The sequence below is a fragment of the Streptomyces sp. CB01373 genome (genome assembly GCF_002803075.1).
Taxonomy (GTDB): domain Bacteria; phylum Actinomycetota; class Actinomycetes; order Streptomycetales; family Streptomycetaceae; genus Streptomyces.
Genome location: NZ_NNBK01000006.1, coordinates 1 through 115,343, shown reverse-complemented (window position 1 = coordinate 115,343; position 115,343 = coordinate 1). Strand labels below are relative to the sequence as shown.

Here is a 115,343-nt window from a genome sequence, read left to right as displayed (position 1 = left end):
GACGAGTACTGCACTCCGACGGCGCTGGGAGGCGTCCCCTACGCCCTGTGCTCGGAGGGCACCGAGTCCGGCCAGGCCCCGGTCGACCTGATGAGGCTCGGACCCGGCAGCCTGACCGAAAGCGCCACGCTGCCCAAGAAGGCGGAAGCGCTCGGCGCCGTAGGCGGGCGACCACTGTTCCTCGCTCCCCAGACCGCGAAGGACGTGTACGAAGCCGGGTACGAACGGCCGTACAACGCGCTGCTGCGGGTGGCCCCGGAAACCGGGCAGGTCAGACGGGTACCGCTGGCACATCCGCTGACCGGCGCGGCCACCCTCGCGGACGGCGTCGTCTACTTCGTCCGGTCCGACGGGTCGGTCACCGCGGTGTCGGCGGACAGCGGCAGACAACTCTGGCAGAAGGTCACGGACATGGAGAGTCTGTCCGTGCCCGCGGTGTCGGCGACGTACAAGCGGGTCTATTTCTCCAACCGCTTCGGCCGTCTGCTGGCACTGGACAGCCGCACCGGAGCGGAGGTCTGGCGCACCTCCGCTCTGGACGACCCCGGGGACAAAGCGCAGGGCTACCCGCCGCGCGTGCTGCTCGTCAAGGACGCGATCGTGGCGATGGCCGGCGACACGGCCTTCTCCCGGAGCCCGGACGGGCCCGCCTGACCGGCCGAGGCAATCGCGCCCGGGCTGAGAGCGCGGGTTCGGTTTCTCGTCGCCCGGTCCAGCGAAGAGAGCCCCAGACCGTCGGTCCGGGGCTCCTTTGTCGTCAGCGGGTCTGTGCCCACACCACCAGCAGGCCGACCACGGCCGTGCCCGTCCCGTAGCACGCGCCGCGGAGGAACTGGTCGGCCGCGACGCGCCGGCGACGTGAGAACCATCGCGCGACGTCACACGTCATTCGGCCGCAGCGCACCACGGTGGCGGACAGCCGTCGTCCGATGGCCCGTCGGCCCGGGGGTGTCGCTTCCTCCGTGGAACACCCTGCCCGGGCGGACCTTACTTTCATGGCGGTTACACCTGCCTTTCCTGGCGTTGTGGGTTTTTTCTTCTCTCCGGGCGGCCGGGCGTGCTCGCTCGTGGCACGCCCGGCCCAAGTGGCTGCGATCGGCTCTCCGGTGGAGGCACGCGGGAGAGCGCGTATCAGCGTCAGGCAAGGGCCGGGGCCAGGTGGACGGCCTGTGCGGCGCGGAGTTGCCGGAAGGTGACCCGGCCGTCGGCGTCGACGCGGGCGCCGTGCACGGCGGGTTCGGGCAGGCTGTTGTAGTGGAAGGGCGTCGAGAAGTAGTAGGCGCCGGTGTCCGGGACGACGACGAGGTCGCCGACGTCGAGGAGGGGCAGCGCACGGTTGCGTGCCAGCAGGTCACCCGCGAAACAGCACGGGCCCGCGATGTCCTGTGGCACGGGCCGGCCGTGCTTGGCCCGGCCGCGGGGGTCGTGGGCCTCGATCCGCAGGGGCCAGGCGTCGGGGGCGAACACGGTCCGGGTGGCCACCTGTGCGCCGGCGTGGGTGATCGCGATGGGACGTCCGCCGACGGTCTTGGTGTACTCGACGTACGCGGCGGTGAACCCGTTCTTGGCCAGCACGGAACGGCCGAACTCGGTGATGATCTCGTACTCGCCCGAGAAGAGGGCCGGCGCGTGCTCGCGCAGGTGGTCCACGTAGGTGTCGAAACCGGGCGTCGTCTCGTCGCTGTCGAAATTGACCGGCAGTCCTCCCCCGATGTCGATGCCGGTGACCTGCCGGCGGCGGAGGTGGGCGTTGATCTCCTCGGCGAACTCCACCGCCTTCGCGATGCCTTGGGCGATCAGGTCCAGGGGACAGCCCTGCGAGCCGACGTGTGTGTGCACCCAGGTGAGCCAGGGACGGTCCCGGTACGCCTGGAGCAGTCGCCGCCGGTTGCCCTCGTCCTCCAGCGGAATACCGAACTTCGAGGTCGACGTGGCCGTGCTCATGGCGGTGATCGAGCCGGCGCCGATCTGGGGGTTGATGCGCACGCCGATGCGCGAGTCGGAACGGCGGGTCGCCAGGATCTCGTCCAGCCGCGAGAGTTCCTGGAAGCTGTCCGCGTTCACCGCGACCCCCAGGCTCAGTGCCCGGACCAGTTCGGCCCGTGTCTTGGCGGGGGAGTCGAACACGATGTGTGCGGGTTCGAAGCCCGCCTCCAGCGCCTGGGCGAGTTCGCCGGCACTGGCGACCTCGCAGCCCATGCCGCTCAGGCGCACTTCCTCGAGCACGGGAACCAGGCAGTTCGCCTTGGCCGCGAACGCGTGCAGGACCCGGAGGGAGTCGGGGAACGAGCTCCGCAGGGATGTGACGGTGTCGTTGACGCCGTCGAGGTCGACAAACCCGGCCAGTACGGCCGTCTCGGGTTCCAGGAGTCCCTGCTCTACGGCTGCCCGCAGAATCCGCTCGCGCCGGTCGGCCTTGTCAGAACCATTCATCGTGCACTCTCCCCGAGCCGAGTTCTCGCCGCCACGGCTGCCGTGGGGCGGACCACCAGACTCTCGTCGGAGCGGTGCGGGTGTCTTCGTCGGGAGTCCCGGTTTTCCGCCGCGCGGTTCTCACCGGGGAGCGAAGCCGCGGACGTGCCACAGCCTCCATGGTGCTCGGGCACGAAGAAGCGGCTCTTTCTTCGTGGCGGCGCCCGAATGCTCACGCCTCCCGGCCACCGCGGTCGAGAAGGCGCAGTTGCAGTTGGGCGAGGAGCCGGGCGTCCGGACTGCGGAGATCCAGCCCGGACACCTCGGTGAGCCGGCTGATCCGGTGCCGCAGGCTGTTCGCGTGCACACCCAGCGCCCTGGCGGTGTCCGGCACGTGACCGAAGTGGTCGAGGTAGGCCCGCAGGGTCTGCACCATGGTGCCTCCGCCGTGCGCGGCGTCGAACGCCACCAGGCGTGCCACCGGTGTCTCCGGTGCCAGGGCCGGTCCTGTCAGCGTGTCCAGCATCTGGTTCAGGGCGATCGTCTCGGCCACCTCGCTCGCGAAGGCGACGGTGCGGTGCTCTCCCGTCCAGAGCAGGGCTCTCAGTGCCAGGTCCGCCGTCCGGCGGGACTCGGGCAGGTCCGCCAGGGTCCCGACCACCGTGCCCAGACCGATTCTCGCTTCCGGCCCGAACGCGTCGGCCACCTGCCGGACCAGTGACTTCCCCAGACGTGCGACCTGTTCGACGGCCCGCTGCATGTCCTGGTGCAGCGCGCCCACCACGACCAGGGCCCCCTGGCTCACCGGCACCGCGACCGGCGTGAGGTCGTTCGCGCCGCAGTACACCGCCATCAGGGCACACAGCCTTACGGTTTCCTCCGCCTTGCAGGAGGCTCCCGGGCGTACCGACAGGACGGCGCAGTTCCCGCGCGCCGGAATTCCGGTGCGCTCGGTCAGCAGGCCGGCGGATCCCCGTCCGTCGAGCAGCGCACGGGCCGCGTCCTCGACCAGCCGGGCGTGCGTACGGTGCGAGCGGTGGTGCAGCAGATGTACGGCGGCCACCCGCGCCGCCGACCGCAGTGTGTCGGAGGCGTGCGGCGGGAGGTCGCCGCCCGCGGCCGCCACCCAGATCGATCCCAGGATCTCTCCGCCTGCCCGGACGGCCACCACCAGACGTTCGGGATTCTCCCCGTGCGCCGGCCGGTGGATGACGTCCCCCGAGCCCCACAACGCGCGGAAGAACCCGGCCTCCCGCATGGCGGCCACGCGCCACTCCGGCACGCGGCGGCCGAGGATGGTCAGTCGGCGTAACTCGTCCACGTCCTCCTTCGTGGACGAGTACGCCAGGACCCGGGACTCCACGTCCTCGATCGTCACCGCGCCGCTGACCAGGACCGCCACCGCGTCGGCCAGCCCGTTCAGGTCGCCCGGCGTCACAGCCGGATCGGCGGGGACTCCGGACAGGACCAGACCGGCCCGCAGCGCGCCGATCAACTCGACCCAGCCGCACCACGCCGTCCGGAAGAGCACCGCCGTACCGGCCTCCTCGGCGGCCGCCCGCAGCGCGTCCGGGGGCCGTCCCGACCTGCCCGGCCCGAAGACCAGCGCGGCCGCTCCCGAGCCGGCGGCATCGCGCACGACGTCGACGGCGGCGGCCGACTGCGGATCCATGCCCACTGCCAGCAGCACCTGCCCCCGCGGCAGCCCCGACTCCAGCGGGTCCAGCACCGTGATTCCCTCGACCACGCCCCCCAGGCCCCGCGGAGCCGTGCACAACTCCAGCGCACCGGCACCCATGACCGACAGCATTCTTTCCAGCGTCGGCCCCGCTGCGGCGGCGTCCCCCTGCCCGGCCGTTCCGTTCAGCAGCATCAGGCCCCCTCATGTCGATGCGCCGTGTGACGGTGAGTGTAGGAGGAGTCACACAAATGACGCGAGGTGTGTGCATCCGAGCCGACAACCCGCCCCGCGCCGAGGCCGTCGGGCCATGACGGCCTCGGGCTCTTCCTCCCATCACCGGCGCGGGGCGGCGCCATCGTCAGGGTGGTCTGGCCGCCGCCGCTTCCACTGCCCGGCAACGGAAGCGGCGGCCGTGATGCGCTTCGGCCCTGGCCCGGGGCGGTGCGTCCTGCGGGCAGCGCGCGGTTTGCGGGAGGGCGGGCGTCGGGCTTCAGGGCGGCGGCCCGTACCGCCGTCGCAGCTCGCGTCCATACTCCGCGTCACGAACCGCAGCGGAACGTCGGCGTCCGGGCGAAGGGCGTATCAAGGCGGCATCAAGTGCGTGTAAAGATTGCCGGGAGCAGGCAATGTGCTGTCACCCGATCGCATGGCAACATGCGGGCGGGGGAGATCGTCGAGTGAAAGCGCGGCCCAAATGAACTGGTTTGTGGGTCTCGGTATCGCTGGACTGGTCCTGCTGGTGCTCTCGCTGATCTTCGACGGGATCCTGGAAGGCCTGTTCGGCGGGGTGCTGGACGGGTTGTTCGACGGGCTGCTGTCGCTGCCGGTCATCGCCGGATTCGTGTCCATGCTCGGCTTCGGCGGGGCGATCGCGCTCGGCACCACCGGCCTGGGGGTCACGGGGGCCACGGCGATCGGCGTGGTGGCGGGCGTCGCCACGGGCTGGCTGACGTGGAAGCTCAGCAGCGCCCTGATGCGGGAGCAGGGCGCTGCCGCTCCGCGGGGCGACGATCTCGTCGGCGGCTCCGGTTCCGTGGTGACCGCTATTCCGGCCGAGGGGTACGGCGAGGTGCTGGTGCATCTCGCCGGGCAGCCGCTGAAGCTGGCCGCGAAGTGTTCGGTGCCGGTGGCGCGGGGTGCCGAGGTCTGGGTGGAGTCGGTACTGTCCGCGACCTCGGTCGTGGTCCGGCCGGTCGAAGACTGACCGTCGAAGCTGCGCGCCACACCACGAGGCCCGCACGCCCGCCCCTCCGTCTTCCTTCGTCTTCCTTCGTCTTCCTTCCGCGTCCGTTTCTGATCCGTTCCGATTCGCCGTCCCCCGGGGAGGGCTGAGGGGATTCCACACATGAGCCCTGTACTGATTGCCGTGATAGGAGCCGTCGTACTCCTGGTCCTGCTGGCCCTCGTGGTCGTCACCCGCTACAAGGTCGCGGGTCCCAGCGAGGCGTTCATCGTCACCGGACGGCGCGGCAAGAAGTCCACGGACCCCGAGACCGGCCGCGTCTCCATCGACAACAGCGGCCAGAAGGTCGTGGTCGGCGGCGGTGTCTTCGTCGTGCCCTTCGTCCAGCAGAAGTTCAGCCTCGACCTGTCCAGCCGGCACATTCCGGTGGCCGTCCGGGGCGCGGTCACGCTGCGCGGGGTGAAGGCCAACCTGGAGGGCGTCGCCATCGTCAAGGTCGGCGGCACCGAGGACTCGATCCGCGCCGCGGCCCAGCGCTTCCTGCAGCAGCAGGACGGCATCGTCGGGTTCACCCAGGAGGTGCTGTCCGGCGCGCTGCGCTCCATCGTCGGGCGGATGTCCGTCGAGGACATCATCCGGGACCGGGCCGCCTTCGCCGGGCAGGTCGCGGAGGAGGCCGAGGCCAGCCTGTCCGGGCAGGGGCTGGTGCTGGACGCCTTCCAGATCCAGGACATCACCACCGAGGGCTCCTACCTGGAGGACCTCGGCCGGCCTGAGGCGGCCCGCGCCAAGCAGGAGGCCGACATCGCCGAGGCCGTCGCCCGGCGCGCTTCCGAGCAGGCCCGCCTCAAGGCGGAGGAAGAGATCGCGATCGCCCAGCGCACCTACGCCCTGAAGCAGGCCGAGATCAAGGCCGAGACGGACGAGGCAGCCGCCCGCGCCAACGCCGCCGGCCCGCTCGCCGAGGCCGCCCGGCGGCAGGAGGTCCTGCAGGAGCAGGAGAAGGTCGCCGTCCGGCAGGCCGCGCTGACCGACCGCGAACTGGACACCCAGGTCCGCAAGCCCGCCGACGCCGACCGTTACCGGGCCGAGCAGGAGGCGGAGGCCCACCGCATCGCCCTGGTCAAGGAGGCCGAAGCGGCCGCCGAGCGGGCACGGCTCACCGGTGAGGGCGAGAAGGCCCACCGTGCGGCGCTCGCCGAGGCCGTCCGTATCGAGGGTGACTCCGAAGCGGCCGCGATCGCCGCGAAGGGCGCGGCGGAGGCCGACGCCATGCACAAGAAGGCCGACGCGTTCGAACGGTACGGCGACGCGGCGGTGCTCCAGATGCTGGTCGAGGTGCTGCCGCAGGTTGTCGCCAAGGCGGCCGAGCCGCTGTCGGCCGTGGACAAGCTGACCGTCATCTCCACGGACGGCGCGGGCCAGCTCACGCGCACGGTCGCCGACAACGTCGCCCAGGGCATGGAACTCCTCAGCTCCACCACCGGCGTCGACCTCGCCCAGCTCCTCCAGGGCCTCGCGGGACGCGGCACGGCGAAGACCCCGGCACAGGTCGAATCCTCGACCCCGGCGTCGGCCGAACCGTCCCACGACAAGATCGACATCACCGAATAGAGCACAGAACGCGGTGACACCGCCGACCACGGAGCCCGGCCGCCCAAGTGGCGCCCGGGCTCCGCTGTTTCCCGCTCAGCAAGTGCGAAGGGGTGTCGTCGCACAGCGGAAGTCCCCTTCGGGTGCGGGGACTTCCGGTCGGCGGCCGGGACGTCGGTCGGCGGTGGTGGACGTCCCGTCGCGTCCGGTCATCCCTCCCCGACCGCCTTCTTCAGGCGAAGGGCGGAGATCAGGAAGAAGACGCCGCCCAGGAACGCGTAGCCCGCGAGGCTTCCCAGGGAGGCGTTCTCCCCGCCGGCCTGGGCGATGAACGACGCGCCCGCGACGGTGGAGACGGCTCCGCTCGCGATCAGCGGCCACTGGCCTTTCCTGGACACCGTCACCGACCTGCTCGCGCAGACCGGCGACACGCCCGCCGACGCCGCAGGCCGGCAGTTCGTCATGCTCAGGGACGGCGCGATGGCGGCCGGCTGCCTCTTCGATCCGCGGCTGATCTCCGAGACGTTCCTGGACGGCGTCGAGGGAATCCTGCGGGCCCGTACCGCCCCCGAGTCCACGTCGGGCCCGGACGCTCCTCCCGGCACCGGGACGAGCGTCTGAGGGTTCACGCCTCGCGTCTGCCTCCGGCCGGTTCGAGCGGTCCGAGCGGGCCGAGCGGACCGCTGAATTGAAACCGTTCAATCGACCGACTCCACGTCGCGCGCCGGTCCCGCTACGCGTGACGGCCGAACCACGCCGCGCACGAAAGTGCCCGCACACTGATTGACCTTCACCCCGCCCGCCCATACGTTACCCACACTCACCTGAACTGAATCGATTCACCCATTCCTGGACGAGGAGTCGTAGTGATCAGTAGGAGGAGTGTTCTGGCGGGTGCGGCCGCCACCGTCGCGGCGGCGTCCTTGGACGCGATACCGGCGGCGGCCTCACCGGCCTCCGGGCACGACGGTCTGCGTGTCACGGCGCCGAGCGTGGAGTACGTCCAGCACCCCCTCGGTCTCGACGCACAACGGCCCCGGCTGAGCTGGCCGTTGGCTTCCGAGAAGCCGAATATGCGTCAGAGCGCCTATCAGGTCCGCGTCGCCACCACCGCGAAGGGCCTGTCCCGTCCGGACGTCTGGGACAGCGGGAAGGTCACGTCCGGCGAGTCCGTCCTCGTGCCGTACGGCGGTCCTCGGCTCGCGCCCCGGACACGCTACTTCTGGTCCGTACGTGTGTGGGACGCCGACGGCCGGGCCTCCGGCTGGAGCGAGCCCTCGTGGTGGGAGACCGGTCTCATGGAGGCCGGGCAGTGGACGGCGGACTGGATCTCGGCTCCGGCGAGCCTCACGAACGTGCCCTCCCTCGAGGGCAGTTCCTGGATCTGGTTCCCCGAGGGTGATCCGGCGAGCAGTGTTCCGGCGGTCACCCGCTGGTTCCGCGGCATCGCGAAGCTGCCCGAAGGGATCACCGCGGCGACGCTCGTCATCAGCGCGGACAACGTGTACGCCGTCTCCGTGAACGGGGTCGAGGTGGCCCGCACCGACCTGGAGACCGACAACGACGGCTGGCGCCGCCCGGCCGTGGTCGACGTACTGGACCAGGTGCGCACCGGCGACAACGTCATCGCCGTCTCCGCCACCAACGCGTCCCCGGGCCCGGCGGGACTCATCGCCGTTCTCACGGTCCGTACCGCTTCCGGCGAGCGGAGGACGGTCACCGACGCCTCCTGGAGGGCAACCGACAAGGAACCTCCCGCCGACTGGCGCGGGCTCGGCTTCGACGACGGAGGCTGGCCGGCGGCGATGGTGGCGGCGCCGTGGGGCGGCGGGCCCTGGGGCAGGGTCGTCCCGGTGACGTACGCCGTCACGCAGGTGCGCCACGAGTTCCGGCTCCGCAACCGGAAGGTGTCCCGCGCACGGCTGTACGCCACGGCGCTCGGCCTCTACGAGGCCCACCTCAACGGCAGCCGCGTGGGCCGCGACCAGCTCGCTCCCGGCTGGACGGACTACCGCACCCGCGTCCACTACCAGACGTACGACGTCACCACGCTCCTGCGGCCCGGTGCCGCCAACGCCATCGGGGTGTATCTCGCGCCCGGCTGGTACGCGGGCGACGTCGGCATGTTCGGCCCTCATCAGTACGGCGAACACCCGGCTCTGCTGGCGCAGTTGGAGGTGGAGTACGCGGACGGGACGAGCGAGCGCATCACTTCGGGCGCCGGCTGGCGGGCCGCCTCCGGGGCGATCGTCGCCGCCGACCTCCACGGTGGCGAGACGTACGACGCCCGCAAGGAGACCCCGGGCTGGACCTCACCCGGCTTCGACGACGGGGGCTGGCCCGGCGTACGCGAGGCCGGCGACGTCGGCCCCGGCCTGATCGTCGCGCAGGAGAACGGTCCGGTACGCGTGGCCGAGGAGCTGACACCGAAGAAGGTGACCCAGCCCAGGCCCGGTGTCTTCGTGTTCGACCTCGGCCAGAACATGGTCGGTTCGGTACGCCTGCGGGTGTCGGGCGCCGCGGGAACGACCGTCCGGCTCAGACACGCCGAGGTGCTCAACCCCGACGGCACCGTCTACACGGCGAACCTGCGGAGCGCGTCGGCGACCGACACGTACACCCTCAAGGGCCACGGGGAGGAGAGCTACGAGCCTCGCTTCACCGTCCACGGTTTCCGCTATGTCGAGGTGACCGGATTCCCCGGTACCCCCTCGGCGAAGGCCGTCACCGGGCGCGTCATGTATACGTCAGCGTCGCCCACGCTCGACTTCGAGACCGACGTGCCGATGCTCAACCAACTGCACCACAACATCATTTGGGGGCAGCGCGGCAACTTCCTCTCCGTTCCGACGGACACGCCCGCGCGCGACGAGCGCCTGGGCTGGACGGGAGACATCAACGTCTTCGCGCCCACGGCCGCCTACACGATGGAGTCGGCCCGCTTCCTGTCCAAGTGGCTCGTCGACCTCCGGGACGCCCAGACCGCGGAGGGCGCGTTCACGAACGTGGCGCCGGATGTCGGCGGACTCGGAGGCGGCACCGCCGGCTGGGGCGACGCGGGCGTCACCGTCCCCTGGTCGCTCCACCAGGCCTACGGCGACCGACAGGTCCTCGCGGACGCCTGGCCCTCCGTCCAGGCGTGGCTGACGTATCTGGAGAAGAACAGCGTCCGGCTGCTGCGCCCGGCCGAGGGGTACGGCGACTGGCTGAACACCGACGACGAGACCCCCAAGGACGTCATCGCCACCGCGTACTTCGCGCACAGCGCCGACCTCGCGGCCCGGATGGCCGCGGAACTCGGCAAGGACCCTGCCTCGTACCTCGATCTCTTCGGCCGGGTACGAGAGGCGTTCCGGAACGCCTACGTCACCTCCGACGGCAGGGTCAAGGGTGATACGCAGACGGCCTATGTCCTCGCGCTGTCCATGGACCTGATGCCGGACGGACTGCGGAAGGCCGCGGCCGACCGGCTCGTCGCCCTGATCGAGGCCAGGGACTGGCACCTCTCGACGGGTTTCCTCGGCACGCCCCGGCTGCTGCCGGTCCTGACCGACGCGGGGCGCACCGACATCGCCTACCGCCTCCTGCAGCAGCGCTCCTTCCCCAGTTGGGGCTACCAGATCGACAGGGGCGCCACGACGATGTGGGAGCGCTGGGACTCCATCAGGACCGACGGCGGTTTCCAGGACCCGGGCATGAACTCCTTCAACCACTACGCCTACGGCTCGGTGGGAGAGTGGATGTACGCCAACATCGCCGGTATCTCGGCGGGCCGGCCCGGCTACCAGGAGATCGTCGTCCGCCCCCGTCCGGGCGGAGCCGTCACCTCCTCCCGCGCCACCTTCACCTCGGTCTACGGGCCCGTCTCCACCCAATGGCGGCAGCGCGCCGGCCGTTTCACCCTGACCTGCACGGTGCCGCCGAACACGACTGCCGAGGTGTGGATCCCCGCGTCCAGTCCGAAGGCGGTCACCCGCACGCGCGGGACGCTCCTGCGCCAGGAGGACGGCTGCGCGGTGTATCAGGTCGGCTCCGGCACACACCACTTCACCGCCTGACCGTCCGGCGATCCCACGGACTCACGGGCGGACAGGTGCCCGTGTCCGCCTCCCGTTGCCGGTGCCGCGGTCCGCCTGAACTCCTATCGGGCCGCCACCGGACCTTGCCCGGACGGTCAACTTGCCGACGACCAGGGAGTCACACAGCCCCTGTCGCACCGGCGTCTGGTTCGCCGCAGCCCAGGTCAGGCCTCGGGTGGACCCGGTGCGGGGCGAGGGGTCTCCAGGCGGAGGACCAGGGCGCGCAGGGCGTGGAGTTCGGCGTCCAGGGCCTGGGCGCCGCGGCGGGTGAGGGTGATCCAGGTGCGGGGGCGGCGGCCGGCGTAGCCCTTCTCCAGGATGATCAGCCCCGAGTCCTCCAGCACCTTCAGGTGACGCGAGAGATTTCCGTCGGTGACGGCGAGTTGCTTCTTCAGGAAGCCGAACTCGACCCGGTCGGCCTCTCTGGCGATGGTGAGGATGCCGAGCCGCACGCGCTGGTGGACGGTGTCGTCCAGCGACTGGGTCGGATGGAGTCCTTCCTGTTCGGCCCGCTCAGCGGTCGAGTCCCCGACGCTCATGGGGCAACCGTACCCGCGTCGGCGGAGCCGGGCGCGGCGCGGCGACGGGCCGCCGCCCGCTCGACCAGGCCGGCGGCCAGCAGGACAGTGGCCAGCAGAACCGCCTTGGCCTGCGGTCCGTCCGTCCAGCCGGGGTGGGCGGGGTGCTGCCAGGGGAGCCACCCGGTGCCCCAGGAGGCACCTAGGTAGGCGGTGAGCAGCAGGGCATGCGCGATACCGGCGGCCGCGGCGGTCCAGTTGCGTTCGGCCGCCCCGAGAGCGAGCAGTCCGATGCCGACCAGGTACCACGGGGAGGCGTAGCTGTTCTCCAGCAGGACCACCTCCCAGGGCTGGCGCCTGGCGAACAGCAGGCACAGCAGGGCGCCCGTGATCACCACACCGGCGATGGCGGTGGTGCTGAGCCACACGCCGCGGCGGGGGACGACACCACGGGCCTCGCCGCGCAGGCGGTACCAGCGGGCGAAGACGAACCAGGCCAGGGGGAGGAGCGCGAACCACACGCCCCATCCCACGAAACGCAGGAAGGCGCCGTCGAACTCGCCTTTCAGACAAGGGGTTCCCGGTTCGTGCACGACGCACAGGCCGGTCAACTCCGCGTAGGCGAAGGCCGGATAGGAGTTGATGCTTCGGCCGTGGGCTCCGAAGTTGAAGGCGTACCGGGCGATCGGAGCGGCCGCCAGCGCGAGAAGGCCGAAGCCGACGAGAGAGACCCACGAGCCGTTCATCTGCGCGCGGGTACTGGCCCGCAGGCCTTCTGTCGCCGCCAGCAGGCCGGCCGCGCGCGCCTCCGGTCCGGATCCCGCGCCGATCGACGACGGTGTCTCCATTCCCACTGATGTCCCCCTTGTGGTCGCGCCCGAACAGCGCTCGGAAGCGGGCCGCCGGTCCGCCGCCCGCTCATCATCCCCATTTACTCTGCAATACAAAGTACATGGCATGCAAGAGTAAGTCGCCGCGGCCGGGCGAGCGGGTCCGGCGTCCGTCGTCAGCCGTGCTGTTGGGGCTTTCGGGGCTTCGTCGTGTGCGTGGCCGCCAGTCGCAGCAGTTCGTCGACCGGCCACTGGTCGTAGACGTGCTCGCCGTACGTGGCGGCCAGGACCCGGCCGTCGGGCGCGACGAGGAAGTCGGCGGGGAGGCCGAGGCGGCCGCCGTGCGGGCTGGTGGACGGCAGGTGCTCCCGCCCGCGGACGACCTCCCGCAGACCGCTCACGACCGCACGGAGGATCGGCCACCAGGCGCGCGGGGCGAGCAGGGCGCGGGGTGAACTTTCCACGCCGAACTCCCGGTACAGCCGCTTGTCCGGGTCGGCGACGACGGCGAACGGGAGATCGGTGGTGTGGGGCAGCAGTTCACCGGCGGGCGAGTGGAAGAGCACGACGTCGCGGACACCGGCCGCCTCGATCTCCTCGTGCCGCCGCACCACTGAGCGCAGGTGCAGGTTGCAGACCGGGCAGCCGGCGAACCGCCGGAACTGGAGGTGGATCAGCCGGTCGGGATCGGGCACGGCGACCTGCTCGCCGGAGACGGCGGTGAGACGTCGCTCCTGGACGATCGAACCGGGCCTCACCGGACTGCGGGACATGGGCACGACGGACTCCCCTCCGTAGGCGTACGGCATACACTTACCAGCGTAGGCGTATGCCGTACGCTGTCAACCGCCATGCCACGCCCACGTTCACTCACACCGGACCAGCCGGCCGCGGCCGCCCTCGCCGTCATCGACCGGGACGGGCTCACCGGACTGTCGATGCGCGCCGTCGCCAAGGAACTCGGCATGAGCACGATGGGGCTCTACCGGTACGTGGACGACCGGGAGGAACTGGAACGGCTCGTCGTCGAGCTCGTACTCGCCGGTGTGGACGTCGAGCCGCCGGACCCCGGCATGCCGTGGCGCGAGCGGATCGAGGTCATGGTGCGTCGGCTGCGCGACGCCGTGGCGGCCCACCCGGCGACCGTCCCGCTCGCCATCAGCCACCGGCACCACTCCCTCGGGGTACTGCGCTGGTCGGAGGCGGTGCTCGCCGTCCTCACCGAGGCGGGCGTCGAGGGCGAGCGGCGGGTCGTCGCCCTGCGCGGACTGCTCAGCTACGTCATCGGAGCCATCCAGCTCGAACACCTCGGGGCCCTGTCCGGTGCGGGCACCGCGGCCATCACCGAGCTGTCGGCCGCCGAGTTCCCGCACATGACGGAGACCGCCCGGCACGCCCGGAACGTCGGTGCCGACCAGGAGTTCCTGGGCGGGCTCGCGCTGCTCCTCGACGGCCTCGGCGGTCCCGGCGGTCTCGGCGGCCTCCGCGCCTGAAGACGGCCCGATGGGCCCCGCCCGCAGGAGCCGCCCGAAGGAGCCGCCCGAAGGCTCCCCGCGCCCTGCCCCGCCCCGCCTTGTCCTGCCCTGGCCCGGCCCCCGTCGGCCGGAGCCCGGGTGTGACGGGAGAGGGCCTCCATACGCTGAGGCAGTCGGAATGAGCAGCGAGGGCGTCAGATCCGTAGAGCGAACGAGTAGCTACCGCATGGGATGGACACGGGCATGGGCGACCGACACAGCGACGGTGGGGGCGTGGACCACCGACGCGCCGGTACGGGTGGCCACGGGTCCGGTGCCGACGACGGAAGCCGCGCCGTCGCGCTGGAGTCCGCACTCCGCCGCGCCCTGCGCGCCGGGGCCCTCGACACGTCGGCCGAGCAGCGGGCCGTGGCCGCTTTCCGGGCCGCCCGGGCGGAGGGCGTACACCAGCAGGCGCGGGCGCGGAGGCGGGACGACTGGCGGTCGTGGCACGTCCTGGGGCGGCGCTCGGTGCGGGCCGCCGTCGCCGTGCTCCTCGCCGGCCTGACGTTCAGCGGCGTGGCGATCGCGGCGATCGGCTCACCGGAGTCCGACGGGAAGGCGGAGGACGACGGCCGGGTACGGCGGCACCCGTCGTCCACCGCGCCCCAGGCCACGGCGCCCGCATCGACACCGGCGTCCGCCTCCACCGCCCCGTCCGGGCCCGGCTCCCCCACACCCGCCCCCTCCGCCGGGTCCGGCTCCCCCGCGCCCGCGCCGTCCGTGACCCGGGACCGCCCGCCCACGGCCAAGGACATCCTGGCCCACTGCCGCGCGTACGCGTCGGTGAAGGGCAGGGGCAAGGCGCTGGAGTCGACGGCCTGGAAGCGGTTCGTCGAGGCCGCCGGAGGCGAGGACAACGTCGACGCCTACTGCGCCGACCAGCTGTCGCAGGCCGGGACGGGCAACGCGGGCAACGCGGGCAACGCGGGCAAGGGGAACGGCTCGGACGGCGGGAGCGGCCCGGCCAAGGACAACGGACAGCCGAACGGCCACTCGGCCGGCGAGAAGAACGAGCAGAGCAAGAAGAACGCCAAGAACGAGAAGCCCGGACAGGCCGGTGCGGCGAAGACCGAGTGACGGATTGGGTGCCTTGCCGCACGACTGTGTCGACTTCGTGTCAGTGGACCCGCACCCGTGACAGTCGGCGCTCGCGCCACGCTGAAACAAGTGACCCCCACGCGGGGTCGGGCCGTCTGCTCTCCGGGGGGAGGTACGCGGGCGGCATCGTGCAGGGGCAGACTCGTTCGCACCCCCCGTGGCGGGTCTGCCCCTGCCCAGCCGGCCCGAGCGGCCTCAGCGGGCCCGGCGGCGCATGAACCTGTCATCGAGGCGTTTCCCGCGGACCGCCTGGTCGCGACGCCGCCACTTCGAGTGACCTTGATCTCCTCGTGGGCAATGCGACGGCGCCTGAGGCAACCGGACCACCAACTGCTACCGTCTACCAATCTGTAGACGTCCATCCCTCGGACGGCCCGGCTTCACGAGGGTTCCACTTCTGCGTCCGCGTGTGTTCACACGCGTTCCCCGGAGCGCTCACGCACGTGGACCCATGGCCCGGAGATCCACCTGATGACGACTTCCTCCCCGCCCGCCACGGGGCTCGACGGCGCGGCCATCGACGGCGGCCTCTACACCGACGTCACCAACTTCGCTCGGGACACCCACTGGCTGAACGAGCCCGTCGCGGTCTTCTCCGACATCGGCATGGGCCTGTTCGCGCTCTTCCTGCTGGTGGCCTGGTGGCGGGCCCGGCGCCAGGGGAACACGGTCATGACCGCCGTCCTGGCCACGCCGTTCGCCGTGATCCTGGCGTACGCCCTCAACAGCGGGATCAAGAACGTCTTCCAGGAGCCGCGCCCCTGCCGGGCCCTCCCGCACGACTTCCTCATCGAGGCGTGCCCCCCGGTCGACGACTACGCCTTCCCCAGCAACCACACCACGGTCGCCTTCGCGTTCGCGGCGGCCCTGCTGCTCATCAGCCGGTGGCTCGGATCCATCGCCCTGCTCACGGCCGTGGCGATGGGTGCCTCGCGCGTCTACGTCGGCGCCCACTACCCGCATGACGTCGGCGTCGGCGCGCTGGTGGGCACCGTGGTCACCCTGATCGTCGTCCTGCTGGCACGGCGGCTGGCCGTGCCGCTGGTGGAGCGGATGAGCACCGGGCCACTGAGCCCGCTGCTCGTCGCCAGGACCGCGAAGCGGGCCCGCCCGTCGGCCCGCGCGAGCCGCGCGGCAGCGCGGGCCCGGGTGTAGGGCCTCTCGTCCGGACATCAGGAGCGGACCGCCCGGCCGGCCTCGGCCCAGTTCGCGTGCAGCTTGTCGAGGTAGGACCGGGCCTGGCTGCCGGGGGTGGCCCCGCGGGCGAAGGCGAGCATGTTGCCCTGGCCGGTGTTGTAGCCGAGGGCCAGCAGGTCGTCCTTGCTGTACGGGGCCGCCCACTGGGCGGGCAGCACGGCCGCGAGGTCGTGCAGGTACCAGGCCGCGGCCTCGACGGCGAGGTCGCGGTCGTCGGGCAGTTCGTCCCAGGAGCGGTTCGCGAAGTCACGGTCCTTCCTGGTGGCGTCGAAGGTCGCACGGTGCATGTTGGCGATGCCGAAGGCGGCGTCCGGCTTGTACTTCTGCCAGGCCCGTTCGAGACCGGGCTCGTGGGGCTTGTACGACTCGTTGTAGAGGATCGCCATCAGCAGCCGGGCGCTGACGCCCGCCTGGCCGGCCCTCCGGCGCACCTGGGCGGCGTAATCGGCCGGGTCGTACGGTCCCGCGGTCGCCGTCGCCGAGGGGCGTGCCGGGGCGGGGGGTGAGGCCGGGGCCGTGGCCGTGGCCTCCGGTACGGGCCGGGGGTCGGAGCCGGAGGGCAGCCCGCCTGCCACGCGCACGGCGACGTAGCAGGCGGCGGCCAGGAGCACCACCGCCGGCCAGCGCCGCCGCGACCGGGTAACCGTCATGTCCCGCCCTCCCTGCCCCGCTCCCCCGCTTCGCGCGGGCTGGTCACTCCTCGTAGTAGTTGTTGATCACCACGTCCGGCTCGTCGTCGTCGAACGCCTCGTTCAGCAGGGCCCCGCCGACCAGGCCGGCCGCGCCGGCGCCGATGAGCGCGCCGGTGCCGAAGCGGCGGCCGCCCTGCTGCTGGTCGCCCTGGGGGGCCGGGTAGCCCTGCTGCGGGTAACCCTGCTGCGGATAGCCCTGCTGGGCCTGGGAATACCCCGGACTCATCGGCTGGGGCGGGGTGTAGAACGGCGGTGCGGTGGTCTGGACGCGCTGCGCGCACTCGGCGCACGCCTGGACCGGCCGGGGTACGCCCCACTGCGGGTACCAGTTCACGCTCATCGTGCCGGGGCCGTGGCCGGGGTCGAAGAAGCAGGTCATGGCGGGGCTCCTCGTGGGGTGCGGGGGTGCGGTGACGGTCGGCGGCTGCGGGGACACCAGGGTCGGTGTCGGCGTCACGGGGACGGCCGACGCGGGCGGGGCGGGCGGCGCGGGGAGGGGTGGGGGCGTCGTGGGCATCGGGGCCGGGTCGTACGCTCCCGCACCGGAGGCCGGGCGCGGGACCGGACCGGACGCGGCCGGGCTCCCCTCCGGGTCCGTGGTCTCCCGCAGGACGTCCACGCCGTAGTCGGCGGCGATGCCCGCGAGGCCCGAGGCGTAGCCCTGCCCGACCGCGCGGAACTTCCACTCGGCGCCGTGCCGGTACAGCTCGCCGAAGACCAGTGCCGTCTCGCCGGACAGGCCGTCGGCCGCCAGGTCGTACCGGGCCAGTTCGGCGCCGCCCTCCTGGTCGAGCACGCGGATGTGGGCGCCGCGCACCTGGCCGAAGGCGTGCCCGCGCGCGGCTCCCTCGTAGAGCGAGACCGGGAAGACGACCTTGGTGACCTCGGCGGGGACGCGGGTCAGGTCGACGTCGATCCGCTGGTCGTCGCCACCGGCGGGGCCGCCGCCGCTGTGGCGGACCGAACCGTCGGGACTGCTCAGGTTGTTGAAGAAGACGAAGTGCCGGTCGGACAGCACCTTTCCGGACGCGTCGCACAACAGCGCGCTGGCGTCCAGCTCGTATCCGGCATCCGCCCGCCAGCCCAGCCCGACCGTGACCGCCGTCAGGCCGGGAGCCTGCTTGCTCAGCGAGACGTTGCCGCCCTTGGTCAAGGGCACACTCATCGAACTCCTCCGCAGCTTTTCCGGTCCCCCGTGTTCATGGGACTCAACGCGCCTGCCCTCCCTGGCAGTTCCAGGGTTGCGCAATAATGAAAATATGTGCCGGATGCGGACCGGCCGGGCAACCATCGGCGCCGTACCTCGCGTCCTGGCCATTGCGGGCATCCGGAACCACGCGATCAGGCAACCCATACTCCTGGAGAAGAGGCGACGTGAGCATCATCGGCTGGATCATTCTCGGACTGCTGGCCGGGGCCATCGCCAAGATCCTGCTGCCGGGGCGGGACCCGGGCGGACTGATCGGTACGACACTCATCGGCGTAGCGGGCGCGTTCGTGGGCGGATGGCTCTCCGCCAAGTTCCTGGGCCGCTCCGTGGAGAACAACTTCTTCGATCTCTACACCTGGGGCGCGGCCATCGGCGGCTCGCTCGTGCTGCTCATCGGCTACCGCCTCCTGTTCGGCAACTCGCGGAACTGATCCGGCGGCGCCGCCCGGGAGGCGCTCAGTCCTCCTCGGCCGGCGACGTGCAGCGGTAGGCGTGGGCACGGCGGCGGTCGCGGCGCACCAGGACGGTCGTACTGGCCGCCACGATCAGCGTGGCGGTGCTCAGCGGGACCAGGAAGGGCGTCATCACCGCCATCGCCGCGGTGACCGCCGTCATCGTCTCCATCGTCGTCACTCCTCCGTTCCGGGCTCGGCCGCGTGCCGGGCCCGGGAGGCGGTGCGGCCCGTGAGGGCGGCCTCGATGGCGCCCATCCGGTCGGCCAGCAGGGCAAGGGCGGCGGTCGCGCGCGTGAGGGGATCCCCGGCCGGGCCGCCGAGGGCCTGCGCGCGGACGTGGGCCGACTTCAACTCGGCCCAGCGAGTCGCCTGCGGTGGGGTCAGGGCGCCGCGCAGCTCGGCCAGTTTGAGCAGGTTGGCCTCGGCTCCCGTGGTGAGGGTCTGTGCCTCGGCGGTGAAGTGGTCGTCGAGGACGGCGGACAGTTCGGTGTCGTTCATGACGGGCCGCAGCCGCTGGGCGATCTTGTTCATGGTGCGGTAGGAGCCCTGGAGGCGGAACGGCGGCTCGGTGCGTGTCTCGTCGGACTGGGCGGCGGAGGCGATGTAGGCGGCGTTGACCGCGAGGACCGTCTCGCGCGCGCTGAGCAGATGGCGCAGCACGGACACGATCTGCTCGACCTCGGCGGGCGCGTAGGGGTGCCCGAGCCGGTCCGCGCGGGCCGCGGGGTCGTTGCCCGCGAGGCGGAGGAACAGGTCGAGGTCGCGGCGGTCGCGGCCGGCCAGCGGGGCCAGCACCGCGTTCGCGGTGAGCGCGTTCTCCAGGAAGCTGACCGCGAAGACGTCCTCCTTGCCGGTGAGGACGTCGCCGAGGTTCCAGACGTCGGCGCGGTTGGCGAGCATGTCGGGGACGCGGAAGCGCTCGCCGGACTCGGTGTAGGGGTTGCCGGTCATGCAGACGGCGAACCGCTTGCCGCGCAGGTCGTAGGTGCGCGCCTCGCCGTTCCACACGCCCTCGACCCGGCGGGTGGCGTCGCACAGCGGGATGAACTTCTGGAGCAGTTCCGGCGAGGTGTGCTGGATGTCGTCCAGGAGCAGCAGCGTGTTGTTGCCCGCCGCCAGCGCGAAGTTGATCTTCTCGATCTCCTGGCGGGCGGTGGCGTTCGGGGCCTCGGCCGGGTCGAGCGAGGTGACGGCGTGGCCGAGGGCGGGTCCGCTGATCTTGACGAGCATCAGGCCCAGGCGGTCGGCGACGTACTCCATCAGCGTGGTCTTGCCGTAGCCGGGCGGCGAGACGAGCAGCAGCAGGCCGCCGGTGTCGGTGCGCTTGCTCTCGCCCGCGGTCCCGAGCTGGCGGGCGAGGCTGTCACCAATGAGGGGCAGGTAGACCTCGTCGATGAGGCGGTTGCGGACGAACGCCGCCATGGAGCGCGGGCGGTGGTCGTCCAGGCGCAGCCGGGCGCGTTCGGCGTCGACGAGGGCGGTGCGGCGGCGCTGGTAGGCGCGGAAGGCGGGGGCCTCCCGCGTCTCGAAGCGTTCGGTACGGGCCAGGAACTCGTCGATCCGCAGGGTGAGGGTGCGGTTCTCGATGCGCGGGTGGGTGCCGAGCAGGCCCTCGACCGTGGTCACCGGGGAGACTTCGGATTCGTAGCGGGGCAGGTCCGGGCACAGCTCGGCGGCGACCGCCTCGGCCAGGTCCCCGGCGGTGATCTCCGTACCGGTGGAGGTGACGTACGCCGACAGCCACGCCCCGGCGAGCTGGCGGCGCGCGGCGAGGTCGTCGAGCGCGGCCAGGTCCTCGTCGTAGGCGGAACTGCCCACGGTGTGACGGAACTTGTCGAGCAGGGTGCGGGTGGCGGCGGTGATGACGAACCCGTCGGTCCCGCTCGTCAACTCCTCGAAGAGGTAGGCCGCGGCAGCGGGCGCGAGGTCGCCCGCGCCCAGAGGAGCCGGCCCGCGGCCGCCATCGGTCGACGGCCAGGTTTCCAGGGACGTCGCGAGTTCCGTGATGAGTTCGGGGATGGCGGGGGACGGGCCGAAGGTGTCGCGGGCGCGGGCCAGGGAGGCGGCGCGGCGGGTCCAGGCCGTGCGGGCCCCGGGGGTGGTGCCGTGTGCCCAGAACAGCTGGGCGGCGGCGCGCGCGGCGGGTTCGTGGCGCAGGGGCCCGGCCTGCTCGTAGAGGGAGAGCAGGGCGGTGAGGATCGCCGTCGCGTCGTGGTCGTGGACGCCGCGCTCGTAGCCCTCGTCGTACGCCTCCTCCGCGGCCCCGCGCACCAGGGCCGGCAGGTCGGCCTGGGCCGGCGCGCCCGCGCCGTGGCGGCGCAGCAGGCGGGCGGCGAGGTGTTCGGCGCGGTAGACCTCGGGCGACTCGGACGGCAGCCGCCGGTCCCAGTACGGGCGGGTGTCCGCGAAGGCCGGGTCGGTGACGGGAGCGCGGTAGTCGGTGCCGGACAGGGCGAAGGCGAGGCCGTCGCCCTGCGGGACCAGGGTGAGGTCGAGCGGCCGGTTGGTGACGGCGAAGCGGTGGGTGCCCAGGCGGATGGTGCGGCCGCCGTCGGCGTACAGGTCGGTGCGGTCGCGCAGCGCGCGGGCCGCCTCCTGGCGGGCGGACTTCAGCCGGCCGTCCAGTTCCTCGGCCCGTACGGGGTCGCCGAGTTCGCGCAGTTCCTCGGCCGTGCGGCGGGCCTTGGCGACCAGCGGGTCGGAGGCGAAGAAGGTGCTCACGGCGTCGGTGTCGGCGAGTGTCGCCGCGCGCCGGGCGATCGTCTCCAGCACCCGCCCGGCGGAGGCGGCGAGTTGTTCGGCGCGGCGGGCGCGGGCGTCCAGGAGGCCCTGCTTGCGGCCGGAGAAGGCCTCGTAGATCTCGGTGCGCCGGTCGGCCAGTTCGCCGAGGAAGTCGTCGAACTCCGCGAAGCGGGACTCCAGGTTCTCCAGCCGCACCATCAGGGAGGCGAGTTGCTCGTCGCAGGCGTCCGGATCGTCCGCGGCCGCGAGCGCGCCGGTGACGGCCTGGCCGAGCAGCGCGAACTCGGCCGCGAACTCGGCGCGTCCCTCCTGGTCGCGCAGTTCACGGCGGCGGGCGTCGAGCAGGGCGCGGGCGCGGTTGACGCCGCCGAGCACCTCGGCGATGCGTTCCAGGACGGAGGTGCGCACGGTGGCGTCGCCGATGTCGAGCCCGGCGACGACCTCGGTGACCGTGCGCAGCGTGCCGGCGAGGTCGTCGAGCCGGCCGGCGACCGGTGCCGCCTCGGCGACGCTGCCGATCGACTCGGCGTCGGCGGCGAGGCGTTCGACCTCCTCGTGGTGGTCGGCGAAGGCGTCCTCGCGGGCCAGGAAGGCGACCGCCCGCTGCCCGAACGTGGCGAGGTCGGCCTCCGCCTCGGCGGCGAGTTCGTCGATACGGGCGGCGTCCGCGTACCGCATCTCCTTCAGGGTCAGCAAGTGGCCCTGGGCCTGCCGCAGTTCGCTCAGGCCGCCGACCCAGGCGGCGGCGCCGCGCGGTGCCTCGCCACGCAGCCGGCGCACCACCGCGGCGAGCCTGCCCGCGGCCGCTTCGAGCGCGTCCGCGGCCTGCCGGGTCAGCGTCTGTACGGTACGGAACTCCTCCAGCACCTGCTCGGCGGTGACCCGTACGGCGTCCAGCGGGGTGCGCAGGTCGCCCAGTTCCTCCTCGCCCAGCCAGTGGTGGGTGTCGAGGGCGCGGACGCAGGCGGCGGCCAGCGCCTCGTACACCTCGACGGTCGGCGTGGTCTCGGCGACGGCGCGGCCGATGGACAGGCAGTCGGAGATGCCGCGTACGAGGTCGGCGTTGCCGATCCGTCCGAGGGGCCCGGTGCCCGTGGCGCCGGCGTGGGTGTCGGAGACGTAGGGGGAGCTCCACAGCTGGAGGGGGTGCACGCGGCCCGGCTCGTCGGGCCCGGCCGAGGGGTCCGTGCGCAGCGCCATCAGCGTGCCGTCGTCGAACAGCGCCCAGCCGTGGCAGGACAGCGGGGTGGCGACCTCCTCGCGGATGGTGTTGTACGACAGCAGCAGGCTGCGTCCCTCGGCGGGCGCGTGGAAGGCGTACAGCACGTCCTCGCCGTAGGGCGAACGCACCTCGCGCTCGAACTCCAGCCCCGATCTGCCGAGTTCGTAGGTCTTGTGGGCGCCGGTGGCGAGGCAGTAGCCGCCGGGGAAGACGATGCCCTGGTCGTCGGGCAGGCGGCGGCAGGCCTGCCCGACGCCGTCGATGCGGACCACGGTCCTGGTGAGGGTGTGGAAGACGAGGTGGCGGTGGGGCTGCTCCTTGTAGGGGCGGATCCGCAGCAGGATCAGCGGGCCCACGCTCGCGTACGCGATGTCCGCGTCGGCGAGGGCCTGCAGCGGCTCGTCGACCGGTTCGCTGTGGATGCCCTCGCCGGTCTCGGTGTCGTCCTCCGTCTTGACGGTGAGGCGGCCGCCGACGGTGGAGACGAAGACCTCGCCGCGCACGGAGACGTGCGGGTGGCGGCCGAGGACGTGGTCCTCACGGCCGGTCGCGGTCCACTCGAAGTCGTGGGAGGGCGGCGGGACGTGGTCGCGTTCGCCGCGCCCGTCCAGGAACGCCGCCCGGCCGTCGGCGGTGAGTGTCCAGCGCAGCACCCGGATGTCGCCGGCCTTCTCACCGGTCCGGAAGACGGCGAGGAGGCGGTCCTCGACGCGGCGCAGGCTCAGCAGCCGCGCCTGCCGGTAGTAGCGGTGCAGGGCCTCGAACTCCCGCACGAAGGCGGGGTCGTCGAGGAGTCCGGGCACCGCGTCCTCGGGGAGCCGGTTCAGCTCCCGGTCGTGCAGTGCGAGGACGTCGCCGACCCGGGGTTCGGGCAGGTGGCCGTTGTATCCGAACAGCAGGCGGTCGCCGACGGCCACGACGTCGCGGGGCACGCTGGGGTGCTCGGTGCGCAGCCGGCCGGTGCCGGTGAGGTCCAGGCGCGTGGCACCGAACTCCTCGGCCCGTCGGGCGTTGAGTCGCTCGGCCCCGCGGGCGAGCTCGGCGGCCTGCGCGGTCAGCCGGTCGCGCAGCACCTCGTACGTTCCGGTGTCCACGGAGTCGTACGAACCCGTCTCCAGGGCGGTGGCCATGGGTGGTGCGTCCCTTCACGAAGAGGTGCGGGCCCGGGGGCAGGCCTGTCCGGCGGATCAGGCCGGCCCCCGTCGAACGGGGCCGGGTTCCCGGCCCCGCGTTCGCGGCGTGATCCGCGGGGGGCGGGCCCCCGACCGCCCCTTGAAGGCGGCGGCTCGGGGCCCTCCCGCGGCTCGTCAGGCCCGGGTGGTGCCGTTGAGGGCGGTGCCGTTGAGGGCGGTGAGCGGGGTGTCGGCGAGGCCCAGCTCACCGGCCCGGTCGAGGAGTTGCTGGAGCTGACCGGCGTTCGTGCCGCCCGTCTGCATCATCTTCATCAGCAGCGCGGAGACCGTCAGGTTCTTGACGTCGGCCGAGCCCATCCGGCCGAGGATCCGGCCGAGGTCCTCGGTGAAGTTCGACGAGCCGTCCAGCCAGGGCGCGGCAAGGGCCTGCGCGGTGCGGGAGTTCTCCACGAATCCGTCGATGCCCTTGCCGAACGAGATCGCGCTCATCAGGCGGTCGAAGAAGACCGACTCGCCGCCGACGATGTCGATGTCGGCGTGCTCGAGACCGGTCGCGAGGACCGTGGCCTGCGCCTCGGCGACCTGCCGCTGCGCCTCCAGGCCGGCCAGCCGGATCTCCTTCTCCGCCTGCAGCCGCAGCCGGTATTCTTCGTGCTCGCGGGAGGCCTCGTCCAGGGCGGCCATCGCCGCCGCCTTCTCGGTCAGGCCCGCCGCCTCGGCCTTCAGCTTCTCGCCGATCGCGGCGGCCTCCGCGAGCGCCTTGGCCTGGGCGCCCTCGGCCTCCGCGCGCAGCCGGGCCTCGGTGCCCCGGGCCTCGGCCAGTGCCTTGGCCTGCGACGCCTCGGCCTCGGCGCGGCCGGCCTTCTCGATGACCTCGGCCTCCTGCTCACGGACCCGGACGGCGGCCAGGCCCTCCGCGGCGGCCTCGGCCTGGACGGCCTCCGCCAGGCGCAGCTTGGCGCGGGCGTCGAGGTCGGCGGTCTTCAACCGGGCCTCGGCCAGGGTGAGTTCCTCGGCGGCGCGGTGGGTGGCGGCCTGCTCGGCGGCCTCGGCGGCCTTGATGTCCTTGACCAGCTTCTCCTGCGCCTCCGCCTCGGCGGCGATGATCACGGCCTGGCGCTCGCGCTCCGCCTCCTCCACGGCGCGCAGCTTCTTGATGGACTCCTCCTGCTCGGCGACCGTGCGGTCCACGGCGACCCGCTCGCGGACGACCTCGGCGATCTCCCGCTTCTCCGCCTCGACCTCCTTGTCGGCGGAGATCCGGGTGAGCTGGGTCTCCCGCTCCCGGGCGATGACCTCGAGGAGGCGGTCCTTCTCGATGCGCTCGTTCTCGATGGCGATGACCCGCTCGCGGTTCTTCGCGGCGACCGCGACCTCACGGGCCTGGTTCTCGCGCTGGACGCCGAGCTCCTCCTCGGTGCGCAGGAAGGCGCTCTGCGCGCGCAGCCGCTCCTCCTCCACCACGCGGGCGGTCTCGGCCTCCTCGCGGGCGCGGGAGGTATCGATCTCCCGCCTCTGCTTGATCTCGGCGTCCGCCTGGCGGCGCTCCAGCTCCAGGATGGCCTCGCGCGCGTCGACGTTCTGCCGGGTGATCTCCTTCTGTTCGGTGCGCTGTGCCTCGTTGGTGCGCACGTGCTCCACGGCTGTCAGCTCGGTGATCTTCCGGATGCCCTGGGCGTCGAGGACGTTGCCGGGGTCGAGCTGGGTCAGCGGCGTCTGCTCCAGGTAGTCGATCGCCGCGTCCTCGAGGTGGTAGCCGTTCAGGTCGACACCGATGACCTCGATGATCTGGAACCGCAGTTCCTCACGCTTGGTGTAGAGGTCGGTGAAGTCCATCTGCTTGCCGACGGTCTTCAGCGCCTCGGAGAACTTGGCGTGGAACAGCTCCTGCAACGTGTCCCGGTCGCTGGCGCGGGCGGTGCCGACGGCCTGGGCGACCCGGACGACGTCCTCGGCGGTCTTGTTGACCCGTACGAAGAACGTGATGCGGATGTCGGCGCGGATGTTGTCCCGGCAGATGAGCCCCTCGCGGCCGGTGCGCGTGATCTCGATGGCCTTCACCGAGATGTCCATGACCTCGGCCTTGTGCAGCACCGGCAGGACGACCTGGCCGGTGAAGGTCACGTCGACCTTGCGCATCTTGGAGACGATCAGGGCCTTGCCCTGCTCCACCTTGCGGAACAGCCGGGAGAAGGTGAACAGCAACAGGAGAACGACGAGCAGGCAGCCCGCGACGAGTGCGCCGATGACATCCATGGCATACGTCCTTGACAGTAAGGAACGGTGAGTAAGGGAGAGACCGGGTGGCCGGGTGCGGCCCCCCGCGGTGTCCCGGCGGCTCGGGCGCCGGGAGACGGCGGGAGACGGGTGCGCCGCGGAATCGTCAGCCCCCTCTTCCCCCTGCGACGCACCGGGCGGCGGTACTTCCCCCCTGCCGGTTCCGGCAACGGACATCTGCCGATGCCCGGCACCGGAACCGTCCGCGGTGCTCCCCTCACGGCATGATGCCCGACCGGCCCCACCTCGCACATTGCCGGTTTCCGGCAGTGTTCGGGGGTGCTTCCATGCCGGTGAGCTGACAGAGCATCATCAAGATCGACCGGGCCGGGGTGCGGCACCCCCGGAGATCACGGGGACGGCGTCCAGCCGGGTGCGGTGCGGGCCCAGGCGCTGTCCCAGGCGGCCAGGTTGCGGCGGCGGAGCAGCAGCCCGGCGGCGCCGTAGACCGCGGCGCCGGTGACCGGGACGGCCAGGGCGGCGAGGATCGCCCAGCCCTTGCTGTGGCTGCGCACCTGGGCGGCGCTCAGGGGCGGCTCGGTGATCCGTCCGTCGGTGTCGGCCCACACGTCGACGGGGCTTCCCGCCGGCAGCCCGGGCTCGACGTGGGTCCTCGCGGTGCGGGCGAGCCCGCCCGGGTCGGTGAAACGCACCGGCACCGGGTAGCGGGTCTCCTTCGCCTCCTCGGATCCCGGCTCGGGATGGCGGGGAGCGTCGTGCAGAAGGACCGCGGTGGTCTGCCACCGCGTCCTCTCCTGGTGCTCGGCCGCCCGCTCGTAGTGGCGCAGGGCGGTGTCGCCGACGAAGAACAGGGCCACGGGCGTGCCGGCCAGCACGGCCAGCAGGATGCCGAGGCCGATCCACGCCTGGGCCAGGTCGCTGGGCCGGCGCATCGGGTTGCGCCGCAGGCGCCAGAGCACGCGGCGGGGGAGTTCGTCGGGGAGCGGGTCGTCGGGTGACAGTCCTTCGGGGGGCGGCTGGGCCCGAGGGATGCCGCCGGCCATGGCGCGGCCCTCCTTCGTGTCCTCGTTGTCCTCAGGGTGGAGTGGGGACGGGGGCTTTCTACGGGGCGGAGGGCTGGTCCCCCGGGTCCGCGGAGTGGTCGTGCGCGGAACGCAGCAGGGTGGCGGCGCCGCGGACGGCGGCGGTGTGCGGCGCCGCCACGGCCCTGAGGGGCGCGTGCAGCTTGCCGGTGAGGTGGTAGGTGATCTCGGGGCGCAGGGCGCCGCCCCCGGCCAGCAGCGCGCCCCGGCGCAGGGCGTCCACCGTGAGCGACGTACGGTCCTGCCGCAGCATCGCGGTCACCATGGTGGCCACCGCCTCGCAGATCTGCACCGGCGCGGCCGATTCGAGGTCGCTGGTGCCCAGCGCGGTGCGGCGCGCGTCGACGACGGCGCCCTCCGACAGCAGCACCACCTCGGTCAGATGCGCGCCGATGTCCACCACGAGCAGCGGGCGGGCCAGGTCCGCGCCCGCGGCCAGGGCGACGGCCCGCGCGCTGGGAATGGTCAGCACCTCGCGCGGCCGCAGCACCTCCACCGCCGTACGGGCCTCGTTGCGGAAGGCCACCCCGTCCAGTACCGGGGCGGTGAGGACGACCAGGGGGCGGGTGAAGCGGGGCAGGCGGTTGCCGAGCAGGCGGTCGAGCATCCGGGCCGTGCCCTCGGTGTCGATGATCGTGCCGCGCTGTATCGGATACACCGCCCCGGAGCCGGGGAACGTCACCGTGGGGACGTCCAGGACAAGCCCCCGCCCGGCGACCCAGGCGCGGGTGCGGGCACTGCCCATGTCGAGGGCGATGCCCCAGCCCTGGCGGCCCAGCGGCCACGGCCGGTGCCGGGTGGCCGCGGCGGCACGCGAACGCTGGGTGACGGTCACCGCCCTGCCTCCCTGACCTGCTGGCAGCGCGCGCAGTAGCGTGCCTGCGGCACTATCTCGAGGCGTTCCCGCGCGATGGGACGCCGGCACAGGTGGCAGCCGCCGTAGCCGCCCTCGTCCATGCGCGCCAGGGCCGCCTCGACGTCGGCGAGGACCATGCGGGCCGAGGCCGCGAGTTTCACACGGACCTCCACCTGCGAGGCGGCCTGCTGCTGGAGCACGGCGTCCGCGCGGGAGGTCGCGGCGGCCGAGATCTGCTCCAGCTGCTCCTGGCGGAACAGGCGCTGCTCGTCGAGGTTCGCGCGCAGCGCGGCGAGGTCCTCGGCCGTCAGGTGCGTGTCGCGGTCGCCGATGATCTGGTTGTTCACCGTTTCACCCCTCGGGCAGGGCGGAGGACGAAGGCAGGACGGACAGGCGGACGGTTCAGGCGGTACGGCGCCGGCAGCCGACGCAGTGCCCCGTGTACGGCAGGATCTCCAGGCGCTCCGCCGGTACCGGCTTGCCGCACTCCAGGCAGGACCCGTAGGTGCCGTCCTCGACGCGGGCGAACGCCTCGTCGATCTCCTTCAGCACCCGCATGATGGCCTCACGCTGGGAGGACATCAGGTGGTCGTCCGCCGTCTGCCCGGTCTCGCCGAGGGCTTCCAGCTGGACCAGCCGGGTCCCGCGGGCGTGTTCAAGGCGCCGGCGGGCCTCCTGAGCGGACAGGCGCTCGCGGGGTTCGGTCCGGGCGGCGTCGAGCGACATGGTCAGTGCCTTTCGTTGTGCAACGGGGGACGGGGGTCGGTCACACCTCAACCCTGGTCGAACCGGCCGCGGTTTCCCATCGGGTCCAGAACCCATTTGCGGCCGATCGGGGGATCCACTCGACCCGTGCATGGGTAGGCCGCACGGGGTGAAATGGGGACCGGGCCCCATCGCTTGCGGGAGCCGGCGGACGGCACACTGGCGTCAGGCCCGGTCGGGACCACAGGGGCCGCGGCTCGTCCGGGATGCGCGATGACCGACAGTAGAGGCAGACCGCATCACGTAAGGAGGCGTGACCCTGGTGTCCCTGTTCTGGCGGATCTTCGGGCTCAACGCCGTGGTGCTGGGCTCGGCCACCGCGCTGCTGCTGTGGGCCCCGGTGACCGTGTCGGTGCCGGTCGTGCTGACCGAGGCTGTCATCCTGGTGGGCGGCCTGGCCGTCATGCTGGTCGCCAACGCCGCCCTGCTGCGCTGGGGACTGGCGCCCCTGGACCGGGTGACGAAGCTGATGACCACCGTGGACCTGCTGCGCCCCGGCCAGCGGCTGCCCGAGCAGGGCGGCGGCGAGGTGGCGGAGCTGATCCGCACGTTCAACGCCATGCTCGACCGGCTGGAGAACGAGCGGGCCACGAGCAGCGCCCGGGTCCTGCTCGCCCAGGAGGCCGAGCGGCGCCGTATCGCGCAGGAGCTGCACGACGAGGTGGGCCAGAGCATGACCGCGATCCTGCTCGCGCTCAAGCGGGCCGCTGACGAGGCGGACGCGCCGCTGCGCGACGAACTGCTCCAGGCGCAGGAGATCACCCGGGGAAGCCTGGACGAGGTCCGCCGGCTGGTGCGCCGGCTGCGGCCCGGGGTCCTGGACGACCTCGGTCTGGTCGCCGCGCTGACCTCGCTGACCACCGACTTCGCCACCCACACCGGGCTGCAGGTGGTGCGCCGCTTCGACACCGACCTGCCCGCCCTGGAGCCGGAGACGGAGCTGGTCCTCTACCGTGTCGCCCAGGAGAGCCTGACAAACGTGGCCCGGCACGCGGACGCCGAACGGATCGAGGTCAGCCTGCGGCACACCGACGGCGCCGTGGAGCTGGCCATCACCGACGACGGGCGCGGCATCAAGGCGGCGCACGAAGGCGCCGGCATACGCGGCATGCGTGAGCGGGCCCTGCTCATCGGGGCCGGCCTCGACATCGCCCCCACCCCCACGGCCGGAACCGAGGTCCGGCTGACCGCGCCCGTCGTTCCCAGGAAGCAGACCTGACCATGTCCGAGCCGACCACGATCCGCATCCTGCTCGCCGACGACCACGCGCTGGTACGCCGGGGAGTGCGGCTCATCCTCGACCAGGAACCGGACCTGGAGGTGGTCGCCGAGGCCGGTGACGGCGCGGAGGCCATCGAGATGGCCCGCACCCACGACATCGACCTGGCCGTGCTGGACATCGCGATGCCCCGGCTGACCGGCCTCCAGGCCACCCGTGAACTGGTCGCGCTCAAGCCGGACCTGCGGATCCTGATGCTCACCATGCACGACAACGAGCAGTACTTCTTCCAGGCGCTGAAGGCCGGTGCCAGCGGGTACGTGCTGAAGTCCGTCGCCGACCAGGACCTCGTCGCCGCCTGCCGGGCGGCGATGCGGGACGAGCCGTTCCTGTACCCGGGCGCGGTGACCGCGCTGATCCGCAACTACCTGGACCGGGTCCGCCACGGCGAGGAGACCCCGGACCAGGTGCTGACGCCCCGCGAGGAGGAGGTCCTGAAGCTGGTCGCCGAGGGGCACTCCTCGAAGGAGATCGGCGAGATCCTCTTCATCAGCATCAAGACCGTCCAGCGGCACCGCGCCAACCTGCTCCAGAAGCTCGGGCTGCGCGACCGCCTGGAGCTCACCCGCTACGCCATCCGGGCCGGTCTGATCGAGCCCTGACCGCCCGCCCACGACCACCCGGGGTCCCGGCTGTCCACTCCCCGGCCGGGGTCCCGGGTACGACATCCGCGTCCGCTCACGAGTGCCACACGAAAGGGGACGGTGCATGCACCCAGCGCCGAGCACCGACCCCGCCTCCCGTGCCCTGGCCTTCCTGACGGCCGCACTGCTCGCCCTCCTGGCGGTCTTCACCACCGGCAGCCCCCCGCCACTGCCCACCCCTGCCCCTGCCGCGGCGGCCTCCGTCGCGGACCTCGAGCCCGGACAGCACTCCGGCTCCGCGCCCGGCGACGGCCGCCCCGGCACCGACGAGCGTCCGGTGGACGCTCCGCACGCCGGGCAGGGGTGCACCGTCGTGTGCTCGGCGCAGGACGGGACCCGGCAGGAGTTCCACGGGGACCGGCCCGTCGCGCACGGGCAGTTCGCCACCACCGAGGACGTCACGGACGTCCCCCTCCCCGCACCCGGGCGGACGCGTCCCGTCCCGGTGACCGTGGCCGCCCGCACGGTGCACGTGGTGCAGGACGGCGGCCGGGCGCCGCCGCGGACCTTCGGCATCTGACGCCCCCTTTTCGCCCCTTTCGTCCCTCGACCGCCGTGACCGCGTCGGCCGCAGTCGCGGCGTGCCTGCCGGAGGCCTCCGTTGACCCCCAAGACACGCACGAAACGCACGAAACGCACATCCCGGTGGAGAGCGCTGTTCGCCCTCGCCGTGATCGCCCTGTCCGTGTACATCACCGCCACCGTTCCCGTCCGACTCGGGCTCGACCTGCGGGGCGGTACCCAGATCGTCCTGGAGACCCGCTCCACCGCGACCACCAAGGCCGACCGCGAGGCCACCGACCGCGCCCTGGAAGTGCTGCGCGGCCGGGTCGACGCGCTCGGCGTCGCCGAACCGACCCTCGTCCGCTCGGGCAGCAACCGGATCATCGTCGAGCTGCCCGGCGTACAGGACCCGAAGAAGGCGGCCGACGTGCTCGGCCGTACCGCCCAGCTGACCTTCCACCCGGTGGTCGGCGTCGCCGACAGCGCCGAGGACCCCGCCAAGTCCGAGCCGGAGGCCTCGAAGAAGCCCGACGCCTCGACGAAGCCCGAGACCTCGAAGGAACCCGAGGCGTCCAAGGAACTCGTGCTGCCCGACGAGTCCGGGCAGAAGCTGCGCCTCCAGGACAGCGCCATGACCGGCAGGGACGTCAAGGGCGCCCAGGCACGCTTCGAGCAGGAGACGGGCGCCGGCTGGACCGTCACCGTCGACTTCGACAAGGCGGGCCGGTCCTCATGGGCCAAGCTGACCAGTGAGGCCGCCTGCCGCCAGGTCGGCGACCCCGCGCGCCGGGTCGCCATCGTGCTCGACGACCGGATCATCTCCTCCCCGCAGGTCGCCCCGTCCGTCGCCTGCGGCACGGGCATCGCCGACGGCTCCACGCAGATCACCGGCTCCTTCGACGACGCCGAGGCCCGCGAGCTGGCGCTGCTCATCAACGGCGGCGCCCTGCCCGTACCGGTCGAGACGGTCGAGCAGCACACCATCGGCCCCACCCTCGGCGCCAGCGCCATCGAGGCCACCGCCTGGGCCGCGGTGATCGGCACCGCCCTGACGATCCTGTTCATCGTCACCGTCTACCGCCTCACGGGCTTCCTCGCGGCCGTGGCCCTGCTCTGCTACGGAGTGATCTCCTACGCCGCCCTGGCCGCCCTCGGCGCCACCCTGACCCTGCCGGGCCTGGCCGGTTTCGTCCTGGCGATCGGCATGGCCGTGGACGCCAACGTGCTCGTCTTCGAACGAGCGCGTGAGGAGTACGCCGGTATGCACCGGCCGAGCCCGCGCTCGGCCCTCACCGCCGGATTCCGCAACGCCTTCAGCGCGATCGCCGACTCCAACATCACCACGCTGATCGCGGCCGGACTGCTGTTCTTCCTGTCCACCGGCCCGGTGCGCGGCTTCGCCGTCACCCTCGCCATCGGTGTCGCCGCGTCCATGATCAGCGCGCTGGTCATCACCCGGGTGCTCGCCGAGTTCGCCGTGGACCGTGCCTGGGTGCGCCGCCGCCACCTGTTCACCGGCCTGGCGACCACCGGGCGGGTCCGCGATCTGGTCACGCGCCGCAACCCGGACCTGATGACCCACCCGCGTCGCTGGCTGGCCGTCTCCGCGGTCCTGCTGGTGCTCGCCGGCTCGGGCATCGCGGCCCGGGGCCTGAACTTCGGCCTGGAGTTCACCGGCGGCCGGCTGATCGAGTACACCACCACGACCCCCGTGAACCCCGACCGGGCCCGTACCGCCCTCGCCGACGCGGGCTTCCCCGGCGCGCTCGTGCAGTCGTCCAACGACAACGGCCTGACCGTGCGCACCGAGGACCTGACCGACGCCGAGGCCGCCAAGGTCACCGGGACCATCAGCGAACTGGGCGGCAAGACCGAGAAGGTCCGTGACGAGCTGATCGGCCCGAGCCTGGGCGAGGAACTGCGCCGCAACGCGCTCATCGCCCTCGGCGTCGCCCTCGGGGCCCAGTTGCTCTACCTCGCGGCCCGCTTCCGCTGGCTGTTCGGCACCGCGGCGGTCGCCGCGCTCGCGCACGACGTGGTCATCCTCGTCGGCGTCTTCGCATGGCTCGGCAAGCCCATCGACGGTGTGTTCCTGGCGTCCCTGCTCACCGTCATCGGCTACTCGGTCAACGACTCGGTGGTCCTGTTCGACCGCATCCGGGAACTGCTCGGACGCGACCGCAAGACATCGCTGGAGCAGATCACCAACCAGGGAATCCTGCAGACGCTGCCCCGCACGATCAACACGGGCATGGGCGCGTTGCTGATCCTGATCTCCCTGACGCTCTTCGGCGGGGACTCGCTGACCGACTTCGCGCTCGCCCTCCTCATCGGGCTCGTGGTCGGCACCTACTCCTCGGTGTTCACCGCCTCCCCGCTCGCCATCGAGCTGCACCGCCACCAGCGCGGCGGCCGGCGCCGCGGTCCGGGCGGCGGCTCGGGCAGCGGCTCGGGCGGTGGCAGGCCCGCACAGCGCGGCGCACCGGCGGCGCGGGTCTGAGGCCCGGACGGCGGGCGGCGGTGCACCCCGCCGCCCGCCGGAAATGGGTACTGCGACCGATGGCCGCCGCTTCCGCGCGCGGCCACGCTGGAGGGTCAGGAGGGGGGCCGTACGTCACCGCGGCCCCCCTCGTCACCGGCTCTTTTGCTTGAAGGGACCGTATCGCCGATGTCGTGGGAGACCACCAGCAGTGCCTCCGCGGCCGAGCGCCTGAGCGCGCACGATGCCCGGCAGCGCCTCGAACACGAGCGCAACTCCCGCCTCGCCCAACTGCGGGCCGTCCAGGAGAGCGAGGAGGGCGGTCAGGAGGCCGACGACCTCCTGACCGCGCAGAAGAACGCCCTGAAGCAAGCGCTGAAGGACATCGAGGCCGCCTTCGCGCGGCTGGACGGCGGCTCCTACGGGAACTGCGAGGACTGCGCCAAGCCCATCCCGGTGGAGCGGCTGGAGATCCTGCCGTACGCACGCTGCTGCGTGCCCTGCCAGCAGCGCGCCGGCTGATCCGTCCCCCACGCGGCGCTCCCCGCCGCGGCCCCTGCCGCCGCTGTGAGGCCGTCTGTGGCAACGCGGCGGCCTGGATTACGGTCCATACGGTTGTGCGCACGAGGTGGGGGAACTGCTAAGGAGCCGGACAGCGGTGCAGCAGCACAGCGGTGTGAGGGACACGAGGGGCACGAAGGGCACGAGGGAATGGCCGGAGCGTCCGGAACGTCCGGGGGGACCGGGGGACGCCGGGCGGCGGGACCGCGGACAGTGGGCCGTCCGGCCACCGGACGGCCCACCGGCGAACAGCGCGGCGACGGACGGCGGGCCGGCGGGCGACGCACCGGTACGGGTGCGTGATGTGGCGGTGCGGTTCGCGCGGTTCACCGTGCGGACGCTGCGCGCCGAGTGGCACGGCATCGTCGTCGACCCCGTACGGCGGTTGGCGCACCGGGGGCTTTCCGGGCTGGTGCTGGCCTTCGTGGCGGCCTTCGGCGTGGTCTTCTTCCACGCGGTGGCGCAGCGGCCGGCCGGGGAGGCGGTCGTACGGATCGCCGGCGGCGTCCAGGCCGACCTGCCACTCTGGCTGGCCCTGCTGCGCACCCCGGTGTCCCTGTACGTCCCGGCGCTCGACCTGCCGGTGTGGGCCGGCATCACCCAGCTGTTCCTCGCCTTCGCGCTGGCCGAACTCACCCTGGGCCGCGGCCGGACACTGTTCATCTCGTACGCGACCACCCTGGCCGGCACCCTGACCGTGCGGCTGATGATCGCGATCGGGCCCGGCTGGTGGGGGCTGGGGCTGCCGCCCGAGACCGGCCGGATCCTCGACACCGGCCCTTCGGCCGCCGTGGTGGGGCTGTTCACCTACCTGTCCGTGGTGCGGCGCGCCCCGGTCGTGTTCCTCCTGACCGGCGGCTCGATGGTGGTGGAGTCGATGGTCAAGCCCAACCTGGCCGGGCGTGAACACCTGATCGCGGTGGCCGCGGCGGTCGTCCTCGCGCTCTTCCACGGCCGCGGCCCTGGATGGCTGCCGCGCCGGGCTGCCGTACTGGTCCCGTGGCGGCGGATCCCGGTTCCGGCGGCTGCCCCGGCGGCTGCGGGTGCCCCGGCAGGCGCGCCGACAGGCCCGTATCCGCACCCCCGGCCGCCGCGTCCGCGACGCCACCCGGCCCTGCCAGGCGCGAACATCCGGGATTCCTCCTAAAATCACGAGGAACTCCACGGGGGAAGGGTGAGGGCCGATGGGCTGGATCTGGTGGGTGCTGATCGTCTTCTGGACCGGCGGTTTCGCCTGGCTCGGGGACAACATCCGCACCGCGCTGCGCAACCGGCACGAGCGCAAGCTCGAACTGATGGAGGCGGCGAAGGCGGAGCGGCTGGCCGTCGAGGCGGCGCACAAGCCGCCGGAGCCGGTGTGCGGGTGCACCCACCATCTGGCCAAGCACGACAAGAGCGGCCGGTGCCACGAGCGCGTCGAGGTGCCGACGGCCTGGGACGAGAACAAGAAGCCGCTGCGCTTCGAGCCGGGGCAGTGCAACTGCCAGCAGTACGTGGGTCCGCAGCCGCTGTCGCAGGTGTACGCCGACGAGCTGACCGACCGGGCCTGACGGCCCGGCCGGTCGGGGTGCCGGGAATCCGTGCAGGAGCGTCACACAGGCTGCACACAGTCCATCGCGAGCCTTGTTAGCGTGACTGGCCGCTCGGCAGGCCTAGTCAGGAAGACCGGATGGACTACTGCTCCACGTGCCGTAGGCACCTCAACGGCGCCCTGGTGTGCCCCGGTTGCGGTGCGTACGCACCGGACATAGCACCGGACCTCACGGCGCCCCTCACGACCGATACAGCGACCGGGACCGCGGCCGTTTCCGCGACGGCTCTCGGTGCCGGCGTCGCGGCGGGCGGGGCCGCGGGCTCCGCTCCGGGCCTCGCACCCGTCGGCAACCCCGCCGACGTTCCCGGCGACACGCCCACGGGGCTTCCCGCCGACGTGTCGGACGCACCGTCACGGCAGCGGCCCGGGCGGGCGGCGCGGCGCCGCCAACTGGCCCGCTGGAAGAAGACCCAGCGCAGGGCCCTGGTGGCCACCGCCGTCGCCCTCGTCGGGGGCGGCCTGACCGTCGCCTCGATGGACCGGCACTCCACCGACCGCACGCAGGCGGCCCCGGCACCGGAGGTCCCGCACACGGGCACCGTCGGGGACAGCCGGCCGGCGCAGCCCGGCGACCCGGCCGCGACGCCCTCGGACGCCCGGCAGACCTCACCCGCGGCCGGTGGCCGGCACCAGCGGTCGGCGCCGCGCGGCACCACGCCGCAGGACGTACGCCCGGACGCCGCCGTTCCCCGCACGGCGCAGGACCCGTCGGCACCCTCCGACGTGCCCGCGGCGGCGGCCCGGACAGAGCCGTCCGCCCCGCAGCAGGGCGCCACGGCACCGGACGCCGGCAGCTCCGCCTCCGCCGACCGGCCGGCCCAGTCGGTTCCGGCGGACCGCTCGGCCCAGTCCGGGCAGTCCGGGCAGTCCGGGCAGTCCGGGCAGTCGGCCTCGCGGTCCTCCTCGACGGCGACCCAGCGGACGGCGCCCGGGTCCACCGCGTCCGACGGCACCGCCCAGCAGACCCCGCAGACGAGCCCCACGGACAACCCCAAGTCGCCGTCCCACCTCTGCCTGCTCGTGGTCTGCCTCGGCTGAGGCCTCCCGTCAGTCGTCGAAGCTGGCGAAGTACGCCGCGGCCATGTCCTCGTCGGCGTGGCCGCGCGCTGCGGCGCGGGCGAAGCGTTCGGCGCTCGCGGCGGCCACGTCGAGGCGGACGCCGTGGGCCTCGCCCGCCTGGACGATCAGGCGGGCGTCCTTCTCCGCGGTGGCCACCGCGAAGCTCGGGGGCAGGTACGCGTCGTCGAGGATGACGCCGGCCTTGGCGTGCAGGTAGCCCATGTCGAGCGGGCCGTCGGCGATGAGGTCGAAGAAGCCCTGGGGGTCCACGCCGAGCCCCTTGGCCAGGGCGAGCGCCTCCCCGGTCGCCGCGGTGGCCGCGACGACCCAGCTGTTGGCCACCAGCTTCAGCCGGGTGGCGGTGGCCGCCGCGGCGTCCTCGCCTGTCCACACCGTGCGGGAGCCGACCGCCTCGAACACCGGCGTCACCGTCTCCCGGCCCTCGGCGGGCCCCGCCGCCAGCACGGTCAGCCGGCCCGCCTCGGCGGGCTGCCGGGTACCGAGCACCGGGGCGTCGTAGAGGACCAGGCCGTGCTCGTCGGCGAGGGCGGCCAGCTCACCGGCCGCCTCCAGGCCGACCGTGGTCGACTGCGCCCAGACCGTGCCCCTGCCCAGCGCGGGTGCGGCCTCGCGCATGACCCGGAGCACCGTGCCGCCGTCGTAGAGCATCGTCAGGATCACGTCGGCGTCGCGCACCGCCTCGGCGGGGGTGCCGGCGACGTGCGCGCCGTCGGCGGCCAGGGGCTCGGCCTTGGCCCGGGTGCGGTTCCACACCCGGACGGTGTGTCCGGCCTTCGCGAGGTTGCGGGCCATCGCGGAGCCCATGATCCCGGTGCCCAGGACGCCCACGGTACGGGTGTCGGTCATGTCGTCCTCCTCCTGGCTCCTCCTGGTCGATGCGGCGGGCAGCCCGCGGGGCCGCACGGGTGCCACGGAGGGGCGGGTACCCGTACCCGGCGGTTCGCTTCCCGCCACCGCCTCGTGCCGGCGTGCCGCTACCGGGTCAGGCCATCCAGAAGAAGACCGCCGTCATGCGCTTGTCCTCCAGGCTCCCGCCGCAGTAGCCGGTCGCGCTGTGCACGAGGTTGGCGTGGTAGAGGAGCAGCCGGTTGGCCTTGTGCGGCACGCGGACGTCCTCCTCGAAGGCGTCCGGCGCGACGAACCGCGTGCCCAGGGCCTCGACGAGGTTCTGGTGCGGGGGCTGCACGACGTTGCCGCCGAGCCGGCCGCCGGGCAGACGCTGCCGGTAGAAGCTGGTCCCGCAGTCCTTGGGCGCCGAGGGGTTGAGATAGAGGACGGCGGCGTACCGGCACAGCGCCCGCGAGTCGGTGTGCGGCCTCGGTTCACTCTCGCCCTCGCCCACCACCTGGACGCAGTTGTGGTTGAGGGTGCCGCCGCCCGGCGCCTGCTGCACCCACAGCTCCTTCGCCCCGGTCGCCTTCTTCACCAGCCGCTCGACACGGGCGAGTTCGGACGGCTCAAGACCGGGCATGGTCCGCAGTCCGGGCCAGGTCTCGGAGGTGTACGGGTAGCCCTTCACCCAGTCGTCCGCGGCCAGGCAGCGCTGCCGTACGGCGTCCGCGTCGGGCAGGACGTCGTCCAGCACCCAGTAGTCACGGCCCTTGGTGGGCTTGCGGTAGGGCAGGACGGGGAGCGCGGTGGGCACACCGCGGGGCTGTGGGGGCATGCGGCCGAATGTAGGGCGGGCTTTCCCCAGAGCTCTCCCCGCAACGGGTCAACATTTCGTCAACCTTGATGTATGAAAGGGGACTTGGACGCGACCGCCACCACGGAATGCCGAACTGCTCACCCGCGTGAGGAGTCTCACGTCGTGTTCGATATTTTTTACCGAATCAAAAGGTTCTTCGGGCTTCCCGGCCCGTACATGTGGGTGTTCGAACCGCCCACGGCGGGACCTTGACCGGGCAGGAGGCACGGTGCGCTTTTCGCGGAACGCGACGGGAACTCTTTTCGTGGGCGGGGCGCTCAGTCTGACCCTGGTCGCGCTCGCCTACCCGGGCATGCTGGGCCTGGAGAAGGTCTCCAGCGACGGCTCCCGGGTCATCTCCCAGACCCAGTGGGGTCCGCTGACGGAGGCGGACCGGGACTTCGTGGTCAAGGTGCGCGCGGCCGGGCTGTGGGAGTACCCCGTGGGCGAGATGGCGGTGAAGAAGGGGACCACCAAGGAGGTCGTCAGGGCCGGCGAGCACCTGATCGACGGGCACGCGGCGCTGGACGTCAGCTGCCGCAGGATCGCGCCCCTGCTCAACATCACGCTGCCGAACGTGGCCAGCCCCCAGCAGCAGGGCTTCGTCACCCAGCTCGCCGGGGACGACGGCAAGCAGTTCGACTCCGACATGGCCAACATCCTGCGCGTGACGCACGGCTCGATCTTCAACACCATCGCGAAGATCCGCTCCACCACCAAGAACGACCTGGTCCGCGAGCTCGCCAACCAGGCCAACGCCACCGTCCTGGACCACATCACGGTCATGGAGGACACCGGCCTGGTCAACTTCGACCAGGTGCTCTTCATGCAGACGACCCCGCCCAAGCTGCCCAACTCGGACCTGACCCCGCCGCCCCCCTCCGGCGGACAGCCCGAGGTCGTGCTCACCCCGCCGCCGAACGCCACGTCGAGCCCGCTCGTGCTGCCCGGCGACCCGAGCCCCAGCCCGGCGGCGGGCTGAGCAGGAACCCGCGCGCGGGAGGAAGCCCGCGCGCGGGGCCCCAGACGCCGCGAGCCCGGCATGGTCCAAACGAGAGGCCCTACGCGAGCCACACGGTGGTGTCCGGGTCCAGCCGGCGCCCCGTGAGGGGCGAGCTGCTCAGCAGCACCTCCCCCGGCGGCAGCGGCACGGCGCGGTCCGACAGGTTGGTGACGCACCGCCGGCCGCCGGAGCGGGCGAACGCCAGCACCCCGGCCGGGCCGTCCTCCACCCAGGTCAGCGACTCGCCCTCCAGCAGCTTGCGGCGCAGCCTGAGCGCCGAGCGGTACAGCTCCAGGGTCGAGCCCTCCACTCCGTCCTGCGCCTCGACGGCGTACGCGGCGAACCCCGGCGGCTGCGGCAGCCAGGCGGCGGCGGGTCCGAAGCCGTGCGACTGTCCGGTGCTGGTCCACGGCAGCGGCACCCGGCAGCCGTCGCGGCCCTTGCGGGTGTGGCCGGTCTGCTCCCACACCGGGTCCTGGAGGACCTCGGCGGGCAGGTCGGCGACCTCCGGCAGCCCCAGCTCCTCGCCCTGGTAGAGGTAGGCGGAGCCGGGCAGCGCCAGCATCAGCAGCGTCGCCGCGCGGGCGCGCCGCAGCCCCGCGGCCTCGTCGACGGCCGGGACGCGGCCGCCGGACAGCAGCCAGGCGTTCTCGTCGGTGCCGGGCGGGAGCATCAGGCGCGAGGTGTGCCGTACGACGTCGTGGTTGGACAGCACCCAGGTGGCCGAAGCACCCGCGGCCCGCGCGGTGGCCAGGGACTCGGTGATGACCTGCCGCAGCTGCTCGGCGTCCCATCCGGCTTGCAGATACTCGAAGTTGAAGGCCTGGCCCAGTTCGTCGGGCCGGGCGTACAGCGCGCGCCGGGCACCCGGCACCCAGGCCTCGGCGACCGCCGTGCGCGGCGGGGAGTAGGAGTCGAGGATCCGCCGCCAGTCACGGTAGATCTCGTGCACCTCGTCCCGGTCGTAGTACGGATGGCTGCCGGGCGGCACGAGCAGCAGCGCGCCCTCGCCGGTGGCGCCGATGTCCCCGACGTCCCGCAGCGGCTCGTCGAGGTCCTTGGCGAGCGCGTGCGCCACGTCGACGCGGAAGCCGTCCACCCCGCGGTCGGCCCAGAACCGCAGCGTGGTGCGGAAGTCGGCGCGCACCTCCTCGCTGCCCCAGTTCAGGTCCGGCTGCTCGGGCGCGAACAGGTGCAGGTACCACTGCCCGTCCGGCACCCGCCGCCAGGCGCTGCCGCCGAAGACGGACGGCCAGTCGGTGGGCGGGAGTTCGCCGTGCGCGCCGCGGCCGTCGCGGAACACGTAGCGGTCGCGGGCCGGGGATCCCGGGCCGGACCGCAGCGCCTCCTGGAACCAGGGGTGCAGGCGGGAGGTGTGGTTGGGGACGAGGTCCACGATCACCTTCAGGCCCAGGCGGTGCGCCTCGGCGGTCAGGGCGGCGAAGTCGTCCAGGGTGCCCAGGCGCGGGTCGACGTCGCGGTGGTCGGCGATGTCGTAGCCGCCGTCGGCCAGCTCGGAGGGGTAGAAGGGGCTGAGCCACACGGCGTCCACACCGAGGGCGGCGAGGTGCGGCAGCCGCCCGGTGATGCCGCGGAGGTCGCCGAGCCCGTCCCCGTCGGAGTCGGCGAAGCTGCGGGGGTAGACCTGGTGGACGACGGCCTGCCGCCACCAGTCCGGGTTCCTGGACGACAGGTCGGACGCGGTGTCCTGCGGGGAGTCGTGCGTGGTGGTGTGATCGGTCACGCGGTCTCCTCTTCGGTGCGTACGCGGACGTACGGATGCCTGCGGGCGAGACGAGAACTCTGTCCACAACTCTGTAAGTCTGTCCACATGGCCCGAAAAGTGAACACCGGCCGCACGGCGGAACGAGTCGCCCCCTATGTGACACAAGTGTGATGAAGGCGTGAAGTCCCTTTGTGGCCCGGCAGATTGACAGGCTCAGTCGCACGCACGAGCATGACCTGACACTGTGGCGCATGTGACCGATGGGCCCGCTGTCCTCTTCGGCCTTCCGTCGGCCCGTCCCGGTCCGTGCCATTGCCCCGCGACCAGCCACCTCGCGCACGAGCAAGATGGGATCCGTATGTCCATAGCCAGTCGTGTCTCCGCCGCCCGCCTGCTGGGAACGGGCGTAGCCACGCTCGCCCTGTGCGCGGCCTCCGTCGCCGCCGCCTCCGGTGCCTGGGCCCACAGCGCGCCCGGCGGCGAGGGCTGGAAGGACGGCGGCCGCTACCAGCCCGGCACCGGCGCCGGCACGGTCACCGAGAGCGACCGCTGCCAGTTCTCGCTGGACGGCAAGAACTTCTTCGACGCCGTCAAGGTCGACGACCAGAACCTGCGGCCCACCGAGGACGGCAAGGTCCACGTCAAGGTCCGCACCGCGCACGACGCCACGACCTGCACCGCCTCCCTGGCCTCCTACCTCGCCCACGGCGCGACCTTCGCCAGCTCCGGCGAGCAGGTGTTCGTCGACTTCGACACGGTGACGGTCAAGCGGGGCCAGACCGACTCCCTCGACATCGCCGTCCCGGACGCGGGCTGCTTCGCCCAGGTCGACCTGTACCGCGGCGCGGTCAAGTTCGACGGCAAGAAGGACGCGAACGACGGCTTCGAGCACGGCGACCTGCCCAAGGGCCCGGACCGCCCGGTCATCAAGGACAAGCTGATCGCGGCCTGGAACGGCGGCACCAAGGACTGCACGGCCGCCGAGGAGCAGCCCTCGTCCACGCCGTCCACGCCGGCCCCGTCCGAGTCCGAGTCCTCCGAGCCGTCGTCCCCGGCCGAGGAGCCGACGACTCCGGCCACCCAGAGCCCCGCCGAGACGGAGAGCCCGTCGTCGGCCCCGGCGACGCCGTCGGACGAGACCCCGGCCCCGTCGGCCTCCGAGTCCACCACCGCGCCGGCCCCCGCCCCGAACGGCGGCAGCGGCGACCTCGCCGAGACCGGCGGCGGCAGCAACACCGGCCTCATCGCGGGCAGCGCCGCGGTGCTGCTGGCGGGCGGCGCGGCGCTCGTCGTCGTCACCCGGCGCCGGGCGGCGAAGCAGTCCTCCTGACCCCCGCACCACGGCTCGCATGACGCCGGCCACCACGGCTTGCCGACGGTGGCCGGCGTCAGTGCAGTCGGCCTAGGCACCGGCCCCGGTGCCCTCGACGGTGGCCAGGTACAGCCGGACACACCGCTCGGCGTCGATGTCCAACGCCACGTCCACCAGGGTCTGTTCGCGGGCCTCGCCGTGCAGTTCCGCCTCGCCCGGCCGCGGGCGCCGGTCGACGACCGTCTGCCCGCGGGCCGGGCCCGGCGCGAGGTTCACCTCCACCGGCAGCCGGTGGGTGGTCAGTCCCTCCGGGTCGGCCACCGAGCACACCGTGCCCGCGTCGCCGAGCCCGCCGAACGGGACGTCGTCGCCGGTGACCGGCTCGCGGTGGGACAGCAGCCGTCCGGCCAGCCGGGCGCCGGGCTCCTCGCGCCCGCACAGCCGCCGTACGTCCGCCTCCGGCACGAGCACCCGCTGGAACACGTCGAGCCCGTACATCGTGATCGGCACCCCCGCGGTGAGCAGGACGGCGGCGGCCTCCGGATCGTGCCAGACGTTGAACTCCGCGACGGGCGTGGCGTTTCCGGTGCCCACCGCGCCGCCCATGAACACGATCCGCTCGATGTTGCGGGTGACCTCCGGGTGGGTGCGCAGCAGCAGGGCGATGTTCGTCAGCGGTGCCGTCGGTATCAGGGTGACCGGGCGGTCGCAGGCCAGAATCTCGCGGCGGAGCAACGTCACCGCGTCCACGTCGACGGGCCGACGGGCCGGCGCGGGCAGCCCGAGGTCGCCCATGCCGTCCTCGCCGTGCACATGGTGGGCGGTGCGCAGCGGTTCGAGCAGCGGCCGCTCGGCACCCCGCGCGACCGGCACGGCGGGAGCGCCCGCCGCCTCCAGGACGGTCAGCGTGTTCCGCACCACCTGGTCCACGTCCGTGTTCCCGGCCACGCAGGAGACCGCGCGCAGGTCGAGGCCCGGATGGCGGACGGCGAACAGCAGGGCGAGCGCGTCGTCGACGCCGGTGTCGCAGTCGATGATCACGGGCGTGGGCCGCGGGGTCACAGCGCGCTCCCTCCGTCGTACGGGATCCGTCGCACGTTCGCTCGCCATGGTCCGTCGTACGGGGCTTTCACCATCGTCACTTCTCCGGCCCGCCACCGCGCGCCCGCCCCCGGTGGCGCCGCTCACCCGGACGGACCGGCGCGCTGGTGGCCGGGGCCGCCCGGTGGTGCCGTGGGAGGAACGCCGCCGCCCGGACGCCAGGTCCGCAGTGCGGGTCCCGTCCGTCTGGAGGCCTCCATGTCCCGTACCCCGGCCCATGTCCTGGCCGCTTCCGCGCTCTGCGCGGCCGCCCTGCTGACCGGGGCCGCCTGCACCGCCGGGCAGTCCGGCCGGACCGTCCACGCCCCCGCGCCGCCGGCCACCCGCCGGCCCGGCCCCGCCGCCGCGGCACCGGCCGCGGCGCTCACGGAGGACCAGGCGCGGGCCGCGCTGCTGACCCAGGCCGACCTCGGAGCGGGGTGGGCGCCGACCCAGGGCGCGGCGACCTGGCGGGACGGCATGCTCAAGGCGCAGGCCGACAGCTCCGAGTGCGGGCGGCTCCTCGACGCCCTCTACACCGAGGAACCCTTCGGCGCCCCCTCGGGCGCGCACGCGGTGGCCGCCTACGACGACGGCGAGAACGAGGCCCAGCTGCGCCACCAGGTGCTCGCGCTGCACGCCCCGGACGTGGACCGCGTCCTCGCGTGGCTCAGGACGATGCCGCAGACCTGCGCGGACTTCTCCGCCAGGACCACCAACTCCGGCGTCCTGGACGTACGGGTCGCGAACCTCGCCCTGCCGGACACCGGCGACGCCCGCCAGGGCCTGCGCCTCACCCTCACCGACGAGTCGTCCGCGGACACGCTCACCGTGGACCTCGCCACGGTACGCGTCGGCGACGACGCGATCGTCCTCACCAACGGCACCCTGGGCAGGCCCGTGCCGAACGCCACCGAACAGGCGGTCCAGCACGCCGTGGACCGCCTGACGACGGTGCAACGCAAGGCCCGTGCCCAGGCCTGAGCCAGACAGAAGACCCTAGGGCCTCTCGTGTGGCTCAGGCCGGGCTCGCGGGCCCTGGCACCGCTCCCCCAAGCTCTTCGAGCAGGGGGCACCCCCAGCCGCGTTGTCGTCGGTTGGCAGGGCTCCGCCCTGCCGCCCTCCTCCGCCTTGCGATCCACGGCACCAGACCCCGCTCCCTGATCCGGGCTGAGCCGAACGAAAGACCCTAGTCCTCGTCGAATCTCATCCGGTGCGTGATCACCTCGTGGGCCACGTCGAGTGCCGTGCGGCCCTCCGCGAAGGCGTGGGCGCGCAGCAGCGCGAGCGCCTCGTCGGCGCCGACGCCGAGCTGGGCCATGATCATGCCGATGGCCTGGTAGACCTCGTCCTGTTCGGCGGCGACCACGCTCAGCCAGGACGCCTCCACGGCGTCCTCATCGTCCTCGTCGTCCAGGGGCAGGGACATCAGGGCCAGCGTCATCACACCGGCCACCAGCCGCGCGGTGTGCAGTTCCCGCCCGCTGAGCTCGTGCGGGGCGTCGCCGTACAGGTCGAGCGTGCCCACGCAGACGGCGTCGTCGCCCAGCGGAACGGAGTACACGGCCCGGACGCCGGCCTCGGCCGCCTGCTGGGCGAACACCGGCCAGCGCCGGGCGTCGCGGCCCGCGGTCAGGTCGGAGGCCAGCACGGGCGCACCGGCCTCCGCCGCGTACAGCGAGGGCCCGTCGCCCAGGGTGGCCTGGATCTCGGCCAGGCGGGCGGCCGCCGGGTCGCTGGCGCCCATCCGCATGGGCATGCCGTTGCCGCGCAGCGAGACGCTGGCGCCGGTCACCGGCAGCAGTTCCACCGCGACCGCGCACAGCCGGCGCGGGATCTCGGCGGCCGGTACGCCCCGCACGCCCTCGGCGATCACGTCGGCGACGTCCAGCGGGCCGCCCGTACGGCCCTCTTCGCGTGGCGTCCCGCCGGAACGTTCCGGGTGGCCTTCGCCCCGGTCCGCCGGGCCGTCCCGGCCGGGTTCCTCGTCCGGGACGCCGAGGCCGTCGTCCCTGGACCGCACGGCCACCGCCTCCTCACGTCATCGGCGCGGCCGTCGTCGCCCGTCCGCGCACCTCGCCAGGACCGGACGCACCCGCACACGCCGAACGAGGAGAACCGCACGTACGCGCGTCCCCGGCCCGGGCACGCGGCGGGTACCCCCGGCCCATACCGGGAAACCGCCCGGAAATCGCCCCCGGATGACGCGATCCGCCCAGGCCACGGCTGTCACAGCGGCGGCTGCGCCGGGGCCGGGCCCAGGGTCGTGGTGCCGGGAGCGGTGCGGTGGCCGAGGCCGGTGCGATAGGCGTCCAGGGCGGCCTCCACACGGCCGGTGCGGCGCAGCAGGTCGCCGAGGAGGCGGCACAGGTCGGCCAGGTCACCGACGGCGCCCGCCCGCTCCAGCAGGCTCAGCGCCCGTACGTAGTGCTCCTCGGCGGCCTCGGTGTCACGGGCGTCCTCGGCGATGATGCCGAGCAGCCGGTGCGCGGCGGCGGCGTGCACGGCGCCCCGCTCGGGGGAGAGGTCGCCGAGGACGTTCCGCAGCAGCTCGGCCGCCTCCTCCGACTTGCCGCGCCGGTGCAGGACGTCGGCCAGCTCGACCGCGACCTGGCTGGTGTAGAGCGCGGCCCGCTTGGCGGACAGCATGGCCTGGGCGGCTCTCAACTCCTTTTCGGCGAACTCCAGTTCGCCGTTCTGGGCGCAGACGTAGCCGCGCATCCAGTGGCAGTTGGCGAGTTCGGTGCGCAGTTGGAGGGTCCGGTACAGCTCGGCGGCCTTGGCGAGCGAGGCGTCGGCCTCGGCGATACGGCCCTCGGCGAGCAGGGTGCGCGCCACCGACCGGTGCATCCGGGCCACCAGCGCGGGATCGCCGGCCTGCGGGGCAAGCGCGAGCGCGAACTCGGCGGCCTGGGCCGCCCGCGCGTGCGCCCCCATGTCCATGTACGGCCCGATGACACCGGCGTAGAGCAGCAGCAGCGCGTCCGGGTCGTGCAGCCCGCCCCGGTTGAGCTCGTCGAGGGTGGACTCCATCAGGTAGACGGCGTACCGCAGCTCCCCCGCCAGGTAGTGGGAGACGGCGCGGCCGCGCAGCGCGGGGACGCGGGCGGGCAGCGGCGCGTCGGCGAGTGCCTGCTCCGAGCGTTCGAAGAACTGGCGGCCGCTCTCCAGCTCGCCGGTCTCCAGGGCGCATTCGCCGAGCCCGAGCAGCGCCTCGGCCTGGACGTCGACGAGTTCGTGCTCCTCGGCCTCCGCCAGCAGCCGGGTGTACTGCTCGGCCGCCTTCTCGGACTCCCCGGTGGCGAGCGTGCGCCGGGCCTCGGTCAGCCTCAGACGCAGGTCGGTGGCGAGATGGGCGGGGCGTCCGGTGGCGAGCTCGTCGAAGGCGACCCCGAGCCGCTCGGCGACGTGCCTGAGCGCATCGTCGGAGGGCCGGACCCGGCCCGCCTCAAGCGTGGAGATGTACGCGGGGGTGTACGCCGGCTCCGCCAACTGCCGCTGGGTCAGGCCCTGTTCTCGCCGTAGCCGCTGCACCCTGCGCCCGATGGTCTCCGGGTCGTCCCGCTTCGCCATGCGCTTCATCATGCCAGCAAGCCGCCTGGTGACGAGCCGTGCAGGACTGACCCGGGGTCAGCACCGGACCTTACGCCCAGCGACCCCCAACTCACCCTGGCGGCCTTTCCGTTCGGCCTTTTCACCCCCTACGTTGGAGACAGCGTTAAACGCGCTTAATCCATCACTGTCGTTGCGAGGTCGGTTGCCGTGCTCGGACGCACTGTCGCGCGCCAAGGACACTTCTCCGCACGTTGCGTCAGAGGATTCGGCGCGGCCCTCATAGCCGTGGCCGCCCTGATCGCGGCGGCCAACGCCGGACCGGTGGCCTCGTCCGACCCGGTCCCCGCCCCGCAGGCCGTGCAGACCCGCTAGCGGTGTGACCGGAAAGGTTTGCCGGAAAGCTCGCGGCGTCCGGTGCGGTGCATCGCAAGGCGGAGCATCGCCCGTGTACTGGATGTACTCGGGTGATGCGACAACGCGGCGAGGTGCCGTGCCGGGCGTCGCGAGCCGGTGAACCTTTCCGGTCACAGCACTAGCGGCCCGAGGCGGTCTTTCGGAGTGCTCGCGCTCAGCCTGGCAGGGCCCGGCGCAGCGCCTCGTCGAGCCGGCCGGCCAGCACCGCGTCACTGGGCGGATCGTCGGTGAACAGGGCGCCCAGCTCGGCGGTGAAGGTCTGGGTGAACGCCCCGTAGAGCGGGGTGCGCGGGCGGGAGACCGCCCGCTGGAGGGCGGGCAGCAGGATGCCGCGGGCGTAACCGGGACGGCCGGCCGCGTCGCGGGGCACGCGGTCGGTGCTCTCGCCGGTGGGCGAGGCCGACGGCGAACCGCCCGAGCCCGAGGGGGCCTCGCAGCGGACGTGGTCGTCGGTGTACGCCGACGTACGGGTGGCGGCGAAGCCCGCGTCCAGCAGGCAGCGTTCGCTCTGGGGGCTGGTGAGGAACGTGATCAGCTCGGCCGCCTTCCCGGCCCGCTGCGAGGACCGGGTCACCGCCAGGTTCTGCCCGCCGAGCACCGCCCTGCCGGGCAGCCGGGCCACGCCGAGCTGCTGCTCGGTGAAACTCTGGTGCAGCGTGCCGTAGGCGTACGGCCACTGCCGCAGGAAGGCGGTGCGGCCGTTCTCGAAGTCGCTGAGCGAGGACGCCTCGTCGGAACTCAGGGCGCTGTCCAGGGTGTACGGCTTGTCGGTGCGCCGGCGCAGCTCCGCGATGCCGTCGGTCAGCTCCCGCAGATCGCCGCTGTAGCGGCCGGAGGCGTCGGTGAGCGCGAAGTCGTCGGTCACCGAGGCGAACGCCTCCACGGCGTTGACCGTACGGCCCTCGTAGGCGGCCAGTTGCGTGGTCCAGAGCTTCTCGTACCCCTTGGGCGGGCGCGCGTCGAGGGTGTCGCCGAGCCCGAGCAGGTCGTGCCAGGTGCGGATCGCGTCCGGGTCGGTCCGCTGGACGCCCGCCCGGCTCAGATAGTCGCGCCGGTAGTAGAGCAGACCGACGTCGCTGTTGAACGGCACCGCGTACACCTTGTCCTTCCAGCGGGCGGTGCCGGCCACGGACTCGATGACGTCGCCGTCGACGGCCTCGTCGGACAGCCGCGTGACCAGGTCCGCCTCGGCGAACTCCGGCACCCAGGTGACGTCCAGGTTGACCACGTCGTAGTGGGCGCTGCCCGACTGGAGCGCGCCCAGCAGCTGGCTGCGCTGCTGGTCGGCGGAGCCCGGCAGTTCCACGAGCCGGGCGTGGTAGCCGGAGTCCTGCTGTTCCTGCTGCCGGTTCCAGGCGTCGATGAGCTGCTGGCGGACGCCGTTCTTGCCGGTCACGTCCCGGCCGCTGGCCACCACGATGTCCCCGGGCACGTCGGCGGCGGGCGTCTGCCCGTCCCGTGGCCCGCCCCCGGTGCAGGCGGTGGCCGCGAGCAGCGGCAGCACCAGCAGCCGGGCGAGCGTCACGGCCGGTCGTCGTGCCATCAGTGCTCCCCCGTCCCCACTCGGGCGACCTCGTCGCGCAGGCCCCGGCCGGGATCGTCGCCCGCGTCCAGACAGCGGCCGCCGCTCGCCTCGGCGATCCGGGCGTCCGGCCGGTCCGCGTCGCAGGAGCCGCTGACCAGGGACACCATGTCCACCGGCACCTTCGCCTTCCGCGCCCGGGCCAGCACCTCGTCCAGGTTCTTGCCGGTCAGCCGGTTGTTGTCCTCGTCGTCGGTGATGTAGACGATCAGCTGCGGCCGCTGGTCGTCGTTGCCGCGCCCTGCCATGTCGTCCAGCGCGTCGAGCAGCGCCGCGTGCGGGTCGGCCTCGGCGTCGCGCACCCGCGCCTCGGTGTCGACGACGTGTTCGGCGTCAGCGCGGCGGTGGTGCCCGTAGGGAAGCAGCTCCTGGTGGGACCGGTCGCCACCGGCGCCGTAGACCGCCCACACCCCGTAGTCGTCCTGGGCGCCGAGCCCGCCCAGGGACTGCTTCAGGATGCCGGGGCCGCCGCTGGGCCCCAGCCACCGCGTGTTCATCGAACCGGAGCTGTCGAGGAGGTAGAGGACCCGGCCGGGGCCGTGGGCGCTGCGGTACCGCGTGAGGGCGTCCTCCATCTCCGTCCCGTGGGCCGCGCCCGGCAGCGGGCTGGGGCCGCGCAGCACGCCCGCACCGACGTGGTCCGTGTCGAGCAGCCGGTGGCCGGATTCCGTCGCCGACCGGAAGCCGGCGGCGGCGAACGCGGCCAGGCCGTCCTCTCCGGTGAGCCAGGTGCGGAAGCGGCCGACGGCGTCGTCCCGCACCGCCGCGTCCAGGTCGCCGCCCTCCCAGCGGACCCGCACGAAGGTGGGTGTCAGCGCCGGTACGTCGACGGGGTACTCGGCGGTCCGCGGCACGCGGGTCTTCCGCGCGCAGCCCACGCCGCTCCTGAGCAGGAACTCCGGGACGAGCGCGGCGGTGCGGCCGTCCGCGGCGCGGTCGGCCGGCAGCGCGCACAGCAGCGCGGCGGCGGTCGGCGAGGGCGGTCCCGCGGGGCGCACGCGCTGCTCGGCGGCGCGCGAGTCGGTGGTGGAGCCGTACAGGCCGATGGTCGCCAGCAGGGCGGAGTCGGTGAACTCCGGGTCCGGTCGCAGCACTCCGGCGTTGCGGTCCTGCTTCGTCAGGTTCGCGGTCAGCCGGGACAGCGGCAGCCCGACGCGCTCGTCGAGCCGGGCCCCGGCGAGGTCCTGCGGCACGGCGAGCACGACGGGCGAGTACACGAACGGCGCCTCGTCCGGATGGAGTTCGACGTAGCTGCGGGTGGTCCAGTCGGTGGCGACCCGGGCCGCCCCGGTGCCCGAGGCGGGGATCCACACGTCCGGCTGCGGCCCGATGTCCCGCTGGGGGTTGGTGTCCTCCACGCGGGGTTCCTGCCAGGCGTCGCTCTCCCGGCGCAGCGCGGTGACCGTGGCGGTCGCGCCCGCGCTGTAGACGGTGATGCCGCTGCGGCGGCAGCCGTGCCCGGTGGTGTTGGCCCGCGAGGTCAGATAGGCGTCCGCGGCGGCCCGTACCGTCGGTTCCAGGTCGGGGTCGGTCAGCAGGCGCAGTTCGAGCGGCGGCGCGCAGGAGTGGCCGCCGCCGGGCCCGACGAGTTCGTAGCCGCCGGCACCGAGCGCGGCAAGCGCGAGCGCCAGCAGCGCGCTCACCACGACCCGGGTCCTGGTGCGCAGTCCGGCGAACCAGCCGATCACGGCACGCGTCCGGGCGCGCAGCGCGGCGAGCAGGTCCACCAGGAAGCGGACCGGGCTCCCCGTGCCGGCCGCGGGCTCGGAGCCGGACCGCCCGTCCGGCGGCCCGGTGGGCGGCGGCTGTTCGGAGGACTGCGCCGAGGGCGCGGGCTCCTCGGACGACTGCGCCGGGTCCGATGGGGTCGGGGACGGCTGCTCCAACCCGTCGTCCTGTTCCTGCCCGCCCTCCGGCCCGTCTTCCTGCTCGCCCTTCCGCCCGTCCTCCCGCCCGTCCTCTCGCGCCGTCAGCAGCACGTCCATACCCGGCTCGGCGGCGGACTGCGGCTCCCACAGGTCCCCGAGCGGGGTCCTGCGGCCTGCTTCGGCCATCTGCCCGCGCAATTGGTCGGACAGCTCCACAAAGGACAACTCCTCGTCAATGTCGAGGAGTTGCACGAGTTCTTCGGTGAACGGGGTGGCTCTCGTGCCGTCGCCCGAGTCGATGAGCCGGTTGGCCTGCACGCTCATCAGCAGCAGGATCCGGTGCCGGCGGTCGGCGAAGTCGTGCCACACCTTGGCGGCGTTACCCGCGTAGCAGCAGTCGAGGATCACCACGATCCGCTCGGCCTGGCTCCCGGCGAGCACGGTGAGCACCCCGGTGAACGCGTCCGCGCCCGGGAACACGGCCCGGCCGCCGGCGACCACGCGCGCGTTGCGCATCTGGAGGAACAGCTCGTTGCCCGCGCTCGGCACGGCGCCGTGCCCGGCGAAGTAGCACAGCAGCAGCCCCTCGGCGTCCTGGGCGGCGGTGCGCAGCGCCTCGCTGAACTGGTCCAGGGACGGCGAGCGCAGGACGGTGATCCCGTCCCGCCCGCCGCCGTCCTCCTGCCCGCCGCCGTCCTCCTGCCCGCCGCCGTCGCTCTGCCCGCCGTCGCCGTTCCGCGCGCCGTGCGCGCCGAAGATCCCGCCCCGGCGCAGCACGCCCTCCAGCCGCCTCAGGTTGTGCCGGACGGCCGGCAGTTGGCCGGGCACGCCCTCCGGATCGTCCGGCTGGGTGTGCTCGTACTCCTCCACACCGACCAGCAGCGCCCGGTTCACCCGCCCCCGCGGGTCGAAGCGGTCCACGGGGCTACTCCTCGTCGGGGTGCACCGGATCGACGTGGGTCTCGGGTGAGTCGCCGGACTCCACCCGGCGGCGGTTCTCCAGCCAGGCCGCCACCGCCCGCTTGGTCTGCGCCACCAGCTCGTCGAACGCGGATTCGGCGGCCGCGCCGAGCAGGAACAGCAGGATCTCCATGCCGGCGCCCATGCGGCCGGGCGGCACGTCCGAGCGCGGCCGCTCGTCGATCCGCAGCAGCCCCTGCCGGACCAGTTCTTCGAGCGGTTTCTCCCGCTCCAGCCACGCCTTCAGCGCGCCGATGTCCTTGCTGCTCGCACTTCCGTCCAGCCGGACCCGTACACCTCGGCCGGCCACGCCATCCCCCTCAGCCATAACTCACCATTCTGGCAGCGGGGCACAACTCCCCGGGAGGGCGCGTTTCGGCCACACCGCACTCGTATCGTCCGCGGCGAGACCGGGGCCGGGTCCGCGCCGCAGCCGCAGCCGCAGCCGCAGCCGGGTACGAGAGCCGTGTCAGGCCTGTGCCTGCAACTGGCTGAGCTGGCGGCGCACATGGTCAAGGGCGCCCTGTCGCCGGCCCGGCACCCGGCCGCGCAACTCTGCGAGCACCGACCCGAGTTCGCGGGCACGTCCGGGGTCGTGGATCAGCCCCCACTGGTGGTGGGCACGGTCGACGGCTGTCTCGACCGGCACGGCGTCGGCGGCCTGGCCCATGTCCAGGCGGGTGGCGGCCACCGTCAGCCAGGCCCGGCAGCTGCGGGCGGCGTCGCCCGCGAACATCGCCAGGTCCGCGCGGACCTCGGCCCAGTGCAGCGCGTCCTCGGAGGCCGCTCCGTGCGCGAGGGCGGCGGCCCGCTCCCAGCGGGCGGCGAGCGCGTCGGCGTCGCCGTGCCGGCCGGACCGCACGCAGGCGGCGATGGCCGTGTGCGGGTCGGCCGGCACCGGGCCGGGCGCGGTGAGTACGAGGCCGGGGCGGCCGTCCTCCTCGGTGAGCCGCGACAGCGCCTGCTCGTGCAGCTCCGCAGGCGGCGGCCGGTGCCCGCTGCGAAGGATCGTCGCCACCGCCCTCATGTACGCCGGTGCCGCCACCGTGCGCCGGGCCGGCGGTGGTGCGACCCGGCCGTACAGGGCGATGTTGCGCCCGCAGTCCAGGGGGCGTCCGCGCAGCAGCGCCCAGCTCTCCGCGTCCGCGTGCAGATCGGCCACGACCGTGGTCGTGCCGTCCGGGCGCAGCCGCAGTTCCTCGCGCAGCCAGTGCCAGGGCAGGGCCGTGTAGCGGACGGTCGCCGGTGCGGTGCGGGCGAGCGCCAGGTGGAGCAGACGCTGGCGGCGGTCGAGCTGGAGCTGTCCGGCGACGAACACGGTCAGCGGGCCGGGCGCCGCCGCGGCCGCGCGCAGCCGGGTGAGCACGGCCTGCGGCTCCAGCGGGTCGGCGAGCTCCACCACGGTCGCGGTGTCCGTGCCGGACAGCACGGAGGGCGCCACGGCGGCCAGCACCGGCAGCACGGACGCGGCGTCCACCAGACGTCCCCTGCCCACGGGCGCGGCCGCGAGCAGCAGCACGGTTCCGGGCATCGTCCCCCCGTGTCGTGATCCGGTCGGTCGCTTACGCCAGCACGTTAACGGCTCCACCGACTTGCCAGGGCCCCTTCGCCGGTGTGCTCTGGATGCGGGGGCGAGGAGAGAGAGGAGCGCTCTCATGGCTCACGTGGCACCCGCGTCCGTCATCACCACCCGCACCACCCGCCCGCCCAACCTGTTCAGCGCCCGGGCCCATGCCATCGGCAGGTGGGCGGGACCGCTGGCGCTGGGGCTCGTCTACGGCTACTGGGCCGCGGCCGACCGGCGCCTCGGCGGGCCGATCACGGGCTGGAACGTGCTGTTCGGCTTCGTGACCACGATCGTTTTCACGGTGCTCCTGGCGGCCGTCCTCATCGTGGGCCCCCGGTTGCGGCGAGAGCAGCACGCCGCACTGTGGTTCGCCTTCATCGGCGTGACGTTCGGCTTCCTCTACAGCCAGAGCGGCCACGCGATCGTGTCGGTGGTGGGCCTGTCCCTGGGGATCGGCATCGTCGCGGGCCTCTTCTGCTTCTACTGGTTCTACACGCACGAGGACGAGGCGGGCCATCGCGTCGGTTGACCCGCTGACCCGCTGACGCACACCGGCCGGCGCCCGGCCGGCCCGCTCACCCTCCCCCGGTCACCCGAATGCCGCCCTCCGCTCGCGGAGGGGCGGGCGACGGCCTTGGCTGAGAACGTGTCCCGACGTATGCGAAGCGGCCTGTCGGCCGTGCTCATCGCGCTCTCGTGCCTGCTCGTGCCGTTCGGCGCGCTGTCGGCCTGGGCGGCGTACGGGCTCTCCGACACCGGCCGCTACGTCACCACCATGGCGCCGCTCGCCGACGACCCGGACGTGCGCGAAGCCGTCGCGGACACCGTCGGGAACGGGATCGTCCAGGAGTACGGGCACCAACTGGACGCCTACGTGCGCCGCGGCACCATCACCCCCTTCGTGCACGACGCGGTCCGCTCGTTCACCGGGACCGAGGCCTTCCGCACCGCGTGGAACGAGGGCAACCGGGCCGCCCACGACGCCGTCCTGCGGGCCCTGCGCGACGAACGCGACCGACACGAACGCCCGGTCACCGTCGATCTCGCGCCCGTCACCGCCCAGGTCAAGGCCCAGCTCGCCCAGGACCACGTACCGCTCGCGAACCGCATCCCCGTCCAGCACACCGAGGTCGACCTGCTTCCGGCCCAGCAACTGGGCCGCCTTCGGAAGGGGTTCCACGTGCTCGAAGTCGCCGGTTTCTGGCTGCCGATCGCGGCCGTCGCGTTCGCCGTGGCCGGCCTCGCCCTGGCCGCCCGCCGCCGTCGTGCGCTGACCGCCACCGCGCTCGGCACCGCCCTGGGCGGAGCGCTGCTCGCCCTCGCCGTCGCCGTCGGACGCAGCCTGACCCTCGCCGACCTGCCCGCCGAGGTCTCCCAGCCGGCTGTCGGTGCCGTCTACGACGCCCTCACCGCCACCTTGCGCACCGCCTCGTGGATCCTCGTCGCCCTCGGCCTGACGGTGGCCGCCCTGACCTGGCTCACCCGCCGCCCGCGCCTGCCCTTCCGCCGCCGGGCGTCCACGGCCCCCACCACCCAGAGCCGCCCCGAGCAGCCGCCGCCGCGCGTACGCGTCTGACCCGGCGCCCGGTCCCGCGCACAGGACACCCGGGTCCCGTGCCGACCCCGTAGGCTCGTCGGCGTGATCAAGCAGGGGGGACGGTTCGCGAGCTGGTGCGCCGGGCTGATGTTCGCCGGGGTGAGCGTCGTCGTCGGGTGCCGGATCGCCGACAGCGACGGCATCACGCCCGTACCGCAGCTCCTCGCCTTCCTGCCGTGGCTGCTCGTGCCCACCGGGCTCGGCCTGGCGCTCACGCTGCGCGGCCGCTGGTGGACGGGGGCGGTGTGGGGCGTGGCCCTGCTCGGGCTGCTGGCCTGGTACATCGAGCCGTACGGCAAGGTTTCCGCACCGGCCGGTCCGGCCGTGGCCGGGATTCGGGTGCTGACCTCGAACGTGCAGTTCGGGCGCGGTGCCCCGGCCCTCGTCCCGGTCATCCGCCGCGAGCGGCCCGACATCGTCTTCGTCGAGGAGTGCGAGTACACCTGCCAGTCGACGCTGGACCGGGAGGTCGGCGGCGACTACCCCTACCGGCGGGCGGTCCGGGCGGGCGGTTCGGAGGGGTCCCTGATCCTCAGCCGCTACGCCCTGCGCGGCACCGCCGGGGTGCGCGGCACGATGGGCATGCCGGGCGCGGTCGCCGACGTGCGCGGGCACGCGGTGCGCCTCCAGCTCGCCCACCCCATGCCGCCGCTGCCCGGCCAGGTCGCGCTCTGGCACCGGGAACTCGCCCGGCTGCGGGCCTTCGCGGCGGCGGACCGCACGACGCCGACCGTGCTGGCCGGCGACTTCAACGCCTCCCAGGACCACGCGGCCTTCCGCCGCATCATCGACACCGGCCTGCGTGACGCGGCCCGGCTGTCCGGCGCGGAACGCGACCCGAGCTGGCCGTCCCGCACCACGCCCGCCCTCGGCGCCCAGATCGACCATGTGCTGGTCTCACCGGACTTCTCCGCGACCGGCGCCCGTTTCCTCGCCGTCGCCGACACCGACCACCGCGCGCTGCTCGTCGACGTCACGCTGCACGACGGCCGAGGAACGCATTGACAGAAGCAGCCTCCGGATGCTTGCCCCCGCCCAAGATCACCACTGAGGGCCGCTAACCTTACGTGTCCGTCCTGGCCAGGGATTGACGGGCATCAACTCACGAAGGGTTGCGCACATGGGCATTCTCACTCTCCTGCGGAACGCGTTCGGCCGACCACGCAAGGGGCCCAAGGCCGAGGCAGAGGGTGCGGAACAGGCTCCAGCCCAGGAGCCGACACCCACCGCTGCCCAGCAGCCGGAACCGAAGGTCCCCGCCCAGTCGTCCACGGACGACGAGCACGAACTGGTCTCGGCCGCCTTCGACAACATCGCGGTCCCCAAGCCCGCGACCCCCGCGGACGCAACGGAGGAACCGGCAGCCACGACCCCGGAGCCCGAACCGGCCGCTACGGCGCAGGAGTCGGAGCCCGAGGCAACACCGGCCCCCGCCGCCGAGCAGCCGAAGCCGGCGCCCGCCGCCACCGAGCAGCCGGAGCCTGAGGCGACGCCGGAGCCGGCGACCGAGGAGCCGACCCCGGAGCCCGAACCGGCAACTGCGGAGCAGGAGTCGGAGTCCGAGCCGACCCCGGAGCCGGTGGCGGAGGAGCCGACACCGGCTCCCGAACCGGAAGTTGTGGAGCCGCAGCCGGAGCCCGACCCCGAACCGGCCCCGGAAACGGTGGCCGAGCAGCCGACGCCGGAGCCCGAACCGCAGGCCGAGGCCGAGGCCGAGGCGGAGCCTGAGCCGGACGCTCCGCAAGCCGCCGACGGCGAGGAAGCCCCGCAGGGGCCACCGGCACCCGACGACGAAACCCGCACGGGTGGTGCGGGTGGGAACGACCCGGCCGAAGGCGAAGCCGAGGCCGAACAGCCGACCACGGAGCCGGTGACCGAAGAGCCGACGCCAGAGCCCGAGCTTGAGGCCGAGCCCGAGCCCGAGGCAGACACCCCGCAAGCCGCCGACGGCGAGGAAGCCCCACAGGGGCCACCGGCACCCGACGACGAAACCCGCACGGGTGGTGCGGGTGGGAACGACCCGGCCGAAGGCGAAGCCGAGGCCGAACAGCCGACCACGAAGCCGGAACCGGAGCCCGCGGCCGAGGCCGAAACCGAGCCGGAGCCGCAGCCGCAGCCGCAGCCGGACGCCGACGAGAACACGGCCCCCGCCGTCCCCCCCACCCTCACCACCGCCTACCACGCCGCCGCATCCGCCCTCGCGAAGTACGACCTCACCGGCACCCGTGCCACGGTCTACCTCGTCCTCGACCGCTCCGCCTCCATGCGCCCGTACTACAAGGACGGCTCCGCACAGGCCCTCGGCGAGCAGACCCTCGCCCTCGCGGCCCACCTCGACCCCGAGGCGACGGTCCAGGTCGTGTTCTTCTCCACGGAGGTGGACGGCACCGGCGAGCTGACCCTCGCCGAGCACGAGAACCGCGTCGACGACCTGCACGGCTCCCTCGGCCGCATGGGCCGCACGAGCTACCACGCCGCCGTGGACGCCGTACTGGCCCACCGCGCGGAGTCGGCCGGCGACCCGGCGGCCCCCGCCCTGGTGATCTTCCAGACGGACGGCGCGCCCGACGCCAAGACCCCCGCCACCCAGTCCCTCACCGACGCCGCGAAGAAGCACCCCTCCGTCTTCTTCTCCTTCGTGGCCTTCGGCGAGCACGACAACAAGGCCTTCGACTACCTCCGCAAGCTGAAGACCGGCACCGCGGCCTTCTTCCACGCCGGCCCCGCCCCCCGCGAGCTGACCGACCAGGAGCTCTACGAGGGCGTACTGGCCAACTGGCGCCCGTGACCCACGGGACCACGCGCCCGTGACCCACGGCACCACCCGCCCGTAACCCACGGCACCCGCACCGCACCAGGGCCGCCCCTTCCCACCTCTTAAAACGGGAAGCGGGCGGCCCACCCGTGTCGGCTACGATTTCAAGGTTCCGTAGACGACCCGCACCCGACGAGATCGTCACCCCACGTAGCGACTTGGGAGCAGCCCGCGATGGCTCGACACCTCATCACCAGCGCCCTTCCGTACATCAACGGGATCAAGCACCTGGGCAACATGGTGGGGTCCATGCTCCCGGCAGACGTGTACTCCCGCTATCTGCGCCAGCGCGGCCACGACGTGCTGTACATCTGCGCGACCGACGAGCATGGCACCCCGGCGGAGCTCGCGGCCAAGGAGCAGGGCCTCCCGGTCGACGAGTTCTGCGCGCAGGCGCACGACGCGCAGAAGGCGGTCTACGACGGCTTCTCGCTCGCGTTCGACTACTTCGGCCGCAGCTCGTCCCCGCAGAACCGCGAGATCACGCAGGAGATCGCCCGCGAGCTCAAGGCGAACGGGTTCATCGAGGAGCGGGCCATCCGCCAGGTGTACTCCAACACCGACGGCCGCTTCCTGCCCGACCGGTACATCATCGGCACCTGCCCGCACTGCGGCTACGACAAGGCGCGCGGCGACCAGTGCGAGAACTGCACCCGGGTCCTGGACCCGACCGACCTGATCGAGCCGCGCTCCGCGATCAGCGGCAGCAGCGACCTGGAGGTCCGCGAGACCAAGCACCTCTTCCTCCTCCAGTCCGTACTGGCCGGCGAGGTCGAGGCCTGGGTCGACGAGCGCGCCGACAACTGGCCGGTGCTGGCCTCCTCGATCGCCCGCAAGTGGCTCACCGAGGGCCTGCACGACCGTGCGATCACGCGTGACCTGGACTGGGGCGTCCCGGTCCCTGCCGACACCTGGCCGGAACTGGCCGCCGAGGGCAAGGTCTTCTACGTCTGGTTCGACGCCCCGATCGAGTACATCGGCGCCACGAAGGAGTGGGCGGACCAGGACCCGGAGAACCGGGACTGGCGCTCGTGGTGGTGGGAGTCGGACGCGGACGTCCACTACACGCAGTTCATGGGCAAGGACAACGTGCCCTTCCACAGCGTGATGTTCCCGGCGACCCAGCTGGGCACCCGCTCGCCGTGGAAGAAGGTCGACGTCATCAAGGCCTTCAACTGGCTCAACTACTACGGCGGCAAGTTCTCCACCTCGCAGCGGCGCGGTGTCTTCACGCACGACGCGCTGGAGATCCTCCCGGCCGACTACTGGCGCTACTTCATGATGGCGAACGCTCCGGAGTCCGACGACTCGTCCTTCACCTGGGAGCACTTCACGGCCACGGTGAACAAGGACCTGGCGGACACGCTGGGCAACTTCGTCAACCGGGTGCTGTCCTTCTCCCGCAAGCGCTTCGGCGACGAGGTCCCGGAGGGCGGCGAGCCGGGCGAGGCCGAGGCGCGGCTCGGTGAGGAGATCGCCCGCCTCCTCGCGGAGTACGAGGAGCACATGGAGGCCATCCAGTTCCGCAAGGCGGCGGCCTCCCTGCGTGCCCTGTGGTCGGCGGGCAACTCCTACCTGGAGGAGAAGTCCCCCTGGCTGGAGATCAAGACCGACAAGGACGGCGCCGCCCTCACCCTGCGCACGGCGATGAACCTGATCCACCTCTACTCGGTGGTCTCGGAACCGTTCATCCCGACCTCCTCGGCGGCCATGCGCGCGGCGTTCTCCCTGGACGGCGACACGGCGACCTGGGTGACCCCCGCCGAGGCGGCCTCCCTGGCCACCGTCCCCGCCGGCACCCCGTTCACGGTCCCCCCGGTCCTCTTCGCCAAGCTCACGGACGACGACCTGGCGACCTACAAGGAGCGCTTCGGCGGCGAGCCCGCGTAAAGCGGAAGAGCACCGAGCACCACGACTCCCCGCGACCGGGCGCCCGGTCGCGGGGAGTCGCTTCTCACGTTCCGGGACCGTGAAAAGAGATGGAAAACTCCTGGTAAAGTCCGCCCACTTGGGCGAGGGCAGGGGACTCTCGCCGGGAGGGAACCTCACGTGGGCAGACACGCCCTGAGACGGGGCGGACTGGCCGCCACCGTCACCACGCTCGCGGTCGCCGTCGCGGCCGCGTCCGTCACCGTCCTCGCCGGGGGCGGTGACCCCGCCCAGGCCGCGGGCGCGCAGAGCGCGGCCGGCACCACCGAGATCACGTTCACCGCCCCGACCTCGGCCACGGCCCAGCCGCGCTTCGACCAGCCGTTCGCGGCCGGTGCCGGCGGCTTCCTGCACGGGCAGTCCGGGATTGCCGGGCTGCTGTGGACGAGCCATGCCGACGGCACCACCGTCCGAGTGCGGACCACGGACGGCCTCTTCGAGCCGACGGGGTCGTGCAGTGTCTTGGGCAGCTCGATGTGCCAGGAGGCCTGGTACGGCTCGGACGGCGACCTCGTCGCCCTGCCGACGAGCACGTCCGACACCACCGTCACCCTGTGGGATCCGGCCACACGCAGGACGTCGACCGTGACGTCCCGGTACCCCTACCGGGCGCTGGCCGGAAACACCGTCGTCACCAGCCACACCCTCATCGACACCGTGGACGGCGAGCGCCGTGAACGCCCCTTCACGCCGGCCGGGGTGACCGTCAACAACGGCTACGTCATGGCCGCCGACGCGGCCGGGGTGCTGGTCAGGTGGGGCACCAGCCTGTACTACATCGACATCGAGTCGGCCACCGTCACCGAGGCGTTCAGCGGCGTCTCCGCCAACGCCACCACCGTCCTGAGCGAGGGCAGGATCGGCTGGTACGGCAGCAACAGCCTGCACTTCAAGCCGCGCACCGACCCCGGTGGCGACGAGCAGTTCGTCGACCTGCCCTTCTTCGGCTTCGGCGTCTACTCGGACGACAAGCCGGTTCTGACCGGTGACTGGCTGCTGCTGCCCCTGCACACGGGCACCGGCACCAGCAGGCTGACGGCCGTCTCCCTCACCGACGGCTCGTCCCGCACCCTGCTGGACAAGGCCGGCAAGTCCGCGGTCCGCGGCCCGGGCGACACGGCTCTCGTGACCGGTGGCACGGGCGCCACCGACTGGTGGGTGCAGCGTGTGAGCCTGGGCGCGGACGGCACGCCGAAGCTGACGAAGCTGTACCAGGTGCCCGCAAAGGAGAACGACAAGACGGGCATCGCCCTCAGCCGCGGCAGCCTGCGGGTCGCGGAGCGCAACCCCAAGGACACCAGCGGCTTCAGCGCCACCTCCGTACGGACCCTGACGACCAACGGCGGTACGGCGCTCACCGCGTCCGCCGCCACCGAGAGCTTCAAGTTCCTCCGGGAGTGCCCCTCTCCGGACACCCCGTGCCCGGCGCTGTGGGGCAACACGGTCACCTCGCCCCGGGACGTGTTCCTGGAGGAGTCCTGGAGCGGCCCCGCGCCGGCATACTCGGACCAGCTGGTCTCGATCGGCTACCACCCCCTGTGGTTCAAGACCACGGGCGGCAGCATCGTCGACGTCTCCGACGACTACGCGGTCTACAACTCCGGCGGTGCCGCCCCGGCCCAGTACGTCGGCCGGTTCGGCTACAGTCAGTTGCTGAAGCGCCCGGTCCAGACGGCCGCCCTCAACGGCCCCGTGCTGTGGAGCGCCACCACCACCGCCGGCCGGGTCACCTCCTACAGCCTGACGGAGAGGAAGACCCTCACCACGGTCACCGTCCCGGGCGCGCGCTGCATCCCGAGCGAGCTGCAGGCGGCGGGCCGCTGGCTGTACTGGGCCTGCGGCACCGCCTCGGCGGGCGTCTACGACACCAAGGCCGGCACCTCCCGCGCCGTCCTCCCGGGTGACGTACTGCTCGGCGACGGCTTCACGGTCCGCCACGACCACGGGGCCGACACCCTCGTCCTGACCGACGCGGCCACCGGCGCCACCCGCGTACTGGCCTCCGATGTGCCGGACACCGGCCTGGCCGCCGACCGCCGCCACCGCTGGATCGTGGACAAGTACACGGGCCTGGTCGCCTGGTTCGACCTGCACGGGCGCACCCGTGTCGCCACGACCGGCTTCGCCCCGTCGGCCCTGACGGCGTTCGAGACGGACACCGACACCTGGGCCGACCTGACCACCTCGACGCCCTGGACCGGCACCTGGCTGCTGTCCCGCCCCTTCACCTCCTGGTCGCTGACGTTCACCTCGGCGGAGAGCGGCGAGACCGGCAGGGCCACCCGCACCTTCACCGGCGACGCGGCCACCGCGCAGGTGACGGCGAAGTGGAACGGCAAGACGGCGGGCGGCGTGCGCTTCCCCAACGGGCAGTTCAAGTGGACCCTGAAGGCGACCGGCCTCGGCACCTCCACGGCCGTGACCGTCGCCGGCGGCAGCGGCTCACTGACCGGGGGCTCGCCCGTACGCCACGACTACCTCGGCTGGGACGGCATCGGCGACCTCCTCACCATGGACTCCAAGGGTTCCCTGGCCCTCCACCCGGGCACGGCCAAGGGCACCCTCACGACCAAGGTCGGCGGCACCGGCTGGCCGAAGGGGACCACGGTCGTGCCGTTCGGCGACCTGAGCGGCGACCGCTGCAACGATCTCGTCGTGCGGCCGGCCAACGGCTCGCTGCGGCTGTACAAGCCGAAGTGCGGGACCGCGCTGAAGGCGTCGACGCCGTACACCACACTCGGCAAGAGCGGCTGGAACCAGTACGACGTCATGGTCTCGACCGGTGACATCACCGGCGACGGACGCCCGGACCTGATCGCCCGCAAGGCGTCCACCGGGGACATGTACCTCTACAAGGGCACCAGCGCGGGCAAGCTCTCCGCCCGCGTCAAGATCGCGAGCAACTGGAAGAAGTACAAGAAGATCGTCGCCGTCGGCGACATCACCGGTGACGGCATCGGCGACCTGATCGCCCAGGACAAGTCCAACAACCTCTACCGCTACGACGGCAAGGGCACCGGAACCTTCAAGGCCCCCGTCAAGATCGCCACCAAGTGGGGAGCCTCGTACAACGCCGTCGTCGGCGTGGGCGACCTCAACCGCGACGGCATCGGCGACCTGATCTGCCGGGACACCTCCGGCAAGCTGTTCCGCCTCTACGGCAACGGCAAGGGCGGCTTCGGCGCGCGGACGCAGCTCGGCACCGGCTGGGGCGGGTACAAGGCCCTGTACTGACACCGTCGGTCAGAAGGAAAGCGGCTCGGAACCGGACACCGGTCCCGAGCCGCTTCCATGCGCGTGCCGTTGGGTCAGCGTTCCGAGGCGTAGCCCACGAAGCCCCTCCACGCGTCGCGCGTGAGCGCGAGCTGAGGGCCTTCGGTGTTCTTGGAGTCGCGGACATGCACGGTGCCGGGGGTGACGGCGAGCTCAACGCAGGAGTTGCCGTCGTTGCCGCCGCTGTAGCTGCTCTTGAACCACGCCAGCTCGGAGGCGTCCCCGGCAGTGGTCTTGCGGATCATGTTTCTCCCAGCAGTTGCTCAATGAAGGCCGGCGACTCCCCTGGCGAGAGCGCCTGAGCCCGGATGGTGCCATACCGCAGCTCAAGAATGCGCAGGTGCTTGGGGTCGGAGATCGGCCGGCCGTTGAACGCGCCATCGGAGCGACCTACGGCCGTGCCGTCCGGGAACTTCAGCAGTTCGATCCGACCGTCCAGGCCGGAGTGGGTCTTGCAATTCATCGGCATCACCTGAAGCACGACGTTGTGCAACCGCCCCACCTCCAGCAGACGTTCAAGCTGCTGACGCCACGCCATTGTGCCTCCAATGGGACGCCGCAGGACCCCCTCTTCCAGGACGAAACTGAGCGCCGGCGCAGGTGAGCGCTTGAAGACCGACTGCCGGGCCAGTCGAGCGGCCACCATGCGTTCCACGTCGTCGGGCGAGTACGGCGGCTGCGCTGCCCCGATCACGGCTCGTGCGTGCTCAGGCGTCTGCAACAACCCAGGGACGATGTGACACTCGTACAGAGCAATCTCGACCGCCTTGGCCTCCAGCTTGCCCAGTGCCCGCACGCTCTTCGGGTACCGGACCTTCCGCACGTCCTCCCACGTCGCCGAGATGAGCCCACCTGCGCGCAACACCTCGTCCGCCTTGTCGAGGTACTCCTGCCGGGGAATCCTCTTCCCACCCTCGATCTTGTAGACCAGGTCCTCCCCGTACCCCATCGCCACCCCGAACTCGGCGGCCCGCATCCCGACCGCTTCCCGCCGCAGCCGCAACTGCCGCCCCACGGTGGTGATGACGGCGACTCCCCACTCGTCGTCCGGATCCACCTCCCACCCCGGCTCGTCCGTCCCTTCCCCGAGCCGTACCGCCCCACCGTCCACCGACATGCCGCACCCCTCCGTAGTCCCGCGCCGTACCGCGACGCCCTACCCCTACGAACGGTGCCGACGGCCCGGACAGCACCGGACAAGCAGCCGACAGTCACCATACGCAACCACTCAGTCACTCCTCACGGTAGGCGCACTCGGCCACTCTGAGTGACGTGAATCAGGAAATCGCCGACCTCACGGCCGAACAGAGCGTCCAGTTCCCCAACTTCAGCGTGCTTCTGTCGTCCACACGGCGAGGCGCCCGCCTCGCACGCCTGCTCGCCGAGGCGCAGCTGCGCCGCTGGGGGCTGCCCACGGAGCCCGCGAACCACCTCGTGGCCGAGCTGGCGGCCAACGCCATCACGCACGGCCGCGTCCCCGGGCGGGACTTCCGGCTGACGCTCTACGTGATCGGCGACACGCTCCGTATCGAGGTCGCCGACACGCGCGGTGACCGTCTTCCCGCACCTCAACAGCCCGCCGAGGACGCCGAGTCGGGCCGTGGCCTGCTCATCGTGACCGCGCTCGCGGACCGCTGGGGCGTGAGCGAGGACCGGTTCCCGCGCAAGCGGGTGTGGGCCGAACTGCGCTGCTCACCACCGGAACCCGCCCCCACGAACTCCGGTGCCGAAGGCGGTCTCTTTTCCAAGAACTCGTGGGAGAAAGAACCCCACCGAGCCCCACCCCTCCCGCCCGTCGCGGGCGGTCACTCGGGCGGGTGAACATCACCGGCTCAGCTGGATTTCGCGTCCCCCAACTGCCCTACGCTCAGCGCACACAACCCCACACATGCATCGGCCCCCGGCCGGGACTAGCGATCCCGATCGAGGGCCTGACCACCGAGGAAGAACGGACCTTCCTGATGGGTACCCACGACCCTAGCGTGCCCCCGCACGCCCAGTCAGCCGTTGCCGCCGACGAACCCCACTCCCGGGCGAATCCACGCACACGTACCCGCCCGCGCGGCTACGGCGTCACCCACGACAACACCCGCCACACCACCCGCTTCACGGTGATCGGCAACCACCTCGCCCAGCATCCCGAGTTGTCGGGACTCGCCATCGGGCTGGCGGTGCACATCCAGTCCCTCCCCACCGGCGCCCCCGTCGACATCAAGACCCTGACCGCCCGCTTCCCCGAAGGGCCGACCCGGATCGCGGCCGCCCTGCGCGAGCTGGAGACCCACGGCTACCTGCGCCGCACCCGCGAACGCACCGAGACCGGCCGCATCGTCACCCGCACCGTCTCCTGCAACCAGCCGGGCCACCGACACGACCGCGACGCGTCCGAAGCGCTGCCGCCGGGGCCCCCGGCCCGCCGCGCGGCCACCGCCCCGCAGCAGAAACCCGCACGCCGCGCAGCCCTCCCCGCCGTACCGAAGCCCGCGTACACCTCCCCCGCCCTGCTCAAGGCGGCCACCGAAATCCTCGCCGGCCTGCGCCGCACAGACCCCCGCCTGCTCCTCTCCGCCACCGACGCCGAGCACCTCGCACCCGGTGTCGCCGCGTGGCTGGAACGGGACCTCACCCCGACCGCCGTACGCCACACCCTGACCAGCGGCCTGCCGCCGGAGCCCCTGCGCCGCCCGGCCGCCCTCCTGGCCCACCGCCTCACCGCCCAGCTCCCACCCCTGCCGCCGTTCCGCGCCCCCGAGACACCCCCGCCCGTCCGGCACCCACTCCGCAACTGCGAAACCTGCGACCGCGGCTACCGAGGCCCCGACCCGCACAACTGCCAGGGATGCACGTCGACGGAGCAATTCTCCGGAACCGTCGGCAACCTCGAAGCCGCCCCAGCAGGAGGACCCGTACCGCCCCGGCCCCGACCGATGTGACGACGTTCTCCGACACCTGCGCGGTAGCGGCACAAACGAGATTTTTTGACAAGTCGGGCGCTCTCGCCTTGCCCATACCAGCGAGGATATATAGCGTGGAATACATTAAGGGCTCGCGATACACCATCGAAGTCGAACCCGAAGTCGAGAAATGGCTGGACTCCCTGACGCCACACGAACACGGCCGCGTGATGTTCTACGCCGATCTCCTCGCCGACTTCGACGGCGTACTCGACGAGCCCTACAGCCGTCACCTGGGCGGCAAGGTGCGAGAGCTCCGGTTCCGGCTCGAACAGCGGCACTATCGCATTGCCTACTGGCTCGCACCGAACCGGCGCATCGTGCTTCTCACCGTCTTCGCCAAGACACAGCGACAGGAAACCGCCGAAGTACAGCGCGCTCTCGCCGCCCAGAAGGAGTGCGAAGCCCAACATCCGCCCGCCCACACCGTCTACGACCGCTTCCCGGAGGCCACGCCATGAGCCACTCCCGTTGGGACATCACCGATGCCGACCGCGCGCAGGAGGGGTACCAGGAGGCCCGCCGCGCCTATCTGTTCGGCAAAGCCGTCCGTGACCGCCGTACCGCCCTGGGTATGACACAGACACAGCTCGCTACGCGAGCCGGCATGACCCAGGCCGCCATCTCGCGTCTGGAGCACGGGGGTTCCACTCCCACCATCCCCCTCCTCGAACGTCTGGCTACCGCTCTCGACTCCACCCTGCACCTGGACATCGCACCCAACAGCAACCTTTCGGTGGCGTTCACCCCCCAGGCGGCCTAACAGCGAGAAGAGAGGAAACTAGTGGCCGTGGACCTCTCCTTTTACAAGTCACCCCTCTCCGAGGAAATCCGCGAGGAGGGCCGAGCCGAGGGCAAGGCGCGCCGCGCCGCCGAGGATGTCCTGGACATCCTGGAAGTGCGCGGCATCGACGTCCCCGAAGCGGCCCGGGAGCGCATCACCGGCTGTGGCGACCCCGAGATCCTGCGCCACTGGCCGCGGCGTGCCGTCACAGCCTCGACGGCCGAAGACGTCTTTACGGACGAGTAACCCCAGACCTCAGCAAAAAGACCGACCCGGTACGCGGACGTCTGGAGGTAGGGCGGTGAACGGCGAGAGCTGGCGGGAGCGCAGGCGCGCGCTCCTGAGGGACGACCCTACGGCTGCCGAGAGGGCCGCACGTCTTCTCACCGAGATGGGCACAGAGGAACGGAACGACGCGGAGATCGAAGCCGAGCATAGGGCGGTCTTCCTCGCCGCGATACGCGAGTACGTCGGTCAAGGACATGAGCTGATCGCCCGTCCCGAGCAGACCCCTGATGCCTTGCGCGCCGCCCTCGCCGTCGTCGCCCCGGGCCGTCTGGACGAGATGCAGGCCACGAAGGACGACGCCTTCGCCAAAGCGGTCGAGTGGCAGTCTCTGAGCCCCGTGCGGAGCTGGGTCCTCACCTGGGCCAGGGATATCGAGATCGCCCGCCGCCCCGACCTGTCCTCCCGCTTCACTCACGCGCAGAACAGGTTGGAACACGAGGACCCTGCCACCGCTCGGGAAGCGCTGCGCGAGCTGAGCGCCGTCCTGGACGAGGCCGTGAAGGCAGTACGCGGCTGAGCCGGGAAACTGAGAGCCCGACCCCGGGATCCAGCCACCCGTCCGTCTGACGGAGAGGACTGCAGAAGATGGTCGCCACTTACTTCCCCGGCCGGGGAACCCTCTTCGAGGAAACGTACCTGGAGGGCAAGGCGGAAGGCGAGGCGACGGGCGAGGCGAAGGGTGAAGCCAAGGGCGTCCTGCGCGTTCTCGAGGTGCGCGGTCTCCGTGTCTCGCACGATGCCCGTGAGCGCATCGCCTCCTGCACCGATCTCGATCGCCTGGCCGACTGGCTGGACCGGTCCGGCACGGTCAAGCGCACGGAAGACCTGTTCGTCGGGAATCCGGAGAGCTCCGAGGACAGCGCCGGCAATGCCTGAGCCCCCGCACATCCCACTTCCGCGGAAGTGTCGGGGCGAGCTGCGGTCACGGCATACAGACGGAGCGGCCCGGAACCCTCACCGGATCCGGGCCGCTCCGTCTCCGTAGGTCCTTGCGTCAGCTCGCCGCTCCCGACGGTGGCTGCGATGCGGTCGGCCGGGGGCCGTCCTGGCCGTCGTTGGTCGCGCTCGGGTCGACGCCCAGGGTCAGTTGGGCGCGGACGCCGCGGGCGATGTGCTTCGTGTCGTACCGGAGGTGGAGCAGGCCGCCCTCATTGCCGTTGCCCGGGTAGATCCCGTCCTCGTCGAGAGTCGTACGGGTCACGACATTGGTGGAGTACGGCTCCACCGACTCCGTGAGCGACACCGACTCCTCGTCGAAGAACAACTGACCGGTGTGGCAGGTGCGGCCCCCCTCGTAGCCGGAGTCCGTCCACTTGCCGTCCACATGGACCTTGACGTGGATGTGCACGCAGCGGCCCTGGTACCAGCCCGGGAAGACCGTGCGGAAGGTGACCTGGCCGTTCCGGTCCGTGTGCCAGGTGCCGCGCAGGAAGCGCTCGTCGTCCGTCGGCTCCTGATGCCCGCCGCCCTGGCCAGGACCGTCGGTCGGCGGCTCACCGGTGGGCATGCCCGAAGGCGGGGGGCCCGTAGGAGCCGGGCCACCGCCGCCGTTGCCGCTGTCCTCGTAACCCGAGTAGACGCCCACCGCGTTGCAGTGCCAGATGTCGACGGCCGCGTTGCGCAGGGGCCTGCAGCTCTCGGCGTCGATCACCTTGAGTGTGAGGGTCAGCGGGATGCCGTCCTGGTCCTCGGTGACGTCCCGTCGAAGCTTGTCGGCGTCGATGTAGTAGGGGCCCTCGACCAGCTCCGAGGTGAGCATGTAGCAGCTCTCGACCGTGGTGGCCTTGGTGGCCGCAGCCGCCTCGCCCGCTGCGGCGTTCAGCGCCGACGAGCCAGCCAAGCCCACCGCGGTCACCGCCGCGCCGCCCGCCAGCAGCACCTTGCGGCGCGTCAGGTCCGAATGGGATGAGGGTGCCTTGTTGTCCGTCATGGCCCGCGAAACTAGGCAGGATTCCTGTCAGCCGGATGAGAAAACAGCACCTGCCCGCCATGTACGAACGAGAAGACTCGAAACCGACGCCGGTTTCGAGCATTCCCGCCCGCCTGTGCCCTACTACTTCGGCTGCGGCTTGCGTACCGACAGGTGGAGTTCCCTCAGACGCGACTCGTCCAGCTCGGTCGGGGCGCCCATCATCAGGTCCTGGGCGTTGCCGTTGAGCGGGAAGGCGATGGTCTCGCGGATGTTGGGCTCGTCCGCGAGAAGCATCACGATGCGGTCGACGCCCGGCGCGATGCCGCCGTGCGGCGGGGCGCCGAAGCGGAACGCGCGGAGCATGCCCGCGAACTTGTCCTCGACGGTCTCACGGTCGTAGCCCGCGATCTCGAAGGCCTTGAGCATGATGTCCGGCTCGTGGTTGCGGATGGCGCCGGAGGACAGCTCGACGCCGTTGCAGACGATGTCGTACTGCCAGCCCAGGATGTCCAGCGGGTCCTGGGTCTCCAGGGCCTCAAGACCGCCCTGCGGCATCGAGAACGGGTTGTGGGAGAAGTCGATCCCGCCCGTCTCCTCGTCCTTCTCGTACATCGGGAAGTCGACGATCCAGCAGAAGCGGAAGACGTTCTCCTCGAACTGGCCGGCGCGCCTGGCGGTCTCCACCCGCACCGCACCCATGATCTTCGAGACCTCGTCGAACTCGCCCGCGCCGAAGAACACCGCGTGGCCGGGGGCCAGGGAGAGCCGCTTGGTCAGCTCCGCGACGTTCTCCTCGGTGAGGAACTTCGCGATCGGGCCGGTCAGTGCGCCGTCCTCGCCGACGCGCACCCACGCCAGGCCCTTCGCGCCCTGCTCGACCGCGTACTCGCCGAGCTGGTCGAAGAACTTCCGCGGCTGGCCGGCGGTGTCCGGCACCGCCAGCGCGCGCACGTGCTTGCCCGCGAACGCCTTGAACTCCGAGCCCGCGAAGACGTCCGTGATGTCGACGAGCTCCAGCTTGGCGCGCAGGTCCGGCTTGTCGGAGCCGTACTTCAGCATCGCCTCGCGGAACGGGATCCGCGGGAAGGGCGAGGTGACGTGGCGGCCGCCGCCGAACTCCTCGAAGAGCTCCGTCATGAGCTTCTCGATCGGCTGGAAGACGTCCTCCTGCTCGACGAAGCTCATCTCGACATCGAGCTGGTAGAACTCGCCCGGCGAACGGTCCGCGCGGGCGTCCTCGTCACGGAAGCAGGGCGCGATCTGGAAGTAGCGGTCGAAGCCCGAGATCATCAGCAGCTGCTTGAACTGCTGGGGTGCCTGCGGAAGGGCGTAGAACCGGCCCGCGTGGACCCGGGAGGGGACCACGTAGTCGCGCGCGCCCTCGGGGGAGGTGGCGGACAGGATCGGCGTCGCCATCTCGTTGAAGCCCATCGCCGACATCTTGTGGCGGATGGCGGAGATGACCGCCGTGCGCAGCAGGATGTTGCGGTGCATGCGCTCGCGGCGCAGGTCCAGGAAGCGGTACTCCAGGCGCCGCTCCTCGTTGACCCCGTCCTCGGTGTTGATGGTGAAGGGGAGGGGCTGAGCCGCGCCGAGCAGCTCGACCTCGGTCACCTCGACCTCGATCTCACCGGTCGGCAGGTCCGGGTTCACGTTCTCGGTTCCACGTGAAACAACGCTGCCGTCGACGCGGACCGTGGACTCCTTGGAGAGCTTGTCCAGGGCCTCGTACGCGGGCGTGCCCGGGCGGGCGACGAGCTGCGTGATGCCGTAGTGGTCGCGCAGATCGATGAAGAGGATGCCGCCCAGGTCTCGCCGATTGTGCAGCCAGCCACTCAGCCGGACGTCGGTGCCGACGTCAGAGGCGCGGAGCTCGCCGCAGGTGTGGGACCTGTACCGATGCATCGTCGTTCATCCAGTCTTCGCGGATCGGGGATCACCGGGCGGGCATGGCCCGGACCTACCAAGCGTACCGGGCGGCTCAAGATCGGCTCCCCACAATAAGGAGCCGTCCCCGGCCGGTCCCGGGCGGCTGGAGGACCGCAAGGCCGTACGCCATCGGTGGCAGTGTCCGAGAAGACCACGCTCAGGGAAGCCCAGGTGCGCGCCCGCCTCCACCCGGTCGACTGGAACGAGATCACCGGCGTCGTGCGGCTCGCCGCCGCCGAGGACAGCCTCGCCGAGGTGCGCATCCGCATCATGGACGAGCACAACCGGATCATCCGCGTCGTGCGCAGCCGCTCCAAACCGGCCTTCGACGCCCGCAAGAGGGCGTACAAGCTGATCGGCACCCTTCAGGAGGTCGCCGAGCCGACACCAGGTTCCCCCGCGGGGCGACGGGCGGTCACCGGCGACTGGCGGCGCTCCCGGGAGGCCTTCCTGCTCGACGCCGGCCGGGTGCTGGCCGAGGTCAGCGGGGAGAAGGGGGAGCGGCGGCTGCGGGTGGAGGTCACCGACGCCGGCGACGACCTGCCGCACAAGCGCCGGCCCGGCGAGCTCGCCTCCTCCGGGCGCGGACTGGTGCTGATCGAACTGCTCGCGGACGCCTGGGGCGTCGTGCCGCGCGGCAAGGGCAAGAGCATCTGGTTCGAGCTGTACGAGTCCTCGGCGGCCGGGTGAGCCGCCCTTCCGGGTGAGCCGCCCTTCCGGGTGAGCCGCCCCCGGGTGGCCCCTACGGCGCGGCCGCGTACCGTGCCCGCAGTTCGTGCGCGGTCCCGAAGGCCGCCGCCGTCAGCGGCACCGCCAGCAGCATCCCCACGATCCCGGCGACCGACGCGCCCCCGGTGATCGCCAGCAGCACCGCGGCCGGGTGCATCTGCACGGTCCGGCTCTGGATCACCGGCTGGAGCACGTGCCCCTCCAGCACCTGGACCGCCAGCACCACCCCGAACGCCCACAGTCCGACGACGAGGCCGCGGTCGGCGAGGGCGACCAGCACGGACACCGTGCCGGAGAGGAAGGCGCCCAGGTAGGGGAGGTAGCCGCCGACGAAGACCAGCGCGCCGAGCCCGAGCGCGCCGGGCACCCTCAGCAGGAGCAGGCCGACGGTGATGCACGTGGCGTCGATCAGCGCGATGAGCGTCGTGCCGCGCATGAAGCCCTCCACGGCGGCGAAGGCCCGCCGGGCCATGGCCTCCGCGGTGTCGCCGCTCCCGCGCGGGGCGAGCGTGCGCAGAACGGCGGCGGCCTTGTGCGAGTCGCGCAGGAAGAAGAACACGAGCAGCAGGGCCAGTACGGCCATGGCGATCGACTCGCCGACCACGCTGACCCCGCTGATGACGTTGGAGGCGGCCGTCCCGGCGAACTTCTCCAGCAGCCGTCTGCCGTTGGAGGCGAGGTCGTCCAGCGAGGTCCCGGCCGCCCCGAAGTGGGTGGCGAGCCACTGCGCGGCCTTCCTGAGCGAGGCGAGGATCTGGTCCCCGCTGTCGATCAGGGCGGCCGCCACGATGTACACCACTCCGCCGACGAACACGACGACCGCCGCACAGGTGATCCCGGCGGCGAGCGACCGGTTCATCCCCGTGCCCGCGAGCCGCCGGAAGAGCGGTCGCAGCAGCGCTGTGCCGAGCAGTGCCAGCAGCACCGGGATCACCGCGGTCCGGAAGACCACGCACAGCTCGACCCCGATCCACACCACCCCGGACACCAGCAGAAAGGCGGCGCACCAGGCGGCGAGACGCCGGACGGGCTCGGGCAGCAGCGGGGCGGGGGCCTGCACGCCTCCAGACCACCACACCCCGGACGTGCTGTCCTGCACGGACGGTCCACCCGGGTGACACGGCGTCAGCTACGGGCGGTACGTGGGCCGGCACGGGAAGGGCCCCGTCCGCAAGTGGACGGGGCCCTCGCGCCGGGCGGCCGGGCAGCCGGGCGACCGGACGGCGGGGTGAGGCCTACAGCCCGCCCTCGCTCATCCCGTGGACCGCGGGGATCGTGCCGAGGCGGCCCTTCTTGAAGTCCTCGAAGGCCTCCATGAGTTCCTCCCGGGTGTTCATGACGAAGGGGCCGTAGTGGGCCATCGGCTCCCGGATCGGCTGCCCGCCGAGGAGGACGACCTCCAGGTCGGGCGTGTGCGAGTCCTGCCGCTCGTCCGCGCGGACGGTCAGCGAGGAACCGGCGCCGAAGACCGCGGTCTGACCCAGGTGGATCGGCCGGCGCTCGGCGCCCACGGTGCCGCGTCCCGCCATCACGTACGCCAGGCCGTTGAAGTCCTCCCGCCAGGGCAGGGTGACCTCCGCGCCCGGCGCCACCGTCGCGTGGATCATCGTGATCGGCGTGTGCGTGATGCCGGGGCCCGCGTGGCCGTCCAGCTCACCGGCGATGACCCGCAGCAGCGCGCCGCCGTCGGGGGAGGTGAGGAGCTGGACACTGCCACCGCGGATGTCCTGGTAGCGCGGCGCCATCATCTTGTCCCTGGCCGGCAGGTTCACCCACAGCTGGAGGCCGTGGAAGAGGCCGCCGGACACCACCAGCGACTCCGGCGGGGCCTCGATGTGCAGCAGGCCGCTGCCCGCCGTCATCCACTGGGTGTCGCCGTTGGTGATGGTGCCGCCACCGCCGTTGGAGTCCTGGTGGTCGAAGGTCCCGTCGATGATGTAGGTGACGGTCTCGAAGCCACGGTGCGGGTGCCAGGGGGTGCCCTTGGGCTCGCCCGGCGCGTACTCCACCTCACCCATCTGGTCCATCATGATGAACGGGTCGAGGTGGCGGTAGTTGATCCCGGCGAACGCCCGGCGCACCGGGAAGCCCTCGCCCTCGAAGCCGCTCGGCGCGGTCGTGACGGTGAGCACGGGACGTGCCACGGCGTCTGCGGGCGCTGCCACACGGGGCAGCGTCAGCGGGTTCTCGACGGTCACTGCAGGCATGTCGGTTCCTCCTTGTGCGGCCACTTTAGTTGAGCGTTGAACTTTCTGCCAGCCCCAACAGAAGAAGCCCGGAGGGCATTCCCTCCGGGCTCCAGGGCACCCACGTGCCGGCTCCTAGCCGTACATCCGGCGCATCGCGAAGTCGACCATCTGCTCGACCGCCTTGGCGTCGAACACCATCCGGTGCTCGCCCTCCATGTCGACCACGAAGCCGTAGCCGGTCGGCAGCAGGTCGATCACCTCGGCGCCGGTGATCACGAAGTACTTGGACTCCTTGCCCGCGTACCGGCGCAGCTCCTTGAGCGAGGTGAACATCGGGATCACCGGCTGCTGGGTGTTGTGCAGCGCCAGGAACCCGGGGTTGTCGCCGCGCGGGCAGTACACCTTGGAGGTCGCGAAGACCTGCTGGAAGTCCTCGGCGGCCATCTGCCCCGTGGTGAAGGCGCGCACCGCCTCCGCGAGCGAGGGCGGCGAGGGCTCGGGGTAGGCCGGAGCCTGCTGGCCGTACCCGCCGACACCGCCGGGCATCTGCTGCTGCGGAGGGACGTACCCCTGCTGTGCCGCCCCACTGTCCATCGGCTGGCCGTATCCGTACATGAGCCACAGCGTACTGACCCGCACGAGGGCTCGGTCACACATGGCGGGATCGGGGTTGCTTCTTATTACCGACGGGTAGCATCATCGGAGCTACTAGTTGGTACGTGAACCAGATGCGAGGAGTCAGTGCCTCGCCAAGCCCTCGACGGGAGCCGTGGCCATGGGGCACTACAAGTCGAACCTCCGCGACATCGAGTTCAACCTCTTCGAAGTGCTCGGACGCGACAAGCTGTACGGCACCGGTCCGTTCGAGGAGATGGACGCCGACACCGCCAGGAGCGTCCTGGAGGAGCTGACCCGCCTGGCGGAGAACGAGCTGGCGGAGTCCTTCGTCGACGCCGACCGCAACCCGCCGGTGTTCGACCCCGAGACGAACACCGCGCCGGTCCCGGCAGCCTTCAAGAAGAGCTACAAGGCCTTCATGGACTCCGAGTACTGGCGCCTCGGCCTGCCCGAGGAGATCGGCGGCACCACCGCTCCGCCGTCCCTGATCTGGGCCTACGCGGAGCTGATCCTCGGCGCCAACCCGGCGATCTGGATGTACTCCTCCGGCCCGGCGTTCGCCCGCATCCTCTTCGACGAGGGCACCGAGGAGCAGAAGAAGATCGCCTCGATCGCGGTCGAGAAGACCTGGGGCTCCACCATGGTGCTCACCGAGCCCGACGCCGGCTCGGACGTCGGCGCCGGCCGCACCAGGGCGGTCCAGCAGGAGGACGGCTCCTGGCACATCGAAGGCGTGAAGCGCTTCATCACCTCCGGCGAGCACGACATGGAGGAGAACATCCTCCACTACGTCCTCGCCCGCCCCGAGGGCGCGGGACCCGGCACCAAGGGCCTGTCCCTCTTCCTCGTCCCGAAGTACCTCTTCGACTTCGAGACCGGCGAACTCGGCGAGCGCAACGGCGTCTACGCCACCAACGTCGAGCACAAGATGGGCCTGAAGGCCTCCAACACCTGCGAGATGACCTTCGGCGACCGCCACCCCGCCAAGGGCTGGCTGATCGGCGACAGGCACGACGGCATCCGCCAGATGTTCCGCATCATCGAGTTCGCCCGCATGATGGTCGGCACGAAGGCGATCTCCACGCTGTCCACCGGCTACCTCAACGCACTGGAGTACGCCAAGGAGCGCGTCCAGGGCCCCGACCTGGCGAACTTCATGGACAAGTCCGCGCCCAAGGTCACCATCACCCACCACCCCGACGTGCGCCGCTCGCTGATGACGCAGAAGGCGTACGCGGAGGGCATGCGCGCCCTCGTGCTGCACACCGCCGCGGTCCAGGACACCATCGCGGTCAAGGAGGCGAACGGCGAGGACGCCTCGACCGAGCACGCGCTCAACGACCTGCTCCTGCCCATCGTCAAGGGCTACGGCTCCGAGAAGGGCTACGAGCAGCTCGCCCAGTCGCTGCAGACCTTCGGCGGCTCCGGCTTCCTCCAGGAGTACCCGGTCGAGCAGTACATCCGGGACGCCAAGATCGACACCCTCTACGAGGGCACCACGGCCATCCAGGGCCAGGACTTCTTCTTCCGGAAGATCGTCCGCAACCAGGGCGCCGCGCTGAACTCGATCGCCGAGGACATCAAGGAGTTCCTCGCCCTCGGCACCGGCGGCGAGGACCTGGCCGGCGCCCGCGAGCACCTCGCCAGGGCCGCCGCCGAGCTGGAGGGCCTCGTCGGCCTGATGCTGACCGACCTCGCGGCCACCGAGAAGGACGTCAAGAACATCTACAAGGTGGGCCTGAACACCACCCGCCTGCTGCTCGCCTCCGGTGACGTGATCGTCGGCCACCTGCTGCTCAAGGGCGCCGCGATCGCCGCCGAGAAGCTCGAGACGGCCTCCTCGAAGGCTGTGTCCTCCAAGGACGCGGCCTTCTACCAGGGCAAGATCGCGGCGGCGAAGTTCTTCGCGGCCAACGTCCTGCCGGGCGTCACCCTGGCCCGCAAGGTCGCCCAGAACGTCGACCTGGACCTGATGGAGGTGGACGAGGCCGCCTTCTAGGACGGGCCCCGGACCGGGCGCCGCCCGCTCCGCACCCGCGCTCGTCCCCACCCCCCACCCGCGCTCGTCCCCACCCCCCCACCCAACGAGGGTCCGCTCCCGGCACCGGGAGCGGACCCTCGTGACGTCGTTAAGGTGAACCCATGAGTACAAGCCAGCGCTTCGACCGCGGCCACACCGACGACCTGATGTCCTTCCTGGCGGCGAGCCCGTCGCCGTACCACGCCGTGGCGAACACGGCCGAGCGGCTGGAGAAGGCCGGCTTCCGCCAGGTCTCGGAGACGGACGCGTGGGACGGCACGGCGGGCGGAAAGTACGTGCTGCGCGGCGGCGCGATCGTGGCCTGGTACGTCCCCGAGGGCGCGGCGCCGCACACCCCCTTCCGCATCGTCGGCGCGCACACCGACTCCCCCAACCTGCGCGTCAAGCCGCTGCCCGACACCGGGGCGCACGGCTGGCGCCAGGTCGCGGTGGAGATCTACGGCGGCCCGCTGATGAACTCCTGGCTCGACCGCGACCTGGGCCTGTCCGGCCGGCTCACACTGCGCGACGGCTCCACCCGCCTGGTCAACGTCGACCGTCCGCTGCTGCGCGTCCCCCAGCTCGCGATCCACCTGGACCGCCAGGTCTCGGCGGAGGGCCTCAAGCTGGACAAGCAGCGGCATCTGCAACCGGTGTGGGGCCTGGGCGACGACGTCCGCGACGGCGATCTGATCGCCTTCCTTGAGGCGGAGGCGGGACTCGCGGCGGGCGAGGTGGCCGGCTGGGACCTGATGACGCACTCCGTGGAGGCCCCCGCCTACCTGGGCCGGGACCGTGAGCTGATGGCCGGGCCCCGGATGGACAACCTGCTGTCGGTGCACGCCGGCGCCGCGGCGCTCGCGGCCGTCGCGACGGGGGCGCCGGAGCTGCCGTACATCCCGGTGCTGGCCGCCTTCGACCACGAGGAGAACGGCTCCCAGTCCGACACCGGCGCGGACGGCCCGCTGCTCGGAGGCGTGCTGGAGCGCTCGGTGTTCGCGCGCGGAGGGTCGTACGAGGACCGGGCGCGCGCCTTCGCCGGCACGGTCTGCCTGTCCTCCGACACCGGCCACGCCGTCCACCCCAACTACGCCGAGCGGCACGACCCGACCCACCACCCGCGCGCGGGCGGCGGCCCCATCCTCAAGGTCAACGTCAACAACCGCTACGCGACGGACGGTTCGGGACGCGCGGTGTGGGTGGCGGCCTGCGAGAAGGCCGGTGTCCCCTTCCAGTCCTTCGTCTCCAACAACTCCATGCCGTGCGGCACGACCATCGGCCCGATCACCGCGGCCCGACACGGCATCCGCACCGTCGACATCGGCGTGGCCATCCTGTCGATGCACAGCGCCCGCGAGCTGTGCGCCGCCGACGACCCGTTCCTGCTGGCGAACGCGCTGGTGGCGTTCCTGGAGGGCTGAGCGGCACGGCCTCCCTGTCCATGAGGCGCCGCCTCCGCATGGTCACCCGGCTTGCGGGTACCCGGAGTTGACCGGAAGGGACCGGCACGGCCGGACCCTCCGGATCCGACACCGGACAGGGAGGCGACACTCATGGGCCTCGGCGGCTGCATCATCCTCATCGCCGTGGGAGCCATCCTCACGTTCGCGACCGACTGGCACATGCAGGGAGTCAACCTGCACATGGTCGGCGTCATCCTGATGATCGTCGGCCTGATCGGCGTCACGACGTTCAGCAGCATCTACCGCCGCCGCCGCGTCATGGTGCCTCCCACCACGGTCGTCGAAGAGGATCACCACCACCACGCACGCGACGGCTACAGCGACGGCTACGGCCTCTGAGCCGCGTACCGAGCCGACCCCGCGACCACGGAACATGACGGGCAGACGGCGACAAGCCCGAGCATTCCCGCCGGCCCAACCCCTCGTCGTGCTGTGTGAACATCGTGAAGACTTTCCGCCCTCGACATCATCACGACGGGGGGGGTGACACGGCGCCGCCGGAGCCCTTGGGGGGGTCAGCCCGCCGCGCTCTCGTCCATCCCGGCCAGGACGAGTGGCAGCCGGTCCGTCGCCCCCTCGGTGAGGCGGACCGGAACGCCCCAGTCCTGCTGGTGCACATGGCAGGCGGGGTACTCGTTAGCGGGGTCGTCGTCGCAGGATGCCGCCATCGCGGAGACGTGCAGGACACCCTCCGCGACGGCGGGGTTCAGCTCCAGCTCGCGGCACAGGTCGGTGTCCGCGCCCTCGCCCTTCAGCAGCAGCTCGGGCGGGGTCGAGGAGACCAGCAGCCGGGTCGACGGCCCGTACCGGGTGTCGAGCTTCTGGCCCGCCGGGGCCTGGAAGATCACGTCGAGGCGGAGGCGGCCGGGGGCGACCTCCGTGGCGGAGCGCTGGGTGCGGTGGGCGACCGCCTCGACCCGTACCGCCTCCTCCGGCAGGCGCAGCCGGGTCAGCCGGTGCCGCGCCGACTCCACCACCACGATGTCGTCGCCGACGAGCACCGCGTCGCTGGGCTCACGCAGATCGGTGGCGAGCGTCGTGACCTCACCGGTCGCCGGGTCGTAGCGGCGCAGGGCGTGGTTGTAGGTGTCGCTGACGGCGACCGATCCGTCGGGGAGCGCCGTGACACCCAACGGGTGCTGGAGAAGCGCCTGTTCGGCCGCGCCGTCCCGGTGCCCGAAGTCGAACAGACCCGTGCCGACGGCGGTGTGGACGTGCCCTTCGAGGTCCACCCAGCGCAGGGCGGACGTCTCGGAGTCGGCGAGCCACAGCCGGTCGGGCGTGGCCGCGAGCCCGGAGGGCTGCGCGAACCAGGCGTCCGCGCCGGGCCCGTCGACGAGCCCCTCGTTCGTGGTCCCCGCCGTGACGGCGACGCTCCTGTCCGCCGGGTCGTAGGCCCAGAGCTGGTGCACGCCCGCCATGGCGATCCACACCTTGCCGTTCCACCAGGCCACGTCCCAGGGCGAGGACAGCTTCACGTCCAGGGCGGGGCCGGACGTGGCCTCGCCCTGCATCCACTGGTGTCCGGTGCCCGCCAGCGTCGTGGTCACGCCCGTCTCCGGGTCGAAGCGCCGCAGGGCGTGGTTGACCGTGTCGGCGACCACGACGGTGCCGTCCGGCAGGAGCGCGAGCCCCTGCGGCTCCTGGAACCGGGCCCGGTCCGGGCCGCCGTCGGTCATCCCCCGGCCGCCCTGGCCGATCCGCCGCACCACGGTCTCGCCGTCCTCCGCCAGCTCCACCAGCTGGTGCCGGGTGGTGTCGCTGACCAGGAAGTTCCCGGAGGGCAGCAGCAGTGCCTTGCCCGGGAAGCGCAGGGTGGTGGGCTCCGGCTCCGGCGGCACGTACGGCCCGTCGCCGCGGCGCAGGGTGCCCTTCGCCTCGTGCTCGGCCTCCAGCTCCTCCACCAGCCGCTCGATCGCGTGCGCGTGCCCCTCGCCGGCGTGCTGCGCGACGACGTAGCCCTCCGGGTCGATGACGACGAGCGTCGGCCAGGCCCGTACCGCGTACTGCTTCCAGGTGGCGAGCTCCGGGTCGTCGAGCACCGGGTGCTCCACCCCGTACCGCTCCACCGCGTCGACCACCGCCTGGTGCTCCGCCTCGTGCACGAACTTCGGCGAGTGCACCCCGACGACCACGACCGTGTCCCGGTGCCTCTCCTCCAGCTCGCGCAGCTCGTCCAGGACGTGCAGGCAGTTCACGCAGCAAAACGTCCAGAAATCCACAACAACGCACTTGCCGCGCAGGTCGGCGAGCGTGAGGTTCTTCCCGCCCGTGTTGAGCCAGCCGCCCTTGCCGATCAGTTCGGGGGCGCGTACGCGGGCGCGTCGGGGTGCCGTGTCGTTCATGGGACCAAGGGTGCCACCCGGCGGCGGTGGCCCGTCCGGCGCGGTGCCGTACGGGGTTTGTCGGAGCACCGGCGGCGTCGCGGGGGCGGAGCCGGGGAAGCGGTGAGGGCATGAGATTCCTCGTACGCGACCGGATTTTCGGCATCGGTGACGACTACTGGATCGAGGACGAACACGGCCGCAAGGTCTTCCTCGTCGACGGCAAGGCGATGCGGCTGCGGGACACCTTCGAGCTGAAGGACGCCCACGGCCGGGTCCTCATCAACATCCACCAGAAGATGCTCGCGCTGCGGGACACGATGGTGATCGAGCGGGGCGGCGAGGCCCTGGCGAAGATCAGGCGCAAGCGGCTGTCGCTGCTGCGCAACCACTACCGGGTGTCCCTGGTGGACGGCACCGAGCTCGACGTCAGCGGCAAGATCCTCGACCGGGAGTTCGCCGTGGAGTACGACGGCGACCTGCTCGCGGTGATCTCCCGGCGCTGGCTGAGCGTCGTGGAGACCTACGGCGTCGACATCGTGCGCGAGGACGCCGACCCCGCGCTGCTGATCGCGGTGGCGGTGTGCGTGATCCACCTGGCGGAGAAGGAACGCGAGCACCGGTAGGCGCCAGGAGTCGTCCCGGCGCCGAGGAGAAGCCCCGGCGCTGGACGCCGTCCTGGCCGCGAGGAGAAGCCCCGGCGCGAGAGGTCCTAGACGTCGTCCTGGCGGCGTGGAGGTGCCAGGCCGAGGATCCGGTCCTTCAGGGCCGGGAACTGGTCCCGGGTGGCCTGCACCCTCGCCGGGTCGAGGTCGACCGTGAGGACCTCCTCGCCGGGGCCGGCCTCGGCCAGCACCTCGCCCCAGGGATCCACCACGATCGAGTGACCCGCCTGCGGAACTCCCGCGTGCGTCCCGGCCGTTCCACAGGCGAGCACGAACGCCTGGTCCTCCACCGCCCGCGCCCGGGCCAGCAGCGTCCAGTGCGCACGCCGGCGCTCGGGCCAGCCCGCCGGGATCACCAGGGTCTGCGCGCCCGCGTCGACGAGCCCGCGGAAGAGTTCGGGGAAACGGAGGTCGTAACAGGTCGCGAGGCCCAGGGTGGTGTCCGGCAGAGGGACCGTCACCAGTTCCCGCCCCGCGCTCATCAGCACGGCCTCGCCCTTGTCGAAGCCGAAGCGGTGGATCTTGCGGTAGACGGCGGCCGGCTCGCCTGAGGGGGAGAAGACCAGGGAGGTGTTGTAGAGCGCGTCCCCGCCCCCGGCCGGATCGCCGTCGGACGCGACGCGTTCGGGGATCGAGCCGGCGTGCAGCCACACGCCCGCGTCGCTCGCCGCCTTGGCCATCGCCTCGTAGGTGGGGCCCTCCAGCGGTTCGGCCTCGCGTTCGAACTCCTCGAAGGCGAAGGCCCCGGTGGTCCACAGCTCCGGGAGCACCACGAGATCGGCCCCGGCCTGCTCGCACACCAGTGCGGCCACTCGCCGACGCCGCGAATCGACCGATTCGCCCTCGTCCACGGCAATCTGGATCAGCGAAGCGCGCACACTACCACCGTCCTGGCACTCGAGTCGTCCGGACAGGCCTACGATCGTCACACGAAAGCACTGCCGGGCTGCCTCACAGCAGCGTAACTTGGGGGTACCTCCTGCTCGTAGCGGAGCGAGAACCGGGGGGAGTTCCAAGACACCCGCCGACCGCAGCCACCTCCCACTGGCAATGCCATCACATCCTGCCCGTGTACCGACCGCCGAGGGGTCCCGTTCCGTGAGTCTGCATCCCACCCTCCAGCCCTACGCCGATGCCTGGACCCACTCCGTCGAGGCGATATCGGAGCTGATGCAGCCCCTGGTGGAAGCCGACTGGAACCGGCGCACCCCGTGCCCCGGCTGGTCGGTCCGTGACGTGGTCTCGCACATCATCGGCATGGACTGCGAGATGCTGGGCGACCCGCGGCCCATCCACGCGCTGCCGCGCGACCTGTTCCACGTCACCAACGAGCACCAGCGCTACATGGAGATGCAGGTCGACGTCCGCCGCCACCACACCTCGCCGGAGATGACCTCCGAGCTGGAGTACACGATCATCCGCCGCAACCGCCAGCTGCGGAACGAGACCCGCGACCCCGGCACCAAGGTGCGCGGTCCGCTCAGCGCGGAGATCACCCTCGAAGAGGCCATGCGCTACCGGGCCTTCGACATCTGGGTGCACGAGCAGGATCTGCGCGTGGCCCTCGGCCGGCCCGGCAACCTCGACTCGCCGGGCGCCCACGTCGCCCGTGACCATCTACTGGCCGCCCTCCCCGACGTGGTCGCGGCCAAGGCGGACGCCCCGCGCAGCTCGGCGATCGTCTTCGACGTGCACGGCCCGGTGGAGTTCCTGCGCACGATCCGCGTCGACATCCAGGGCCGCGGCACCCTGGAGACGGCCCCGGCCCTCGGCCCGGCGGCGACCCTGGCACTCGACTGGGAGACCTACGTACGCCTGGCCTGCGGCCGGACCACCCCGGATGCGGTCGCGGACCGGGTGAAGACGGAGGGCGACCTGGACCTGGCGGAGGCGATCCTGCGGAACTTCGTGGTGACGGCCTAGGTGTTCTGTCCGGGGCGGTTGGTGGCCGCGGACGGATGTGCTTCCCCCGGAGTGAGCCGGATCTGCCGTGCTCCGGCGGCCGGGGGAAGGCGCCGCTCGGCCGCGGCGGCGGTGGGCGCACCCGCGCCCGTCCGTCCCTCGTCGGCGGCTCGACGCGCCGTCACGCCGGCACGTGCACCGTCTCCACCCGGCTGGCGACCAGCCGCTCCCGCTCCCGGCGGGCCGCCTTCCTGCGCAGCCGCAGGATCTGGCTCACGCCCAGCGCCTGAAGCACGAACACCACCGAGAAGGCGATCCGGTAGTCGCCCCCGGTCGCGTCCAGCAGCACCCCGACCGCGAACAGCGTCGTCATCGAGGCCACAAAGCCACCCATGTTGGTGATGCCCGACGCCGTCCCCTGGCGCTCCGCCGGATTCGCCGGGCGCGCGAAGTCGAACCCGATCATCGAGGCCGGCCCGCACGCGCCGAGCACCAGGCACAGCACGACCAGCAGCCACACCGGCGCCCGTCCGCCCGGATACGCCAGCGTCACCGCCCACATGGTCGCGGTCGCCGCCACCGTGCCGAGCGCGAGCGGCAGCCGTGCCGCGTGGTGCCGGGCGACGATCTGGCCGTAGACGAGCCCGACGGCCATGTTGGACACCACGACGAGCGTGAGCAGTTCCCCCGCGTCCGCCCGCGACAGGCCCTGGGCCTCGACCAGGAACGGCAGCCCCCACAGCAGCAGGAACACCATCGCCGGGAACTGCGTGGTGAAGTGCACCCACAGCCCGAGCCGCGTCCCGGGCTCCCGCCAGGCCGCGGCGATCTGCCGGCGTACGTAGACGGCGCCCTGGTGGGGCATCGGCTCCGGCTCGTGGCCCTCGGGGTGGTCCTTGAGGAACAGCACCAGCAGGACCAGCACCACCGCTCCGGCCAGCGCGCTGCCCGCGAAGGCCGCCGTCCAGCCCACCCCGTGCAGCAGCCGGGCCAGCACCAGCGTGGACACCAGGTTGCCGGCCATTCCGACCAGTCCGGCCATCTGGGCGACCAGCGGACCGCGCCGGACGGGGAACCAACGGGTGCCCAGCCGCAGCACGCTGATGAACGTCATGGCGTCCCCGCAGCCGAGCAGCGCGCGCGAGGCGAGCGCGGTGCCGTACGACGGGGAGAACGCGAAGCCGAGCTGGCCGGCCGTGAAGAGCACGGCGCCGATGGCCAGCACCTTCTTGGTGCCGAGCCGGTCGACGAGCAGACCGACGGGTATCTGCATACCGGCGTAGACGAGGAGTTGGAGGATCGAGAACGTCGACAGAGCCGAGGCGCCCACGTGGAAGCGGTCGGCCGCGTCGAGGCCGGCGACGCCCAGGGACGTGCGGAAGATGACGGCGACGAAGTAGACGGCGACGCCGATGCTCCACACCGCGACGGCACGCCGGCCGCCGGGCGGATCGCCGGGCAGGGCGGCAGGCGAGGAGGCCGACGAGGACGAGGCGCTCACCGGACCTCACCCCGCGCGAGGTGGGAGAACCAGTTGACGTGCCGGTGCACGACCTCGACGGCCGCCTCCGCGTCCCCCGAGCGCAGCGCGTCCAGGATCTGCTCGTGCTCGGCGAGCGTCTTGGCGAGCCGGTCGGGGTGGGAGTGCATGACGGCGACGCCCATGCGCAGCTGCCGGTCGCGCAACTGGTCGTAGAGCCGGGACAGGATCTCGTTGCCGCCGCTGCGGACGATCTCGGCGTGGAAGCAGCGGTCGGTGACGGCGGCCGCGGCGAAGTCACCCGCGGCGGCCTCCTTCTTCTGCTTCAGCAGCAGTTCCTCGAGCCGCTCGATGAGCCCCGGCGGCGCGGGTACGGCCTTCCTGGCCGCGTGCTCCTCGACCAGTTGCCGGGTCTCGACCACATCGGCGATCTCCTGTGCGGAGACCGGCAGGACGAGGGCGCCCTTCTTCGGGTAGAGCCTGATGAGCCCCTCGACCTCGAGCCGCAGCAGAGCCTCGCGCACGGGCGTCCGCGATACTCCGACGGCCTCGGCCAGCTCACCCTCGGTCAGCAGGGTGCCGCCCTGGTAACTGCGGTCCAGGACGGCCTGTTTGACGTGCGTGTACACGCGGTCGGCGGCGGGGGGCTGTTTCACGGCCATGCTCATGCCCACAGCATAGATACAACACGTACGCAAGGCCCGCCCCATCCAGCATGCGGACCATACGGGCCCGACGGGAAATCCACCCCGGAAACCGCACAACCTTCCACGTCGCCCGCGAGTCAGACTGGTGCGGCACCACCTTGTGGGCTTTCAACTCTGCCGCACCGCAGAGGAATTCGACATAATCGGGGTACCTCACTTGAAAACCGGCATCCAGGGCATCCGTATCCGCAGAGCCGCAGCGGTCACCGTGACCGCGAGCGCCGTGCTCGCCGCCGGGGCCCTCACCGCGGCACCCGCGCAGGCCGTCGCCACGCCGTCGATCGTGGCCAAGGGCGGCTTCGTGATGGACGACGGGACGGGCAAGACCCTTTACGCCAAGACCGCGGACACCAAGCGTTCCACCGGCTCCACCACGAAGATCATGACCGCCAAGGTCGTGCTGGCCCAGCCGAAACTGAACCTCGACGCCAAGGTCACCATCCAGAAGGCGTACAGCGACTACGTCGTCAAGAACAACGCCTCCCAGGCCCACCTGATCGTCGGCGACAAGGTGACCGTCCGCCAGCTGCTGTACGGCCTGATGCTGCCTTCGGGCTGCGACGCCGCCTACGCGCTGGCCGACAAGTACGGTTCGGGCTCGACGCGGGACGCGCGGGTGAAGTCCTTCATCGGCAAGATGAACAGCACCGCCAAGAGCCTCGGCATGACGAACACGCACTTCGACTCGTTCGACGGCATCGGCAAGGGCAACAACTACTCGACGCCGCGCGACCTGACGAAGCTGGCGCGCAGCACGATGAAGAGCGCCACGTTCCGTACGGTCGTGAAGACGAAGTCGTACACGGCCAAGACCGTCACCAAGACGGGCAGCACCCGCACGATGGGCAAGTGGACGAACACGAACACGCTGCTCAGCAGCTACAGCGGCGCCATCGGCGTGAAGACGGGCTCCGGCCCGCAGGCCGGCGCCTGCCTCGTCTTCGCCGCCACCAGGAACGGCAGGACCGTCATCGGCACCGTCCTGGCCTCTTCCACGTACGCCCAGCGCGCGACGGACGCGACGAAGCTCCTGAACTACGGCTTCGCCCAGAAGGGCTGACCGCCCCACCGGCCCCACCGGGCCGAAAGGGCCCGCCGCTGAGACCAGCGGCGGGCCCTTCTCGTGTGCCCCGCACCTCCGGACGGAGGTGCGGGGCGCCGTTGTGCCGTGGGCCGTCAGGCCCAGGTGATCAGTCGCTTCGGCTGTTCCAGGATCGCGGCCACGTCGGCCAGGACCTTGGAGCCGAGTTCGCCGTCGACCAGGCGGTGGTCGAAGCTGAGGGCCAGCGTGGTGACCTGGCGGGGCTTGACCTTGCCCTTGTGGACCCACGGCTGGAGCTTGATCGCGCCGACCGCGAGGATCGCCGCCTCGCCGGGGTTGAGGATCGGCGTGCCGGTGTCGACGCCGAAGACGCCGACGTTGGTGATCGTCACCGTGCCGCCCTGCATGGCCGCCGGGGACGTCTTGCCCTCACGGGCCGTCGCCACCAGCTCGCCGAGGCCCTGCGCGAGTTGCGGCAGCGTCTTGGCGTGGGCGTCCTTGATGTTCGGCACGATCAGGCCGCGCGGGGTCGCCGCCGCGATGCCCAGGTTGACGTAGTGCTTCAGGACGATCTCCTGAGCCGCCTCGTCCCAGGACGCGTTGATCTCCGGGTTGCGCTTGATGGCGACCAGCAGGGCCTTGGCGATCAGCAGCAGCGGGTTGACCCGCAGCCCCTGCATGTCCTTGTCCTGCTTGAGCTCCTCGACCAGCTTCATCGTGCGCGTCACGTCCACCGTCACGAACTCCGTGACGTGCGGGGCCGTGAACGCCGAGCCGACCATCGCCGCCGCCGTCGCCTTGCGGACGCCCTTGACGGGGATACGGGTCTCGCGCGCCCCGTCGTGGCTCACGGCGGGAGCCGGAGCCGCGGCCACCGGCGCCGGAGCAGCCGCAGGCTCGGGGGCCGTGGGTGCGGCCGGTGCCGCCACCGCCGCGTGCACGTCCTCGCGGGTGATGATGCCGTCCGGGCCGGACGGCACGACCGTGGCGAGGTCCACGCCCAGGTCCTTGGCCAGCTTGCGCACCGGGGGCTTGGCCAGCGGGCGGGGCCCGGCGGGCGCCGCGGCGGCCGCGGTGCCGTGCCCGTTCAGCTCCGCCCTGGGTGCCGTCGCCGCCGGGGCGGCCACGGCCTCCGGGCCCTTGCGCGGGCGGCGCTTGGTGGAGGACACCGAGACGCCGTAGCCCACCAGCACCGGCTGGCGGCCCTGCGGCTTCTCCTCCTCGTCCGTGCCCTGCTCGGTCTTCGGCTCGGCCACCGGAGCGGCCTGCGCGGGTACCTCGGCCGGAGCCGCGCCCGCGACCTGCACCGCGATGATGGACGTGCCCACGTCCACCGTGGTGCCCTCGGCGAAGTGCAGCTCGCGCACCACCCCGTCGTAGGGGATGGGCAGTTCGACAGCCGCCTTGGCGGTCTCGACCTCGCAGACCACCTGTCCGTCGGTGACCGTGTCACCGGGCTGGACGTACCACTTGAGGATCTCCGCCTCGGTCAGACCCTCGCCGACATCCGGCATCTTGAACTCGCGCACGGACGCATCGGTCATCGTCGTCACGAACCTCTCCTCAGTACGCCAGCGAGCGGTCGACGGCGTCGAGCACGCGGTCCAGGTCCGGCAGGTAGGACTCCTCCAGGCGGGCCGGCGGGTACGGCGCGTGATAGCCGCCGACCCGGAGCACCGGAGCCTCCAGGTGGTAGAAGCAGCGCTCGGTGATCCGGGCGGCGATCTCCGCGCCGGAGCCGAAGAACACCGGCGCCTCGTGGACCACGACCAGACGGCGCGTCCGCTCCACCGAGGCCTGGATGGCGTCGAAGTCGATCGGGGAGACCGAGCGCAGGTCCAGGACCTCCAGGGACTTGCCCTCCTCGGCGGCCGCGGCGGCGACCTCCTGGCAGAGCTTCACCATCGGGCCGTAGGCCGCCAGGGTCAGGTCCGTGCCCTCGCGGACGACCTGCGCCTTGTGCAGCGGGGCGGGGATGGCCTCGGTGTCGACCTCGGCCTTGTCCCAGTAGCGCCGCTTGGGCTCGAAGTAGATCACCGGGTCGTCGCTCTGGATGGCCTGCTGCATCATCCAGTACGCGTCCGACGCGTTGGAGGGGCTGACGATCTTCAGGCCCGCCACATGCGCGAACAGCGCCTCGGGGGACTCCGAGTGGTGCTCGACCGCGCCGATGCCGCCGCCGTAGGGGATGCGGACGACGACCGGCAGCTTGACCTTGCCCAGGGAGCGCGCGTGCATCTTCGCGAGCTGCGTGACGATCTGGTCGTACGCCGGGAAGACGAAGCCGTCGAACTGGATCTCGACCACCGGGCGGTAGCCGCGCAGGGCGAGGCCGATCGCGGTGCCGACGATGCCGGACTCGGCGAGCGGGGTGTCGATGACGCGGCTCTCGCCGAAGTCCTTCTGCAGCCCGTCCGTCACCCGGAACACGCCGCCGAGCTTGCCGACGTCCTCACCCATGATGAGGACCTTGGGGTCGTTGTCCAGGGCACGGCGCAGCGACTCGTTGATCGCCTTGGCCAGGGCCATCTTCTCCGCAGCCATGTTCAGACCCCCTCTGCGTCCGCGAACGACGCCTGGTAGGCGGCGAACTGGGCGCGCTCCTCGTCGACGAGCGCATGCCCGTCCGCGTACACGTTCTCGAAGATGGCGAAGAGGTCCGGGTCGGGCATGGCACGGACCGCTTCGCGCACTCGCCTGCCCAACGCCTCGCTCTCGGTCTCGAGTTCCGCGAAGAATCCCTCGTCCGCGTGGTTTGCGGCCTCCAGGTGGCGGCGAAGGCGCAGGATCGGGTCCTTCGCCTCCCAGGCCAGGCGCTCCTCGTCGCCCCGGTACCGGGTGGGGTCGTCGGAGGTGGTGTGGGCGCCCATGCGGTAGGTGAACGCCTCGACCAGGGTGGGGCCCTCGCCGTTGCGGGCGCGCTCCAGCGCCCACTTGGTGACCGCGAGGCACGCCAGCACGTCGTTGCCGTCGACGCGGACGCCGGGGAAGCCGAAGCCGGCCGCCCGCTGGTAGAGCGGGACCCGCATCTGCTTCTCGGTCGGCTCGGAGATCGCCCACTGGTTGTTCTGGCAGAAGAACACCACGGGGGCGTTGTAGACCGCGGAGAAGGTGAACGCCTCGGCCACGTCGCCCTGGCTGGAGGCGCCGTCGCCGAAGTAGGCGACGACCGCGGAGTCGGCGCCGTCCTTGGCCACGCCCATCGCGTAGCCGGTGGCGTGCAGCGCCTGGGAGCCGATGACGATCGTGTAGAGGTGGAAGTTGTTGCCGTTGGGGTCCCAGCCGCCGTTGTTCACCCCGCGGAACATGCCGAGCAGGTTGGTCGGGTCCACCCCGCGGCACCAGGCGACGCCGTGCTCGCGGTAGGTCGGGAAGACGTAGTCGTCCTCGCGGGTGGCTCGGCCGGAGCCGATCTGGGCGGCCTCCTGGCCGAGCAGCGAAGCCCACAACCCCAGTTCGCCCTGGCGCTGCAGGGCGGTGGCCTCGGCGTCGAAGCGGCGGGTGAGCACCATGTCGCGGTACAGGCCGCGAAGCTCGTCGGCGGTGATGCCGGCGACGTACTTGTCGTACTCGGCGTTCTTGACGCGCTCGCCCTCGGGCGTCAGCAACTGCACGAGTTCGGGGTCGGCGCCCTTCTTGGCGCCGGTACGCCGCCTGGTGCCGGCGGCTTTCGTGCCGGTCGCGCCGGCCTTGCTTCCGGCGCTGCGTCGCGATGTGCGCGCGGCAGTGCTCTCCACGGTCACGTGTGCTCCTCCGTCGGTCCGGCCCCGGGGTTGCCGGTAGCCAGTGCGGCTCACCTGTTCCGGACCACCGGGCACGGGGTGGGTGCCACTCGGCCGGGAACAGGCGTGACAGGTGCCCCGGCGAGCGCCCTGCAGCAGTCACGTTACCCAGTGCTCCACATTTCTGGGAAACCCCTCCTGACCTGGGCGTTTCCTTGGATTTCCAAGTATTTACGCTTGGACGTCCAAGTACCTCGCCGGACAGTCGGGGCAGCCGCTGGTCACAGCCGTGCAGGGGGCCGGAACACCGGCACGTTATCCCGGTCACCCCCGAGTCGGGAAGAGTCGACGAATGGCCGGAACTGCTCTTGATGGATGCCCCCGCCCGGGGGACGGCGGGAAGGGACCTGGCGGGGGCCGGACGGGACCCGCCCCGCTGCGACAAGCGGGACTCGGGCAGGGGGCGCATCGGCGCGCGGCGGGCGGTCGCGGGACGACATCGCGACCTTACGTGACCGAAAGCGACCACCGACGACTTTCTGTGACAAGCCCCAGCTCACAGCCTCCGACGGTGCCCTAGCATCTGGCGCGTGCCGCGCCCATGTGTACCACCCCCCGTGCCCCACGCGCCCCCTCTGAGCGCCTTGATGCGCCAGTACGCCGCCGGTTCGCCGCTCACCTGCGAGCCGGTCGACCAGGGCCTGCTCAACCGCGGCTACCGGCTGTGCACGACCCGCGGCCGTTATTTCCTCAAGCACCATTTCGATCCGGACACAGCCGATCCCGCCGCCATCGCGCGCCAGCACCGGGCGACCCAGCGCCTGGCCGACCTCGGCGTCCCGGTGGCGCCGCCGCTCACCGGCCGCGACGGGCGCACAGTCGCCGTCGTGGGCGGCCACGCCTACGCCCTGCACCCCTGGATCGACGGCCGGCACCGGCACGGCGGCCAGCTCACCACCAAGCAGTGCGCCCGCCTCGGAACGCTGCTGGGAGCCGTGCACGCCGGTCTGGAACGCGTGATGCCGCCCAAGTGCCGCACCCGCCCCGCCGAGAGTCCCCATCCCGTGCAGAGCGCCGATCCCTCCGACACCTTCACCCTGATCGACGACCTGCTCGCGCACGTCCGCCGCCACCGGCCCGCGGACGCCTTCGACGAACTGGCCCGGCACCGGCTCCTGGAGCGCCGCGCGCTCCTGGAACGGCACGCGGACCGGCGCCCGCCGCCCGGCGGGCCCGTCGGCTGGGTGCACGGCGACTTCCACCCCTTCAACCTGCTCTACCGGGGGGACGCCCCCGCCGCGATCGTCGACTGGGACCGGCTCGGCGTGCAGCCCCGCGCGGAGGAGGCGGTGCGCGCCGCCGCGATCTTCTTCGTCCGGCCCGCCGGCACCCTGGACCTGCCGAAGGTAAGGACGTACGCACGCGCGTACCGGCTGGCGGCCGGCGTCACCCCGTCGGAGCTGGCGGCGGCCGTGCGCCGCGTGTGGTGGGAGCGCCTGAACGACTTCTGGATGCTGCGCTGGCACTACGAGCGCGGCGACACCCGCGCCGACCCGCAGTTCCCGGCCGCCTCGGCGCTCGCGGTGTGGTGGACGCGGGAGTACGGCGCGGTGTGCGGCGCGTTCGCGGAGTGACGCGGGGAATGACGCGCGCAGTGACGTGCGGGAGGACGCCGGGAGAGCCGGAGAAACACCGCGCGCGTGGAGCCCGTACGGCTCCACGCGCGCGTGTAAGGATGGTCGGTTCCCGGCGGGACTCAGGCGCCTCCGCCGACATTCCCCGCGACCCCCGCGGAGGTACCGGCGGCGTCGCCGCCACCCCCACCGCCGCCGTCCCCGGTGCCGTCGCCCGGAGCGCCGCCCGTGTCCGGGGGCGGCGACACGGACCCGGGATCGGCCGGTTCGCTGGAGGGCTGCGGGTCGGGCTGCTGGTTGGTGGTCTGCTCACCGGACGGCTCGGACTCGGTCCACGACGGCCGGGACGACGGCGTGTTGTACCTCCAGTTGCCCCCGCCCGAACCGTAGCCCCGGTCCGTCGACGTGTCGGACGGCTGCTCGTTCGACGACTCGCTCGGGGTGGTGGAGGGCTGCTCGTCGTCGGTGGACTGCGTGTTCGACGGCGACTTGGAGGTTTCGGGGTCGCCGCCGGTCTCGCCACCGGTGGTATGCAGCGCCAGTGCCACGCCCACGGCGATGGCGATCACCGCGAGGACGGCCAGGATCCACAGCTTGCCGCGGCCGCTGCCCTTGTTGCCATGCCCCTCGAAGCCGCCGTCGTCGCCGTTGCCGTACCCGGCGGGCAGGATCGGCTGGGGGATCTGCGTGGTGCCGGAGCCGAAGTCGGTCGCGTGCGGCATCACGGTCGTGCCCGCGAAGCCCGGCGCCGGGGTCTGCCGGCCCTCGTGCGCCTCGACCGGGCCGGTGTTCCAGGTGCCGGTGTGGCCGCCTTGGTCGTACAGCATCTGCAGGCCGTACTGGATCAGCCCGCTCATCTCCTCGGCCGTCTGGAAACGGTCGTCGGGCTCCTTGGCCAGCGAGCGCATGACCAGGCCGTCGAGTTCCGGCGGGCAGGTGCCGCCGGCGACCTGCGAGGGCGGCACCGGCATGTCCTGGACGTGCTGGTAGACCACCGACAGCGGAGTCTCGCCGGTGAACGGGGGCCGCAGCGCAAGGAGTTCGTACAGCAGGCAGCCCGTGGCGTACAGGTCGGAGCGGTAGTCGACGGCCTTGCCGAGGGCCTGCTCGGGGGAGAGGTACTGCGGAGTTCCCATGACCATGCCGGTCTGCGTCATCGTGGTGGACGCACCGTGCAGGGCGCGGGCGATGCCGAAGTCCATCACCTTCACCGCGCCGTTGTCGGTGATGATGACGTTGGCCGGCTTGATGTCGCGGTGCACGATGCCGTGCTGGTGCGAGTAGGCCAGCGCCTCCAGGACACCGGAGACGATGATCAGCGCCTGCTCCGGGCCGGGCGCCTCCGCGTTGAGCAGCAGATCGCGGATGGTGCGGCCCTCGACCAGCTCCATCACGATGTACGGCACGGCCTGGCCGTTCGCCTCGTCCTCGCCGGAGTCGTACACGGCGACGATCGAGTGGTGGTTGAGGCCGGCCACCGACTGGGCCTCACGTGTGAACCGGGCCTTGGAGACGGGGTCCTCGGCCAGGTCGGCGCGGAGCAGCTTCACCGCCACGGTCCGCCCGAGACGCACGTCCTCCGCGGCGAACACCTCGGCCATGCCGCCCCGGCCGAGTCTGTGCGTCAGCCGGTACCGGCCTTCGCCGACCACGCCGTCGTTTCCCCACATCTCCGGCGCGTCCGACATACTGCCGCCACTCGCCTCGGGGTCGGACGGGCCCTGGGCGCGATGCTGCTGTGCCATCAGTCCTCGCCGTCGTTTCTGCCCGCGGTGCGCGCGGTGTTGTCACGGTCTCCGTCGGCCACGCTACAGGCTCCGCGAGGGCCGCCGGTCCAGGATCGTCGCGGCGAGCACCGCCGGAACTGACCCGAGGCTGACCGGCCATGAAACCTCTTGCGGGTGCCGTGGTGCAAATTCCGTGCACCAGCGGTATGCCCGCTGTAACGCTTCCGCGACGCTTCTTTCGCGTACGGTCACGGAACGGGCACTGAGCTTGACGTGCCAGTGCCCTGGGGCAGACTTGGCCGGGAATGACTCATTGGATCAACGAGGGCGCCTGACGGCCTAATGGGGACGGGGAGACATGAGCCAGGACGGCGCACACGGCCAGTATCCGGGACGGGCACTGGCCGGCGGCCGCTACCAGCTGCGCGACCTGCTCGGCGAGGGCGGCATGGCCTCGGTGCACCTGGCCTACGACTCCGTGCTCGACCGTCAGGTCGCGGTCAAGACACTCCACACCGAACTCGGCCGCGAACAGGCCTTCCGCGAGCGGTTCCGCCGCGAGGCCCAGGCAGTGGCGAAGCTCACGCACACCAACATCGTCTCGGTCTTCGACACCGGCGAGGACGATGTGGACGGCATGACGACGCCCTACATCGTCATGGAGTACGTCGAGGGCCGTCCCCTCAGCTCCGTGCTGGACGAGGACATCCGGCAGCACGGCGCGATGCCCGCCGACAAGGCGTTGAAGATCACCGCGGACGTGCTCGCCGCGCTGGAGATCAGCCACGAGATGGGCCTGGTCCACCGCGACATCAAGCCGGGCAACGTGATGATGACCAAGCGCGGCGTGGTCAAGGTCATGGACTTCGGCATCGCCCGCGCCATGCAGTCCGGCGTGACCTCGATGACGCAGACCGGCATGGTCGTCGGCACCCCGCAGTACCTCTCACCGGAACAGGCGCTCGGCCGGGGCGTGGACGCGCGGTCCGACCTGTACTCGGTCGGCATCATGCTGTTCCAACTGACCACCGGGCGGCTGCCGTTCGACGCCGACTCGCCCCTGGCCATCGCGTACGCGCATGTCCAGGAAGAGCCGGTGGCGCCCTCCTCCCTCAACCGCTCGCTCCCTCCGGCGGTGGACGCGCTGGTCGCCCGCGCGCTGCGGAAGAACCCCAACGAGCGCTTCCCCAGCGCCGAGTCCATGCGCGACGAGTGCCTGCGCGTGGCGGCCTCCTTCCAGGCGGCCGCGCCCAGCATCGTCCCCGGCGCCCGGACGGCGAGCGGCGCGGGCGTCGGCTCTGCCGTCTTCCCGCCCGTCGACCAGACCGGCCCGGTGTCTCACGGCCAGGTGCAGACGCCGTACCAGCCGGCCCCGACGCCCAACCCCTACAGCACCGGCACCCCCGGAGCCCCCGGCTACGGCTACCCGCAGCAGCCCGGCTACCAGACGCCCGTCTCCTCGCCGTACGCGCAGCAGCAGGCGCCGACCCCGCCTCCGTACGGCGTCCCGACCCACCACACGCCTCCGCCGGGCGGCGACCGGAACACCAGGCCCGTGGTCATCGGGGCGGTCTCCGTCGCCGCGATGGCGGTGCTCGGCCTGGTCGTCGCGCTGATCCTGGACAGTGGCAGCGGCAGCGGCAGCGGGGGCGGTGGCGACGAGGCCAAGGGCGGGGGCGGCAGCGCGAGCGCGTCCACCTCGGTGGTCGAGGGCCACCGCGGGCCGGACACCTCGAAGACGATCAAGTCCGACGAGTGCGAGGAGCCTCGGGAGTCCTACCAGGACGAGGACAAGATCAGGCTGCCGGACTTCCGGTACAAGAACCTCAGGTCGGTCAAGGAATGCCTCCAGGCCGCGGGCTGGAAGCTGAAGAAGGTCGACGTCGACGAGAACACGTACGGCCAGGACACGGTCCTCAACCAGTTCCCCGCGGCCGACACGGACGTCGACCCGAAGAACATGCCGGTGATCCAGCTCGACGTCTCGACCGGCAACCCTCCGTCGTCCTGACCGGATCCCGTCGAGCACGGCGGGCGGTCGCGCGAGTCGAAGGCCCCGGCAGTCCGGCTGCCGGGGCCTTGCCACGTCCGTGTCACAAGGACGGGTGCGGGTGCGTACGTGTCCTTACAGGTACGGTCCGCCCGAGCGGCCGCCGGTGCGGGGGTCGTCGCCGCCCTCGGCTCCGATACCCGGGGGAAGGGCACGGCGCATCTGCTCCAGCTGGGCGCGGGCAGCCATCTGCTGGGCGAACAGGGTCGTCTGGATCCCGTGGAAGAGACCCTCCAGCCAGCCCACCAACTGCGCCTGCGCGATGCGCAGTTCGGCGTCGCTGGGGGTTACCTCGTCGGTGAACGGAAGGGAGAGCCGCTCCAGCTCCTCGACGAGTTCCGGCGCCAGGCCGTCCTCCAGCTCCTTGACCGAGCTCGCGTGGATCTCCTTGAGCCGGACCCGGCTGGCCTCGTCCAGGGGAGCCACCCGCACCTCTTCGAGAAGCTGCTTGATCATGCTGCCGATCCGCATGACCTTCGCCGGCTGCTCCACCTGCTCCGTCACCGGGGTCTCACGGGAGTCGTCGTCCCCGCCGCCGCCGAGCGCCATACCGTCCTGGCCCACGACCAGGATCTGCGGATTCTCCGGCGACCGTTCGTTCCTCGGCATCTCCATGACCCCATTGTCTCGCACCCGCACCCGCCACTTCTGTGGCGCCCCCCACGGAACGCGGTCCACCGCGTGGCCGAACCTGGAATGCCGCATTGATCCAGTGATGTGACCGTGGTCGCAGGAACGATCCGATTCACCGGCCAGGCACCGTGAGGGGGTCCCCGACGTGACTCCAGGGCTGCGCGCTCCGCTGCGCGCGACGGTACTGCTGATCACGCTGGCAGCGGCCGTCCCCGCCAGTGGCTCCGCCCGGGCTTACGGCCCCGAGCGCGCGCCTTCGGCCTCCGCCACGCCGTACGACCTCGCGCCCGCGCACGCCACGGACCCCTCCGGCGCCACAGCCTCGGACACCTCTGCCTCGGGCGACGCCGCGCCCGGGATGGCCGCCGGTTTCCGGTCCTCGCCGGTCCACGGGACCTCGCCGTCCCCCGCGCCGGCGTCCCCGTCCTCACCCCCTTCTGCCTCGGCCTCCGCCTCCGCCTCGACCACCCCGCCCTCGCCTTCCTCCGACCCGTCGCGGGCCGGGAGCCGTCCGGGTGAGGGGCGGCTGCGGCCGGGGCGGCCGCACGATCGGCGGCCGGAGCACGAGGACGACGACACGGACGGACCGGGGGAGCACGACCACCGCGGTGAGGACTTCGGGAGCGACAGCGCGACCGCGGAGGCGCCGAGCGTTTCGCCGTCGGGTCAGGAGGCCGCTCCCCTGCCGTCCGGTACGGACGGCCCCGGCGACCTGCCCGTCGCGCAGGACGAGACCGATACCGGGCCCGTGCTGCGGTATCTGCCGCTGGGCAGCGGGCTCGTCCTGATCGGCCTCGGCCTCGGCCTGGCGTTCATCGCCCTGCGCATGCGCCGCAGCTAGTGCTGTGACCGGAAAGGTTTGCCGGAAAGCTCGCGGCGTCCGGTGCTGGGGGCACCTCCCACGCCCTTCGGGCAGTGGGGGAGCATCGCAAGGCGGAGCATCGCCCGCGTACTGGATGTACTCGGGTGATGCGACAACGCGGCTGGGGGTCCCCCCTGCTCGAAGAGCTTGGGGGAGCCGTGCCGGGCGTCGCGAGCCGGTGAACCTTTACGGTCGCAGCACTAGCAGCTCAGTGCGCCACCAGGAGCACCTTCCCGATGTGGCCGCTCTCCTCCAGGATCCGGTGGGCGGTCGCGGCGTCGCTCATCGGGAGTTCCTGGTCGATCACCGGCCGGACATGCCCGTCGGTGAACAGCGGCCAGACGTGTTCGCGCACGGCGGCGACGATGGCCGCCTTCTCACCGAGCGGGCGGGCGCGCAGCGAGGTCGCGCTGATCGCGGCGCGCTTGCTGAGCAGGATGCCGAGGTTCAGCTCGCCCTTGGTTCCGCCCTGCATACCGATGATCGCGAGCCGGCCGTTCACGGCGAGGGCCTGGACGTTGCGGTCCAGGTACTTGGCGCCCATGTTGTCGAGGATCACGTCGGCGCCGTCGCCGTCCGTGGCCCGCCGGATCTCCTCGACGAAGTCCTGCTCGCGGTAGTTGATCAGGATCTCGGCGCCGAGTTCGGCGCAGCGTTCGAGCTTCGCCTCGGTGCCCGCGGTCACGGCGACCTTCGCGTCCACGGCGCGGGCGAGCTGGATCGCCATGGTGCCGATGCCGCTGGAGCCGCCGTGCACGAGCAGCGTCTCGCCTGGGCGCAGCTGGGCGACCATGAAGACGTTGGACCAGACGGTGCAGATGACCTCCGGCAGCGCCGCGGCGTGCAGGAGGCTGACGCCGTCGGGCACGGGCAGCAGCTGTCCGGCCGGAACGGCGACCTTCTCGGCGTAACCGCCACCCGAGAGCAGCGCGCACACCTCGTCGCCGACGGCCCAGCCGGACACCCCGGGGCCGAGCGCCGCGATCCGCCCGGAGCACTCCAGGCCGGGGTAGGGGGAGGCGCCGGGCGGCGGGTTGTAGGAGCCCTGCCGCTGGAGGACGTCGGCCCGGTTGACGGCACTCGCCGCCACCTCGACGAGCACCTCCCCCTCGCCGGGCACGGGATCCGGTACCTCGTCCCACACCAACGCCTCGGGCCCACCGGGTTCGGGAATCGTGATCGCATGCATGGGCCCGACGCTACTGCTTCACCGGTGAAGCCGCCTTCAGTCAGTCCTGGGGAAGCGGCCGGGTGTCCGGGGTGACCTTCGTTCCCGGTGTGGCCCGGACGATGGTGATCAGACGGTCGGTCAGCTCCAGTGCCCTTACGGACGGGTCGTCGAAACCCAGCACCCGGTGCCCGCGCAGCACGCTCACCACCAGGTCGTCCATGTCCCGTGGGTCCTGGCCCACCTCGGCCTTTATGACGGGCCGTTCGACGATGTCCAGACCGCTGCCCTGCTGGATGAGATCCTCCAGGACCATGCTCGCGGCCGGACTGAGGACGGACAGCCCGAGCAGCCGCCCCGCCGCGCTCGCGCTGGTGACGACGGCGTCGGCGCCGGACTGCTTGAGCAGCGGCGCGTTCTCCTCCTCGCGTACCGCCGCGACGATCTTCGCCGACCGGTTGATCTGCCGGGCGGTCAGCGTGACCAGCACGGCGGTGTCGTCCCGCTGGGTGGCGATGATGATCTGCCGCGCCCGCTGCACCTCGGCCCGCATGAGCACTTCGCTGCGGGTGGCGTCTCCGACCACGCCCGCGTAGCCCTCAGCCGTGGCCGCGTCGACCACCTTGGCGCTGGGGTCGACCACGACGACCTGCTGCTTCTTCAGCCCGGCCGCGCAGACGGTCTGGAGCGCCGACCTCCCCTTCGTGCCGAATCCGACGACGACGGTGTGATCGCGCAAAGCGGACCTCCAGCGATTCTGACGCCATTCCTCACGGGTTCGCTCGGTGAGGACTTCGAGCGTGGTGCCGACCAGGATGATCAGGAAGATCACACGCAGTGGGGTGATGACGAAGATATTGGTGAGGCGCGCGCTGTCGCTGACGGGGGTGATGTCCCCGTATCCGGTGGTGGAGAGGGTCACCGTCGCGTAGTACGCGGCGGCGATGAGATCCATCGGGGCTTCTTTGGCACTGTCCTGGTATCCCTCGCGGTCGACATAGACGATCACGACCGTCAGGAGCAGCACCAGAACTGCCAGGGACAGCCGTTTGCCGACCTGACGTATCGGGCGCTCCACCACTTTTCGAGGGAGCTTCACCCGATGGGTCACGAGATGCTCGTCCGCCTGGCGGGCGATCGCGTCATGGCCCGGAAGTTTCACGTGAAACACACCCCGATTCCGGCGGCGGCCCAGGGCAGGTCGAGGAGTTCGGCCTCCGCGCCCGGCCGGGCACCACCCGGTGGTACGACAGCGAGGGCATCGGCCGCCGCGACACCGCGGAGCATGGCGGGGCCGTTGTAGTGCAGCGGAACGGCGTGGTCGCCGCGCAGCACCACGGGCACGAGCCGGGTGTCGTCCGGATGCCCGTGCACCACGTCCGTCAGCGGCAGCGTGTACGGCTCCGGCGCCGGTCGCGCGGCCAGCGTGCGCAGCAGCGGCTCGGCGAGTGTCAGCAGACCCGAGACGGCCGCGAGCGGGTTGCCGGGCAGGCCGACGAGGTGCTGGTTCTCCTTGGTGCGGGCCAGGAGCATGGGGTGGCCGGGTCGCACCTGGACGCCGTCCACCAGCAGTTCGGCGTCGATGCGGCGCAGGGTGGGGTGGAGGTGGTCGACCGGTCCGGCGGCGGTTCCCCCGGTCGTGACGATCACGTCGGCCTTCGACCCGGTGATCGCCTTGTGCAGGGCCTTGGCGTCGTCGCCGATCCGGCGTACGCCGGTGACCTCGGCGCCCAGCGCCCGCAGCCATGGCGGCAGCATCGGGCCGAGCGCGTCCCGGATCCGTCCGTCGTGCGGCAGGCCCCCGGTGAGCAGTTCGTCGCCGAGCACGAGGACGTCGACGCGGGGACGCGGGACCGTGGTGAGGGTGTCGTATCCGGCGGCCGCGGCCAGACCGAGCACCACCGGGGTCACCAGGGTGCCGACGGGCAGCAACTGGTCCCCGCTGCGGCACTCCTGCCCGCGCGGGCGGATGTCCTTGCCGTGCCCGGACTCCTCGGTGGCGTACAGCCGGCCCTTGGCGTCGATGTGGCCGTGTTCGCTGCGCAGCACGGCCGTGCTGTCCTGCGGGACGCGGGCACCGGTCGCGACGCGTACCGCCTCGCCGTCGGCCAGCGGCTCGGGCTCGTCGTGCCCGGCCAGGACACCCTTGTCGCGTACGTCCCAGGGGCCGGGGCCGGCGACCGCCCAGCCGTCCATGGCGGAGGTGTCGAAGGAGGGCAGGTCGCACAGGGCGGTCAGGGGCGCGGCCAGGACCAGCCCCAGGGCGGCGTCGAGGGGCACCGGGGCGGGGGCGCGGCGGGCGCCGGCGCGGGCCGCTCGGGCGGCGGCCTCGCGGGCACGCGGCCAGGCGATGGCCTGGTCGTGGGCCACCCCGGAGCACACGTGACCGGCCTCGGCGCCTGCGTGATCCCCGCAGGAGGCGGAGACGGGGGTGCCGCCGCGGCTCGCCCGGCCCCGGCCGGGCTCAGGAGCACGCCGGCTGCTGCCTTCGTTCACCAGGGCGAGCGCCTCCTCCACGTCGAAATCCTCGGCATCCTCGACGTCCTGGGCGTGCTTGCCGACCCGCGCGCCACGAGCGGGCATCAGACGTCCGGGCGGGTGTCGGGCGTGGCGTCGGGCGCCACGTCGGGCTCGCCGGTGCCGCCGGTGGTCTCGTCCGCCCAGCGCAGGGCGAGGGCGGCGGCCTTGCGGGAGGCCTCGGCGACGGCTTCGGGGCCGCCCTTGCCCTGCGCGGCCGCGTACCCGACGAGGAAGGTGGTCAGGGGTGCCGCGGGCCGGGCCACGCCGTGGGCGGCGTCGCGGGCGAGGTCGAGCAGGGCGCGGGTGTCGACGTCCAGATCGATGCCCAACTCGTCCTTGACTGCGGAAATCCATTCATCCAACACGTGCCCATGCTCCCTGATGCGTGCCCTGGCGATGGCGATGTCGTCCCAGGTGTCGCAGTCGAAGGACGCGACGGCATCCGGGACGCGGGTGAGATCGAGCGCGGCGGTCAGCCGCCGCAGTGGCAGCCCGGTGAGGGCCCCGCCCTCGGCGGAGCCGTCGGACGCGGTGCGGGCGAGCCCGGCCAGCGCTCGGCGCAACGCCTGCGCGCGGTAGGCGGCCACGAGCGGCTGGTCGCGGCCGTCGGCGTCGGTGATCAGCACGCCGTCGGACCGCTCGGCCCGCAGGGCCGTCAGCAGCCGCCGTACCGTGTCGCGTTCGAGGAACGGCAGGTCGGCGGAGAGGACGACGACGTGGTCGGCCGTGGTGTGGCGCAGCCCGGCGTCGAGCGCTGCGAGCGGTCCGGCGCCGGCCGGTTCCTCGCGTGCCCAGCGCACGGGCCGCGCGGTGGGGCGGGGGTCGGCGACCACCACCGTCGTGCCCGCGTCGGCGCAGGCGTCGAGCACACGGTCGAGCAGGGCGCGGCCGCCGATGCGCAGGCCGGGCTTGTCCGCGCCGCCGAGCCGGCGGGCGGCTCCCCCGGCGAGCACGACGGCGTCGTGGGCGAGGGGCTCGTAGGAGGTCACCCCCCGAGTATGCGTCCCGCCCGCGATCAAGGGGAACGCGGGCGGGACACTGTCGTCACAGCGTGCGCAGGAGCACCGCCGGCTGTTCCACGCAGTCGGCCACATACCGCAGGAAACCGCCCGCGGTACCGCCGTCGCACACCCGGTGGTCGAAGGTCAGCGAGAGCTGGACGACCTGCCGCACCGCCAGCTCGCCCTCGTGCACCCACGGCTTGGGGACGATGCGGCCGACGCCGAGCATGGCGGCCTCCGGGTGGTTGATGATCGGCGTGGAGCCGTCGACACCGAACACGCCGTAGTTGTTCAGCGTGAAGGTCCCGCCGGTGAGTTCGGCCGGGGTGAGGCTGCCGGCGCGGGCCACCTCGGTCAGCCGGGCGAACTCGGCGGTCAGCGACTCCGCGTCACGCGTGTGCGCGTCCCGTACGACCGGCACGACGAGTCCGCGTTCGGTCTGCGCGGCGAAGCCGAGGTGCACGGCGTCCAGCCGGACGATCTCCCTGGCCTCCAGGTCGACCCGCGAGTTGAGCTCGGGGTAGCGGGCGAGGGCGGCCGTGCAGATCCGGGCCAGCAGCGCGAGCAGGGAGATCTTCTGTCCCCCGGCGGCGTTCATGGCGGTCCGGGCGCGCATCAGCTCCGTCGCGTCGGCGTCCACCCAGCAGGTCGCGTCCGGGATCTCGCGGCGGCTGCGGGAGAGCTTGTCGGCGACGGCGCCGCGCACCCCCTTGAGCGGAACGCGGGAGCCGGAGTCCTGCGCCGGCCGGGCCGCGGTCGCGGGCGCGGGAGCAGCCGGTGCGCCGTCGGTCCGGCCCCCTGCCGCGCCGGCCCTGAGCACGTCCTCGACGTCCGCGCGCAGGATCAGCCCCTCGGGCCCGGAACCCGACAACTGCCGCAGGTCCACGCCGTTCTCCCGTGCCAGGCGGCGCACGAGCGGCGAGATCACGGGGACCGGACCGTCGGTGGGCCGCTCGGCCACCGCGGCGGCCCGAGCCGCCGGGGTCGCCGGGGCGCCCGTCGTACGCGCCGTCCCGTTGGCGGCCGGTGCCGCGGGCGCCGAAGGCGCCACGGCGCCGATCGTGCCCGGGCGCGAGCCCTGCGTCACCGGTGCCGGGCGCACCCTGCGCCGGCGCGCCGGAGGCGCACCCGTGCCGTAGCCGACCAGGACGTTGCCGGAGCCCTCGGTGTCGCCACCGGCCTCACCGGCGTCCTGCTCCCCGACCGCCACCGTCAGCAGGGGCGCGCCCACGGGCAGTTCCGCGCCCTCCTCGCCGAAGCGGGCGGTGACCACGCCGGCGTAGGGGCAGGGCACCTCGACCATCGCCTTGGCCGTCTCGACCTCCACGACCGGCTGGTCGATGGCGACCACGTCGCCCACCTCGACCAGCCAGCGGACGACCTCCGCCTCGGTGAGGCCCTCCCCGAGGTCCGGGAGCCTGAACTCCAGCACCTGTGCCATCAGCTCTCCGCCTCCCACTGCAGACGCGCCACGGCGTCCAGGATCCGGTCGACGCCGGGCAGGTGGTGCCGCTCCAGCATCGGCGGCGGGTAGGGGAGGTCGAACCCGGCCACACGCAGCACCGGCGCCTCCAGGTGGTGGAAGCAGCGCTCCGTGACCCGGGCCGCGATCTCCCCGCCCGGGCCGCCGAACCCGCCCGACTCGTGCACGACGACCGCGCGCCCGGTGCGCCGCACCGACGCGCACACCGTCTCGTCGTCGAACGGCACCAGCGAGCGCAGGTCGACGACCTCCAGTTCCCAGCCCTCGGCCCGCGCCGCCTCGGCGGCTTCGAGGCAGACGGGCACGGACGGGCCGTACGTGATCAGCGTGGCGCTCCTGCCGGTGCGCCGCACCACCGCGCGGCCCACCGGCTCGACGGCCTGCGGGTCGTCCGGGTTCCAGGTGTCCTTCGACCAGTACAGCCGCTTGGGCTCGAGGAAGACGACCGGGTCGTCGGATGCGATGGAGGCCCGCAGCAGCCCGTAGGCGTCGGCGACGGTCGCGGGCGTGACGACATGGAGCCCCGGAGTCGCCATGTAGTACGCCTCGGAGGCGTCGCTGTGGTGCTCCACACCGCCGATGCCGCCGCCGTAGGGGATGCGGATGGTGATCGGCAGGGGCATTTTGCCGCGGGTGCGGTTGCGCATCTTGGCGACATGGCTGGCCAGTTGCTCGAACGCCGGGTAGGCGAAGGCGTCGAACTGCATCTCGACCACGGGGCGCAGCCCGTACATGGCCATGCCGACGGCGGCGCCGAGGATGCCGGCCTCGGCCAGCGGGGTGTCCGTGCAGCGGTCCTCGCCGAACTCCTTGGCGAGGCCGTCGGTGATGCGGAAGACACCGCCGAGGGTGCCGACGTCCTCACCCATGACGTGCACGGAGGGGTCGGCGGCCATCGCGTCGCGCAGCGCGCGCGTGAGGGCCTGGGCCATGGTGGCCGGCTTGAGCGCGACGGTGGTCATCGGGCCGTACCTTCCTCCGACTCGGCCTGGAGCTCGGCGACCAGTTGGTCGCGCTGCTCGCGCAGCTGCGGGGTCGGCTCCGCGTACACGTGGGCGAACAGGTCCATGGGGTCGAGCGGCGCGTCCTGGTTCATGCGCTCGCGCAGCCGCGCGGCCATCGCCTCGGCGTCCTCGCGGGCGGCGCGGACGCCGTCCTCGTCGAGCAGGCCGCGCCCGGTCAGCTCCCGCTCAAGGAGCTGGACCGGGTCGTGCTCGCGCCAGGCCTCGACCTCGGCGTCGCCGCGGTAGCGGGTGGCGTCGTCGGCGTTGGTGTGGGCGTCGATGCGGTAGGTCACCGCCTCGATCAGGGTGGGGCCGCCTCCCGCGCGCGCGTTCCGCACGGCGTCGGCGAGCACCTCGTGCACGGCTGCGGCGTCGTTGCCGTCGACCAGGCGGCCCGGCATGCCGTACCCGACGGCCTTGTGGGCCAGGGACGGTGCCGCGGTCTGCTTGGCGAGCGGGACGGAGATCGCGAAGCCGTTGTTCTGCACGAGGAAGACGACGGGGGCCTGCCAGACGGCGGCGAAGTTCAGCGCCTCGTGGAAGTCGCCCTCGCTGGTGCCGCCGTCGCCGATCATCGCAAGGGCGACCACGTCGTCGCCCTTGAGGCGGGCGGCGTGCGCGAGGCCGACGGCGTGCGGGAGCTGGGTGGCGAGCGGCGTGGACAGCGGGGCCACACGGTGCTCGTAGGGGTCGTAGCCGGTGTGCCAGTCGCCGCGCAGCAGCGTCAGGGCCTCGACGGGGTCCACACCGCGGGCCACGACGGCCAGCGTGTCGCGGTAGCTCGGGAAGAGCCAGTCGCGCTCCTCCAGGGCGAGCGCGGCGGCGACCTCGCAGGCCTCCTGACCGGTGCTGGAGGGGTAGACCGCCAGGCGGCCCTGCTTGGTCAGGGCGGTGGCCTGCGTGTTGTAACGGCGGCCCAGGACCAGCTGCGCGTACAGACGCCGCAGCAGCTCCGGATCGGCCTTCGCGGCCACCTCCGTCCCCAGGACGCGGTAGGGCTCCGCGTCGGGCAGCAGCGGCGCGGGGTCGGTACGGGGCTGCCAGGCGGGCGGCGGCGAAGGCCGGTACGCGCCCCGCTGCTCCATGACCGTCATGACGGCACCTCCTCGTGGGAGCGGCTACGAAGGGCGCGTCGGGTGTGACGCGCCCCACCTACCGATTGTTCGGTCGTGGGCGCATTTTGGCTACAGGCGGGCCCAGGCTGTGGACAATCGGTTCTCCACAGCCTGAGATGTACGCAGTACGTCCACGACGGAAAGGCGGGGGGACATGCCACCTGAACAAATGGCCGAGAACGCCGAGAACGCCGAGTACAGGCCCGGCGCCGTACCGCCGCCGCGCCCGCTGGACGCGATCGACCAGGACATCCTGCGCATGCTCCAGACGGACGGGCGCGCGTCCATACGGTCGGTCGCCGAACGGGTCCACGTCTCGCGGGCCAACGCCTACGCCCGGATCAACCGGCTCATCGAGGACGGCGTCATCCGCGGCTTCGGCGCCCGCGTCGACCACGAACGCGCGGGACACGGCACGTCCGCGTACATCACGCTGAAGATCGTGCAGAACACCTGGCGCACCGTGCGCGAGCACCTCAGGCAGCTCCCCGGCGCCCACCACATCGCGCTGGTCGGCGGCGACTTCGACGTCCTGCTCCTCGTGCACACCCCGGACAACCGGGCGCTGCGGGAACTGGTCCTCACCCGGCTCCAGGCCATCCCCGAGGTGCTGAGCACGCGCACGCTGCTGGTGTTCGAGGAGGAGGACCTGGAGCCGCAGGGGTGAGGCGGGCGCGGGGTCAGTCCTTGCGCAGTCCCGAGAACACCAGCCGTGTCACCGCGTCGGCGACCTCGCGCTCCGACATGCCGCGCCCGTCGGGCCGGTACCACTCCACGATCGAGTTGATCATCCCGAAGACGAGCCGGGTCGCCAGCCGCACCTCCACGTCGGCACGCACGTCCCCCTCCTCGGCCGCCGCCCTCAGCAGGTCGGCCACCCGGTGGTCGAAGTCGCGGCGCCGTTCCAGCGCCCAGCGCTCGGTCTCGGTGTTGCCACGCACGCGCAGCAGCAGCGTCACATAGGGCAGTTCGCCGATGAGCACCTCGACCATGCGCCGCACCACGAACTCCAGGCGCTCGGCGGCGCGCCCCGTGCGCGCGTGCTCCTCGTCGAGGATGCCGAACAGCTCGTCCAGCGCCCGGCTGACCGCCCGGCGCAGCAGCTCCTCCTTGCCGGCGACGTGGTGGTAGATCGACGACTTGGAGATGCCGGCCGCCCTGGACAGGTGCTCCATGGAGGTGCCGTCGTAGCCGCGCTCGTTGAAGACCCGCACGGCCACGGACAGCAGCGTCTCCGGGGTGTACGTGTCGCGCCTGGCGGTGGTCATGGGGTGCCCTCCCGCTTGTCGGTGGCGTAGGCGTGGCGATAGAGCGCGAGCGACGGCGCGTAGCGGCCGGACGGCTCGCACTCGTGCAGGTTGTCCAGTACGGAGCAGGCCCAGGTGCCGCCGAGTCTGCGGCTCCACTCGAAGGGTCCGAGCGGGTAGTTGACGCCCAGGCGCATCGCGGTGTCGACGTCCTCCTCGGTGGCCACACCCTTGGCGACGGCGTCGTGCGCCAGGTCGACGATCCGGGCGACCGTGCGGGCGACGATCATGCCGGGGACGTCCCCGATGACGCTGACCTTCTTGCCGAGCGCCTGGAACAGGCCGGTGGCCTCGGCGACGGTCCGCGGGGAGGTGTCCTGGGAGGCGGACAGGGCGATCCGGGTGGCCCTGCGGTAGTCGAGGGCGAGGTCGAAGTAGACGACGTCCTTGAACTCCACGGAGGTCTGCCCGTCGGCGAGCACGAGCTGGCCGCCGCCCGGCAGCACCAGGCGGGATCCGTGGTCCTCGTCCTCGTCGCGCACCTGGATGCCCGCCTCCCGGATCATCGGGAGCAGCTCGGAGGCGGGCCCGAGGTCCCCCTCGGCGACCACGTGGGCGGGCGGCGCCTCCTGCTCCGCGGTGTGCGGCTCGGGGCGCTCGGCGCCGTCGCGGTGGTCGTACCAGCCCCGGCCGCTCTTCCTGCCGAGCCGGCCGGACTCGACCAGGCGGCGCTGGGCGAGCGAGGGCGTGAAGCGCACGTCCTGGAAGAACGACCGCCACACCGAGTGGGTGACTGACTCGTTGACGTCCTGCCCGATGAGGTCGGTCAGTTCGAAGGCGCCCATCCGGAAGCCGCCCGACTCGCGCAGGATGGCGTCGATGGTGACGGGGTCGGCGCCCTGGAACTCGTACACCGCGAAGGCCTCGGCGTAGAAGGGCCGGGCGATCCGGTTCACGATGAAGCCGGGGGTGTCCGCGCAGGCCACGGGGGTCTTGCCCCAGGCGCGGGCCGTCTCGTACGCGCGCGTGGCCGACGTGACGTCGGTGGCGTACCCGGAGACCACCTCGACCAGCGGCATCAGCGGGGCCGGGTTGAAGAAGTGCAGGCCCACGAGGCGGCCCGGGGCGCGCAGCGCGCCGCCGACGGCCGTCACCGACAGGGATGAGGTGTTGGTGGCGAGCAGGCAGTCGTCGCCGACGATGTCTTCGAGCTCCTTCAGCAGCTCCTGCTTGACGTCGAGCCGCTCCAGGACGGCCTCGACGACCAGCGCGCAGTCGGCGAGCTCCGTGAGATCGTCGGCGGCCAGGAGCCGGGCGCGGGCGGCGTCCCGCTCGGCGCCGGTCAGCCGGTCCTTCTCGACGAGCCGGTCGAGCCGGATGACGATCGCGGCGGCCGCCTCCCGGGCCCGCCCGGGCACGGCGTCGTACAGGCGTACGGTGTGGCCCGCGACCAGCGCGACCTGGGCTATGCCCTGGCCCATGGTGCCGGTGCCGACGACGGCCACGGGACTGCTGAGGTCGAGTGCTGTCATGTGCGCGATCCTCCCGCACGGCGCCGTCCACGGATGCGGCGGACCCCTTGTACCGACCGATCGTTCGGTTACTCTAACTCTGACCGCCTGTTCCTGCCCATGGCCGTGACCATGGAGATGCCAGATCACGGGCTCGACGAAGAGCTCTTGAGACGAGGAGTTGGTCCCGCATGGCCGCCGAACTGACCGCACACGAGCTGATCGCCAGGCATCGGCCCACCCTGGACCAGGCGCTGGAGGCGATCCGCACCCGCGCGTACTGGTCGCCCCACCCCGAGCACCCCAAGGCCTACGGGGACAACGGCAGCCTCGACGCGGCCGCCGGCAAGGCCGCCTTCGACGCCGTCCTGAACACCCGCCTCGACCTCGGCCAGCCCGGCACGGACGACTGGGTGGGCGGGGAGGTCTCGCCGTACGGCATCGAACTGGGCGTGACCTATCCGCACGCGGACATCGACGTGCTGCTGCCCGCCATGAAGGCCGGCCAGCGGGCGTGGCGGGACGCGGGCGCCGAGGCGCGCGCCATGGTGTGCGTGGAGATCCTCAAGCGGATCAGCGACCGGACGCACGAGTTCGCGCACGCGGTCATGCACACCTCCGGCCAGGCCTTCATGATGGCGTTCCAGGCGGGCGGCCCGCACGCCCAGGACCGCGGCCTCGAGGCGGTGGCGTACGCGTACGTGGAGCAGGTGCGCACCCCCGACACCGCCGAGTGGACCAAGCCGCAGGGCAAGCGCGACCCGCTCGCCCTCACCAAGCAGTTCACCGCCGTCCCGCGCGGCATCGCGCTGGTCATCGGCTGCAACACCTTCCCCACCTGGAACGGCTTCCCGGGCCTGTTCGCCTCCCTCTCCACCGGCAACGCGGTCCTGGTCAAGCCGCACCCGCGCGCGGTGCTGCCGCTCGCGCTGACGGTGAAGACCGCCCGCGAGGTGCTCGCCGAGGCCGGCTTCGACCCGAACCTGATCGCGCTGACCGTCGAGCGGCCCGGCGAGGGCATCGCCAAGACGCTCGCCACCCGCCCCGAGATCAGGATCATCGACTACACGGGCTCGACGTCCTTCGGCGACTGGCTGGAGGCCAACGCCCGCCAGGCACAGGTCTACACCGAGAAGGCCGGCGTCAACACGGTGCTCGTGGAGTCCACCGGCGACTACAAGGGGATGCTCGCCAACCTGGCCTTCTCGCTGTCCCTCTACAGCGGCCAGATGTGCACCACCCCGCAGAACCTGCTGATCCCCCGCGAAGGCATCAGCACGGACGAGGGCCCCAAGTCCTTCGACGAGGTGGCCGCCGACCTCGCCAAGGCGGTGGACGGCCTCCTCGGCGACGACGCACGCGCCAACGCGCTGCTCGGCGCGATCGTCAACCCGGACGTCAAGGCCCGCCTGGAGGCCGCCGCGGGCCTCGGCGAGGTCGCCCTCGCCTCCCGCGAGATCACCAACCCGGACTTCCCCGGCGCCGTCGTCCGCACGCCGGTGATCGTGAAGCTGGACGGCGCCAAGCCGGACGCCGAAGCTGCCTACATGAGCGAGTGCTTCGGGCCCGTCTCCTTCGCCGTCGCCGTCGACTCGGCCGCCGACGCGGTGGAGCTGCTGCGCCGCACGATCCGCGAGAAGGGCGCGATGACGGTGGGCGCGTACACGACCGACGAGGAGGTCGAGCTGGCGGTGCGGGAGGCGTGCCTGGAGGAGGCCGCCCAGCTGTCGCTGAACCTCACCGGCGGGGTGTACGTCAACCAGACCGCCGCCTTCTCCGACTTCCACGGCTCCGGCGGCAACCCGGCGGCCAACGCGGCCCTCACCGACGGCGCTTTCGTCGCCAACCGCTTCCGCGTGGTGGAGGTCCGCCGGGAGGCGTAGGGCCGCTCGGTCCCTCAGGATGCGGGTGCGCCCCCGGTGGCGCTCCAGTGGTACAGCGTCATCGCCACACTGGTGGCGAGGTTGTAGCTGGAGACCTGGGGGCGCATCGGCAGCGCCAGCAGGTGGTCGGTGCGCGAGCGCAGTTCGGCGGACAGCCCGCTGCGCTCGGAGCCGAAGGCGAGCACGGCGTCGTCAGGCAGCTTCACCCCGCGGATGTCCTCGCCCTCCGGGTCGAGCGCGAACAGCGGCCCGCGCGGTAGCTCGTCGACGTCCAGCCGCTCCACCGCGGTCGCGAAGTGCAGCCCCGCCCCGCCGCGCACCACGGTCGGATGCCAGGGGTCCAGGGTGCCCGTGGTGACCACTCCGGTCGCCCCGAAACCGGCGGCCAGGCGGATCACCGCCCCCGCGTTTCCCAGGTTGCGCGGCTGGTCCAGGACGATGACCGGCGCGCTGCGGGGCGCGTGCGCCAGCGTGCGCAGGTTGGCCTCGCGGGAGGGCCGTACCGCGAGTGCCGCCACGGCGGTGGGATGCGGGCGCGGCACCAGGGAGGCGTACGTCTCCCGCGGCACCTCGCTCAGCAGGGCGTCCAGCGTGTCCCGCACGTCCGGCGCCAGCTCTTCGGCGAGAGCGAGCGCCGCGCGTCGGTCGGCGGTGACGGCCACCGGCACCTCGGCCCCGAAGCGCAGGGCGTGCTTGAGGGCGTGGAAGCCGTCGAGCAGCACGGAGCCGCCGGCCAGCCGGTGCCAGGCGCGTACGGGATCGTTCATGCCGGGAAGCCTACGTGGGCGGGCCCGGCCTCCTCCGGGGAGCGCGAGTCCTTCGCAGGGGGACGGTCCCCGTCCCGCCGCAGTCGCGTACGCGCGCGTGCCGCCAGTCCGCCCAGACGGCGCAGGAACGGCGTCGGCAGGAACACCGCGTCCGCCGCGATCATCGCCAGCGAGAAGAACGGCAGCCCCAGCACCACCGCGATCACGGCGTGCTCGGTCATCATGACCGCCAGCAGGACGTTCTTCACCCGCCGGTTGAACAAGGTGAACGGGAAGGCGACCTGCGCCATCACCGTCCCGTAGGTCACCAGCATCACCAGCGTGCCGCTGGCGGCCAGCAGACCGGCCAGGGCCGGCCAGGGCGAGAAGTAGTCCAGGTGCAGCGGGTAGTAGACGGCGGTGCCGTCCTGCCAGCGCGAGCCCTGGATCTTGTACCAGCCGGCCGTGGCGTAGATCAGGCAGGCCTCCGCCATGATCACGAGCAGGGCGCCGTTGTGGACGACGCGGGCGACGACGTCGAGCAGCATCCGCGGCTGCGCCGAGCGCGCCCACCGCCCGGCCGCCCACCACAGGGCCAGTCCCAGCCACACCGTCCACAGCAGGACGGGCACGAACGCCTCGCCCTGTGTCCGGCCCGCCGCGGTGACCACGGCCAGGAACAGCCCCAGCACGCCCCACAGGACGGGACCGGCCCGGTCGGGCACCCGCTCCCCGCGCGCGTGTGCCTCCCGTGTCCGCTCGGCCCGGCGCGCGTCCAGCGACCAGACCTGGCCGCAGCGGGTGAACACCAGGTACAGCGACATCAGGTGCAGCACGTTGTCGCCGCCGTCGCCCACGAAGACGCTGCGGTTCTGCAGGGAGAGCACGCCGACCATGAAGAGCACGGAGGTCGTACGGGTGCGCCAGCCCAGCGCGAACAGCAGGCTCGCCAGCACGGCCAGCGCGTAGCACGTCTCGAACCAGAGGTTCCCGCGGAACCACAGCAGGGCCGTGAAGGCGCCGTTGTCCGAGGCCAGTTGCTGCGCCAGGTTCCAGCTCCACGGGCCGTCGGGGCCGTAGAGCTCATGGCGGTGGGGGAACTCGCGCAGCAGGAACAGCAGCCAGGTGAGTGAGAAGCCGATGCGTATGACGGCACTCTGGTAGGGGCCGAGGGCCGCCTCGGTGACTTTGGCGATCCCGCGCGAGACCGCGAGCGTGAGACGGTTCACCGCTGGCCTCCCCGGGTCTCGCCGGCCGGCACCGTCCACCAGGGCAGCGTGCGGTAGGCCGGCTTGCCCGTCGCCTTCTCGTTGCTCCAGGGGGGCGGGGGCACGTTGCTGGTACGGCTGCGGACCTGGACGCGTTCGAGGACGCCGCCCGCGCCGACAGCACCGCCCGGGTCACCTCGTTCCAGGCGCAGCACCACGATGCGGCGCAGGTACTGCTCGGCCAGGGCGCCGCGCAGGCCCACCGGCCGGTTGTCGGCGTCGTGGGCGGCGCCGTAGAAGTCCCAGGCGCGGCGCAGCTCGTTCTGCTGGGTGTGGCTGGGCAGCAGGTTGCCGTCGATGGCCCGGCCGTCCTCGGCCGACAGGTCGTACCAGCCGGTGGTACGGGTGCCGCCGTCCGCCGTCCCGACCTCGGCGCGCACCTGGACGGCGATGTTCTGCTGGAGCGGGTTCGGCGCGAACAGCTTCCAGTTCTGCTCGAACTCCGGGTAGATCCACCCGTCGACGGCCTCGGCGTGCTGCCTGTTCACCGTGTTCGACGGCGTGACGTGCAGGAACACCATCCCGAGATGCACACACGCCGCGACGGCGACCACCGCGAGCGCCAGCACCGCACCCACCTGGTACGGCGCCGCCAACGCGGCGATCCCGGAGGGGGGCGCCGCCGGGCCGCCGGGGGCGGGAACAGGCTCAGGGGCGGGAGCAGGTATAGGGGTTCGGGCGTCCTCGTCCGGCCCGTCAGCGTCCTGCTCGTCCGGGTCTCTCCCGTCCGGCCCGTCGGTGGCCGGTGGCCCGTCGGTGGCCGTCAGGCCGTCCGTCGGGGCGCCGGCGGGGCCGGCCGTGGGCCGGGAGGCCTCGTCCGGGCGGGCGGCGTCCAGGCGGCCGGCGGCGCGTGAGGCGGTCGAGTCGTCGTCGTGCGCGTTCATCCCGCCCCGTTTCCGCTCCCGGTCCGTCCTGCGGCCGCCGCCCGGCCGCGGGGCACCGTACCGCCGCGCGCACCGCTTCCCGGTGCCGTACCGGAACGGTACTCAGGGCCGCCCTCCCGGCACACCCCCGGGGCGTACCGGGCCCTCGCGCACGTCCGGCCGTCGCCGCCCTCCCCGGCCCTCTCCCGCCCGAAATGCCTGACACGCCGTCAGGCACCCCTGGGATTCTCGCGATTGCGGGCCCCGGGTCGCGGGGTCACACCACCTGGCCGGGCTGCCCCTCGTCGGTCACCACGGGCCGGCCCGAGGCTGCCCACACCTGCATGCCGCCGTCGACGTTCACCGCGTCAACTCCCTGCTGGACCAGGTACATCGCGACCTGCGCCGACCGCGCGCCGGAGCGGCAGATCACATTGATCCGCCCGTCCTGGGGCGCCGCCTCGGTCAGTTCGCCGTACCGGGCCACGAACTCGCTCAGGGGGATGTGCAGCGCCCCCTCGGCGTGGCCCGCCCGCCACTCGTCGTCCTCGCGGACGTCCAGCAGGAAGTCGCCGTCCTCGAGGTCCTGAACGCCGACCGTGGGCACACCAGCTCCGAAATGCATACTGCGACGCTACCCGAAGCGCGCCGGAGGGATCCGGCACGGACCGGGCACCCGCTCACGCACCGGTGACGCGGGTCACTCCTGGCCCACCAGCTCGGCGAGCTCCGCCTCCCGCTCCGTGATCTCCTTGCGCAGCTGCTCGGCGACCTCGTCGAGGAGACCGTCCGGGTCGTCGGGGGCCAGCCGGAGCATTCCGGCGATCGCGCCGTCCTCCAGGCCCTTGGCGACCAGCGTGAGCACCTCCTTGCGCTGGGCAAGCCATTCGAGGCGGGCGTAGAGCTCCTCGCTGCGGCTCGGCGGCTGCTCCTTGGGCTTCGGTCCCGCCGCCCACTCCGCGCCCAGCTCCCGCAGCCCGTCCTCGTCACCGCGCGCGTAGGCGGCGTTCACCCGGGTGAGGAAGTCCTCGCGCCGCTTGCGCTCGTCGTCCTCCTGCACCAGGTCGGGGTGGGCCTTGCGGGCCAGCTCGCGGTAGAGCCGGCGGGCCTCCTCGCTGGGGCGCACCCGCTGCGGGGGCCGCACGGGCAGGTCGGTGAGCATCGCGACGGCCTCCGGGTACAGCCCACTGGAGTCCATCCAGCCGTTCATCAGCTCGTCGACCCCGGGGATCGGCTGCAGATCGGCCCGCGCCTCCTGCGCCTTGCGCAGGTCCTCGGGGTCACCGGTACGCGCGGCCCTGGCCTCGGCCGTGAGTACCTTCAGCTCCTCGAGACGGGCGTAGAGCGGTCCGAGTCTCTGCTCGTGCAGGCGGGCGAAGTTCTCGACCTCCACCCGGAAGGTCTCCACCGCGATCTCGTACTCGATGAGCGCCTGTTCGGCGGCCCGTACGGCCCGCTCCAACCGCTCCTCGGGCCGCGCCGAAGCGCCCTCGGACGTCGCCCGGTCCGCCCCGGCGACGTCACCCTGCTCAGCTTCCGGGGTCGTCACCCGACCAGACTAGTGCCCCGCGCAACACGCCCCGGCCCACCGCCACGACGGCCGCGCCGCCCGGCTCCCTCAACCCTTGTCCACCACGTGAGATACCTCACGCACTCGGGACCCGGCCGACGTGTGCACTCCCTCACACCCGTCAGCACAACGAAAAACGGGCCCCACCGTGACTTCCGTCACTGGCGGAGACCCGTTCATCGGTATCTCATGGTGCGCGAGGGGGGAGTTGAACCCCCACGCCCTTGCGGGCACTGGAACCTGAATCCAGCGCGTCTGCCTATTCCGCCACCCGCGCATTGGGTGTGTCTTCCGGCTCCGTCCCTTTGGGGCCGGCGCCTTCCGACATGCAGAACATTAGCACGCCCCGAACGGTGGATTCACATCCCTTTCCCCAGGGCAGGCGCCCGGCACCGGCCTCGGCCGACCCGCCTGCCGCGCGGCCCGCCGGCCCCGCACGGCGCCGCCCGCCCGGAGTCCCGCTTCCGTATCGAGGAGCGCCCGTTCACGTATCAACCTCGTACCGGTCACCCCCGTCTGCCCAGGAGCCGGGCAAGGTCGGCCGCCGGGTGCGGGACACTGGTCTGCGACCCCCTCTACGATCCTGGGCAGAAGTACCGAGCGACACCGGGCACGCGACAGGTGTCGACACCCGTCGACAGGGCCCGACAGGGGGAACCAGCCGATTCACCGGCGCGTGGATACGATCAGTAAGCAGTACCAGGCAGGCAATACGCAGCACGACGGCAAGACCCGCAGTGACGGCAACTACGGAGGAGGTGCCCCATGGGAGTCCTGAAGAAGTTCGAGCAGCGTCTCGAAGGTCTGGTCAACGGCACCTTCGCCAAGGTCTTCAAGTCCGAGGTCCAGCCCGTGGAGATCGCCGGTGCGCTCCAGCGCGAGTGCGACAACAACGCGACGATCTGGAACCGCGACCGCACCGTCGTACCCAATGACTTCATCGTGGAGCTCAGCGCGCCCGACTTCGAGCGTCTGAGCCCCTACTCCGGCCAGCTCGGCGACGAGCTCGCCGGCATGGTGCGCGACTACGCCAAGCAGCAGCGCTACACCTTCATGGGGCCGATCAAGGTCCACCTGGAGAAGGCCGAGGACCTGGACACCGGTCTGTACCGGGTGCGCAGCCGTACGCTCGCCTCCTCCAGCAGCCAGCAGGCGCCACAGGCCCCCTCGGCCGGCCCGGCCGGCCGTCCCGCCGCCCCCGGCGGATACGGCTACCCGCCCGCCGCGGGCCCCTCGGCGGCGCCCCCCATGCCGGCCGCGCCGCCGCCCGGCGCCCGCCCCGGCGGCTACGGCTACCCGCCCGCCGCCCAGCGGCCCG

The 115,343-nt window shown here is 72.2% G+C and carries 99 protein-coding genes, 1 tRNA gene and 3 pseudogenes (1 of these 103 running past the window's edge); 47 read left to right on the top strand and 56 right to left on the bottom strand.

Annotated features, from left to right (window positions below):
• Positions 1–654: the 3' end of a protein kinase domain-containing protein gene (locus CG719_RS11025; protein ID WP_100568382.1), read on the top strand. It extends 1,497 nt beyond the left edge of the window; only the last 654 of its 2,151 coding nucleotides appear in the window; its start codon lies beyond the left edge, outside the window; its stop codon occupies positions 652–654.
• Between the two features lie 483 nt (positions 655–1,137).
• Here CG719_RS11025 and CG719_RS11020 read toward each other — a convergent pair whose 3' ends face one another.
• A complete protein-coding gene (locus tag CG719_RS11020; protein ID WP_100568381.1) occupies positions 1,138–2,433 on the bottom strand; it encodes a diaminopimelate decarboxylase in 1,296 nt (431 codons plus the stop codon).
• A 211-nt stretch (positions 2,434–2,644) separates the two neighbouring features.
• A complete protein-coding gene (locus CG719_RS11015; protein ID WP_100568380.1) occupies positions 2,645–4,285 on the bottom strand; it encodes a helix-turn-helix domain-containing protein in 1,641 nt (546 codons plus the stop codon).
• A gap of 502 nt (positions 4,286–4,787) precedes the next feature.
• Here CG719_RS11015 and CG719_RS11010 point away from each other — a divergent pair.
• From CG719_RS11010 to CG719_RS10990, 4 genes and pseudogenes are all read left to right on the top strand, one after another.
• A complete protein-coding gene (locus CG719_RS11010; RefSeq protein ID WP_100568379.1) occupies positions 4,788–5,297 on the top strand; it encodes a hypothetical protein in 510 nt (169 codons plus the stop codon).
• Between the two features lie 141 nt (positions 5,298–5,438).
• A complete protein-coding gene (locus tag CG719_RS11005) occupies positions 5,439–6,890 on the top strand; it encodes a flotillin family protein (RefSeq protein ID WP_100568378.1) in 1,452 nt (483 codons plus the stop codon).
• Positions 6,891–7,256: 366 nt separating this feature from the next.
• Positions 7,257–7,490: pseudogene (locus CG719_RS10995) on the top strand (hypothetical protein); the annotation flags it as partial.
• Positions 7,491–7,735: 245 nt separating this feature from the next.
• Positions 7,736–10,927 (top strand): alpha-L-rhamnosidase, encoded by a 3,192-nt coding sequence (locus tag CG719_RS10990; protein WP_100568376.1) that lies wholly within the window; start codon positions 7,736–7,738, stop codon positions 10,925–10,927.
• A 185-nt stretch (positions 10,928–11,112) separates the two neighbouring features.
• Here the strand turns inward: CG719_RS10990 and CG719_RS10985 are convergent, their stop codons facing one another.
• The 3 genes from CG719_RS10985 to CG719_RS10975 form a co-directional block, all read right to left on the bottom strand.
• Positions 11,113–11,487 carry a transcriptional regulator gene (locus tag CG719_RS10985; protein WP_100568375.1) on the bottom strand — a complete coding sequence of 125 codons (375 nt, stop codon included), beginning with the start codon at positions 11,485–11,487 and terminating at the stop codon, positions 11,113–11,115.
• Positions 11,484–12,314, bottom strand: a complete 831-nt coding sequence (locus CG719_RS10980) for a hypothetical protein (protein WP_100568374.1) — start codon at positions 12,312–12,314, stop codon at positions 11,484–11,486. Before CG719_RS10980 ends, CG719_RS10985 begins: the two co-directional genes overlap by 4 nt.
• 158 nt (positions 12,315–12,472) lie before the next feature.
• Positions 12,473–13,105, bottom strand: a complete 633-nt coding sequence (locus CG719_RS10975) for a peroxiredoxin-like family protein (RefSeq protein WP_234375517.1) — start codon at positions 13,103–13,105, stop codon at positions 12,473–12,475.
• Positions 13,106–13,147: 42 nt separating this feature from the next.
• Between CG719_RS10975 and CG719_RS10970 the strand changes: the two genes are divergently transcribed.
• The 3 genes from CG719_RS10970 (at position 13,148) to CG719_RS10960 (ending at position 16,066) form a co-directional block, all read left to right on the top strand.
• A complete protein-coding gene (locus CG719_RS10970) occupies positions 13,148–13,789 on the top strand; it encodes a TetR/AcrR family transcriptional regulator (RefSeq protein WP_100568373.1) in 642 nt (213 codons plus the stop codon).
• A gap of 225 nt (positions 13,790–14,014) precedes the next feature.
• Positions 14,015–14,890, top strand: a complete 876-nt coding sequence (locus tag CG719_RS10965; protein ID WP_159024845.1) for a hypothetical protein — start codon at positions 14,015–14,017, stop codon at positions 14,888–14,890.
• 492 nt (positions 14,891–15,382) lie between these two features.
• Entirely contained in the window at positions 15,383–16,066 is a 684-nt protein-coding gene (locus CG719_RS10960; protein WP_100568371.1) for a phosphatase PAP2 family protein, read from the top strand.
• A gap of 17 nt (positions 16,067–16,083) precedes the next feature.
• Here the strand turns inward: CG719_RS10960 and CG719_RS10955 are convergent, their stop codons facing one another.
• Entirely contained in the window at positions 16,084–16,758 is a 675-nt protein-coding gene (locus CG719_RS10955) for a lytic transglycosylase domain-containing protein (protein ID WP_100568370.1), read from the bottom strand.
• Positions 16,759–16,801: 43 nt separating this feature from the next.
• The gene (locus CG719_RS37335; RefSeq protein ID WP_100568369.1) at positions 16,802–17,965 is read right to left on the bottom strand and encodes a TerD family protein; all 1,164 of its coding nucleotides are present in this window, start codon (positions 17,963–17,965) and stop codon (positions 16,802–16,804) included.
• A gap of 209 nt (positions 17,966–18,174) precedes the next feature.
• Between CG719_RS37335 and CG719_RS10945 the strand changes: the two genes are divergently transcribed.
• Complete coding sequence (locus CG719_RS10945) at positions 18,175–18,441, top strand: GlsB/YeaQ/YmgE family stress response membrane protein (RefSeq protein WP_100568368.1); 267 nt, start codon at positions 18,175–18,177, stop codon at positions 18,439–18,441.
• A 25-nt stretch (positions 18,442–18,466) separates the two neighbouring features.
• On the opposite strand, the gene CG719_RS35345 is transcribed toward CG719_RS10945, so the two are convergent.
• The 7 genes from CG719_RS35345 to CG719_RS10915 all read right to left on the bottom strand — a co-directional run bounded on the left by CG719_RS35345 (position 18,467) and on the right by CG719_RS10915 (position 28,464).
• Positions 18,467–18,634, bottom strand: a complete 168-nt coding sequence (locus CG719_RS35345) for a hypothetical protein (RefSeq protein ID WP_159024844.1) — start codon at positions 18,632–18,634, stop codon at positions 18,467–18,469.
• Positions 18,635–18,639: 5 nt separating this feature from the next.
• Positions 18,640–23,559 (bottom strand): DNA repair ATPase, encoded by a 4,920-nt coding sequence (locus CG719_RS10940; protein ID WP_100568367.1) that lies wholly within the window; start codon positions 23,557–23,559, stop codon positions 18,640–18,642.
• 177 nt (positions 23,560–23,736) lie between these two features.
• Complete coding sequence (locus CG719_RS10935) at positions 23,737–25,818, bottom strand: SPFH domain-containing protein (RefSeq protein ID WP_100568366.1); 2,082 nt, start codon at positions 25,816–25,818, stop codon at positions 23,737–23,739.
• Positions 25,819–26,189: 371 nt separating this feature from the next.
• Complete coding sequence (locus tag CG719_RS10930) at positions 26,190–26,843, bottom strand: Rv1733c family protein (protein ID WP_100568365.1); 654 nt, start codon at positions 26,841–26,843, stop codon at positions 26,190–26,192.
• Positions 26,844–26,901: 58 nt separating this feature from the next.
• A complete protein-coding gene (locus tag CG719_RS10925) occupies positions 26,902–27,744 on the bottom strand; it encodes a rod shape-determining protein (protein WP_376493360.1) in 843 nt (280 codons plus the stop codon).
• The gene (locus tag CG719_RS10920; RefSeq protein WP_100568363.1) at positions 27,714–28,085 is read right to left on the bottom strand and encodes a TraR/DksA family transcriptional regulator; all 372 of its coding nucleotides are present in this window, start codon (positions 28,083–28,085) and stop codon (positions 27,714–27,716) included. The genes CG719_RS10925 and CG719_RS10920 overlap by 31 nt, the downstream gene beginning before the upstream one ends.
• A gap of 55 nt (positions 28,086–28,140) precedes the next feature.
• Positions 28,141–28,464 (bottom strand): TraR/DksA family transcriptional regulator, encoded by a 324-nt coding sequence (locus tag CG719_RS10915; protein ID WP_100568362.1) that lies wholly within the window; start codon positions 28,462–28,464, stop codon positions 28,141–28,143.
• 301 nt (positions 28,465–28,765) lie between these two features.
• Between CG719_RS10915 and CG719_RS10910 the strand changes: the two genes are divergently transcribed.
• The 8 genes from CG719_RS10910 (at position 28,766) to CG719_RS10870 (ending at position 36,602) form a co-directional block, all read left to right on the top strand.
• The gene (locus tag CG719_RS10910) at positions 28,766–29,722 is read left to right on the top strand and encodes a HAMP domain-containing sensor histidine kinase (RefSeq protein WP_100568580.1); all 957 of its coding nucleotides are present in this window, start codon (positions 28,766–28,768) and stop codon (positions 29,720–29,722) included.
• Between the two features lie 2 nt (positions 29,723–29,724).
• Entirely contained in the window at positions 29,725–30,384 is a 660-nt protein-coding gene (locus CG719_RS10905; RefSeq protein WP_100568361.1) for a response regulator, read from the top strand.
• Positions 30,385–30,490: 106 nt separating this feature from the next.
• Positions 30,491–30,946 carry a hypothetical protein gene (locus CG719_RS10900; protein ID WP_100568360.1) on the top strand — a complete coding sequence of 152 codons (456 nt, stop codon included), beginning with the start codon at positions 30,491–30,493 and terminating at the stop codon, positions 30,944–30,946.
• Between the two features lie 81 nt (positions 30,947–31,027).
• Positions 31,028–33,430 carry a protein translocase subunit SecD gene (gene secD / locus CG719_RS10895; protein WP_100568359.1) on the top strand — a complete coding sequence of 801 codons (2,403 nt, stop codon included), beginning with the start codon at positions 31,028–31,030 and terminating at the stop codon, positions 33,428–33,430.
• Positions 33,431–33,598: 168 nt separating this feature from the next.
• Positions 33,599–33,931: a TraR/DksA family transcriptional regulator gene (locus CG719_RS10890; RefSeq protein ID WP_100568358.1), complete on the top strand. Its 333-nt coding sequence runs from the start codon at positions 33,599–33,601 to the stop codon at positions 33,929–33,931.
• A gap of 343 nt (positions 33,932–34,274) precedes the next feature.
• Positions 34,275–35,117, top strand: a complete 843-nt coding sequence (locus tag CG719_RS10885; RefSeq protein ID WP_234375516.1) for a hypothetical protein — start codon at positions 34,275–34,277, stop codon at positions 35,115–35,117.
• Between the two features lie 37 nt (positions 35,118–35,154).
• Positions 35,155–35,520: a hypothetical protein gene (locus CG719_RS10880; protein WP_100568357.1), complete on the top strand. Its 366-nt coding sequence runs from the start codon at positions 35,155–35,157 to the stop codon at positions 35,518–35,520.
• Positions 35,521–35,639: 119 nt separating this feature from the next.
• Positions 35,640–36,602, top strand: a complete 963-nt coding sequence (locus CG719_RS10870; RefSeq protein WP_442802720.1) for an SCO2400 family protein — start codon at positions 35,640–35,642, stop codon at positions 36,600–36,602.
• Between the two features lie 9 nt (positions 36,603–36,611).
• On the opposite strand, the gene CG719_RS10865 is transcribed toward CG719_RS10870, so the two are convergent.
• Positions 36,612–37,490, bottom strand: coding sequence for an NAD(P)-dependent oxidoreductase (locus CG719_RS10865; protein WP_100568354.1), 879 nt, complete (start codon positions 37,488–37,490; stop codon positions 36,612–36,614).
• A 136-nt stretch (positions 37,491–37,626) separates the two neighbouring features.
• A complete protein-coding gene (locus CG719_RS10860) occupies positions 37,627–38,310 on the bottom strand; it encodes a DUF6445 family protein (protein ID WP_100568353.1) in 684 nt (227 codons plus the stop codon).
• 286 nt (positions 38,311–38,596) lie between these two features.
• Here CG719_RS10860 and CG719_RS10855 point away from each other — a divergent pair, with 286 nt between their 5' ends.
• Positions 38,597–39,313 (top strand): DUF4142 domain-containing protein, encoded by a 717-nt coding sequence (locus CG719_RS10855; RefSeq protein WP_100568352.1) that lies wholly within the window; start codon positions 38,597–38,599, stop codon positions 39,311–39,313.
• Positions 39,314–39,392: 79 nt separating this feature from the next.
• Here CG719_RS10855 and CG719_RS10850 read toward each other — a convergent pair whose 3' ends face one another.
• On the bottom strand, positions 39,393–41,078 hold the full coding sequence (locus tag CG719_RS10850; RefSeq protein WP_100568351.1) for a glycoside hydrolase family 13 protein: 1,686 nt from the start codon (positions 41,076–41,078) through the stop codon (positions 39,393–39,395).
• 340 nt (positions 41,079–41,418) lie between these two features.
• Here CG719_RS10850 and CG719_RS10845 point away from each other — a divergent pair, with 340 nt between their 5' ends.
• Complete coding sequence (locus CG719_RS10845; protein WP_100568350.1) at positions 41,419–42,390, top strand: LAETG motif-containing sortase-dependent surface protein; 972 nt, start codon at positions 41,419–41,421, stop codon at positions 42,388–42,390.
• Positions 42,391–42,462: 72 nt separating this feature from the next.
• On the opposite strand, the gene CG719_RS10840 is transcribed toward CG719_RS10845, so the two are convergent.
• The gene (locus tag CG719_RS10840; RefSeq protein ID WP_234375515.1) at positions 42,463–43,434 is read right to left on the bottom strand and encodes a nucleoside hydrolase; all 972 of its coding nucleotides are present in this window, start codon (positions 43,432–43,434) and stop codon (positions 42,463–42,465) included.
• Between the two features lie 237 nt (positions 43,435–43,671).
• Here CG719_RS10840 and CG719_RS10835 point away from each other — a divergent pair, with 237 nt between their 5' ends.
• Complete coding sequence (locus CG719_RS10835; protein ID WP_159024842.1) at positions 43,672–44,436, top strand: hypothetical protein; 765 nt, start codon at positions 43,672–43,674, stop codon at positions 44,434–44,436.
• A 205-nt stretch (positions 44,437–44,641) separates the two neighbouring features.
• Here CG719_RS10835 and CG719_RS10830 read toward each other — a convergent pair whose 3' ends face one another.
• On the bottom strand, positions 44,642–45,481 hold the full coding sequence (locus CG719_RS10830) for a GAF and ANTAR domain-containing protein (protein ID WP_100568347.1): 840 nt from the start codon (positions 45,479–45,481) through the stop codon (positions 44,642–44,644).
• Between the two features lie 200 nt (positions 45,482–45,681).
• Entirely contained in the window at positions 45,682–47,025 is a 1,344-nt protein-coding gene (locus CG719_RS10825) for a helix-turn-helix domain-containing protein (RefSeq protein WP_100568346.1), read from the bottom strand.
• A gap of 189 nt (positions 47,026–47,214) precedes the next feature.
• On the opposite strand from CG719_RS10825, the gene CG719_RS35790 reads away from it, so the two are divergent.
• The gene (locus CG719_RS35790) at positions 47,215–47,379 is read left to right on the top strand and encodes a hypothetical protein (RefSeq protein WP_199836613.1); all 165 of its coding nucleotides are present in this window, start codon (positions 47,215–47,217) and stop codon (positions 47,377–47,379) included.
• 196 nt (positions 47,380–47,575) lie between these two features.
• Here CG719_RS35790 and CG719_RS10820 read toward each other — a convergent pair whose 3' ends face one another.
• From CG719_RS10820 to CG719_RS10805, 4 genes are all read right to left on the bottom strand, one after another.
• The gene (locus CG719_RS10820; protein ID WP_100568345.1) at positions 47,576–48,964 is read right to left on the bottom strand and encodes an extracellular solute-binding protein; all 1,389 of its coding nucleotides are present in this window, start codon (positions 48,962–48,964) and stop codon (positions 47,576–47,578) included.
• The gene (locus CG719_RS10815; RefSeq protein WP_100568344.1) at positions 48,964–51,792 is read right to left on the bottom strand and encodes a caspase family protein; all 2,829 of its coding nucleotides are present in this window, start codon (positions 51,790–51,792) and stop codon (positions 48,964–48,966) included. Before CG719_RS10815 ends, CG719_RS10820 begins: the two co-directional genes overlap by 1 nt.
• Before the next feature lie 4 nt (positions 51,793–51,796).
• Positions 51,797–52,159, bottom strand: a complete 363-nt coding sequence (locus tag CG719_RS10810) for an effector-associated constant component EACC1 (protein WP_199836597.1) — start codon at positions 52,157–52,159, stop codon at positions 51,797–51,799.
• Between the two features lie 141 nt (positions 52,160–52,300).
• Positions 52,301–53,362, bottom strand: a complete 1,062-nt coding sequence (locus CG719_RS10805; RefSeq protein ID WP_100568342.1) for a hypothetical protein — start codon at positions 53,360–53,362, stop codon at positions 52,301–52,303.
• 124 nt (positions 53,363–53,486) lie between these two features.
• Here CG719_RS10805 and CG719_RS10800 point away from each other — a divergent pair, with 124 nt between their 5' ends.
• The 6 genes from CG719_RS10800 to CG719_RS10775 all read left to right on the top strand — a co-directional run bounded on the left by CG719_RS10800 (position 53,487) and on the right by CG719_RS10775 (position 62,973).
• Positions 53,487–53,927, top strand: coding sequence for a hypothetical protein (locus CG719_RS10800; protein ID WP_100568341.1), 441 nt, complete (start codon positions 53,487–53,489; stop codon positions 53,925–53,927).
• Between the two features lie 117 nt (positions 53,928–54,044).
• The gene (locus CG719_RS10795) at positions 54,045–54,974 is read left to right on the top strand and encodes a hypothetical protein (RefSeq protein ID WP_100568340.1); all 930 of its coding nucleotides are present in this window, start codon (positions 54,045–54,047) and stop codon (positions 54,972–54,974) included.
• 108 nt (positions 54,975–55,082) lie between these two features.
• Complete coding sequence (locus CG719_RS10790) at positions 55,083–56,000, top strand: endonuclease/exonuclease/phosphatase family protein (protein WP_100568339.1); 918 nt, start codon at positions 55,083–55,085, stop codon at positions 55,998–56,000.
• 115 nt (positions 56,001–56,115) lie between these two features.
• Positions 56,116–57,783: a VWA domain-containing protein gene (locus tag CG719_RS10785; protein WP_100568338.1), complete on the top strand. Its 1,668-nt coding sequence runs from the start codon at positions 56,116–56,118 to the stop codon at positions 57,781–57,783.
• Positions 57,784–57,984: 201 nt separating this feature from the next.
• Positions 57,985–59,700, top strand: coding sequence for a methionine--tRNA ligase (gene metG / locus CG719_RS10780; protein WP_100568337.1), 1,716 nt, complete (start codon positions 57,985–57,987; stop codon positions 59,698–59,700).
• 159 nt (positions 59,701–59,859) lie between these two features.
• Positions 59,860–62,973: an FG-GAP repeat domain-containing protein gene (locus CG719_RS10775; RefSeq protein ID WP_100568336.1), complete on the top strand. Its 3,114-nt coding sequence runs from the start codon at positions 59,860–59,862 to the stop codon at positions 62,971–62,973.
• Between the two features lie 74 nt (positions 62,974–63,047).
• Here the strand turns inward: CG719_RS10775 and CG719_RS10770 are convergent, their stop codons facing one another.
• Positions 63,048–63,257, bottom strand: coding sequence for a DUF397 domain-containing protein (locus CG719_RS10770; protein WP_100568335.1), 210 nt, complete (start codon positions 63,255–63,257; stop codon positions 63,048–63,050).
• Complete coding sequence (locus CG719_RS10765; RefSeq protein WP_100568334.1) at positions 63,254–64,129, bottom strand: helix-turn-helix domain-containing protein; 876 nt, start codon at positions 64,127–64,129, stop codon at positions 63,254–63,256. Before CG719_RS10765 ends, CG719_RS10770 begins: the two co-directional genes overlap by 4 nt.
• 146 nt (positions 64,130–64,275) lie before the next feature.
• Here CG719_RS10765 and CG719_RS10760 point away from each other — a divergent pair.
• The 7 genes and pseudogenes from CG719_RS10760 to CG719_RS10730 all read left to right on the top strand — a co-directional run.
• Positions 64,276–64,722, top strand: a pseudogene (locus tag CG719_RS10760) (ATP-binding protein); the annotation flags it as partial.
• Positions 64,723–64,973: 251 nt separating this feature from the next.
• Positions 64,974–65,945 carry a helix-turn-helix domain-containing protein gene (locus CG719_RS10755; protein WP_234375513.1) on the top strand — a complete coding sequence of 324 codons (972 nt, stop codon included), beginning with the start codon at positions 64,974–64,976 and terminating at the stop codon, positions 65,943–65,945.
• Between the two features lie 104 nt (positions 65,946–66,049).
• Entirely contained in the window at positions 66,050–66,427 is a 378-nt protein-coding gene (locus CG719_RS10750; protein WP_100568579.1) for a type II toxin-antitoxin system RelE/ParE family toxin, read from the top strand.
• Complete coding sequence (locus tag CG719_RS10745) at positions 66,424–66,729, top strand: helix-turn-helix domain-containing protein (protein WP_100568332.1); 306 nt, start codon at positions 66,424–66,426, stop codon at positions 66,727–66,729. The genes CG719_RS10750 and CG719_RS10745 overlap by 4 nt, the downstream gene beginning before the upstream one ends.
• A gap of 21 nt (positions 66,730–66,750) precedes the next feature.
• Positions 66,751–66,996 carry a hypothetical protein gene (locus CG719_RS10740; protein ID WP_100568331.1) on the top strand — a complete coding sequence of 82 codons (246 nt, stop codon included), beginning with the start codon at positions 66,751–66,753 and terminating at the stop codon, positions 66,994–66,996.
• 145 nt (positions 66,997–67,141) lie between these two features.
• Positions 67,142–67,555, top strand: coding sequence for a hypothetical protein (locus CG719_RS10735; RefSeq protein ID WP_234375512.1), 414 nt, complete (start codon positions 67,142–67,144; stop codon positions 67,553–67,555).
• 68 nt (positions 67,556–67,623) lie between these two features.
• Positions 67,624–67,914, top strand: a complete 291-nt coding sequence (locus tag CG719_RS10730; RefSeq protein WP_100568330.1) for a hypothetical protein — start codon at positions 67,624–67,626, stop codon at positions 67,912–67,914.
• A 118-nt stretch (positions 67,915–68,032) separates the two neighbouring features.
• Here the strand turns inward: CG719_RS10730 and CG719_RS10725 are convergent, their stop codons facing one another.
• Positions 68,033–68,968, bottom strand: a complete 936-nt coding sequence (locus CG719_RS10725) for an intradiol ring-cleavage dioxygenase (protein WP_100568329.1) — start codon at positions 68,966–68,968, stop codon at positions 68,033–68,035.
• A gap of 123 nt (positions 68,969–69,091) precedes the next feature.
• Entirely contained in the window at positions 69,092–70,855 is a 1,764-nt protein-coding gene (gene aspS, locus CG719_RS10720; protein WP_100568328.1) for an aspartate--tRNA ligase, read from the bottom strand.
• A 165-nt stretch (positions 70,856–71,020) separates the two neighbouring features.
• Here aspS and CG719_RS10715 point away from each other — a divergent pair.
• Positions 71,021–71,359: pseudogene (locus tag CG719_RS10715) on the top strand (phosphatase); the annotation flags it as partial.
• 262 nt (positions 71,360–71,621) lie between these two features.
• Here the strand turns inward: CG719_RS10715 and CG719_RS10710 are convergent.
• The 3 genes from CG719_RS10710 to CG719_RS10700 form a co-directional block, all read right to left on the bottom strand.
• Positions 71,622–72,707, bottom strand: a complete 1,086-nt coding sequence (locus CG719_RS10710) for an AI-2E family transporter (protein ID WP_234375511.1) — start codon at positions 72,705–72,707, stop codon at positions 71,622–71,624.
• A 136-nt stretch (positions 72,708–72,843) separates the two neighbouring features.
• On the bottom strand, positions 72,844–73,815 hold the full coding sequence (locus CG719_RS10705) for a pirin family protein (protein ID WP_100568327.1): 972 nt from the start codon (positions 73,813–73,815) through the stop codon (positions 72,844–72,846).
• A gap of 114 nt (positions 73,816–73,929) precedes the next feature.
• Positions 73,930–74,412: an SseB family protein gene (locus CG719_RS10700; protein ID WP_100568576.1), complete on the bottom strand. Its 483-nt coding sequence runs from the start codon at positions 74,410–74,412 to the stop codon at positions 73,930–73,932.
• Positions 74,413–74,572: 160 nt separating this feature from the next.
• On the opposite strand from CG719_RS10700, the gene CG719_RS10695 reads away from it, so the two are divergent.
• The 3 genes from CG719_RS10695 (at position 74,573) to CG719_RS10685 (ending at position 78,237) form a co-directional block, all read left to right on the top strand.
• Complete coding sequence (locus tag CG719_RS10695) at positions 74,573–76,414, top strand: acyl-CoA dehydrogenase (RefSeq protein ID WP_100568326.1); 1,842 nt, start codon at positions 74,573–74,575, stop codon at positions 76,412–76,414.
• A 143-nt stretch (positions 76,415–76,557) separates the two neighbouring features.
• On the top strand, positions 76,558–77,856 hold the full coding sequence (locus CG719_RS10690; RefSeq protein ID WP_100568325.1) for a M18 family aminopeptidase: 1,299 nt from the start codon (positions 76,558–76,560) through the stop codon (positions 77,854–77,856).
• Between the two features lie 132 nt (positions 77,857–77,988).
• Positions 77,989–78,237, top strand: a complete 249-nt coding sequence (locus CG719_RS10685) for a DUF6458 family protein (protein ID WP_100568324.1) — start codon at positions 77,989–77,991, stop codon at positions 78,235–78,237.
• Positions 78,238–78,413: 176 nt separating this feature from the next.
• Here the strand turns inward: CG719_RS10685 and CG719_RS10680 are convergent, their stop codons facing one another.
• Positions 78,414–80,243 (bottom strand): NHL domain-containing thioredoxin family protein, encoded by a 1,830-nt coding sequence (locus CG719_RS10680; RefSeq protein WP_100568323.1) that lies wholly within the window; start codon positions 80,241–80,243, stop codon positions 78,414–78,416.
• A gap of 110 nt (positions 80,244–80,353) precedes the next feature.
• Between CG719_RS10680 and CG719_RS10675 the strand changes: the two genes are divergently transcribed.
• Positions 80,354–80,848, top strand: a complete 495-nt coding sequence (locus tag CG719_RS10675) for an LURP-one-related/scramblase family protein (protein WP_100568322.1) — start codon at positions 80,354–80,356, stop codon at positions 80,846–80,848.
• An 86-nt stretch (positions 80,849–80,934) separates the two neighbouring features.
• Here CG719_RS10675 and CG719_RS10670 read toward each other — a convergent pair whose 3' ends face one another.
• Positions 80,935–81,765 (bottom strand): carbon-nitrogen family hydrolase, encoded by an 831-nt coding sequence (locus CG719_RS10670; RefSeq protein WP_100568321.1) that lies wholly within the window; start codon positions 81,763–81,765, stop codon positions 80,935–80,937.
• Between the two features lie 220 nt (positions 81,766–81,985).
• Here CG719_RS10670 and CG719_RS10665 point away from each other — a divergent pair, with 220 nt between their 5' ends.
• Entirely contained in the window at positions 81,986–82,810 is an 825-nt protein-coding gene (locus CG719_RS10665; protein WP_100568320.1) for a maleylpyruvate isomerase family mycothiol-dependent enzyme, read from the top strand.
• On the opposite strand, the gene CG719_RS35340 is transcribed toward CG719_RS10665, so the two are convergent.
• Genes CG719_RS35340 through CG719_RS10655 form a run of 3 tightly spaced genes read right to left on the bottom strand, consistent with a single transcriptional unit; the run spans position 82,807 to position 84,937 of the window.
• Positions 82,807–82,974, bottom strand: a complete 168-nt coding sequence (locus CG719_RS35340) for a hypothetical protein (RefSeq protein WP_159024841.1) — start codon at positions 82,972–82,974, stop codon at positions 82,807–82,809. The genes CG719_RS10665 and CG719_RS35340 overlap by 4 nt on opposite strands.
• Positions 82,971–84,290, bottom strand: coding sequence for an MFS transporter (locus tag CG719_RS10660; RefSeq protein WP_100568319.1), 1,320 nt, complete (start codon positions 84,288–84,290; stop codon positions 82,971–82,973). Before CG719_RS10660 ends, CG719_RS35340 begins: the two co-directional genes overlap by 4 nt.
• Complete coding sequence (locus CG719_RS10655) at positions 84,287–84,937, bottom strand: GntR family transcriptional regulator (protein ID WP_100568575.1); 651 nt, start codon at positions 84,935–84,937, stop codon at positions 84,287–84,289. The genes CG719_RS10660 and CG719_RS10655 overlap by 4 nt, the downstream gene beginning before the upstream one ends.
• A 196-nt stretch (positions 84,938–85,133) precedes the next feature.
• Here CG719_RS10655 and CG719_RS10650 point away from each other — a divergent pair, with 196 nt between their 5' ends.
• The gene (locus CG719_RS10650; RefSeq protein ID WP_100568318.1) at positions 85,134–86,036 is read left to right on the top strand and encodes a D-alanyl-D-alanine carboxypeptidase family protein; all 903 of its coding nucleotides are present in this window, start codon (positions 85,134–85,136) and stop codon (positions 86,034–86,036) included.
• A gap of 116 nt (positions 86,037–86,152) precedes the next feature.
• Here the strand turns inward: CG719_RS10650 and CG719_RS10645 are convergent, their stop codons facing one another.
• Genes CG719_RS10645 through pdhA (CG719_RS10635) form a run of 3 tightly spaced genes read right to left on the bottom strand, consistent with a single transcriptional unit; the run spans position 86,153 to position 89,761 of the window.
• Positions 86,153–87,571: a dihydrolipoamide acetyltransferase family protein gene (locus CG719_RS10645; protein ID WP_100568317.1), complete on the bottom strand. Its 1,419-nt coding sequence runs from the start codon at positions 87,569–87,571 to the stop codon at positions 86,153–86,155.
• A 10-nt stretch (positions 87,572–87,581) separates the two neighbouring features.
• Positions 87,582–88,562, bottom strand: a complete 981-nt coding sequence (locus CG719_RS10640) for an alpha-ketoacid dehydrogenase subunit beta (RefSeq protein WP_100568316.1) — start codon at positions 88,560–88,562, stop codon at positions 87,582–87,584.
• A 2-nt stretch (positions 88,563–88,564) separates the two neighbouring features.
• A complete protein-coding gene (gene pdhA, locus CG719_RS10635) occupies positions 88,565–89,761 on the bottom strand; it encodes a pyruvate dehydrogenase (acetyl-transferring) E1 component subunit alpha (protein ID WP_100568315.1) in 1,197 nt (398 codons plus the stop codon).
• 626 nt (positions 89,762–90,387) lie between these two features.
• On the opposite strand from pdhA (CG719_RS10635), the gene CG719_RS10630 reads away from it, so the two are divergent.
• Positions 90,388–91,374: a phosphotransferase gene (locus CG719_RS10630; protein WP_234375510.1), complete on the top strand. Its 987-nt coding sequence runs from the start codon at positions 90,388–90,390 to the stop codon at positions 91,372–91,374.
• 122 nt (positions 91,375–91,496) lie between these two features.
• On the opposite strand, the gene CG719_RS10625 is transcribed toward CG719_RS10630, so the two are convergent.
• On the bottom strand, positions 91,497–93,119 hold the full coding sequence (locus tag CG719_RS10625; RefSeq protein ID WP_100568314.1) for a protein kinase domain-containing protein: 1,623 nt from the start codon (positions 93,117–93,119) through the stop codon (positions 91,497–91,499).
• A 340-nt stretch (positions 93,120–93,459) separates the two neighbouring features.
• Here CG719_RS10625 and CG719_RS10620 point away from each other — a divergent pair, with 340 nt between their 5' ends.
• Entirely contained in the window at positions 93,460–95,112 is a 1,653-nt protein-coding gene (locus CG719_RS10620) for a protein kinase domain-containing protein (RefSeq protein ID WP_100568313.1), read from the top strand.
• Between the two features lie 114 nt (positions 95,113–95,226).
• Here the strand turns inward: CG719_RS10620 and CG719_RS10615 are convergent, their stop codons facing one another.
• Entirely contained in the window at positions 95,227–95,766 is a 540-nt protein-coding gene (locus tag CG719_RS10615) for a bacterial proteasome activator family protein (RefSeq protein ID WP_100568312.1), read from the bottom strand.
• Positions 95,767–95,929: 163 nt separating this feature from the next.
• Here CG719_RS10615 and CG719_RS10610 point away from each other — a divergent pair, with 163 nt between their 5' ends.
• Positions 95,930–96,625, top strand: a complete 696-nt coding sequence (locus CG719_RS10610) for a hypothetical protein (protein WP_100568311.1) — start codon at positions 95,930–95,932, stop codon at positions 96,623–96,625.
• Positions 96,626–96,854: 229 nt separating this feature from the next.
• On the opposite strand, the gene CG719_RS10605 is transcribed toward CG719_RS10610, so the two are convergent.
• The 7 genes from CG719_RS10605 to pdhA (CG719_RS10575) are packed head-to-tail and all read right to left on the bottom strand — an operon-like array spanning position 96,855 to position 104,916.
• Positions 96,855–97,835, bottom strand: a complete 981-nt coding sequence (locus CG719_RS10605; protein ID WP_100568310.1) for an NAD(P)H-quinone oxidoreductase — start codon at positions 97,833–97,835, stop codon at positions 96,855–96,857.
• A 40-nt stretch (positions 97,836–97,875) separates the two neighbouring features.
• Entirely contained in the window at positions 97,876–98,976 is a 1,101-nt protein-coding gene (locus tag CG719_RS10600; protein WP_100568309.1) for a potassium channel family protein, read from the bottom strand.
• Positions 98,973–100,397, bottom strand: coding sequence for a molybdopterin molybdotransferase MoeA (locus tag CG719_RS10595; protein WP_100568308.1), 1,425 nt, complete (start codon positions 100,395–100,397; stop codon positions 98,973–98,975). Before CG719_RS10595 ends, CG719_RS10600 begins: the two co-directional genes overlap by 4 nt.
• Positions 100,397–101,323, bottom strand: coding sequence for an NTP transferase domain-containing protein (locus CG719_RS10590; RefSeq protein ID WP_234375509.1), 927 nt, complete (start codon positions 101,321–101,323; stop codon positions 100,397–100,399). Before CG719_RS10590 ends, CG719_RS10595 begins: the two co-directional genes overlap by 1 nt.
• A gap of 55 nt (positions 101,324–101,378) precedes the next feature.
• Positions 101,379–102,776 carry a dihydrolipoamide acetyltransferase family protein gene (locus CG719_RS10585; RefSeq protein ID WP_100568307.1) on the bottom strand — a complete coding sequence of 466 codons (1,398 nt, stop codon included), beginning with the start codon at positions 102,774–102,776 and terminating at the stop codon, positions 101,379–101,381.
• Positions 102,776–103,780: an alpha-ketoacid dehydrogenase subunit beta gene (locus tag CG719_RS10580; RefSeq protein WP_100568306.1), complete on the bottom strand. Its 1,005-nt coding sequence runs from the start codon at positions 103,778–103,780 to the stop codon at positions 102,776–102,778. The genes CG719_RS10585 and CG719_RS10580 overlap by 1 nt, the downstream gene beginning before the upstream one ends.
• Entirely contained in the window at positions 103,777–104,916 is a 1,140-nt protein-coding gene (gene pdhA, locus CG719_RS10575) for a pyruvate dehydrogenase (acetyl-transferring) E1 component subunit alpha (RefSeq protein WP_100568305.1), read from the bottom strand. Before pdhA (CG719_RS10575) ends, CG719_RS10580 begins: the two co-directional genes overlap by 4 nt.
• 175 nt (positions 104,917–105,091) lie before the next feature.
• Here pdhA (CG719_RS10575) and CG719_RS10570 point away from each other — a divergent pair, with 175 nt between their 5' ends.
• A complete protein-coding gene (locus CG719_RS10570) occupies positions 105,092–105,604 on the top strand; it encodes an Lrp/AsnC family transcriptional regulator (RefSeq protein ID WP_199836594.1) in 513 nt (170 codons plus the stop codon).
• Between the two features lie 13 nt (positions 105,605–105,617).
• Here the strand turns inward: CG719_RS10570 and CG719_RS10565 are convergent, their stop codons facing one another.
• Positions 105,618–106,205, bottom strand: coding sequence for a TetR/AcrR family transcriptional regulator (locus CG719_RS10565; RefSeq protein WP_100568303.1), 588 nt, complete (start codon positions 106,203–106,205; stop codon positions 105,618–105,620).
• On the bottom strand, positions 106,202–107,716 hold the full coding sequence (locus CG719_RS10560) for a 3-hydroxyacyl-CoA dehydrogenase (protein WP_100568302.1): 1,515 nt from the start codon (positions 107,714–107,716) through the stop codon (positions 106,202–106,204). The genes CG719_RS10565 and CG719_RS10560 overlap by 4 nt, the downstream gene beginning before the upstream one ends.
• A gap of 170 nt (positions 107,717–107,886) precedes the next feature.
• Between CG719_RS10560 and paaN the strand changes: the two genes are divergently transcribed.
• The gene (gene paaN / locus CG719_RS10555; protein ID WP_100568301.1) at positions 107,887–109,578 is read left to right on the top strand and encodes a phenylacetic acid degradation protein PaaN; all 1,692 of its coding nucleotides are present in this window, start codon (positions 107,887–107,889) and stop codon (positions 109,576–109,578) included.
• Positions 109,579–109,592: 14 nt separating this feature from the next.
• Here the strand turns inward: paaN and CG719_RS10550 are convergent, their stop codons facing one another.
• The 6 genes from CG719_RS10550 to CG719_RS10525 all read right to left on the bottom strand — a co-directional run bounded on the left by CG719_RS10550 (position 109,593) and on the right by CG719_RS10525 (position 114,302).
• A complete protein-coding gene (locus tag CG719_RS10550) occupies positions 109,593–110,345 on the bottom strand; it encodes a TrmH family RNA methyltransferase (RefSeq protein WP_100568300.1) in 753 nt (250 codons plus the stop codon).
• A complete protein-coding gene (locus tag CG719_RS10545; RefSeq protein ID WP_100568299.1) occupies positions 110,342–111,553 on the bottom strand; it encodes an HTTM domain-containing protein in 1,212 nt (403 codons plus the stop codon). Before CG719_RS10545 ends, CG719_RS10550 begins: the two co-directional genes overlap by 4 nt.
• A complete protein-coding gene (locus tag CG719_RS10540) occupies positions 111,550–112,476 on the bottom strand; it encodes a DUF5819 family protein (protein WP_100568298.1) in 927 nt (308 codons plus the stop codon). Before CG719_RS10540 ends, CG719_RS10545 begins: the two co-directional genes overlap by 4 nt.
• 256 nt (positions 112,477–112,732) lie before the next feature.
• Positions 112,733–113,062: a rhodanese-like domain-containing protein gene (locus CG719_RS10535; protein WP_100568297.1), complete on the bottom strand. Its 330-nt coding sequence runs from the start codon at positions 113,060–113,062 to the stop codon at positions 112,733–112,735.
• A 93-nt stretch (positions 113,063–113,155) separates the two neighbouring features.
• Positions 113,156–114,004 carry a hypothetical protein gene (locus CG719_RS10530; protein ID WP_100568296.1) on the bottom strand — a complete coding sequence of 283 codons (849 nt, stop codon included), beginning with the start codon at positions 114,002–114,004 and terminating at the stop codon, positions 113,156–113,158.
• A gap of 211 nt (positions 114,005–114,215) precedes the next feature.
• A tRNA-Leu gene (locus CG719_RS10525) sits at positions 114,216–114,302 on the bottom strand.
• A 488-nt stretch (positions 114,303–114,790) separates the two neighbouring features.
• Between CG719_RS10525 and CG719_RS10520 the strand changes: the two genes are divergently transcribed.
• Positions 114,791–115,343, top strand: a 553-nt coding sequence (locus tag CG719_RS10520) for a DUF3662 domain-containing protein (RefSeq protein WP_159024840.1), incomplete at its 3' end; no start/stop codon positions are given.

Coding starts and splice junctions, on each gene's coding strand:
- CG719_RS11020 (WP_100568381.1), bottom strand. CDS start 2,433: ATGAATGGTTCTGACAAGGCCGACCGGCGCGAGCGGATTCTGCGGGCA.
- CG719_RS11015 (WP_100568380.1), bottom strand. CDS start 4,285: ATGCTGCTGAACGGAACGGCCGGGCAGGGGGACGCCGCCGCAGCGGGG.
- CG719_RS11010 (WP_100568379.1), top strand. CDS start 4,788: ATGAACTGGTTTGTGGGTCTCGGTATCGCTGGACTGGTCCTGCTGGTG.
- CG719_RS11005 (WP_100568378.1), top strand. CDS start 5,439: ATGAGCCCTGTACTGATTGCCGTGATAGGAGCCGTCGTACTCCTGGTC.
- CG719_RS10985 (WP_100568375.1), bottom strand. CDS start 11,487: ATGAGCGTCGGGGACTCGACCGCTGAGCGGGCCGAACAGGAAGGACTC.
- CG719_RS10980 (WP_100568374.1), bottom strand. CDS start 12,314: ATGGAGACACCGTCGTCGATCGGCGCGGGATCCGGACCGGAGGCGCGC.
- CG719_RS10975 (WP_234375517.1), bottom strand. CDS start 13,105: ATGCCGTACGCCTACGGAGGGGAGTCCGTCGTGCCCATGTCCCGCAGT.
- CG719_RS10970 (WP_100568373.1), top strand. CDS start 13,148: ATGCCACGCCCACGTTCACTCACACCGGACCAGCCGGCCGCGGCCGCC.
- CG719_RS10965 (WP_159024845.1), top strand. CDS start 14,015: ATGGGCGACCGACACAGCGACGGTGGGGGCGTGGACCACCGACGCGCC.
- CG719_RS10960 (WP_100568371.1), top strand. CDS start 15,383: ATGACGACTTCCTCCCCGCCCGCCACGGGGCTCGACGGCGCGGCCATC.
- CG719_RS10955 (WP_100568370.1), bottom strand. CDS start 16,758: ATGACGGTTACCCGGTCGCGGCGGCGCTGGCCGGCGGTGGTGCTCCTG.
- CG719_RS37335 (WP_100568369.1), bottom strand. CDS start 17,965: ATGAGTGTGCCCTTGACCAAGGGCGGCAACGTCTCGCTGAGCAAGCAG.
- CG719_RS35345 (WP_159024844.1), bottom strand. CDS start 18,634: ATGGAGACGATGACGGCGGTCACCGCGGCGATGGCGGTGATGACGCCC.
- CG719_RS10940 (WP_100568367.1), bottom strand. CDS start 23,559: ATGGCCACCGCCCTGGAGACGGGTTCGTACGACTCCGTGGACACCGGA.
- CG719_RS10935 (WP_100568366.1), bottom strand. CDS start 25,818: ATGGATGTCATCGGCGCACTCGTCGCGGGCTGCCTGCTCGTCGTTCTC.
- CG719_RS10930 (WP_100568365.1), bottom strand. CDS start 26,843: ATGGCCGGCGGCATCCCTCGGGCCCAGCCGCCCCCCGAAGGACTGTCA.
- CG719_RS10915 (WP_100568362.1), bottom strand. CDS start 28,464: ATGTCGCTCGACGCCGCCCGGACCGAACCCCGCGAGCGCCTGTCCGCT.
- CG719_RS10905 (WP_100568361.1), top strand. CDS start 29,725: ATGTCCGAGCCGACCACGATCCGCATCCTGCTCGCCGACGACCACGCG.
- CG719_RS10900 (WP_100568360.1), top strand. CDS start 30,491: ATGCACCCAGCGCCGAGCACCGACCCCGCCTCCCGTGCCCTGGCCTTC.
- CG719_RS10890 (WP_100568358.1), top strand. CDS start 33,599: ATGTCGTGGGAGACCACCAGCAGTGCCTCCGCGGCCGAGCGCCTGAGC.
- CG719_RS10880 (WP_100568357.1), top strand. CDS start 35,155: ATGGGCTGGATCTGGTGGGTGCTGATCGTCTTCTGGACCGGCGGTTTC.
- CG719_RS10870 (WP_442802720.1), top strand. CDS start 35,640: ATGGACTACTGCTCCACGTGCCGTAGGCACCTCAACGGCGCCCTGGTG.
- CG719_RS10865 (WP_100568354.1), bottom strand. CDS start 37,490: ATGACCGACACCCGTACCGTGGGCGTCCTGGGCACCGGGATCATGGGC.
- CG719_RS10860 (WP_100568353.1), bottom strand. CDS start 38,310: ATGCCCCCACAGCCCCGCGGTGTGCCCACCGCGCTCCCCGTCCTGCCC.
- CG719_RS10845 (WP_100568350.1), top strand. CDS start 41,419: ATGTCCATAGCCAGTCGTGTCTCCGCCGCCCGCCTGCTGGGAACGGGC.
- CG719_RS10835 (WP_159024842.1), top strand. CDS start 43,672: ATGTCCCGTACCCCGGCCCATGTCCTGGCCGCTTCCGCGCTCTGCGCG.
- CG719_RS10825 (WP_100568346.1), bottom strand. CDS start 47,025: ATGGCGAAGCGGGACGACCCGGAGACCATCGGGCGCAGGGTGCAGCGG.
- CG719_RS10820 (WP_100568345.1), bottom strand. CDS start 48,964: ATGGCACGACGACCGGCCGTGACGCTCGCCCGGCTGCTGGTGCTGCCG.
- CG719_RS10810 (WP_199836597.1), bottom strand. CDS start 52,159: ATGGCTGAGGGGGATGGCGTGGCCGGCCGAGGTGTACGGGTCCGGCTG.
- CG719_RS10805 (WP_100568342.1), bottom strand. CDS start 53,362: ATGCCCGGAACCGTGCTGCTGCTCGCGGCCGCGCCCGTGGGCAGGGGA.
- CG719_RS10800 (WP_100568341.1), top strand. CDS start 53,487: ATGGCTCACGTGGCACCCGCGTCCGTCATCACCACCCGCACCACCCGC.
- CG719_RS10790 (WP_100568339.1), top strand. CDS start 55,083: ATGTTCGCCGGGGTGAGCGTCGTCGTCGGGTGCCGGATCGCCGACAGC.
- CG719_RS10785 (WP_100568338.1), top strand. CDS start 56,116: ATGGGCATTCTCACTCTCCTGCGGAACGCGTTCGGCCGACCACGCAAG.
- metG (WP_100568337.1), top strand. CDS start 57,985: ATGGCTCGACACCTCATCACCAGCGCCCTTCCGTACATCAACGGGATC.
- CG719_RS10770 (WP_100568335.1), bottom strand. CDS start 63,257: ATGATCCGCAAGACCACTGCCGGGGACGCCTCCGAGCTGGCGTGGTTC.
- CG719_RS10765 (WP_100568334.1), bottom strand. CDS start 64,129: ATGTCGGTGGACGGTGGGGCGGTACGGCTCGGGGAAGGGACGGACGAG.
- CG719_RS10755 (WP_234375513.1), top strand. CDS start 64,974: ATGGGTACCCACGACCCTAGCGTGCCCCCGCACGCCCAGTCAGCCGTT.
- CG719_RS10745 (WP_100568332.1), top strand. CDS start 66,424: ATGAGCCACTCCCGTTGGGACATCACCGATGCCGACCGCGCGCAGGAG.
- CG719_RS10735 (WP_234375512.1), top strand. CDS start 67,142: ATGGGCACAGAGGAACGGAACGACGCGGAGATCGAAGCCGAGCATAGG.
- CG719_RS10730 (WP_100568330.1), top strand. CDS start 67,624: ATGGTCGCCACTTACTTCCCCGGCCGGGGAACCCTCTTCGAGGAAACG.
- CG719_RS10725 (WP_100568329.1), bottom strand. CDS start 68,968: ATGACGGACAACAAGGCACCCTCATCCCATTCGGACCTGACGCGCCGC.
- aspS (WP_100568328.1), bottom strand. CDS start 70,855: ATGCATCGGTACAGGTCCCACACCTGCGGCGAGCTCCGCGCCTCTGAC.
- CG719_RS10705 (WP_100568327.1), bottom strand. CDS start 73,815: ATGCCTGCAGTGACCGTCGAGAACCCGCTGACGCTGCCCCGTGTGGCA.
- CG719_RS10700 (WP_100568576.1), bottom strand. CDS start 74,412: ATGTACGGATACGGCCAGCCGATGGACAGTGGGGCGGCACAGCAGGGG.
- CG719_RS10695 (WP_100568326.1), top strand. CDS start 74,573: ATGGGGCACTACAAGTCGAACCTCCGCGACATCGAGTTCAACCTCTTC.
- CG719_RS10690 (WP_100568325.1), top strand. CDS start 76,558: ATGAGTACAAGCCAGCGCTTCGACCGCGGCCACACCGACGACCTGATG.
- CG719_RS10685 (WP_100568324.1), top strand. CDS start 77,989: ATGGGCCTCGGCGGCTGCATCATCCTCATCGCCGTGGGAGCCATCCTC.
- CG719_RS10680 (WP_100568323.1), bottom strand. CDS start 80,243: ATGAACGACACGGCACCCCGACGCGCCCGCGTACGCGCCCCCGAACTG.
- CG719_RS10675 (WP_100568322.1), top strand. CDS start 80,354: ATGAGATTCCTCGTACGCGACCGGATTTTCGGCATCGGTGACGACTAC.
- CG719_RS10655 (WP_100568575.1), bottom strand. CDS start 84,937: ATGAGCATGGCCGTGAAACAGCCCCCCGCCGCCGACCGCGTGTACACG.
- CG719_RS10640 (WP_100568316.1), bottom strand. CDS start 88,562: ATGGCTGCGGAGAAGATGGCCCTGGCCAAGGCGATCAACGAGTCGCTG.
- CG719_RS10630 (WP_234375510.1), top strand. CDS start 90,388: ATGCGCCAGTACGCCGCCGGTTCGCCGCTCACCTGCGAGCCGGTCGAC.
- CG719_RS10625 (WP_100568314.1), bottom strand. CDS start 93,119: ATGGCACAGCAGCATCGCGCCCAGGGCCCGTCCGACCCCGAGGCGAGT.
- CG719_RS10620 (WP_100568313.1), top strand. CDS start 93,460: ATGAGCCAGGACGGCGCACACGGCCAGTATCCGGGACGGGCACTGGCC.
- CG719_RS10615 (WP_100568312.1), bottom strand. CDS start 95,766: ATGGAGATGCCGAGGAACGAACGGTCGCCGGAGAATCCGCAGATCCTG.
- CG719_RS10605 (WP_100568310.1), bottom strand. CDS start 97,835: ATGCATGCGATCACGATTCCCGAACCCGGTGGGCCCGAGGCGTTGGTG.
- CG719_RS10595 (WP_100568308.1), bottom strand. CDS start 100,397: ATGCCCGCTCGTGGCGCGCGGGTCGGCAAGCACGCCCAGGACGTCGAG.
- CG719_RS10585 (WP_100568307.1), bottom strand. CDS start 102,776: ATGGCACAGGTGCTGGAGTTCAGGCTCCCGGACCTCGGGGAGGGCCTC.
- CG719_RS10580 (WP_100568306.1), bottom strand. CDS start 103,780: ATGACCACCGTCGCGCTCAAGCCGGCCACCATGGCCCAGGCCCTCACG.
- pdhA (WP_100568305.1), bottom strand. CDS start 104,916: ATGACGGTCATGGAGCAGCGGGGCGCGTACCGGCCTTCGCCGCCGCCC.
- CG719_RS10570 (WP_199836594.1), top strand. CDS start 105,092: ATGCCACCTGAACAAATGGCCGAGAACGCCGAGAACGCCGAGTACAGG.
- CG719_RS10565 (WP_100568303.1), bottom strand. CDS start 106,205: ATGACCACCGCCAGGCGCGACACGTACACCCCGGAGACGCTGCTGTCC.
- CG719_RS10560 (WP_100568302.1), bottom strand. CDS start 107,716: ATGACAGCACTCGACCTCAGCAGTCCCGTGGCCGTCGTCGGCACCGGC.
- paaN (WP_100568301.1), top strand. CDS start 107,887: ATGGCCGCCGAACTGACCGCACACGAGCTGATCGCCAGGCATCGGCCC.
- CG719_RS10550 (WP_100568300.1), bottom strand. CDS start 110,345: ATGAACGATCCCGTACGCGCCTGGCACCGGCTGGCCGGCGGCTCCGTG.
- CG719_RS10540 (WP_100568298.1), bottom strand. CDS start 112,476: ATGAACGCGCACGACGACGACTCGACCGCCTCACGCGCCGCCGGCCGC.